Source organism: Bartonella sp. AP88HLJMH, from assembly GCF_042195605.1.
Taxonomy (GTDB): domain Bacteria; phylum Pseudomonadota; class Alphaproteobacteria; order Rhizobiales; family Rhizobiaceae; genus Bartonella.
On the sequence record NZ_JBHIOR010000004.1, the window covers coordinates 57672 to 141919 of the forward strand.

The following is an 84248-nucleotide window of genomic DNA, read 5'->3' on the forward strand; positions in this document are numbered from 1 at the left end:
GGTGGACGATTGATCGCTCTATCTTTGCAGCTTGTTTAATTTTAATGGGAATTGGCATTATGCTGTCTTTTGCTGCCAGCCCTATTATTGCAAAAAAAATCGGAATTGCTGATAGTTTTTATTTTGTTCGGTGGCATATCATTTTTAGCATTTCAGCATTTTTTACGATGGTTACCATTTCCTTTTTTTCGCTTTCTAATATTCGTCGTTTATGTGCTCTTTTGCTCATTGTAACGCTTGCTCTTATGGTTGCAACCTTATTTTGGGGTCCAGAATTAAAGGGAGCACGGAGGTGGATTCTACTATTTGGTTTTTCTGTACAGGCTTCAGAGTTTATGAAGCCAGCTTTTGTGGTTATGTCCGCTTGGCTTTTTTCGGAACAGATACGCAAGAGGGGCATTCTGGGTTATACGTTAGCGATTCTACTTTATGCCATTTGTTGTGTGCTTCTGGTTTTGCAGCCTGATATTGGACAAACAGTTTTAATAAGTGCAACATGGGGGGGGCTGTTTTTTATTGCTGGTGTCCCTCTTACTATTATTTTTCTCTTTCTCATTTTAGGCGTTGTAGGAATTATTTTAGCTTATTTTTTTCTGCATCATGTGCGCGAGCGGATCAATGGTTTTTTGACAGGTGAAGGAGATACTTTTCAAGTGGATGTGGGACGTGAGGCTATTTTGAATGGTGGTTGGTTTGGGCAAGGTCCTGGGGAGGGCACAGTAAAACGTATCATTCCTGATAGCCATACAGATTTTGTATTTTCCGTTGCTGCTGAAGAATATGGTATTATTCTTTGTTTATTAATTATGATGCTGTTTGGCTTTATCGTTATGCGTTCATTGTATATAGCCATGAATACACGTGATTCCTTTATACGTCTTGGTATTACTGGCATAGCAATGATGATTGGCTTTCAATCAGCTATTAATATGGCCGTTAATCTTCACTTAATTCCTCCAAAAGGTATGACATTGCCTTTTATTTCTTATGGTGGTTCTTCGATGGTGGCGATTGCGTTTTCAATGGGCATTTTGCTTAGTTTAACACGTCGTTGGCCAGAAGCGCGCCTTTCAGCTTTTTCTTCCTCTTCTGTCTTGGATACCCCTTATGAATGATAAAAAAGTTATTATTTTGGTGGCTGGTGGTACAGGTGGACATCTTTTTCCTGCTGAAGCCCTTTCTGTTGAATTAAGGCAGCGTGGATATGATGTTCATTTAATAACAGATGAAAGAGCACGCCCTTTTGTTCGGTGTTTTGATGAAGAGCATATTCATATCGTTTCATCGGCAACATTTACACGACGCCATCCTTTTGCTCTGATAAAGACGTTTTGGTCTTTGCTAAGGGGTATGGGGCAATCGTTGGCGTTGTTTTATAAATTACGTCCTGTTCTTGTTGGAGGATTTGGGGGGTATCCGAGCTTTCCTCCTCTTTTTATTGCGGCTTTAACGAGGCGTGTGACATTTATTCATGAACAAAATGCTGTTATGGGGCGTGCCAATCGGATGTTGGCAATTTTTGTGCGTGCAATCGCTGGTGGTTTGTTGTCACCAAATGGCGCTTATGCTCATAAAATACTTTTGACGGGGAATCCTGTCCGTGAGGCTGTGTTGAAGGCGGCCAAAATTCCTTATCATTCTTCAGAGGGAGAAAAGCCATTTAATTTTTTGATTTTTGGAGGTAGCCAAGGGGCTTCTGCTTTTTCACATATTGTTCCAGAAGCTATTGCTTTATTTGATGATAAGAACCGTAAACGTTTACGAATTGTACAGCAAGTCCGCGGTGAAGCAGGAAGGTTGATCAAAATCTATCGTGATATGGGGGTACAAGCAGAAGTTGCTCCTTTCTTTGATGATATGGCTGAACGTATGGCACATGCTCATTTTATTTTGTCGCGTGCTGGGGCTTCGTCCGTTTGTGAGATAGCGGTGATTGGTAGACCTGCTCTGCTTGTTCCCTATCCCCATGCTTTAGATCATGATCAGGCTGCCAATGCAGCTTTGCTTGCTCGTGTGGGGGGAGCGCAAATTATATCAGAAAAAGATTTAAATGCACAAAAGCTTTCTTCTCTTTTAATGCACGCTTGTTGTGCGCCCCATTTATTGGAAAAACAAGCGCTTGCTGCAAAAAAAGTTGGACAACCTCATGCAACCCGTCGCCTTGCTGATATGGCTGATTCCTTAATTGCAGGGCGATTGTTGTCAGATATAAAAGAGGAGCTTTTTAATGAAAATGCCACTTGATATAGGCGTTATCCATTTTATCGGAATCGGGGGGATCGGTATGAGTGGAATTGCGGAGGTTTTTTATAATCTTGGCTATAAAGTTCAAGGGTCAGATCAAGTTGAAAGTGCAAATGTTGAACGTTTGCGGAAAAAAGGAATTAACGTTCATATAGGTCATTGTGCTGAAAACTTAGGGAATGCAGAGGTTGTTGTTTTTTCTACTGCCGTTAAAAAAACAAATCCTGAGTATATTGCTGCAAAGGAAAGACATTTGCCGCTTGTCAGACGTGCAGAAATGCTGGCGGAGCTGATGCGATTTCGGCGTGCAATTGCAGTGGGTGGTACACATGGTAAAACAACAACCACATCAATGGTCGCAGCCCTTCTTGATGCTGGTCATTTTGATCCAGTGGTGATTAATGGCGGTATTATTAATGCTTATGGTACGAATTCTCGTACAGGAGATGGCGATTGGATGATTGTTGAAGCTGATGAAAGTGATGGTACATTTTTAAAGCTGCCTGCTGATATTGCTGTTATTACTAATATTGACGCTGAGCATTTGGATCATTATGGAAGTTTTGATGCTGTGCGTGAGGCTTTTCGGCAATTCGTAGAAAATGTTCCTTTTTATGGTTTTGCTGTTTTGTGCCTTGATCATCCAGAGGTTCAGTCATTGGCGGGCCGTATTGATGATCGTTGGGTGATCACTTATGGTGCAAATCCACAAGCGGATGTTCGTTTTCTTAATCTTTCGATGGATGGTCAAAAAACGCATTTTGATGTTCTTGTTCGCTCACGCAAAACAGGAAGAAAGATTGAGTTGAAAAATTTGCTTTTGCCCATGGCAGGGCAGCATAATGTTGCCAATGCAACGGCGGCGATTGCTATTGCGCATGAACTTGGCATTTCAAATGAAGCTATAAAAAGGGGCTTAGCAGAATTTGGCGGAGTAAAACGGCGTTTTACGCGAACAGGAAGTTGGCGTGGCATTGAAATATTTGATGATTATGGACATCATCCTGTTGAAATAAAGGCTGTTTTGCGTGCTGCACGTGAGAGTGCAAAAGGGCGTGTTATTGCGATTGCACAACCCCATCGGTATTCGCGTTTGTATCATTTATTTGATGATTTTGCTGCTTGTTTTAATGATGCAGATACAGTGTTGATTACGCCCGTTTATGCGGCTGGTGAAGAGCCTATTGTAGGATTTGGTTCTCAAGAATTGGTAGAGCATATTAAAATGGCGGGTCATCGTGATGTGCGCTTGATACATGGTTTGGAAGATGTTGTGTCTCTTGTCTCAAAATTTGCTCAGGCAGAGGATTATGTTGTTTTTCTTGGTGCTGGCAATATCACACAATGGGCTTGTGCTTTGCCTCATCAGTTAGCGGTATTGGATGGTCATGATAAATTTTCAGCACATTGATGGTGAGGCGCTATTGGCGCAATTGCAACCACTGTTGGGTGGCGTGAGAGGAAAGCTTACACCTAATGTTGAGATGCGTAAGGTAACGTGGTTTCGCACGGGCGGGTTGGCAGAGCTTTTTTATCAGCCTGTCGATGAAGAAGATTTGGCTCTCTTTCTTCAAAATTTGCCTGAATTTGTTCCTGTAACAATTGTCGGTATTGGTTCTAATCTTCTGGTGCGTGATGGGGGGGTTCCTGGTGTTGTGATTCGTCTTTCGCCAAAAAAATTTGGGCAAGTGAAGCAAGTTTCTCCAAAAGGCTTTTTAGTTGGTGCTGGTACGGCGGATAAACATTTAGCTGCTGCCGCTTTAGAAGCTGAGATTGCAGGTTTTCATTTTTATCATGGTATTCCTGGAGGTCTTGGAGGAGCTCTCAAAATGAACGCGGGTGCGAATGGTGTTGAAACCGCAGCGCGTGTTGTCGAGGTCTATGCGCTGGATCGTAAAGGGCAACGTCATATCTTGAGTGTGAAAGATATGCATTATTCCTATCGCCATTGTGATATTCCTAAAGATTTTATTTTTACGGCTGCTTTATTAGAAGGAAAAATCGGCAATAAAGATGATATTCGTGCTGCTATGGATGAAGTTGCCCTCCACAGAGAAACTGTGCAACCTATTCGTGAAAAGACAGGGGGATCAACTTTCAAAAATCCTGAGAATGGATCTGCGTGGCGCGTGATTGATGAAGCAGGGTGTCGTGGTTTACGGATTGGTGGCGCTCAAATGAGTGAAATGCACTGTAATTTTATGATTAATACAGGGCAAGCAACAGGATATGATCTTGAAGCATTGGGAGAAACAGTGCGTGCGCGTGTTTTTGCAAATTCAGCCCACCTTTTACAATGGGAAATAGAGCGTATTGGTCAATTTGAGCGTGGTCGAAGTGTTTCTCCTTTTGATCCATTTCATTGATTTATTGTTCACTAAAAAGTGAAAATAAAAAATTGAGTCATTTCAAAGAGATAATAAAAAATTTCTATTAAGAATCAATAAATTAACAAAGAATCTCTTGCATCAGGCTTTTGAGTCTGATTCATTATGCAAAATGCTAGGTTATTGATTCGCAAGGATAAACTTTGTTTTTCCTGTATGTAGTGCTGATGTATTCTATATAGACTACATATAGTATGCGAAAGAGGGTGATTTATTATGAAAGATAAACATATAGCTGTGTTAATGGGAGGTTTTTCTTCTGAACGGTCTATAAGTTTATCTTCAGGGGCGGCGTGTGCTGATGTTTTAGAGGTGCAGGGGTATCGCGTGAGCCGCGTGGATGTTGATGCTCATATTGCTTCTGTTCTTGAACAGTTGCAGCCCGATATTGCCTTCAATGCATTGCATGGTCCATTTGGTGAAGATGGCCGGATTCAGGGGATTCTTGAATATTTAAAAATTCCTTATACTCATTCTGGTGTGATGGCATCTGCTTTGGCAATGGATAAGGGACGTGCAAAAATTATCGTTGCAAATGTTGGGGTTTGTGTTGCTCCTTCTCGTATCATGAGCCGCTTTGCTTTGGGCCGAACGCATCCCATGGAGCCTCCTTATGTAATTAAACCTGTGTGTGAAGGATCAAGTTTTGGTGTTGTCATTGTTCAAGGAAATGAAGCTGCACCGCCGCATAATATTGGGGGAGCTGAGTGGGGGTATGCCGATGAGGTGATGATTGAAAAATATATTCCTGGTCGTGAATTGACTTGTGCTGTTTTGGGGAACGAAGTGCTGGATGTGTGTGAAATTCTTCCCGATAAACACTTTCCATTCTACGATTATGACTCAAAATATAAAACGGGTGGTTCTCTTCACATTTGTCCTGCACAACTTTCACTAAATATTTACCAAAGTGTGCAAAGAATGTCTTTAGCAGCCCATCAGGCGATAGGGTGTCGAGGTGTTAGCCGTTCTGATTTTCGTTTTGATGAAAAAACGGGAGAATTGGTTTGGCTTGAAATTAATACGCAACCAGGTATGACCTCGACGTCTCTTCTTCCTGATATTGCAAAAGCGAGCGGCCGTACTTACGGCGATATTGTTCAATGGATGGTGGAGGACGCATCATGTATGCGTTGAATGTTAATAAAACAAATGTTCCGATGGAGGTGCTTTCAGTGCCGGCTTTGCCACGTCTTTATCGTCGTTTTCTTCGGTTTATGTTTGAGTTTGTTTTTGTCAATATTCATATTCCACGCCATTTTGGCTCTTTTGCTGTTGTGTGGTTTTTCTTTGTTACGGCTTTTTATGGACTTTCATCAAGTGGTCAGATGGCTGTGATCGTAAATACGATCATATTGGATAGTAGTTTTGTGGTCACTCATGTCGATATAAGCGGTAATAAGCGCTTGGCAAAGCAGGATATTTTTAAAATTTTAAAACTTGATGTTGCGCCTTCTATATTCACTTTTGATGTTGAAAGAGCGCGTTCTCTGTTGGAAAAACAGGCTTGGGTGCAATCGGCTAATGTTCAGAAAATTTATCCCAATAGAATGCGCATTTCCATCGTGGAGCGTGAACCCTATGCCATTTGGCAACATGATGGCATAATGGATATTGTTGATAATACAGGTCGTGTCATTGTGCCTTTTAAAGGAGAAATTGTTCGGGATTTACCTCTTGTGGTTGGGCAGGGTGCACAAAATGCTGCTAAAGTGTTTATTCAAGCGCTGTCAGTCTATCCGGAAGTATATGATCGTATTCGTGCTTTTGTGCGGGTAGGTGATCGACGTTGGGATCTTGTTTTGAATAATGGAATGCGCGTTATGTTGCCTGAAAATGGTGCTCTTGAAAGGCTTTCTTCTCTTTTTTCGTCCGGTACAATGCAAGATCTTTTATCTCGCGATATTCTCAGTGTTGATTTACGTCTTGCTGATCGAATTACTGTTTCTTTATCAGATGAAACGTTGGAGCGTTATCATACTACTGTAGCAGAAGAAGAACGTATTTTAAAAGCGCGAAAGGCAGGAAGCCTATGATGCTACTCAGATCACATCATTTGAAGGGGCGTAAAACACGTTTTTTAACGGTACTTGATGTCGGTTCAAGTAAGATTGTTTGTCTTATTGCTTGTTTGCGTCCTTTGAAGCATGCACACTATTTACATGGTCGTACACATTCTACGGAAATTCTAGGCTTTGGAGTGCAGCGTTCACGTGGTATTAAATCCGGTGTTGTCATGGATATGTTTGCAGCAGAACAATCAATAAGATTGGCTGTTGATGCGGCAGAAAAAATGGCGGGTTTGGTGGTGGATTCAGTGATTGTGAATTTTTCCTCAAGTCGATTACAAAGTGCTTTGATTAATGGAAAGGTTCATTTGAATGGTCGTGAAGTCACCAAGCGTGATATGCGTATGGCCTTTTCAGATGTTTCGCGTAAAGCCTTTGATGCTGAACGTCATGTTATGCACTCAGTACCAGTTTCTTATGTATTGGATGGAGATAAAGGAATTTTTGATCCTATTGGCATGGCAGGGGAAACATTTGGTGTCGACGTGCATGTGGTAACAGCAGAAACAGCCTCTTTGCGTAATTTGGAAACTTGTATTAATCGTGCACATTTGAGTGTTGAAGCAATGGTTGCTACTCCCTTTGCAAGTGGTCTTGCTGTCTTGATGAATGATGAGGCGCGTTTAGGGGCTGCATGTATTGATTTTGGTGGTGGAACAACAACATTTTCAGTGTTTTTTGAGGGGAAATTTATTCATGCAGATGCTCTTGCTGTTGGGGGGCATCATGTCACTCTTGATGTTGCGCGCGGATTTTCTATGTCTTTAACAGAGGCGGAACGTTTAAAAGTTGTTTATGGTTCAGCACTTTTAACAAGTGCTGATGAGCGGCAAATGATTAATGTAGCAGAAATTGGGAGTGAACAGCGTGAAACTCAATATCCTCGCGCGGTTCTTGGGCGTATCATTCGTGCGCGTGTTGAAGAAATTTTAGAAATGGTCCGTGATTGTTTAAATCGTTCTGGTTTTGGTCACATCATTGGTAAACGTGTTATTTTGACTGGGGGAGCAAGCCAGTTAACAGGATTGCCAGAAATGGCACGTACTATATTAGGAAGAAATGTTCGTATCGGGCGGCCTTTAGGTATTTCGAGGCTTCCTTCTCTTGCAAAAGGGGCGGCGTTTACATCTGCTGTTGGGTTGTTAATTTATCCGCAATTGGTGGGTTTTGAAGAAAAAACAATGCAGGCGGCAGGAGATCATTTATCGATGGGCACGCGTGGATATTTTCAGCGTGTTGGTCAGTGGTTGCGTGAGAGTTTTTAGTTAAGTCTAGTTGGATAAATTTCATCGCTTTGGCTTGCGGTGTCTTATGAGAAGGAAAAGAAAATGACGATTAATCTGCATCGGCCAGATATCGCGGAATTGAAGCCACGCATTACCGTTTTTGGTGTTGGAGGTGGTGGCGGGAATGCCGTGAATAATATGATAAATGCTGGTCTTCAGGGAGTTGACTTTGTTGTTGCAAATACGGATGCACAGGCTTTGGCTATGTCAAAGGCTGAACGTGTTATCCAACTTGGGGCAGCTGTGACAGAAGGTTTGGGTGCTGGGGCTTTGCCTGAAGTTGGACAAGCGGCGGCGGAGGAATGTATTGATGAAATTATTGATCATCTTGCAGACTCTCATATGGTTTTCATTACTGCTGGTATGGGGGGAGGAACTGGAACAGGGGCTGCTCCCGTTGTTGCTCGCGCAGCGCGTGAAAAAGGTATTTTGACTGTTGGTGTTGTGACAAAGCCGTTTCAGTTTGAAGGCGCACGTCGTATGAAAACGGCAGAGGCTGGTATTGAAGAATTACAAAAGTCTGTCGATACATTGATTGTTATTCCCAATCAAAATCTTTTCCGTATTGCAAATGATAAGACAACGTTTGCTGATGCTTTTGCTATGGCTGACCAAGTGCTTTATTCTGGTGTTGCTTCCATTACGGATTTGATGATTAAAGAGGGTTTGATTAACCTTGATTTTGCTGATGTTCGTTCTGTTATGCACGAAATGGGTCGAGCTATGATGGGAACGGGTGAGGCATCTGGTGATGGGCGTGCTTTGGCTGCGGCTGAAGCTGCTATTGCAAATCCATTGTTGGATGATACCTCTATGCGTGGGGCGCGTGGTTTATTGATTTCTATTACGGGTGGTCGTGATATGACTCTCTTTGAGGTTGATGAAGCTGCTAATCGTATTCGTGAAGAAGTAGATGCTGATGCGAATGTGATCTTTGGCGCTATTGATGATGAGTCATTGGAAGGTGTTATTCGTGTTTCTGTGGTTGCCACCGGTATTGATCGTGAAGTTAGTGATGTGGTTCAGTCCTCTCATCCTCAGATTCAAAGGCCTGCTTCTTCAATACGCAAGAGCGATCCTGGAACGTCACATAGTTCTTTTCATGTTCAATCATCGCCTCTGCGTTCTGAGTCAATGGTAGAAGTGATCGAATCACTTGAAATAGAGAAGGGTAAATCAACCGGAGAACAGTTCCGTCCCAAAAGTCAAATTTTTGCACATCCTGCAGAAGCAATGACAACACGAAGTGCAACGAATGCTGTTGCGTATGGTTCAAATGCTGTTCAGGAACAGAGATCAAATGTGCCTCGTATGCAAGTAAGCCGTGGTTCTCAACAGGCGATGACGGCTCCTGTGAGTATGGAGGCAACAGCGCATGTTCTTGATGAGATGACAGGGCTTGTGAAGCAAAAAGAAAAGCCAGTGCAACCAAAACAAATGCAACAAATGCAAGCGCGCGCTCCAATGCGTATGCCTGAGTTAAAGGATTTTCCTCCTGTTGCGCATGGACAAAGCCAAAGAACATTTGTGACGGATCAGGGTCCTCGTAATCTTTGGCAGCGTTTGAAACAGAGCTTGACACATCGTGAAGAAGCTGAGCCAGAAGCGAGGCTGGAGCCTGCTGTTAGATCGTCTCAGCAGAAAGAGTCTCATGTTTACAATAAAAACTCTCAGGCGCTTTCTCAAGATGCTTCTGTTTATGTTCCACGTCGTTCTGGTGAGCTGCATCCTCAGGTACCACAAGATCAGTGTACTTTTATAAGTGAAGAAGATCAGTTGGAAATACCAGCATTTTTACGTCGTCAGGCAAATTAATTGATGAAAAATGAGGTAAAGTAAGAAATTTTATTATTTCTTTAATGATCAGACAAAAATTATACAGTAAAATATATTACTGTTTTTTGGATAAAATACTTTGTTTTAAAAAAAACCGCTTACAATAAGCGGTTTTTTTGTATTATTTACTATGAATATTTTTTATAGTTTTATAAATTTTGTTAAAAGATGTACAAGCAATTTAATAAAATGATATGATGAATTTAGTACCAAAATATCAGTCTACTCTTAAAAAAGCAGTAACATTTAAGGGGATTGGCGTTCATAGTGGCTGTTTGTCAGTGGTAAAGGTTTGTCCAGCGGATGTTGGGTGTGGTATTGTTTTTAAGCGTTGTGGATTAGACGGAACAGAGAAAATATTTCAAGCCCATGCATCGCAAACAGGAGAAACTGAATTATCAACAGTACTTGGAGATGGAGATGTAAGGGTTGAAACAATTGAACATTTGATGGCGGCAATTGCTGCTTATAATTTGGATAATCTTGTTATTGAAGTGTCACATAATGAGATTCCTATTTTGGATGGTTCAGCGTGGCTATATTGCCAAGCTTTTGAAGATGTTGGTATTGTACAGCAAAATGCGTTGCGTTCTTATTTCATTATAAAAAAGCCGGTGCGGGTTGAAGGAGCTCATGGTGTTGCAGAGCTTTTGCCATTCGATGGACGTCGTTTTGATATAACGATCTCTTTTCCTTCTTCTGTTATTGGTAAGCAACATTTCAGTTTTGATCTTACCACACGAGGGTTTAGGGATAATTTGTCACGTGCGCGCACTTTTGGTTTTATCAAAGACGTGGAAGAATTAAGGCTTTCTGGAAAGGCGAGAGGCGCTTCTTTGGAAAATTCTCTTGTTATCGGCCTTAATGATAAAATTTTAAATCCCGATGGTCCTTATTGGGAGAATGAATGTGTTCGGCACAAGATGCTTGATGCGATTGGTGATACTGCTTTGCTTGGGGCACCTTTTATTGGATTATTTCGTTCTTATTGTAGTGGGCATAGAATTAATGCGCAATTGGTGAAGGCTGTTTTGGCAGACGAATCATATTACGAAAAAAGCTTTTTAGAGAAAAAGTAAGAAAATTGACAAGATTTTTTTATCGTTTATTTGATTTTTAAGGGGATGATTGACCTAAACTGCTAAATTGGTTATGTGGATTTTAAAGTGATATGGTATAAAAACTTTAATAAATTGTTTTTGCTACAAGGTGATATTCTGTGGAGGCCGGAAAAACTATGAAAAAATCTCATGTGTGCATTGGAAATATGACATATAGAAAATCTAACATTGTACGCAAGATATTGGGGGTGGTGCTTTTGGGAAGCACCTGTATGTTAGCGGGATGCCTCTTTAAAGAGAAAAATACCCTTGATCCATCTGCTTATGTTTTGAAAATAGAGCCACCAGATGTTTTATATAATCAGGCGCTTGCTAGCCTTGAAAGTGGGCGGCTTGGGGATGCATCGAAGAAGTTTTTGAAGATTGAAAAACAGTACGCTTATACAGACTGGGGACGTAAATCTTTGGTCATGGGTGCTTTTACTAATTATCGACTCGGAAAGTATGATGATTCAATTAGTATGGCTCAACGCTATATTACTCTTTATCCAGGGTCGACTGACTCGGCTTATGCGTACTATATTATTGGTCTTTCTTCTTTCCGTCGGATTCCTGATGTTACACGTGATCAACGTGATACGAAACGTGCTATTGCTGCTATGCAGCTTCTTATAGAGCGTTATCCTAATTCTGAGTATGTCAAGGATGCTAAGGATAAAATCCGTTTTGGTCGCGAACAGCTGGCTGGTAAAGAAATGCAGATTGGCCGTTATTATGAAGAGGGGCGGCGCTATCTTGCGGCAAGTAGACGGTTTCGTACCGTGGTTGAAGAGTATTCTGATACAAATCAAATTGAAGAAGCGCTTTTCCGCTTAACGGAAGTTAATTTAGCTCTTGGCTTAACGGCGGAAGCGCAAACAGCAGCAGCTATTTTAGGACGTAATTATCCCAAAAGTGAGTGGTATAAATTTTCTTATAATCTCTTGCAGAAGAATAAAATATCACCACGTGAGCATAAATCTTCTTGGATCTCAAATGCTTTAGGTGGTGACAAGAAGAGGGTACGTTGATTCTCTATGTTGGTACAGCTTTCGATTCATAATATTGTTTTGATCGAAACGCTCGATATTCATTTTACAGCGGGGTTGACGGTTTTAACTGGAGAAACGGGTGCGGGGAAGTCTATTCTCCTTGATGCTTTATCACTTGCTCTAGGGGGGCGGGGTGATGCTTCGCTTGTGCGTCATGGTGCTGACCGCGGGCAGGTCACGGCTGTTTTTGATGTGTCTGTTTCACATCCTGCACGTCAACTTATTCGTGAGAATGGTCTTGATGATGAGGGTGATATTATTTTACGACGTGTGCAATCAAGTGATGGACGTAGCCGTGTTTTTATCAATGATCAGGTGTCTAGTGTTGCATTGATGCGGAGTGTTGGCCGTTTGCTGGTTGAAATCCATGGACAACATGATGATCGTGCGCTTGTTGATGTTGCTACACATCGCCAATTATTAGATGCCTTTGGTGGTCTTGAAGATGAAGTGGAAAATTTGCGTCAGTGTTATCACACATGGCGTGAATTTGAGGAGCGTTTGCAACGGCAGCGTCTTAAAGTAGAGAGTGCTGTACGGGAGGTTGATTATCTTCGTGCGTGTGTAGAAGAGCTTGAAAAGCTTGATTTTAAAGTTGGTGAAGAGGAAGCTCTTTCTCTTCGTCGTGCTGATATGCTTAAATTAGAAAAAATAGCGACAGATATTAAAGAAGCGGATGATCTTTTAACGGGTCAAAAATCACCAATCCCAGTGCTTTCTAATTTGGTGAGGCGTTTGGAGCGGAAAATTCCTGAGGCGCAAGAACTTATTGCACCAGTGGTGAAATCTATTGATGAGGCATTGCATGCACTTGCAACAGCACAAGAAGGTATTGAGACGGCAATACGAGCATTAGATTTTGAACCTGATGAATTGGAACGGATAGAAGAGCGTCTTTTTTCTCTTCGGGGTTTTGCTCGTAAATATCAAGTTTCTGCGGATGAATTGATTCAGTTACGCGATAAAATGGACGCAGAACTCGCTGATTTTGAAGAGGCTCAGACTATATTGACATGTTTTGAAGATGAGGCAGAGCAGGCAAAGAAAAATTATGATACATTGGCGCAAGCCTTAACAATAAAGCGTCGGGAGACAGCAAAGCATTTATCTGAAAGTGTTATGGCTGAGTTGCCGGCATTGAAATTAGAGAGGGCTGAATTTATTGTTGAAATGCAAAGTGATATGGAAAAGCGGAGTGCAGAGGGATGTGATCGTATTGAATATTGGGTGCGGACAAATCCTGGAACACGTGCTGGGCCGATGCTTAGTGTGGCTTCTGGCGGTGAATTATCCCGTTTTTTGCTGGCATTAAAAGTTGTTTTATCTGATCGAGGATCAGCACCGACGCTGATTTTTGATGAAATTGATACAGGCGTTGGGGGGGCTGTTGCAGCTGCTATTGGGCAACGGTTGCAACGCTTATCAGAACATGTCCAAGTTTTCGCTATTACGCATGCTCCACAGGTTGCATCGAAAGCGCATGGTCATTTTCTTATTTCAAAAATTGAGAGTCATGATAAAGGACGCTTTGTTACTGCGATTCATAAAATGGAAGAGCATGAGCGTGCAGAAGAAATTGCCCGTATGTTGGCTGGAGAACAGATTACTGAAGAAGCGCGTGCAGCGGCTCAAAAGCTTCTAGCATAAAGGTAATTAGTCAGCGATAAAAATATTGGAAAGCTTGTATTTATTGAGATTCACTTGATGAGGAGGCGTGGGAGGCCCTTGTGACAGCGCTTGTAATTTGGAATAGATTTTATGAACAAAGATGCAGATAAAAATCTCACAGCTGTTGAAGCAGAACGTGAATTAGAGTGGTTGGCAAAAGAGATTGCACGTCATGATGTGCTTTATAATCGTGATGATCAGCCTGAAATTTCTGATGCAGAATATGATGCTTTACGTCGTCGTAATGCAGAAATTGAAGCTCTTTTTCCAGAATTTATACGTATTGATTCTCCTTCACATAAAATTGGAGCACCAATTTCTGAAAAATTTGAAAAATCTGTTCATGCACAGCCTATGCTTTCACTTGATAATGCGTTTAGCTCTGAAGATGTTACTGAATTTGTTGAGCGTATTCGTCGTTTTTTACGGCTTCCAGAAACACAAGTGTTGGAAATAACAGCGGAGCCAAAAATTGATGGTTTATCTTTGTCTTTGCGCTACGAAAAGGGGCAGCTTGTGCGTGCGGCAACGCGTGGGGATGGAACTGTCGGTGAAAATGTGACGGCAAATGCCCGAACAATTGCTGATATTCCACAAGTTTTGCAAGGTGATTTTCCTGATATCATTGAGGTGCGTGGTGAAGTTTATATGGGGCGGGAGGATTTCCAAGCACTAAATATCAGCCAACAAGAGAAGGGCAAGTTAACCTTTGCCAATCCTCGAAATGCGGCGGCTGGTTCTCTCCGTCAGCTTGATTCACGGATAACCGCTAGCAGAAAACTTCAATTTTTTGCTTATGCTTGTGGTGAGGTGAGTGAAATATTGGCAGAAAGTCAAATGGAGATGATGAAAAAGCTAAAAGAGTATGGCTTTGTTATCAATCCATTAACAAAAGTCTTTAAGACAGTAGAAGACATTATTTGCTATTATCACGATATCGAAGAATGCCGTCATTCTTTAAGCTATGATATTGATGGTATTGTTTATAAGGTTAATGATTTGATGCTCCAAAAGCGTTTGGGGTTTGTTGCTCGTTCACCGCGTTGGGCAATAGCGCATAAATTTCCAGCAGAAAAAGCAATGGCGCTTTTGGAAGATATTGACATTCAGGTCGGTCGTACGGGAGCTTTGACGCCTGTTGCACGCCTTACACCTGTTACTGTTGGTGGGGTGGTGGTGACCAATGCCAGTTTGCATAATGAGGATTATATTAAGGGAATTGGTCATAAAGGAGAGCCCATTCGTGAAGGACGTGATATCCGTGTAGGCGATAGCGTGATTGTACAACGTGCTGGTGATGTGATCCCTCAAGTTATTGATGTTATCATTGAAAAACGCCCGAAAGATGCTGCTGTTTTTATTTTTCCTCATTTGTGCCCAGCTTGTGGGAGTCATGCTGTTCGTGAAGTGGGAGAAGCCGTGCGTCGCTGTACAGGGGGGCTTATTTGTCCGGCACAAGCAATTGAACGTATTCGTCATTTTGTTTCACGCAATGCTTTTGATATTGAGGGCTTGGGTAAAAAACAGGTAGAGTTTTTTTTCTATGCTCAAGATGAGGCGCTTTGTATTCATACACCAGCCGATATTTTTACTTTACAACGGCGCCAAGAAAAGTCTTTGATACGTTTGGAAAATATGGAAGGTTTTGGTACTGTTTCAGTGCGAAAATTGTATGATGCCATTAATGCGCGCCGAGAAATTCCTTTGAGCCGTTTTTTGTTTGCATTGGGGATTCGTCATGTTGGCGAAGTGAATGCACGCCGCCTTGCACGTGCTTATAAAAATTATACAGCTTTTGAGACTGCGGCTATGGAAGCATTTATGCCATGTGATAAGGAAAATGAAGAAGGAAATGAGGCTTGGATAGAGCTTACCAATATCGAAGGAATTGGACCACAGGTAGGGAGCGCAATTGTTGATTTTTATCAAGAAGAGCATAACCGTGAGATTTTATCTGTTTTGCTTGAAGAAGTAACTCCTCTTGATGAGGAGCCTATCATAGCAGATTCTTCACCAATAGCGGAGAAGATCATTGTTTTTACAGGAACTTTGGCGCATATGTCACGCGATGAAGCAAAAGCATTGGCAGAGCGATTAGGGGCTAAAACATCTGGTTCACTTTCTAAAAAAACAGATCTTCTTGTTGCAGGACCTGGAGCGGGCTCCAAATTGGCTAAAGCTGAAGAATTAGGTGTTGAGGTTATCGATGAAGAGGCTTGGCTACAGCTGATTGAGAAACATAATGTTTAGAGGATGTTTTCTAGAAGATGCATATGCTGTTTGTGTGGTTATCTCTCTTACATTTGGGGGAGCTGGAATCAAAAAGGAGATAAAGGGGCTATTTTTTGCAAAAACAGAGCGCCATATATTTTAATATTTATTACGTTATTTAAAATAATTAACGTTGAACTTAAATATTAAACTTAAACTATTATGATGAAGAATATACAAGGTTATTATTAGTAAAATTTATAAATTATCATTGTGAAGCAAGGTAAAAATTGTAAATAAATATGCAGAATTTTTGAATCTAAACGACGTAATAAGTTGGTTATAATGGGCGTTTTAGAAATGCGACGCGGAGGGTTACAAAATATAATGAAAATTTCTATATAGCAGAATAAGGCTATAACTCATGTGGAGATGGTGGAGGATAATTGATAAGCATTATCTTTTGCGAGTGTATCCCGTTCTGTTTCAATTTTGGAAGGCTTTTGCCGTATCGGCAAAAAAACTTGAAGTATTTCATAGAAGCATTTTTTGTGTTTGCTGATGGTAAATTCGCACTTCTCTCTTTAAAAGAGAAGGGTGTAGTGTTTTGTAGAAAGGGTAAAAGTTATAGGTTGCTTCATTTAAAGGGGCATTGTTGCTTCTTTTGCCCATTTTTTATCTTCTTCATTTAAGTAAGGTGCATTCATCTGATAAACGCGCGCATGGTAATCATTGAGCCATTGTCGTTCTTCTTGTGTCAAAAGCTCTGGGAGGATTAACCGTCGATCAATGGGGCAATGTGTGAGTGTTTCGAACGAGAGCATTTCTATATCTCCACCATCAATTTTTTGTGCTGGCTTCACAATCATCAAATTTTCAAGACGGATACCAAAAGCGCCTTCGCGGTAATAGCCTGGCTCGTTTGAAAGAATCATACCGGAGATGAGTTCTTGGCACCCTTTACGAGAAATATTTTGCGGTCCTTCATGGACAGAAAGATAAGATCCAACACCATGACCGGTGCCATGGGCATAATCAAAACCAGCTTTCCACAATGCAATGCGTGCAAGAGCATCAAGGTCTTGTCCTCGTGTGCCTTTTGGAAATCTGATAGTTGAAAGAGCAATCATGCCTTTGAGGACAAGCGTAAAACAGCGTTTTTCTTCTTCTCCAATATTCCCAATTGCTACGGTGCGTGTGACATCAGTCGTGCCATCACGATATTGTCCACCTGAATCAACGAGGTAAAGTTCACCGGCTTTGAGTTGTTTATTTGTTTGCGTTGTTACACGATAATGAATAATGGCACCATTTTCTCCTGTTGCGGAGATTGTATCAAAAGAAAGATCTTCAAGTTTTTCTCCCATTTCTTTTGCTGTATTTATGCGAAATTCTTCTAATTTTTGAGCAGCAGAAATTTCACTTATTGACCCTGGTATTTGTTTATCTAACCAAGAAAAAAAACGGGTTAGGGCAACACCATCGCGTAGATGCGCTTTGCGTGCACCATTGAGTTCTGTGTCATTTTTAATGGCACGTGGTAGAGCAGCAGGATCGGTAAGTGTGATAAAAAAGCTATTTTTTTCTTCAATAACAGTTCGTAATTTTTCGCATGTTAGCTGTGGATCTAAGGCAAACACTGTCCCTTTTTGAACATACTCTTTGATCTTGGGAATAAGCTGTTCTGGTTCATATAATTTTGCATAACGTTCTAGATATTGTTTCTGTTCTACACCAAGTTTTTTGCTGTCAATGAATAAAGCTGGTGTTTTGTTAAGTGGAATGAGAGCAAAACAAAGGGAAAAAGGCGTGTTGGAAACATCATTGCCCCGTATATTGAATGTCCATGCAATGGAAGAGGGGTCTGTAAAAATAAAAGCATTTGCATGAGTTTGCTGTATATCTTTGTAAATCAAAGCGAGTTTTTCATCTGTATCGCACCCAGCATATTTGAGAGGGTGAATTGATAAGGCAGATTGTGGTAATTTTGGTTGATCATGCCAGAGCAGATCAATGGGATTATGTTGAACTTCTACAAGTTTTCCACCTGCTTTCATTTCTAATGCGTTTTTTAATGCATCGGTGGCAGCAATCGTGTGGAGCCATGGATCAAAGCCAATAGAAAGTTTTTGACCATTTTTTTCAAGCCATTGTGAGGGAGGACAAGTTATGAGATCTTCATAATTAAAAATATCAGGATCAGTTTGTTGGCGAACTTGGAGCTTATATCGCCCATCTGTAAATATGATGGCTTTGTTTTTTAAAATCAGTGCAATCCCAGCTGATCCAGTAAAGCCGGTTAACCAGCTAAGGCGTTGAGCATGAGGAGGGACGTACTCTCCTTGATGCTCATCACACCGCGGAACAAGAAAACCATCGAGTCCAAGGTGATCGAGTTCTTTACGAAGGCAAGAAATGCGTTCTGCTGCATAAGCAGGATTTGTTGTCGCCTCAAAAGATTGATACATAACGACGTCCTTTTCTTTTATTTTATTTCAGATGTATCGTAACCCATCCTTGCCGGTGGTATGTTTCGATATGCTTCATTCCTTGTTTTATATAAGTCTCCAAAACATGGGCATGTTGTTCTTCAAGAATTCCAGAGAGTATAAGTGATCCCCCTTTTTGAAGTGCCGTTACCACTTCTTGCGCAAGTTCAATAAGCGGATTAGCAAGGATATTGGCAACGATGAGATCAAAAGGGGTTCGTGATGCAATTGCATCATGGGAAAAATCTGTTGCTGTAATAGCTGTAATATATTCCTTGACACCATTGAATTCGATATTGTGTTGTGCAACTTGAACAGCAATTGGGTCAATATCGGACGCAAGCACAGTAATTGGTTTGAGCATTGCTATGCCAATGGCTAGTACACCGCTCCCAGTACCAAGATCAAGGGCATTTTTTGGATTTTCGTGTTTCATGACTTTGGCAATCATTTCTAAACAACCGGCTGTTGTTCCATGATGTCCGGTGCCAAAAGCTTGATTAGCTTCAATTTCAATAGGGAGAACATTTGCTGGAATGGCGTTTCGGTTGTGACTTCCATGAAGGAAAAAAGGACCAGCTTGCACAGGTTTTAGTCCTTCTAGGCTTTTTTGTACCCAATCAATGTTGGGTAAAACTTCCATATTAATTTTATCAAAATCTATAGAGAGAACGCTTGCAAAATGTTTTAATGCGTTCTCTTGATTGTCTTGATCGACATATAGAGAAAGCTCATATACAGCATTTTGTTCATCTATCTCTGTAAGAGCAAGAGGATAACCTTCTTCGTCAAAGGCTGTTTCTATAAGGGTATAGAACCGTTCTGCTTCATTTTTAGAAGCAGTATAATAGAGGCGAATTTGTTGCGACATGCTGTTCTTTCTTTTGATCGGCTTTTTTTAGTTTAAGATGAGTTTTTTTAACCGTTCAATGGCGATTTCATCTTTTAATTCGCTATCGCTTTCTTTCGTGTCATAACGAATAACGCCAGCTAATTTTCCACCTTTTTTGAGTAAAAAAATTGCTGCTGTATGGTTATATGTATAGTTTCCATCGGTTTCAGGGACTTTTTCAGCAACGATGTTGAAAGAATTGACCATTTTATGAACTTTATCAGGATCTCCACTAATGCCAACAATTTTATTGTTAAAATTACTGAGATAATCATGGAGTACTTTTGGTGTGTCACGTTCAGGATCAACAGTCACAAACCATATACCTAATTTATCAGCTTCAGGCCCAAGGGCTGTAAGCCATCGATCAAGATTCATCAGTGTGGTAGGGCAGCTTTCAGGACACATAGTGAAGCCGAAAAAAATTATTGAAGGCTTGCTTCGAACATCAGCCTCAGTAATATTTTTTCCATTAGAATCAGTGAGAGTAAAGTTATCACCTAAAGGCTTATTTGTCAGCGTATCATAAATAAAAACACCTGCAAGAAATATGATTGTCAGCCCCAAGATGCGTATTACATTTTTCATAGTTTGACTCTCTTAGATAGATCGAGAAATTGTAACATCGGCAGGTTTGTTTTGCAATGTTTGTTTCATGGTTGATTTTATTGGCTTGATTGGTATGTCTTTCCATATCTATTGATAAAACATTGGTGAAAGATGTATGAATATTGAGAAAGATCTTCGATTTCATGAAAGTGAACCTCGTATCCATACGACAGCGCGGCTGCATGGTTGTAAATTAGGGCGCTATGTGGAAATTAATGAGCGGGTGATTTTACGGGATGTAACCGTTGGAGATTTTTCTTATTTAGAGCGTAATAGTGAGGCTATTTATAGCGATATTGGGCGTTTTTGTTCTATTGCATCTCATGTACGGATGAATGCGTTGGAGCATCCTATGGAGCGCGTTTCAACGCATAAAATAACCTATCGTCCAAACGAATATTTTCGTTATATGGCATTAGATAGTGGTTTTCGTGAAAGGCGTTGTGCAAAACGTGTTATTATTGGGCATGATGTGTGGATTGGACATGGTGCGGTTATTATGCCTGGAGTGACAATTGGTCATGGCGCTATCATTGGCGCGAACGCTGTTATAACGAAAGATGTTATGCCTTATACGATTGTCGTTGGGGTGCCTGCTAAGCGATTGCGGATGCGTTTTCCCAATCATGTGATAGAATGCCTTTTAGATATGGCTTGGTGGGATTGGCCACTTGATAAAATTCACGACGCATTGCCTGATATGCAAAATCTGCCCATTGAAGCCTTTGTTCGTAAATGGAAATGACATGCAGAATAAAATAAAGTGGTTTCTTGAAAAAACTGATCATGGTTTGCTTGTAATTAAGCTTTGTTTACAAAATTGTCTAGTACACGCTTTTCTCCGGCTTTTTCGAACATTATTGTCAATTTATGATCGTCTATTGCTGTAATATGACCATAACCAAATTTTATGTGAAAAATCCGATCATTGACAGAAAAATCTGATGGTACATGAGAGATTGATTGAGAGATAACTTTCCCTTCAATATTCTTGTTTTTTTGTGCACGCTTTTGTCTTGGTGTTGCATAGTCATTATAAAAAGAATCGTGATATTGAAAGGAAGATTTTCCATAACCACCATAGGATGTTTCCATTTCTACAACTTCTATATGTTCTGCTGGTAATTCATCTAGAAAACGGGAGGGAAGAGCAGGTTGCCAAAGTCCATGAATTCTTCGATTCGATACAAACCATATATGCAAATGTTTTTTTGCTCTTGTTAGACCTACGTAAGCAAGACGCCGTTCTTCTTCTAATCCTGAACGTCCACCTTCATCTAATGAGCGCTGGTGGGGAAAGAGTCCTTCTTCCCAACCTGGAAGAAAAACTGTTTCAAATTCAAGTCCTTTGGCTGAATGAAGTGTCATGATGTTGACTGCATCCATATTTTCATTATTTTCCGTTTCCATAACGAGTGCAACATGTTCCAAAAAACTTTGAAGATTTTCAAATTGTTCCATGGAACGAATCATTTCTTTAAGATTTTCTAGTCTTGTAGGAGCCTCTGGTGAGCGATCTTCTAACCACATGGTTGTATAACCAGAATCATCAAGGACGATCTCGGCAAGTTCTCTATGAGGAGTGTCTTGAAGCATATTTTGCCAGCGGCGGAAGTTTTCAATGAGGCTTCGTAACGCACTGCGTGCCTTAGGCTTTAATTCATCTGTTTCAATGATGTCTGCGGCAGCAGAAAAGAGAGGAACAGCACGTGCACGTGCACTCTCATAAAGAATGCGCAGGGTTGCATCTCCTATGCCGCGTTTGGGTGTATTAATAACACGCTCAAAAGCTAAATCATCAGTAGGTTGGACAACAACGCGTAAATAAGCCATGGCATCACGTATTTCCATTCGCTCATAAAAACGAGGACCACCAATAACGCGATAATTAAGGCCAAGCGTTACAAAGCGATCTTCAAATTCACGCATTTGAAATGATGCGCGTACCAATATCGCCATATGATTTAATGCATGACCGGTTTGTTGTGCGCGTTCGATTTCTTCTCCAATTGCTCGTGCTTCTTCTGCCGAATCCCATGCTGAATGAATTTTTACCTTTTCTTCCTCGCTCTTTATTTGAGCAGAAAAAAGGACTTTTCCCAGTCTTTCTTCATTATGCGCAATGAGATGGGAGGCGGTTTTGAGAATATGAGATGTTGAGCGATAATTGCGTTCTAGACGAATAATTTTAGCAGAAGGAAAATCTTTTTCAAAACGTAATATGTTTTCGACTTTTGCACCACGCCATCCATAAATGGATTGATCATCATCGCCAACACAACAAAGATTAACATGTTGACCTTGAGGATGTTGGGCCAAAAGGCGAAGCCAAAGATATTGTGCTGTATTTGTATCTTGATATTCATCGACAAGAATATAATGAAATTGAGAATGATATTCGCGAAGAATATCTGGATTATGTTGGAAGATAGAGATAGAATGAAGTAGAAGGTCACCAAAATCACAAGCATTAAGATCTTTTAATCGATTTTGATAACTGTGATAAAGTTCACGTCCCATGCCGTTACCAAAGGAATGAGCATCACTTTTTGAGATATGTGTTGGTGAAAGTCCTTGATTTTTCCAAGAATCAATCATCATGGCAAGGTTTCGTGCGGGCCAACGCTTATCGTCTAATCCTTCAGCTTGAATAAGTTGTTTTAAAAGTCGAAGAACATCATCGCTATCGAGAATTGTAAAGTTTCTTTTTAAATCAACAAGCTCTGCGTGACGGCGTAAAATTTTAGCTCCAGTGGAATGAAAGGTTCCAAGCCAAGGCATACCTTCAACAACTTCTCCAATAAGTTCACCAATACGTATTTTCATTTCACGGGCTGCTTTGTTGGTGAAAGTGACAGCAAGTATTTGCTGAGGAGAGGCAAGTCCAGAGCGTAAAATGTGAGAAATACGGGTTGTTAAAACGCGTGTTTTTCCTGTACCAGCACCTGCAAGAACTAAAAGAGGTCCCTCAGTATTCATAACAGCTTGTTGCTGTTCTGGATTGAGTTGTTCTAAATAGTCTGTGTTATATGATTTTTGTTCTTTTAGAGTATGGGAGAAAAAACCAGAGCTCTTCTTATCATGGTCTGGAGGGGAATCTTCTTCAAAGAAAGGTATGGTATGATCAGAAAAATTACTCATTATCTCTCTTTTGTAGTCTTTTTTTTATTGAAGTTCTAGATTAAAAAAACTTCTCTTAAAAAGTCACAACAGTTTCAGTTGAACAGACAGAAAGAGAACGTAAAAAAATAAGCACAACCATTAAAGGCTTTGGGTGAGAACGCTTTGAAGGGCATAAACGCGTAACGAAGCCGAAAGATTTACTTGTTGTGGTCTTTTGCTATCAATATCGGTAATAATAAAGGCTAAAGATTGTCCTTTTTTGCGGGCTATATCTTTTAGAATATCTAAAAATGGTGGTTCTAAAGAGACGCTTGTTGCGTGTCCATCAACGCGAACAGATATCTTTCGTGGAATGACTTTTGACCAATCGATAGAATTATTTTCGTGCATTTTTCCACCTTTATTCGTCGTTTCGCAAACGATTTTGATCAAGAAATTTTTGCATTTTTAAAGATTTTTGCTGCTCAAAATTTTTTTCAGTTTTTGTTCGTCCAAAACGATAACGATTTTGCTCAGCACAAAGAGATTTTTCTGTACGTTTTTTTTGTTTTCGAAATTGGCGAAGATTAATCAATTCAGTCATGAGAAAAATTATTTTTTCCGAAAGGAATCTAAAGAGACAACATCAGCACTTTGATTTTGTTTTGCATCGTTATTTGAAGGTTCTTTATTTGTACTGAGATTTTGTTCTTTTGTAAGCGTATTTTCTTTTTTTTGTTTGTTTGATAAGGTAATAGGCGTAGTTGAGGTATTTTCTGAATTTTCACTTTCTCCAGAGGTCAGATTTGAGGGCAGATCAAATGCTGCTTCAAATGCTGCTACAGGATCATAAAAGACCTGAATGGAAGTAAAAGGAATCACGAGCTTTTCGGTTATTTCCCTGAAAGAGAGGGTTACTTCGAAAGCTGTTTCTGAAACACTGAGATCTCTAAATTGATGTTGTAAGACGATTGTCATTTGCTCAGGATAGCGATTTTTTAGCCGAGGAGAAATTTTAACGCCTGGGGCATTTGTCAAAAAAGTTATAAAAAAATGATGATTTCCCGGAAGACCTGCTTTGGCAACTTCCGATAAAACTTTACGGATAACTCCACGAAGCGCATCCTGAACGAGAATATCGTAACGGATTTGATCTTTAACCATCGAAGTTTATTCCTTTTATTTCACGTAGCAGAATGGGGCGTATTGATATTGTGTGACAGAATATATTTTAAATTAGCAGATTTTTTCTACGATGCACCTCAATAAATCGAATAAATACGAAACTCTATGGTAAATAATGTCTGATAATGTCTGAAAGATCAATCAACAACATTTAAAAAAGTGAAGGCTTCTGTTGCCAGGTGCCTCCGAACCCCGCTTAAACCTGCGACGGTTTAAGGCTCAAATTGAAACATTCACACCACCTTAAGCGGCGAGACGTGCTTCCGCATAGTTGTCATTTGCAACTACTCATTTAGCCCGATAACGGTGGTACAATGCCGAGTAAAAGAGCGATCTTTACACCCTTGTCGATCCTATTTCGCCCCCACCAAAATATAATTTTGGTTTCTTATATTTTGGTGGAGGCGCCGGGTACCGCCCCCGGGTCCAATAGGTTTATTTCACCGTCCATTTATTACCATAGCTGGTGAACCAGCCCTCTAAATATAGATGAAGAACAGTCTTAGGAAAAGGGGGGTTGTTAATATTTTTAATCCTCTAATTATTTATGGAGCTATATGATGCGGCTGTAAAGTATAGTCCGCTCATTTTTGGAGAGGAGATGATGCAAAATGACAAATAATCTAGCAGATATTAAACTATATGATTCAAATCCCGATGAAGCAGCAGTAGAACGACTTAGCCGTCGTTTAGCTTTAGTGATGAAAAAGCAGGATGCAGCGCTTGTTGCTACATCGGATCCAAAAGAGTTAGAACGTGTTGAAAAATGGGTTCAAGATGTTTTAGAAGCCGATGAGAAGAGTGCTAAAATGGCTGTTTCAAAAGTGGCTGAGATGATGTCTGGAGAGCGTAGAAAAAGTCGTATGACTTTTTATTATCTAGTTGCTAAGCAACTTAATGCACTTCATAAAATTTAAACAATATTAAATTTGTGATAATGATAAAAAAAGCCCAATTTCTTGGGCTTTTTCGTTGATAAAAAGGGTTAATGTTTTTCATCCTCTTGGAGGTAGCCTCCTTTACGCATACTCGGGACAAAGAGAAGAGCAATGAATGCCATGATCATCACGACGGTTATATAAAAATAAAAGAGAGATTCATGACCGTACTTTTTTAATCCAAGCGCAACGTATTCAGCAGAACCACCAAATAAGGCGTTGCCAATGGCATGAGAGATGCTAACGCCTAATGCGCGTATTGAAGAGGGAAACATTGCTGATTTGACGACACCAGAGATGGATGTATACATGCTCATAATGAAGAGCAAGCCAATAATGACGGAAAAGGCAACCCATATACTATGCGTATTACCGATTATCCAGAGTCCAGGAAATGTAAAGATGACAGAGAGTACACTCCAAATGATAAGTAAAGTTTTTGTTCCAATTTTATCGGCTATGATACCAGCTATGGGTTGGAATAGGATGAAAATAAATAGTACAGCTGTCATAATCGTTGTTGCGGTATGTTTATCAAAGCCGGTGGTTGTGATCAGATATTTTTGCATATAAGTCGTAAAGGTGTAAAATGTGAGTGATCCTCCTGATGCAAAGCATGCAATTACGACAACGGCTTTTGTATGCTTGGTGAGAAGTTCCTTAAGACTGCCAGAGTGTTTGTGAGAGCGGCTTTCTTTCGTGGTTGTTTCGTGGAGAGAACGACGCAGATAAATCGCAATCACTGCCCCGAAACCACCAATCACAAAAGGAATGCGCCATCCCCATGCTTTTAACTGATCTTCAGAGAGATAAGATGCTAGAATAAATATAATGAAGCTGGCAAGAAGTTGACCTGTAATAAGGGTGGCTGATTGGAAAGAAGCAAAAAGCCCACGATGTTTTTTGAGAGCAACTTCGCTCATATAAGTGGCTGCTGTACCATATTCACCACCCGCTGAAAGTCCTTGCATCATCCGAGCTAAAAGTAAAAGGATTGCTGATGTTACTCCTAAGGTTTCATAGGTGGGAAGTATGGCGATGAAAAAAGAGCCACCACACATCATAAAAATGGATATAAGCATCGAGCGTTTACGTCCATAACGATCGGCGACAAACCCTAAAAACCAAGCTCCAATAGGGCGCATAAGAAAGCCAATAAAAAACACACCTGCGGTTTTTAACAGTGGCGTAATCGTATCACCATCGGAGGGAAAGAATTGTGATGCAAAATAAATTGATGCAAATGAGTACACGTAAAAATCATACCATTCTACGAGATTTCCTGATGCGCTTGCTATAATAGCAAAAACACGTTTTCTTGCATCCTGTGATGCTGAAGTTGTTTCATTTTTCATGAATTGTTCCCCTTTTGGATTTATAGTTCATATTTTCTAAACATAATTGTTTATGATTTCCAGAAAAATTCAATGGTATTATAACAATTTCTTAGGGAAACTCTTTAAGATGATTTATTAGAGTTATGTTGTCATTCGTTTTAAGATTTTTACTTGTGTTGTAGAATAAAAAGTTATCACATTGCATTTAAAGGGAGAGAACATTGAAAAGTAGATCAAGATACCTTTAAACTTGATGAGAAGAATGCAATATTGGCATCATACCGGAAGATTATAGAAGAGATGGTCTTTATGAGCAGAAAGCCCAAAAACTGAAGACATTTCATAAAGCTTAAGTAATGTAAAAGGGGATTTTGTGTCCTTAATTATCTTATTGTATCATAACACATCATCATTTAGGAGGGTGAGGTAAGTCTCAGATAAGGTTTTCCGTATGAGGTGTTTTTTAGATATCGTGATAAATATTTAGGGTAGGGCTGCCCATAGAATCTTATCAAGTAAATTACATAAAGAGGGCAGTAACTATAGACAATTTAAAAGAAACTGAGTTGTTTGTAAGATGAATGCGGGGCGGGCTTTTCGTTCTTTACTAGGGTGGAGAGGAGATCAAAAAAAGCCCAATTTCTTGGGCTTTTTTTATCCAGAAAATAAGTTTAATGAAGTTTATCGTCTTTATCGAGATATCCTCCTTTATCTATATCGGGCATAAGAAGAATAGAGATGAGTGCAATGACCATCATACCAACGATGTAAAAAAAGAAAACAGATTCGTATCCCATATTTTTTAATCCAAGCGCTACATATTCAGCAGAACCGCCAAAGAGTGCGTTGCCAATGGCAAAAGCAAATCCAACACCAATTGCTCGGATTGAAGCAGGGAACAATTCTGCTTTTATGATACCAGCAATGGACGTATAAAAACTCATAACACAGAGTATTCCAATAATAATTAAGAGTGCTGTCCATGGATTATGGGCATTACCGATCATTTTAAGTACAGGAATGGTGCAGATAATGGATAATGCCCCCCAACTAATGAGTGAAGCTCTTGCTCCAATTTTATCGGCTAGGGAACCAAAAAGAGGTTGGAGTAGCACAAAAACAAAGAGGGCGGCAGTCATTATCGTTGTTGCGGTTTGTTTATCAAAGCCCGTGGTTGTGATCAGATATTTTTGCATATAAGTGGTGTATGTATAAAATGTGAGAGATCCACCAGCTGTAAAGCCAACAACCAAAAAGAAAGCTTTTTTATGATTACGAAAAAGTTCTTTAAGACTACCAGCGTGTTGTTCAGAGCGGCTTTTGAGGGTTGTTGTTTCATGAAGCAAGCTACGCAGATAAATTGCAACGATTGCTCCAAAGCCACCAATGACAAAGGGAATACGCCATCCCCATGCTTTTAACTGATCCTCGTTAAGGTAAATGGCTAAAATAAATATTATAAAACTTGCGAGAAGTTGACCTGAGATCGTTGTTGCATATTGAAAAGAAGCAAAGAGCCCGCGACGATTTTTGGGTGCAACTTCGCTCATATAAGTTGCTGCTGTACCATATTCACCGCCAACGGAAAGTCCTTGAAACATACGGACTAAAAGGAGAAGAAATGCTGCTGTTATTCCCAAGGTTTTATAAGTGGGAAGTATGGCAATGAGAAAAGAGCCACCACACATCATAAAAACAGAAATAAGCATTGAGCGTTTACGTCCATAACGATCCGCAATGTATCCAAAGAGCCATGCTCCAATTGGACGCATAAGAAAGCCAATAAAAAAGATTCCTGCCGTTTTTAACAGTTGTGTAACAATATCTTCATCTTCAGGAAAAAATTGTGATGCAAAATAAACCGATGCAAAGGAGTAAGCATAAAAGTCGTACCATTCTACCAGATTTCCTGATGCGCTGGATATGATAGCAAAAATACGTTTCCTTGTATCATGTGGATCTAAAGTTGTTTGATTATTCATGAAGTATTCCCCTTTTAGATTTATAACTTTTCTTCTTTTTAAAGCTATTTACGATGTGCATTATAAAAACGCCATTGTATCATGATAATTTTTTAGGGAAACATAAAGATTTTTTCTAGAGCTATCAGTGGTGTTTTGGGCTCATGGTGTTGTTACATTGCGTAAATCATACGCTTTTTACTATCCTTAAGGAAATATTATTTTTTGTTTGATTGTGAATTATTTGCATATGCAGAGTGTTTATGAAGATATGATACTCTTTAGTTTATATGCTTGATGTTGTTTCGTAAAATGATGTTATTGACTATTTCATGCGAGGTTGGTGTATCTGTTAAAATACTTTTTATGAATGAGCTTAAGTGTTAAGGGGGAGTACAATATTAAGAGTTCGTCAAAAGTATAATGATAGCGGCTTGCACTTTTATTAAGTGTAAAGAGAGTAATGTTCATGTTTATATTTTACGGGGCTTTTACGTTATGTCATTCACGGGTGCCGTTGTGAAATGGAGTTGGGTGCATTGAGAAATGTTTCTCAAAAAAGTGTGCGAATTCATAATATAATGGTATTTTCTATTTTCATGAAAGAATTTGTTTTGCATGAGGGGGTACTATTAAGAACGTATTAAACAAAATCATGAGTGTAATCTTTATTATTGATAAAATTATCTTGAAAGATAATCACTTTTCTTCGATTTTGAGTGGGTATGGGAATATTAAAATAAATCAAACGTTTTTTATCTTCAGTGAATTAAATTCAGCTAAAGAAGTATTTATTACATAATAATATGAAGCCATTTATTTTTATAAGCGGCGTGTGCAGGAGGGAACATTGCTTCTTTAGAGTGTTTGAAGGGATAAAAAATTGTGAGCTTTAAACTTCTATCGGAAAGGATATAAAAAAAGCCCAGTACTCTGGGCTTTTTTGTTAAAATCCTTGTTTGTTAACATTAAAGGTTAATGAATATCGTCTCCTTGTAAATACCCTTTTTTGCGAGCATCTGGCATTAAGAGAACAGCAATGAATGCAATAATCATCATGCCGGTTATATAAAAATAGAAGACAGATTCATATCCAAGATCTTTTAATCCAAGTGCGACATATTCAGCAGAACCGCCAAACAGTGCGTTGGCAATAGCATAAGAGAGCCCAACTCCTATTGCTCGTACTGAAGCAGGAAACATTTCTGATTTTACAATGCCAGAGATAGATGTATAAAAGCTCATAATGCAGAGCATTCCAGTAATGACTGATAAAGCAATCCATGTACTATCAGTACTACCAATCATATTAAGTCCAGGAATGGTAAAGATAATAGATAAGACACTCCAAATAAGGAGTGAAGTTCTTGTTCCAATTTTATCTGCAAGAGCACCAAAGAGGGGTTGGAGTAACATGAAAACAAAGAGTGCAGCTGTCATGATTGTTGTGGCTGTATGTTTATCAAAGCCAGTGGTTGTGATCAGATATTTCTGCATGTAAGTCGTATAGGTGTAGAATGTGAGCGATCCTCCAGCTGTAAAGCCAATAACCAGAAAGAAAGCTTTTCGGTGGTTGCTCAGAAGTCCCCTAATACTACCAGCTTGTGCACTAGAACGACTTTCTTTGGTCGTTGTCTCATGGAGTGTGCGGCGTAGATAAATCGCAACAATTGCGCCGCATCCACCAATGGCAAATGGAATACGCCAGCCCCACGCTTTTAGCTGATCTTCGGTGAGATAAAGCGCTAAAATGAATATAACGAGACTGGCTAGAAGTTGACCACCAATCAGTGTGGTATATTGGAAAGAGCTAAAAAATCCGCGGCGATTTTTGAGGGCGATTTCGCTCATATAAGTTGCTGTTGTACCATATTCACCACCGACAGAAAGCCCCTGAAGCATTCTGAGTAAAAGTAAAAGAATTCCTGCTGCCATTCCAATGGTTTCATAGGTAGGAAGTAGGGCGATTAAGAACGAACCACCACACATCATAAAAACAGAGATAAGCATTGAGCGTTTGCGTCCGTAACGATCGGCAATGAAGCCAAAAAGCCATCCGCCTATTGGGCGCATAAGAAAACCAATAGCAAAAACACCCGCCGCTTTTAAAAGTTGCGTAACGTCATTGCCATCTGAGGGAAAGAATTGTGATGCAAAATAAATAGATGTAAAGGAATAAACATAAAAGTCATACCATTCTACTAGATTACCTGATGCACTGGACACGATAGCCCAGATACGTTTTCTTGTATCATGTGGTTTTAAAGCTTCTTGTTTTTCCATAGTCGATCCCTTTATTTGATGTTCATCCATCTTTGTTCATTTATGTCATTTTTTTAGAAGCTGTCTATAGTATTTTATCTTTTGCATCAAAAATTTAGTTAGATCATGATAATTTCTTGTGTAAGATGTTTTTGGAAAAAGATTTGAATTATGTTTGTACGGATTTTACAGTTTTTATTTTCTATAATAAGAAGAATCGGACATAATACCCTCATGAAATCATATCTTGCTCTTTTATCTCATGTTTTAAATCAGGGTATTGATCGGACAGATCGAACGGGTGTTGGAACGCGATCTATCTTTGGGTATCAGATGCGTTTTGATTTACAAGCAGGATTTCCGTTGTTGACAACAAAGAAACTACACTTACGTTCAATTATTTATGAACTTTTGTGGTTTCTTAAAGGCGATACAAATATCGCTTGGTTGAAAGAGCATGGTGTGTCAATTTGGGACGAGTGGGCTGATGAAAAGGGAAATCTTGGTCCTGTTTATGGTTATCAGTGGCGTTCTTGGCCCGCTCCTGATGGACGCCATATTGATCAAATTAACAATCTTTTAACGATGATTAAGGAAACGCCAGATTCTCGTCGCTTGATTGTATCAGCTTGGAATCCTGCATTAATAGAGGAAATGGCGTTGCCTCCGTGTCATTGTCTTTTTCAATTTTACATTGCGGAGGGGAAATTATCTTGTCAACTTTATCAGCGTTCGGCGGATATTTTCTTAGGTGTTCCATTCAATATTGCATCCTACGCATTGCTAACGATGATGATTGCGCAAGTAAGCGGTCTTAAAGTAGGCGATTTTATTCATACTCTGGGAGATGCTCATCTTTATTCTAATCATTTTGAACAGGCAAAATATCAATTGTCTCGTATACCAAATGCTTTGCCATGTATGCGCATAAATCCAGCGGTAACAGATCTTTTTTCTTTTCAATTTGAGGATTTTGAGTTGCTTAATTATGAAGCACAACCCCATATTAAAGCGCCGGTAGCAATATGACGATTTCCATTTGTTTAATTGCTGCTGTTGCAGAAAATGGTGTTATCGGTCGTGAAGGTGCCATGCCGTGGCATTTATCGACGGATTTGCAACGCTTTAAAGCTTTGACGTTGCGTAAGCCCATTATTATGGGAAGAAAAACTTGGGATTCTATTGGGAGACCTTTACCAGGGCGTACAAATATCGTCATTACGCGTGATTGTACCTTTTGTGCTGAAGGGGCTGATGTTGCTCACTCTTTATCGCAAGCTTGTTCTCTTGCAACAAATGTTGCTTCTCAAAATGATGTAGAGGAAATTTTTATTATTGGTGGGGGTGAAATTTTTCAACAAGGGTTGCATATGGCTGATAAAATATTCCTTACAGAAGTTTTAGCTTCTATAGAAGGTGATAGTTTTTTTCCTGTTTTTGATAAAGAAAAGTGGACTATTGTGCAAACACAAGATATTCCAAAAGGGGATAAAGATAGTCATCCGACACGTTTTGTTGTTTATGAGCGGAAATAATTTTTTGTAATATGAAGTGGAAGGGTTTATCAGTTGTATTGTAATGAGGTAAGAGACACCCTATAAGATCAAGCAAATGGTTGGTGTTCGAGTAGTGGTAATCAGTTAAAGAGGTGATAATGCCCTGGACAAATCAAAATGGTGGTGGCCCGTGGAGTGGCGATAAAAACAGTGGTGACAAAAAAACACCAGCTAAGAATCTCTTTGGTTCTGGTGGCGGTAATGGTGGCGAAAATGGTCCTAATCTTAATGAAATTTTGCGCAAAGGGCAGGATCAGTTTAAACAATTCGGGAGAAGCAGTTTTTCTGTTTTATTCCTTCTGCTTATTGTGTTTTTTTGGCTATACCAGTCAATTTATATTGTTCAGCAAAATGAACAAGCGGTAGAGTTGCGCTTTGGCATCCCTAAAGAAGGCATTATTGGTGATGGGTTGCATTTTCATTTTTGGCCAATTGAGACCTATATGAAAGTCCCTTTAACGGAAAAAACAATCGCGATTGGTGGGAAGCCCGGTCAGGCGCAACAAAGTGATGGTTTAATGCTTTCGAGTGATCAAAATATCGTTAATGTTAATTTTTCCGTTTATTATCGGATTTCATACCCTAGTCAGTTTTTATTCAATGTGAATGATCAAGAGGGAACTGTCCGCCAAGTTGCTGAGAGTGCAATGCGTGAGGTCATTGGTTCGCGGCCGGTTGATGATGTTTTACGTGACAAGAAAGAAGAAGTTGCTAATGACGTTAGAAAGATTATCCAGTTGACTGTGGATAAATATCAACTTGGTGTCGAAATAAGCCGTGTTTCTATCAGTGAAGCTGCTCCTCCGACAAAGGTTGCTGCTGCGTTTAATTCTGTTCAGCAGGCGGAGCAGGAACGTGGAAGAATGATTGAAGAGGGGAATCGTGTGCGTTTTACGAAAATTGGTTTAGCAAATGGTGAAGCTTCACGCACACGGGAAATCGCAAAAGGTGAAAAGGCACAAATGGTTGAAGAGGCAACAGGGCGTGCTGAACGTTTTCAGGCGATAGCTCGAGAGGCTGCGATTTCACCAGAAGCTGCTCGCTACCGTCTCTATATGGAGACGATGGGGCGGATTCTTTCTTCACCAAATAAGCTGGTTCTTGATCAGGCAAATTCTCCAGCGGTGCCTTATTTACCTTTGAATGAATTGTTGCATAGCAAGTCATCGGAAAAAGTAAAGGCAACAGCAGCGCGTCCTGCGTTACTCTTAGATTCTCGTATTTCTGGAGGAGATTAATTATGCAGCAATCTCGCTTTTTGTTTGTTTTTAGTGCTATAGTGTTTGTTTTGATGATTTTGTGGATGTCCGTATTTATCGTCTATCCTCGTCAACAAGTAGCAATTAAGCGTTTTGGACAAATTGTTCAGGTAGAATCTAATCCTGGAATCTATTTCAAGGCGCCCTTTATCGATAAGATGATCATTGTTGATAATCGGTTATTGCGTTACGATGTTCCTACACAATCTGTACAGGTTCGTGGTGGTGCGTATTATGAGGTGGATGCGTTCTTTATTTACCGTATTACAGATCCTAAGTTGTTTTTACAGCGCATTGCTTCTGGGCGTCCACAAATTGCGGCACGTGAAAACCTTGCACCACGGTTTATTGACGCTTTGCGTGCTGTTTATGGTAAGCGAGAATTTAAAGCAGCCTTATCGGATGAACGAGGCGCGATGATGGCTGAAGTACAGAAGCAATTTTCTGTAGATGCAGGCTCGTTGGGTATTACCATTGTTGATGTGCGTATTCGTAAAACCGATTTGACTGATGCTGTTTCAGAAGATGTCTATCGGCAAATGGCAGCTGAACGTGAAGCTGCTGCGGAAAATATCCGGGCTCGTGGTCAGCAGGAGCGAGATCGTATTGTGGCAGAAGCTAATCGTGAATATGAAGAAATTGTAGCAGCTGCAAAGCGTGATGCTGAAATTACCCGTGGTGAAGGTCAAGCTGAAAGTATTCGTCTTTTATTGAATGCGAGGGAGGCTAATCCGTCTTTTTACGATTTTTGGTTGGCGATGGAACAATACAAGAATTTAGAGAAAACACCGATGGTGATTTCTCCAAATGAGGATTTCTTTTTCTATTTTCGTAATCCGCCGCAGGCAAATAAAGCATTCTTACCGACAATGAATACTGGCCTCAGTAAAACTGATCCAAAATCGGGAGAGAATAGATAAAATAATGGATTGCAGATACGAGATTTTGCATGAAAAGAATGATCTGTGACCATTTTCTTTTATGGTAAAAGTGGTAGAGAGTATCGAGCCGTGCTGGTTTTACGTAGATAAATTTAGTGGGGCTCTTTGCATCTTTGATTAAAGGCATGTCATGGATAGAAGTATCGTGAGTAAAAATACGTTTTTAAAGTTTTTTATCACAAGAGTTGTTTTTTGTGTGACTTTGTTTCTATCAGGATCAGTGAGTTTGTCTTGGGGAGCCGAGACAAGCAAGGCATTGCTTTCTATTCCTGATTTAGCTTCTGAGCTTTTGGAAACAGTTGTGAATATTTCCACGGCGCAGACTGTTGAAGGAACAGAACAGGATGCAAACACCTCGGTACCCGTTATCCCAAAAGATTCATTGCTGGAGGAATATTTCAGTGATTTTTTTACACCCAAGGATGGTCAAAAAGATAGTCAATTTCAAAAGGTGCGTTCTTTAGGCTCTGGTTTTGTGATTGATGCGCAAAAAGGGATTATTGTTACAAATTATCATGTTATTGTAGATGCTGATGATATTGAAGTTAATTTTACGGATGGTACAAAACTAAAGGCAAAGCTTCTTGGAAAGGATAGCAAAACTGATTTGGCGTTGCTTCAAGTCGATGCAGGAAGTAAAAAATTAAAAGCTGTGCGTTTTGGTGACTCAGAAAAAGCACGTATTGGTGACTGGGTTATGGCTATTGGTAATCCTTATGGTTTTGGTGGAAGTGTGACGGTTGGTATTATTTCTGCACGTAATCGTGATCTTAATGCTGGTCCCTATGATAATTTTATTCAAACAGATGCAGCAATTAATCGGGGAAATTCTGGTGGGCCGTTATTTGATAGAAATGGTGAAGTCATTGGCATTAATACAGCAATTGTTTCACCTTCGGGAGGATCTATCGGTATTGGATTTGCTATTCCATCGGATATGGCTCTTTCTGTTATTAATCAATTGCGTGATTTTGGAGAAATAAGGCGTGGTTGGTTGGCTATTCGTATTCAGCCGGTAACAGAGGATATTGCAAAAAGTTTAAAATTGGACAATGCTGTGGGAGCATTGGTGGCTGGTAAAATAGAACAGACGGAAGAAAATAATGTAGATAATAGCCAGTTACAAACTGGAGATGTTATTCTTTCCTTTGGTAATTCCAAAATTAAGCATGCACGTGATTTGCCGCGTTTAGTTGCAGAAAGTTCAGAAGGAAAAGTGGTGGACGTTACTATTTTACGCAATGGGCAAGAAGCAACAGTAAAAGTTAAGCTTGGACGTTTGATTGAAACAGATCCAAATGAAGATACAGAAGAAGTTGATGATAAAAAAAATCAAGATCTGTCGAAAAACGTGACAATGCAATTTATGGGAATGACGTTATCTGAACTGACAGAGGATTTGCGTCATCGTTATTCAATTTCAGATAAACTTCGAGGACTAGTGGTGACATCTGTTGCACAAAATAGTGCCGCGGATAAAAAGCGTATTCGCGTTGGTGAAGTGATTGTTGATATCAATCAGAGTTCTATCACAACAATTGATGAGGCTAAAAAACGTATTCATAAATTACGTGAAGCTGGACGCAAAAATGCTCTATTTATTGTAGCGCGTCCAGATGGAGAGTTACGGTTCGTAACGCTCCTAATGGATTGATCCTTAAAAAATTATTTTTTGTTTTTTATCAGCCTTAGTGTGTGGGATATTTTGCAAGTCAGCCATGTGATGTCCAATATTTCTCAAGCTCATTTCACGATAGAGAGCATGGGGTGTGCAATATAAAATCCATTGGAAATCATTATATCTTTATGCTGAATATCAAAGTATAAATTGGTGTCATCATAGTATTTTTCAGTTCTCAATATTGTAACAGCCTAGACTTTGAAATGCTGCATAAGAGATATTGGTACACCTTTCTTAAGTCCATTTTTATCTCTGCTTGTGATGCGCACGTAAATGGTATTGATATGATACTTTATGAGGCTCTTATTATAAACCGGCGTAGCATGCTATTTTTATAGGAAAAAATAAAGCTATTTGATTGTATAGATTAAACTTAGTATTATTTTCATAAATGATGACAAAGAGTATATTTTTAATGGCCTTAACGGACAGAATTATTATAGCTGTGGTTTGTTATTGAATTATGATAGCAAAAAATGCTTGGAAATTCCTTTGGTGTTGTTATTAAGTCCATTTTTTCTTTTTTATAAGTTTCATAAGGGGCTTTGTCTTAAGGGGAATTTGTGTTCGTATTTTTGTTTGAAGTATTTACTCTATGATAATGGAGAGAAAATACAGGAAGGCTTTGGGGGTGTCTGCATGTTGCAATAAGTTATTGATTGGGAGAAATTGCTATTCATGACACAGAGAACAGTTACATTAATAGCAGGGCCAACGGCAAGTGGGAAGTCAGAACTTGCCTTGCAAATGGCTCAAGAAAAAAATGCTCTCATTATTAATACTGATTCAATGCAGGTTTATAATGTTTTAAATATTTTAACGGCACGGCCGGGGGAGGCTGATACCGCGATTGTTCCCCATTATCTTTATGGTCATGTGAGTCCTATTTTGAATTATTCAGTAGGGCAATGGTTGTGTGATGTCGAGAAGCTATTGACTACTTTTTCTTTAAGATCAGTTATTTTTGTTGGTGGGACAGGACTTTATTTTCGTGCTCTTTTAGAGGGGATTTCGGAAGTCCCTCATGTTCCAGATGTTGTGCGGCAGAAGTGGCGTTTGCTGCTTGATAAAGAGGGACCTGAAAGTCTTTATCGCCAGTTGTTGCAGATTGATGCTGTTGTTGCTGAAAAAATTTCTTCGCACGATAGACAGCGTATTGTCCGTGCTTTGGAAGTTTATGATGCAACCGGTAAGACGCTCAGTTGGTGGCAGAAACAAAAAACAACACCTCTCATTGCGCCGAATTTGACCGAAAAAATTCTTCTCATGCCACCACGTTCTCTGCTTTATGAACGTATTCATAAACGCTTGGATTCTATGATTGAAAGAGGAGCTTTAGAAGAAGTGGTGGCTATGAAAAAACTTAAACTTTCCCCTTCTTTACCAGCAATGAAGGCTATTGGTATACCTGAATTTATGGCTTATTTGGATGGATATAGAAGCTTTGAGAATGCTCTTGAAGCGGTAAAAATACAAACGAGGAGATATGCAAAAAGACAAATGACATGGTTTCGTAATCAATTTGATGAAGAATGGATGCTTACTTTTTGATAAAAGAGTTAGAGCTTTGCAAAGAAACTTATCGAAAGATAAAAGATAATTCGTGAAAAAGAAATTTTTTAGAAAATATAATTTTTTATTGACGAATGGTATCAATGGAATTAGAAATCTCTCTACAAGGAATTTTTTATATATTTTATACGTTGGAATAATGGGGGTAATCATACAGTATGTGTTGTGTAATGGGCTCCTTTGGGGGCTTTTTTTATGGGCTCCGTTAGGGGCTTTTTTATTGTCCTATAAAGTAGGTGAGTGGGAAAAATGAGAAATGATCCAAGAAAGCAAGAGAGTGCAGATGGAAAAATAATGTCTGGCGCTGAAATAGTGGTTCAAGCTCTTATAGATCAAGGCGTTGAACATATTTTTGGTTATCCTGGTGGGGCTGTTTTGCCTATTTTTGATGTTCTTTATCACCAAGATACACTCCAGCATATTTTGGTGCGCCATGAACAAGCCGCAGGGCATGCAGCTGAAGGCTATGCACGCAGCACAGGGAAGGTAGGGGTTATGCTTGTGACTTCTGGTCCAGGGGCAACGAATGCTGTTACACCTTTGCAAGATGCTCTTATGGATTCGATACCTCTTATTTGTTTTTCTGGGCAGGTGTCAACAACGGTGATTGGAACAAATGCTTTTCAAGAGGCTGATACAGTTGGAATTACAAAGCCTTGTACGAAGCGTAATTGGCTGGTTAAAAATGTCAATGATCTTGCGGCTATTATTCATGAAGCTTTTTTTCTTGCTCAATCAGGTCGTCCTGGGCCGGTTTTGATTGATATTCCTAAGGATGTTCAATTTGCTTCAGGATTTTATAGAGCACCTCAAGTTCAGGAGTCTTTACATTCTTTTCCATCGTTGAAAGGGAATACTAAGGCTATTGAATCTGCCGTTTCTCTTTTAGTTGAGGCAAAACGCCCTATTATTTATTCTGGTGGTGGTGTTATTTCATCGGGGATGAAAGCTATACAGCTTTTACGTAATTTGGTTCAATTGGGGGATTTTCCGATTACTTCAACATTAATGGGACTTGGTGCTTATCCTGCTTCCGGTAAAAATTGGCTTGGAATGCTTGGAATGCATGGAACCTATGAGGCTAATATGGCCATGCATGATTGTGATGTCATGTTAGCTGTTGGAGCACGATTTGATGATCGTATCACCGGGCGCCTTGATGCATTTGCACCTCATGCGCGTATTATTCATATTGATATTGACCCTTCTTCTATCAATAAAATTGTAAAAGCAGAAGTTCCAATTATTGGTGATGTGGCTTGTGTTTTAGGAGATATGACGCAACTCTTAAAGATACAGCAACCAGCGTTTAACAGTGAAGTCCGTGAGGCGTGGTGGACGCAAATTAACCGTTGGAAAGCTCGTAATTCATTGGCATATGCGGAGAAAAAAGATGTCATTATGCCGCAATATGCTCTTGAACGGCTGTATGCTTTTACCAAAGATGCGAATGCTTATATTACAACGGATGTCGGGCAGCATCAGATGTGGGCAGCGCAGTATTATCATTTTGATGAACCAAAACATTGGATGACTTCTGGTGGTCTTGGAACGATGGGGTATGGTTTACCTGCTGCTATAGGTGTTCAAATAGCGCATCCTGATGCGCTTGTTGTGTGTATTTCTGGTGATGCCTCCATTCAGATGAATATTCAAGAGCTTGCAACAGCTATTCAGCATGACACACCGGTGAAAATTTTCATTTTAAATAATCAGTATATGGGAATGGTCCGCCAGTGGCAGCAATTGCTGCATGGTAATCGTCTTTCTCATTCTTATACGGAATCTATGCCTGACTTTGTGAAATTGGCACAAGCTTATGGAGCCGTGGGAATTCATTGTTCAAAACCCGATGAACTTGATGATAAAATTCAGCAGATGATTGACTGTGATAAGCCTGTTCTTTTTGATTGTCGTGTTTATCATTTAGAAAACTGTTTTCCTATGATCCCATCGGGATGTGCTCATAATGAGATGTTATTACCCGATGAGGCAAGCGAAGAAGCTATTGCAAATGCTATTTCTTCCGAGGGAAAGATTCTTGTATAAAATGAATATGTTAACAAAATGGTGAAGGATGGTGATGATGAAGTCTTTGGAGTCTTCATCTCTGTCTCTTCTTTGTGGAGAGTTCCTATTATCCTTAGAGCTCATTTTATGATTTTCATTCTTTGTTTAAAGACATGGGGTGTATTATTATTTGTTCATCTAAAAAATGTTATAAGTCGTGTGCACAATTATGTTTGAATTTATTTGTACGCGATGTTTGTTTTTTTAATTCATATGTTCACATTAATAGCTATTTCGTTGCATTTTTTAGATAATACATTGAATTATCTGTTATAAATTAATTATGTTGTCTCATATATGAATGATTTCATCGTGCAAGAAAAAAAGCCACACTGCTTGAAGGGTGCAACCATGCAAGCCATTATGCCTATGAAAACAATAGAAAAGTTTGTTACTATGTTTTGGTTTTGCATTATGAAATTACTCCAAATAGCTCTTTCAGGGGCTTGATAGGAAAATCCCCCTAGCGGTTTGAAAGGAAGGGAAAAAATAACAAAAATCAAATGCAGCCATAGAAAACCAATAGGTCACCATAGCTTATAATCAGGTATGATTATGCGGGAGAAACCTATACATATGAGATGTATCGTCAATATATAAACCAGAATAATACTCAACATCATATCATTATCAGGATATTAACATTGAAAATTAAATATTCTTTCTTTTATTTGTTCTATATATCTATGATTCCATAAATCTGCAGACACAAACACTCTTTGAATCCATCGCATTGGATTTTCATAACTATCAAATGATCCAAAAAATTTATCTCTAGAGTGTAGGGCCATTCTATTATCAATGTATAATAATCTTCCTGGTTGTACATCAATTCCAAAAGATATAGCCTTAATAGCTTCATAAAAATGATCTAAAGCTTCCTTGGCTTTTTTTGACTGTGGCTCTAACATGCCTGATAAAAAACAGCGCTGATATCTGGGAATTCACCGTCCCCTTGAACGAGGGGCACTTTACTTGTAGAAGTTACCCCATTTTTTCTCCATCTATAGGGAACATTAATTATATATAAATTATCCCTTAAGCTCCTCAAATCCTCCTCACTTAAAAGTTTTAAAGCTAGACGTGCATCAGATATTCTCGTTAACGGACCATCAACACCATTGCGAACACCAGATAAAAGTATCCCCTTTAGGAGATAAATTTAAATCCGTTATAAATTTTAGTGCAGCATTTTCATATGAAAATCTAACTCAACTTCAGATCCTAATCCTGTATAATCTTTTTTATTATCCTCTAAAGGAACTAGGTTATTTACTATATGTTCGCCTTCAAACTTAATTGAATAAGGCTCTCCGATCAATAAAGAAAACATCATAATTAAATTTTCGCTAATATAGCCACTTTTACAAGACGCATCTAAATTGTAAGGATTAGGTGACATATTAATTTGTCTATCAACAGGAAGGTTTTCAAAGATTAAATATGGTCTAGGGGTAATAGACACCTTTTGGTTCATAAGAATTGTCAATATTCTATGTGGTAGCAGCGAAAATGCTATTTTTTTAACTCAACCGAATATTCAATACCACCGTATGGATCATAAATAACATGGTCTAAAGCCTCTCAAAGTTTGTCTCTTTCGACATTGCTCAACTAAAAAGTATTTTCCATTTATCATTATAATTTCCCCCAATTATATTTCCCTACTTTTTTATTAAAAAAGTGAAAAAACAATAATTAAAATCAGCCATGTTAGTAAATAAGTGTCTGTAAAATCTTGGATTAATCCAAATAATGGTGGAGTAGTAATAATTGCGATTTGATTTACAGATATTGCTAAACCCAGAGAAAACACAACGCTTTCTTTCGGCTTAAGAGTCTAAAATATAAGCAGCCCAAGGGCCATACTATCCCATTCCTCCAAAAACTAACCAAGCAGATAAAATAGTTAAATAAATTATGGATCCACTCATGCCCAAAATTAATATTAAAAATCAAAAAACGACTGCAATCATACAAAACAAGACAGGAAAAAACCGTCCTTTTCTACAATGATCACGCTACGCTGCTAAAATAATTCTTCCTAAGGCACCAGAAGCCTGTGAAACAAAAAATAAATAAGTACTTTTATCTAAAGACAGGTGATAGATTCTATAAAAATAGATCGTTATAAAAATGGTTAAAACATATTGAACGATCACAAGTGAAACGCTTGGAAAAATAATATTCTTCATATGAGGCGCAGCCAACATTGCAAGACGAGATCTTACATTTGCATAGAACGAAATTCTTGCCTTGCTTTTTGGAACGATAGCGATAACTTTTGCTGGTGAGTGATAAAAAATAATAAATATACATCCCCCTAAAAAAGAAACTATGGCACCGACCAAAACGCACCTTGTATGCCATAGACAAGCACACTAGCAGGAAGAACTATTCCAGCTAATGCCCCCACAACCTAATGTTAACCCCGCCTGCCTTATTCCCATTGCAAATCCGCGCTGCGATTGTGGAAACCATGAAGAAACAGATTTAGCGCCACCGGGTTGAGCAGAACTATAAAATTCCCCTATAATTAGCAAACAAACCAAAAGGGAAATATAGTTATCTGCGATTGCTCCCAACAAAAGAACGACAGAAACGCCGACCGCGCCAACTCCAACAATATAGCGCTCGTTAAACTTGTCTAGTAATTCGTCAGCTACAAGTAAGCCAATAATAGGTAGGAATTGCGCTGCTGAAGACAGCAAACCTATTTGAGAGTTACTAAGCGAGAAATCCTTCTTAAAAAATTCAGCTAAAGGACCAATCCCTTGAACAAAGAAGCAGGCTGATGCTTGAGCGATCGTGGCAACAAGCAATATAATCCATCTATAATAATTTTTTCCTATAAATTTATTATTGCTCACTCCGCCCCCCTCCAATTAAAGTGTATTCCAATGAAGTAGCCTTTTTTAATGATTGCAATAATAAATTGTGTATTTTATGCTGATTACATAAAAATCTGTCCATACTATTGGTATTAATATGAAAACTAAGGAATATGCTTAATTTAAGGAAATAAGCTATTATGTGTCGTGCAAATTTGATACGCTAGCGATATAAGATAAATTTTACAAACATTGGCTCAGCCGGCATTAAGCGCTCTTCATAAAAGATGCTATATTTTGGCAAGCTTTTTCAATATAATTCTCAAAGCTTTCTTCAGTCACATAGCCCAGATGTGGCGTGCAAAGAACTCTATCTGATTGCAATAATTTGCTCCCATATACTGGCTCGCTGTCATAAACATCCAGTGCAAAGTAAGTTGAATTTTCCAAATTTAGTATTTTTTCTATCGCCCCTTTTTCAACCAAAGCTGAACGCGCTGTGTTAACAAAAATAGCATGTGGTTTCATGCTCAATAGATCATCTAATTTTATGATTTCTCTGGTTTTATCGCTTAAACGTAAATGTACGGATATAATGTCAGGACGTGTAAAAAATTCATCTTTTGAATGCGTAAAATGATAACCTAAATTTTTTGCTTCTTGCGTTGAACGCTCGCTCCCATAAACTAAAATGGACATGCCAAAAGCTTGAGCATATTGAGCAACCATTTTACCAATACGCCCAAACCCGAATATTCCAAGAGTAGCCCCTTTCATTTGGTTGCCAAATGTTGTTTGCCAGCGTCCTTTTTTCATATCAGACACAGATTTATAGAGTTTTCTACGCGCAGACATAATTAAGAGCCAGGCAAATTCAGCAGCAGAAGTTGGATCTCCACCGTCTAATATTTCAATTCCTAAGTCTCTACAAGCTTCTATATCAATATGTGAACCTATAGGGCCTGTTTGGCAGATTAATTTTAAATTTGGCAGTTTTAGGAGAAAATTTCTATCAACTATAGTCCGCTCTCTGATTAAGATAAGAATATCTATCTCTTTAAGCTTATCTTCTAAATCACATTCTTTAGCTAAATTATTTATAACCAGCACTTCATGCGATTTCATTAATTTTGTAATAGACTGTAATGTTAGGGTGGCTTTTTGATAGTCATCTGGAATTAATATTTTCAATTTAAACCTTCCGTTTCATTCATCAATATTTGAGCTCATTATTTCATTTCTAAAACAACCAAAAAGCAATCTCATCGCTGATATTTTGACATAACACCAAGCCTATTAACAAATTATACCCCTTGATTTATTGTTATTTCTAGCAATAAGAATAGCATTAATCAGTTAGTTTTTATAAACTTTAAAACATTGCGACAAAAAGAAAAAGTTTAACTCAATAGATGGAGAATTGCGCTTTTCTCATATTCTAGAGGACGAACCTGAAGTGCTACGCTGGACTGAAGCCATGTCCCAGTTTTCTATAATAGACTACCAAGAAGGCCATACTTACGAACCATATTTTATTGTTGAAACAGAAAAAGCTCCATATTTGTGCGAGATAAAGCGTGCTTCATATAAGTGTGATGTCTCTCTTTATTCGTTGAGATATCACTTATTTGTAGCATGAAGAGTAAATTTATTAAAATCATAATGAGAGGGAGATAGGAACTTTATAGGTGTATCATCATAGGATTAAGTCGTTTTGTTGAGAGCTATTTTTATTTCTGCTAAAAGGTTTTTGATATATTTAATTATTATTTCGTAATAGTGGATGTACTTTATTTTTATGTGCAAGAAAGCTGATTGATTGTGTAAAATAGCGTTCAAAAATTACATTATTTTTATCCTGTTAAGGACATTTTTTCTAGTGAGGGTTTTGCAATTGCAATGCTCTTTTTCTCATTCTAAATTTTGGTTAGAAAAAGCGTATATAGGTGTTATTTTAAATTTAAGATATGCATCTTCCATTGTTGGTGTTACTGTCGTAAAAAATGATATTTTATTTGATACGCATAAGGTGTTACCAAGAAGATCGATGTATAGATAAAATTTAGATTGTTACAATATCTTGAAAAAACAATGGGTAAATAATTGATAATTGTGCTACGAAAGTTGTTAGATGGGCGTGTGTCAGCAATTCTTAATAAAAAGGTTTTTCTTGATAGTCGTTTTTTTTCAAAATACTGCTCTTTTTATGCAAATCTTATGTTGGTAAGCTATGCAGTTTTCACGGGAACAGGATAATGCATTGAAGGCTGTTGCCGCGTGGTTGAAGGAAGGGCGTTCTCCTCTTTTTCGCCTTTTTGGCTATGCGGGGACGGGTAAGACGACGCTTGCGCGCTATTTTGCAGAGACAGTTGATGGTTCTGTTCAATTTGCTGCTTTTACAGGGAAGGCGGCGCAGGTTTTGCGTTCTAAAGGTGCAAGCAATGCTTGTACGATTCATTCGCTAATTTATTGTCCACGTGGTGAAGAGGAAGTTTCCGATGAAATAACAGGAAAAAAATCTATTGCTCCAACATTTACGTTAAATCGAAGAAGTGCTGCTGCACAAGCTAAACTCATTATTGTTGATGAGTGCTCGATGGTAGATGAAAAATTGGCCCGTGATTTAATGAGTTTTCGAACGCCAATTCTTGTTCTTGGTGATCCAGGTCAATTGCCTCCTATATCAGGTGGAGGCTTTTTTTCTAATGGGGAACCAGATTTTCTTCTTTCAGAAATTCATCGGCAAGCGCGCGATAATCCGATTATACGTCTTGCTATGGATGTACGTGAAGGACGCGATATTGCTTATGGTGACTATGGAGAAGCGCGCGTTGTGACACGTAAAGAGGTCAATCAACAATTGGTTTTGGATGCTGATCAGGTCTTGGTAGGGGTTAATCGTACACGCCACCTTTATAATCAGCGTTTGCGTGTGTTAAAGGGATTTACAGCAGATTATCCACAAGCGGGAGATAAGCTGGTGTGTTTGCGAAATGATCCGATTAAAGGTTTGTTGAATGGCTCTTTATGGAAGGTGATGACTTCACAGAAGGAGACCGTTAAACCAAGTATTAATCTTCTTGTGAAACCAGAAGAAAGTGAGCGTGGGGTAGCAAAGATTAAACTTTTAAAAGCAGCGTTTGAAAACCCTGATCAAGAAATTTCATGGCAATTAAAAAAGCGATATGATGATTTTGATTATGGGTATGCATTAACGGTTCATAAGGCGCAAGGTTCTCAATGGAATAATGTCGTTTTGTTTGATGAAAGTTTTGCATTTCGTGATATGTATGCGCGCTGGCTTTATACGGGAATTACGCGCGCAGCAGAGCGTTTAACGATTGTTCGATAGAGAAAAATGTGTATATCATCTAAGTTTCAGATGGAAAATGCCTTTTTTCTATCTTGTTACACACTATAAAAAATGGAAATGGGTATGGCGGTAAAACTTTCGGTTAATCTTAATGCTGTTGCTGTTTTGCGTAATCGACGTAATCTTCCGTGGCCAAGTATAACGAATATTGGGCATATAGCGCTTGCTGCTGGAGCAGCAGGTTTGACGGTTCATCCGCGCCCTGATGAAAGGCATATTCGTTTTTCGGATTTGCCAGATATATACTGTTTAATAAAGAACACTTTTCCTACTGCTGAGTTTAATATTGAAGGTTATCCCAGTGATCAATTTTTAGATATCGCTAAAAACTATGCGGATCAGATTACCCTTGTTCCTGATGATCCAGATCAGTCAACGTCTGATCATGGTTGGAATTTTACTCATGATGCAGAATTTTTAGCACCTATTATTCAGAATTTAAAAAACAGAAAGATTCGTGTATCCCTTTTTGCTAATCCTACTGTCGATGGTCTTGATATTGCTAAAGCAATGGGCGCTGATCGTGTGGAATTTTACACGGGACCTTACGGTGGTGCATTTCAGGATAAAAAAAAACAAGATCAAGAGCTCAATAAACTTGTTTTAGCAGCAAGAAGAGCAAAAGAGTTGCAGTTAGGTATAAACGCGGGGCATGATCTGACACTTATGAATCTTCCTGCTCTTGTCAAAAATATTCCTTGGCTTGATGAAGTTTCTATTGGCCATGGGCTCATTGCTGATGCATTAGAGTATGGAATACATGAGACTGTTCAGCGTTTTATCCGGTTATTATCGTAATCTTTTTCTCTCTATAAAAATTGGAAAAGAAATTTTTATAGAGGTTTGCCAATTTATCTTAAAAAACAATTTTATATATGTTGAGATAAATAGCACTATTATCGTGCATTATAAATATTCTATTGTTCCTCTATTTATTGGTTGCTTTCTATCTTTTGTTTTTGAGTGTATGCGATGTTTTTTATTTGTACTATCCATTATGAGGAAGTTTTAAAATCTTCTTATTATAATTTCTTTGAATGGAGAAGAAATAGGGTTTTGAAAGTATTTCCCTTATAAAGGAATGCGTAGGATTTTAATGGATCAATACACAAATTTTCTTGATATTTGAGCGCATTTTTGGGTTATCTGTAAATAGTATAACGTAAAATCTCCTTATGAATAAGCTTAATGCAATAGGAGCTGTTAAATAGAATGATGATATCGACTTGTAGCTTTATGAAGTAAAGAGAGTGATGTGCAATAAATCTTACACTATTATAGGGAATTCTTGAAAAGGGCTTGAGCATATTAAAATTTTTTTATAAGGTGCCATAAATGGATAACATAATAGCCGTATGGGGGGCTTCTTCGTGTGAGAGGCGTGGATATTAAAGAACGTAAAAAGTAAAAACATCCTCTCTATTATTCTAAAGATATTGTTGTATATGCTTTTGAAGGTTGTATTAAAACAATACTTGTTATTTTGTAATTTTTCTTGCTATCCGTATTGATTTGGTTCATGTTAAAGATTGTATGTTGTATCTTAATTTTTAGAATATAGCGTTTTGTTGCACGATAAAAGAGTAGAATATTAGCTAAATTTTCTTTAGAAATCTTATTTTGTGTAATTATTGTTTTTGTAGAATAGCAGTTGAAGTTTATTTGGGGATCCGTATATGTTTTAGGAATGTTTGGGGACTACAGTTTTTTCTATGCAATATGTAAACTTTAAAATTATTCAATTGCTGTGTTCTTATAAGCGGTGTTTTTTGTCTTTATAAGTGTGTGATGCACTGTAGATAATGTTTCTTATTGAATAAAAATAATCTGAAATCCAGTTTAAATAGAGAAAGAAGGAATTTTTTATGCGTGTTTATTATGATCGTGATGCGGATGTTAATCTCATTAAAGGGAAAAAAGTGGCCATTGTTGGTTATGGTTCTCAAGGGCGTGCGCACGCTTTAAACTTGAAAGATTCTGGTGTTAAAAATGTGCAAATAGCTTTGCGTTCAGGGTCGGAAACAGTTAAAAAAGCCATGGCTGATGGTTTTGAAGTGGTGAGTGTTGCTGAAGCAGCAAAATGGGCAGATCTCATCATGATGGCAACACCAGATGAATTGCAAGCTGATATTTATAAGGAACATATTCATGATCATTTACACGATGGGGCAGCGATTGCTTTTGCGCATGGTTTGAGCATTCATTTTGGCTTGATTGAACCTAAAAAAAACGTTGATATTGTGATGATTGCTCCTAAAGGTCCAGGGCATACAGTTCGTCATGAATACCAACGGGGTTGTGGTGTTCCTTGCTTAATAGCGGTGGCGCAAGATGCTTCAGGGCATGCACATAATGTAGCATTATCTTATGCATGTGGACTTGGTGGTGGACGTGCTGGGGTGATTGAAACAACATTTAAAGAAGAGTGCGAAACTGATCTTTTTGGTGAACAAGCGGTTCTTTGTGGTGGTCTTGTTGAATTGATTCGAGCAGGTTATGAAACATTAACACAAGCAGGTTATGCACCGGAAATGGCTTATTTTGAGTGTTTGCATGAGGTTAAACTGATTGTTGATCTCATGTATGAAGGGGGCATTGCAAATATGAATTATTCGATTTCTAATACAGCTGAATGGGGTGAATATATGTCTGGTCCACGTGTGATTACGGATGAAACCAGAGCAGAAATGAAACGTATATTGAAAGATATTCAAACGGGTAAATTTACATCGAATTGGATTCAAGAATATAAAGCTGGTGCTGCTCATTTTAAAAGTATGCGGCGTTTAAATGATAATCATCCTATTGAAGAAGTGGGTAAAAAACTTCGTTCTATGATGCCTTGGATAAAATCGAATGCTTTGGTTGATAAAGAGCGTAATTGAAGATTCTACAGAGATATTTTGTCAATAGCTTTTATAATTTTATAGATAAATATAAAAAGGGTAACTTTAGTTACCCTTTTTATATGTTTTTTGTAATATAAGCTTTATTTTTTAATTTTTTGCATAATTCTTTTTCCCAAAAAGAAAGTATACAATTCCTAAAAATATGAACCATGCTGGAGTGTATTTTAAAGCTATGGCAGTGTCAGCTTCTAATGACAATAAATAGATAATGAATGCAAAGAAAACAAGAAGCGCCCAACACATAACAACACCTCCTGGCATTTTATAAGGAGAGACAGTATGCTGGAGAGGACGATTGCGGCGATAGACGATATAGCTGATCAAAATGATAGACCATACAAATATAAACAAAGTTGCGGCAATTGTCGTAACAATTGTAAAAGCAGCTATGAGTGTTTGAGATAACGATACAACGGCATAACCAAATAAGATGCATATACATGAAAAGAATAATGCGTTGGCTGGAACGTGGTTACGAGAAAGTTTTCCTAAAAATTTAGGAGCACCTTTTTGTGTTGCTAGCCCATATATCATACGGCTGGTAGAAAAAATTCCACTATTTGCTGAAGATGCGGCGGCTGTGAGGACAACAAAGTTCATCAAACCTGCAGCAGTTGGGATACCAATAAGTGCATACATTGTTACAAATGGGCTTTTTTCTGGACTGATTTGATCCCACGGCGTCACAGACATAATCACAAGAAGAGAGAATATATAAAAGAATACAATGCGGATTGGTATTGAATTAACAGCCTGTGGTAAAGCTTTTTGAGGCTCTTTTACTTCAGCAGCAGCTGTTCCAGCGAGTTCAATGCCAACAAAAGCAAAAATAACAATTTGAAATCCAGCAAAAAAGCCTGTAATTCCTCGCGGAAAAATATTCCCACCGTTCCATATATGGCTAAGAGAAGCAACCGTACCGTTTGGAGAGACAAAACCGGTAAAGATCATATAAAATCCTACAACGATTAGAACTAGAATTGCTACGATTTTGATAAAACCAAACCAAAACTCAAGTTCGCCAAATAGTTTTACGGCGACGAGGTTAAGAATTAAAAAGGACATAAGACCAATTATAACAGGAATCCACGGATTGAGCTCAGGCCACCAAAAGTGTGTATAAGTGACAATAGCAATAATTTCAGCAGTTCCAGTGACAATCCAACACAACCAATATGTCCAGCCGATAAAGAATCCGGCACATGGCCCTAGAAGATCGGTTGAGAAGTCAATAAAAGATCGGTATTGTGTATTAGAAAGCAATAACTCTCCCATAGCACGCATGACAAAGTATAGAGCACAACCAATAATTGCATAAACGAGTAGAATTGAGGGGCCTGCTACACTGATTGTTTTTCCTGATCCCATGAAGAGACCTGTTCCAATCGCTCCACCAAGGGCTATAAGTTGTATGTGTCGGTTATGTAGTCCACGTTGCAATTTCTTCTTAGGTTTTTTTTCTAAATTTTGTTTTTTCATTTTTGGGGAGTTCTCCTTAGTTATTTTTAAATAAAAATTACCCTAAAAAAGGTAATTCCTTCTATCGGAACACGCTATGGTTAAGGAGTAAAGGAATTTTTTTCTATGACTATATGTGAATAAAGCAAAAACATTATTAATTAATGGAATAATTATTTTATTTATAAGAAACAAAAGATAAATTGTATTATATTTTTTTGATTTTTTATGTTTTATACATAATTAATATATATAATATATAATATAATTTATATTATATATTATTATTATATGTATATAAATAATAATATATATTTATGTATATTTGTTTATAGTAATTTTTATATAAATATCTTTATATTTAAAATTATTTATTTATAGATATTGTTGTCTATATAAAAATATAAATAAAATTGTAAATTTATTAAATATAAAACTTTTTTATATAAATAAAATAAGTTTAAATAGTTAAACTATTATTTAAAACATTAAAAAATATATTTAAAATTTACATTTAAGTATTAATATTTAAAATTTATTACAAATAGAAAAATATTTTCATAGAATCTTTTTTTATTGCAGATAGCTATTAAGATATATTCTGTTTAGAGCTATATTTTTAATTTTGATAAAAAATTGAATATAATTTTTTTGGGGGGGGGGAGTTTTAGATAAAATCTCATGTTTTATTAGTAAACAATGTCAGTGAAGTTTATAGAGAGTTCTTTACAGAATAGCTCGTTCTTATCCTATTATACAGTAAAATACTGTTGTGTAGAGTAGTGATATAAAGCATATAACATTTTACACATTAAGTATTTTTAGAATGGGTGGTGAGTGTTCAGGGTAGGGCTAGCCCATAGAGCCTTATGTAGGTGAACCATATAAATGATCAGCAGCATTCCCCCTTAATAAGCTGGATTGTTTACAAACCGGTGCCGGTAGGAATCGTCGTTTTTTGATGTTTGGGGAGGAGGTTAAGTAGAAAAAGGGTAACTAAAATTACCCTTTTTTGAGATGTTTTTATGTATAGACTTTATTTGTTACCTTGAGTTATTTTTTTCTTTACAAACATAAAATACATTATACCTAAGAAAACAAACCAGAATATACTATATTTTAAGGCTAGTAGAGTATCAGCTTCTAATGTCAACAAATAGAGCATGAAAACAAAGAAAACTAAAATTATCCCACACATGATAACACCTCCTGGCATTTTATAAATGGATTCAGCGTGTAGATGAGGGCGATTGCGACGATACACAATATAGCTAATCAAAATTACAGACCATACGAATAAAAATGCAATAGCTGAAATGCTTGTCACAATTGTAAAAGCACTTATGAGGCTTGGAGAGAGTGAGGCAATTGTATACCCTATTAAAATACATAAACAGGAAAAGAATAGAGCATTGGCTGGAACATGGTATCTGGAAAGTTTACCTAAAATTGGAGGGGCACCTTTTTGTGTTGCAAGTCCATATATCATACGGCTGGTAGAAAAAATACCACTATTTGCTGAAGAGGCAGCTGAGGTAATAACGACAAAGTTTACCAAGCCAGCAGCTATCGGAATGCCTGCAAGCCAAAACATCGAGACAAAGGGGCTTTTATCTGGAACAATTTGATCCCAAGGTGTGACAGACATAATTACAGCGAGAGAAAAAATGTAAAAGAGTACAATACGGATCGGTATTGCATTAATTGCTTTGGGGAGAACTTTTTTAGGTTCTTTTACTTCAGCAGCGGTTGTTCCAGCAATTTCTATACCAACAAAAGAAAAAATGGCAATTTGAAATCCAGCAAAAAAACCTGTCATTCCTCGCGGAAAGATATTGCCATCGTTCCATACGTGATTGAGAGAAGCAACCGTACCATTGGGAGAGGTAAAGCCCGTAACGATCATATAAAATCCCACAACAATTAATGCTAAAATTGCGACGACTTTGATAAGACCAAACCAGAATTCAAGTTCACCGAATAGTTTCACGGCAAAGAGGTTAAAGATTAAAAAGACACTAATGCAGGTAAAAACGGTAAACCATGGATTGAGTGTTGGCCACCAAAAGTTCATATAAGTGATGATGGCAATAATGTCAGCAGCTCCAGTTACAACCCAGCTCAACCAATAGCTCCAGCCAACAAAGAAAGCGATTCCCGGTCCTAGCATATCGGTTGAAAAATCAATAAGAGATCGGTATTGTGAATTAGAAAGCAACAATTCTCCCATAGCACGCATGACAAAGTATAGAGCAAAACCGATAATAGCATAAACGAGTATGATGGAAGGACCTGCTACACTAATTGTTTTTCCTGCCCCCATGAAGAGACCTGTTCCAATAGCACCACCAATGGCTATAAGTTGTACATGTCGGTTGTGTAGTCCACGCTGTAACTTATTCTGAGAATTATCTTTTAAATTTTGTTTGTAGCTCATTTTTTGGGGGTTCCCTTTAATTATTTTGAGATTAAATTACACTAAAAAAGCATTATTTTGTATCGAAGCATGATATAAATGAGGTGTAAAGGAAAAAAACGTTTTTTATGATTTTGTGTGGATAAAGAAAAGAATATGTTTTAGGAATATGGTTTTGAAAAAAGAGAATGTTTTCCTCTTAAATAACGTAACAGATATTTGAATGGGGAGCTTTTTATTGTTATGAATAACAAATTAATTGTTCATTAAAAGACGTGGGGCTTTTAAAATTATTTCAGAAAGTTGTCAGGAGTTTTTATAATTTTTTGAAACTTATTATTTGTAATCAGTGCATTATTTATTATTATTCATAATGGTGAGAGTTTACTTTTTGCTCAAATAGCACTCGAGAGTTCTCATCTTAGTTTAAGAAACAATTTTTAATGGAAAATTAAAATGATTTTTAAATCATTTTTTTGTTTGTATGGTGCTATCATAAATCAAAAAGTTACTTTTGTTTCATAAACGAAAAGAGGAATATCATAGCTTATTTTTTTAAAAGTGATGAATAAGGATTTTGTTTAGATATTGGTAACATTTTATAAAATGTTGCGAGGAACTTACATTGTTTACACAAAGTTTACACAAACGTCCTTGAGAGTATGATAAAGAAATGCAACGTAATTCAGTTATACAAAGAAAAAAAGAACTGGGGATTGTATAAGCTCTGTTAGAGATTGAGCTATTCATAGTGAGAGACAGAATCAGGAAAAGATTGCTCTATTAACTTTACAATTTGTTATCAAAGATAAAACTGTTCCTGTCGCAATGTTAATCGAGCCTTTTACCCGCTGCTTTTTTAAGGCGGTACTGGCAAATGATATAAAAATGGTCATTAAAGTAAACCATGCAAAGATGTTGAAAGAATGTATTGTGACAAGTTCAAAACCTTTTTTAATGCTACCTCCAGAAGCTAAGAATTTTGGAAAAGCTGCTATGTAAAATATAGATACTTTGGGGTTTAGTATTTGTGTCAGAAAACCGTCCATATAGCTGGTTAAAAGCTTTGTTTAACTCGTAGCATGCTTTTCATTCGTTGAACTTCTTTCTTTTGAATTTAAGCTGTGTATTCCAGATTTAATTGATTTAAAGCCCATGTATAATAAATAGCTGCCACCCATGAGTTTTACTAAAAAAAACAGCGTTTTGTTGTTGAGAATGAGCGCTGATACACCTAGGTGTGGAAAATGCCCCATGCACATATGTTGCTGTACACAATCCTAAAACGTTTACAAATGCGTTCTTTCTTCCCAATCTCGTTGCATTATCGATGATAAGGGCCATATTCGGCCCCGGTGAGATGACTAAAAAAAATGAAACAATGAAAAAGGTCAGTATTTGATGATTCATTTTACTTTTAGCTCTGAAATTAATTGATTTTCGAGATACAATTCTATTCTGTCAAACTGAGAAAGTTTTCCGACACCCTGTGGAGTGCCTGTGTATATGAGATCACCACGTCTTAGCTGAATGTAGTGACTTAAAAATGAGATTATCTTCTCAAAGCTAAAGATCATATTTTTCGTATTGCCAACTTGTCTTGTTTCGCCATTCAACTTCATTGCAAAGGTTATTGGGTTGTTTATTTTTTCCTTGTTTATGAAGTCAGAGACGTATGCAGCGCCTTTAAATCCTTTCGATAAAAGCCAAGGAAGCTTTTTTTCTTTCAGTTTTGTTTGCAAATCCCGCGCGGTGAGATCAAGACCTATTGCTACGGCATCATAGCATTCTTCTGCTTCTGCCTCCATAATCATGAAAGCGTCCTTTGAGATTTTGAGCACAATTTCGGTTTCAAAATGTATTTCTTTGGAAAAATTAGGGAGATAAATTTCATTGCCTAAAACGAGTGAACTTTTTGGCTTGCTAAAGATAACAGGTTCATCTTCAACAACATTACCTAGTTCATGAACATGTTCAACATAATTGTATCCAACACAGTAGATGTCATTTATCATGGGAGCCCTCCAAATTTTTCATTTTCTCTTTGTATAGGCAAGAGAAAACTTTGCAAACAACATTTTTTCTTATATCGCGTTTTGCGTTTTCTGGAAAAGAAGCATTATGTGGGTTAATGACTAACCACGATGACAGCCCTTCGCATTATCCTCTTTTGAAGAGTGCTCAATCTTATAGTCTTTGAGATTATTTTCATTTTGATTGCTAATCTCCTGAAATTACTTTATTACTTAAAGAGTGATTTTGCTCGTCTACGCAGCGATTAGTAGAGTCTGAAAGCCCTAAAGTTCGATCATAAATGAGCCCACTCTGTGGGTGTCTCGGAATTATGGGATATTTTTCTATGTCTAGGTGCTATGAGCACTAAAAGTAAAAATCTGGTTCGTATTCAATATTTTCAGGCTCTCGGAATACTAATGCGAGGGTGCTCGCAACCGGCGGGGGACTTGAAAGTGAAAAGCAAAAAGCCACATTTTAACGACATTTCTATAGGCAAAAAATCGCTTTCAAAGAAAAATGCTGGGAATGTCGTAAAAGCAATTAGGGTACCAATTAGGGATAACTTTTCAACAAATCCAAAAGTATGAGAAAGTCTGTGATGATTAAAAAGAAGCAGACCGTGGCAAACTTATTATGGCATTTGGAACGGAGAAGATTTTTACCAGCTTTAAGATAGCACAACAAATAGCCGGAACTGGAGAGCGTGTTTTGTTTCTCGTGCCTTTTCTGGCTTTGATGTCATAAACGATAAGAGAATGGACACGCTATACAGAAGTACTGTTTCATTCCTTTGTGGTGTATTCTGATACATAAGTTGGCAAGCGTCGTAAAACAAAGATGCTGTTGTCGAACTCGATGTCTCAGATCTTGGCTCTATCAGCTACCAACTGATGTTCAAAAGCTTTGAAAAAAACAAATAAAGTCTTAGCGAATGCAATGACCGTGGTGTTTGCTACTTACCAATTAATCCAAGTGATTGCGGATGCGCAAGAGAAATACGGTTTATCAGAATTTGATCTGATCATTTATGAAGCAGCGCAGGTTAAGGCAGATAAGGTAGAACCTTTGGTTGTAGAAGCCAAGGAAGTAGCTGAGACTGCGAAGATAACAGCGGAAGAAGCGATGAATGTTGCGGAGCAAGCAAAAGAAGAGGCTGATACGACAAAGCGAGGGCTTGGAGAGGTCAAGAGTTCATTAGACACGGTGACAGCAACGACAAATTCTGCGAATACAGCCGCCTCTGAGGCAAAAGTGTTAGCGGAAGAAGCGAAGAGTGCATTGACAGAAGTTTAAGAGAAGGCACAGAGGAACAGTGACAGTCTTTCTGAACTTCAAAGTAAGGTAGGTTCTCTTTCCACTAATTTTTTAGAGAATGTGCGTTTTCATCAACCTGACAGAATTCTGGAAGCCGATCCGAAAAATAGAAAAGGTCTTGTGATCAATGACGGGGCATGTTTTCGCTTTTATCATGGTGAAGAGAATGGGGTAGGTACCTCTTTTACCGCATTCCAGGGCGTGGAAGGATGACTTTTGACGAAGATCTTGAAGCAGGAAAGGATTATTATATATATCTCATCTTAAAAGATCAGACGAATGAGCTATCCTTTGAGCTTTCGCAAAATCCGACGGCTCCTGATGGCTATACAAAGGATAATTCTGAAAAGATCGGTGGATTTCATACGCTATGTGCGGATGTTGGTGAGATTGAAGGTCATCTCTTATCGGGTTATCAAGCGGGGGATGTTTTGCCCAAGTCTGTCTGGTGTTTAAATCACCGCCCACGTAGTAGTCCAGAAGGGATGGTTTACAATCCGTGGCATAATATTTGGGTTGATATTTATCTTCAATCAGGGACAGGTGTAAATGCAAAGTCTGCCTATGGTGTTCCGATTACGACCAGTCGTAGCTATGCGGATCATGCATTTGATTTTTGGTCTGTTAGTAAGAGATTTTTGACGAGTGATGAGTTTTCGCCAAGCATGTATGGAAGTAATCAAGCAACCAGTATTGTCGGCAATCAAGCGCCTTCTCTTAAGACGTCTGGAGGACACGTTGATACAAACAATAGACGGATGATTTCGCATATCGGTTGTGAGGATGGTTGCGGTTATGTTTGGCAATATTTGTCTGGTTGTTATCCAGTGACTAAATGGCATACAGGGGAGCAAGGAAGCAGTTTACGTGTAGACATAAATGTTATGTTGGGAGGAGGCGATTGGACTGGTGGCTCTAACAATGATCATCTTGTACGGAATTTTGCGCATTCTCGTTATGTAGAAGATGAAAAAATAGGCGCCCGTGGATGTAGCGAGCCACTTTATTATAATTAACGCAAGATTGATTAGAACATCATTTTATCCAGCCCCACTTTTGTGGGGCTTTTTTTATGGAGCGTCAGATGAGAAAGATATCGAAAGAAGGATTGACACTTCATCTTGAAGTTTTAAAATCAAAGCTTTTTCTACTAAACTCATAATGTCAACCAGAGCAGCACAATCTTATCACTCATATTTTCATGCCTAGAAAATTGAGATAATGCCATCCATAAATCGCATAAGAAGTTAGTATTTACCTTCATTGCACACCTCCATGGATTTGTTCTCTCAAACATGCCGCCAATCCTTTAGGTGTGATTTTTGTTGAAGGCAGCACCTTTTCTGTTCCATCCGGTTTTTGAATGGTGATGGCAGAACAGTCCATGAATCCTTTGTTGATTTTATCCTGATTAAAGGTAACAATGGACCACTTGGAGCACGTCGATACACCCAATCATTTTTACGCAAGTAATCTGTTAAATCCTTTGGTCTTATCTCCAACATCTTCGCGGCTTCAATCAAACCAAACAAACCATCAGAGCGTTTTAAGCCTTCTAAAGCTTTTGCTTTTGGTGCTAATTCTGAAATAACATGGTTTTTCTGCTTAATTTGATTTTGTAGATGATTTAAGGCGCCAAGTAATACTTCGGGTTTGGAGTAATCAATTTGTGGAATAGCTACTTGTCTTTCCAACTCTTTCCAACGGTCAATTATCTTTGCTCGTAAGGCAGTGCTGTAACTAGAAACAAGAATTAAGCATTCACGCTTTGGCAGGTTATAACAAGGGCGGCTTTCACTTTTGTTATCAAGGTAGTGCCCACCAAAATCAACCTCCTCAAATTTGAGGGCGTTAAGTTCTTCAAGCGTTTTCTTGATGTCACGCATAATATTGTCATGCCTTTTGCCACATAATTCAGTAATTTCAATAATGGTATTCATAAAGAATTCTTAGATGTTAGACGTTCCTTAATGACATTCTAAAAGAGTGCTGGGCACTAAGAAAAACGGCATCTAGTCCGTCGTTACGCCTTTCCCCGAAGGGTGTTATATAGTATAGCCACACCTGACAAAGCTATTATATGCATGTAGCATACAATGAGTTAAAGCTTTTAAATTGCGGAAGATTAGTTATTTCGGCAACTAATCCGCTAGTTGTTTTGAGGCACCTGATTCGAAAATACCTATTACTATAGAATTGTTCAGCAACAAAAATTACTTTTTGCTAAGAAAACGTTTCACATACTGTACAGTGTACATATTGAAATTGTTATCTATCAATGAGTTAAGTGTACAATGTACAGTCAAATTGAAAATTCTGTCGCTAGCGATAGTTCGCACTAGCCTGTCCCGCAACGAAGCCAACCCGCTGGGAAGTACCTTTTATATTGATTTTATTGACTTTTTTATGGAAAAACAAAGCATAAGTGATAATCTGTTTTTAAAATTGCAATCAAAGTGTGTAATGCATAAACTCATAAGGATATGTAAGATATAGATAAAGCTTGAGAACATGATCTAGCCTTTCTTATTAGCAGCGTATTCTTGACGAGAAAGTTGTCTCTGTATATTTTTGGTTAATCTTTCATTGGCATATTGTGCAATAGCACTTGTAATCTCTGGCTTTGACATCACCCTAGCAATTGAGGGTTCCTCTTGTTTTGCAATGGGGAATTGATCTCCATCCGCTCTTTGAAAAACATTACCCTTCATCTTTTTTAAATCAACACGCTTTGGAAAACTCCCATCCTTGATAAAAACATGGGCAAGATTTGTTTTTTCCAAACAGTTGTGTAAGTCACGCCGCGTTTTGTTCTTTTGCTTTAAAAAATTTAAGAAGTATCGGTGTTCCAGAACGAATGATATCTGTCTCAAGAAACCTTGCTGTCGCCTTTTCTTTAATATAAATACCTTGCTTAACATGCTTTGATTGGGCAGATGTAACATCGGCAATTTGCTTTTCAGTAAAGCGTTCGACTGTTTTGCTGCGGTGTTTAGAGCATTACGCAAAGCCCAATTAAGGTGTGGTGCTTGAAGACTGGTGAAGGTATCCTTCACCTGTTGAAGATACCATTTTTGGTGGATGATTAACTTCAACGTCTAAGCCTTTTTAAGAGTAGGTGTTGATGATTGAGAGACTTTAGATGCTTTTGGTTTTTCGAGTAAGGTTTCTTCAGTCATTGGTTTAGATAATGTTTGTGCTACTTCTTGTTCTATCTGCTTAATTTGTTCAACTGTCTTTTTAGGTTTTGCTGTTGTTTTGACGTCAACAAAAGGTTTTGAGCATTGGCGCGCTTGAGACGTACGTAGACCTGATTAGAAACTTCAACAAATGGATTATTGGGTGTTGATGGTTCAAAGCGAACAGTGCTTTTATTGTCTCCAACAACACACATTGGCTTAGTGATGACAGTTTTCATCATTGCTCCTTTTGAGTCATAATTAATGACATCATTAGTCAATTATTGATTTTTATTCTGTGAAAAATTGATTAGCTGATTGTCAGCAGAAAAAATCATGATCTTATGCTTTTTTACTTTTTACCTAAAGTTGGTGTTTTTAAACATTAAAAAGTGTAGAAAAAATTCAAGTAAGAAATGTTGATAACCTTGCTAAGACTTCATCCATAATTATATATGGAATAGTTTCCATTCTTTTTCCATTACGCGCTACTATATCTAAAGCACGCGGTTGGTCACAGCGTATCACACCTGTTATATGCAGCCCTGTTCCCACCAATGAAACAGCAAAGCCTGCTATTCTAGCAAAATTTCCTCCACTCGTAATGGGCAAAACAATGGGTGTTTTTGTTAAACGATTAAACGCCTCCGGTGACACAATCAGTACAGGACGCGTTCCTTTTTCTCATAGACAGAGGTTGGGTCAAGCGATACAAACCAAATTTTACCCCGCTTCATTACAAGAGCTCTCTGCCAATAAGCTTAGCATCAAACCACTCTACATCTTTATCCGCAAAATCGTCCGAAGGATTACATTCGGCTAACAATTCTTCAAGAGTGTAATTTTGCGATATTTGTGGTTTCACAACCAATTGTCCATTATCAATAGCTAAACCCACTTGCATATTTTCAGTAAGATGAAGAACATCAAACAATGCAGGCGGTATAGAGAGCATAACGGATCCTCCAACTTTACGTAATTTTGTTGTGCATAAAACGCCCTCTCTAATATTATATAAAAATATAACATAAGGCCCATGATTCAATAGCTTTTAATGCTTTTGTGTAAATGTTTAAGAAGCGCATTTAGAGCAATACGCAATATACTCTGAATAAAGTCAATATTTTTTTAATTTCTGAAAAACATAAAAATATAAAAGTTATAATACCAAACAAGGCTCTTAGCTGCTTATCTGTAAACATATTTATTTCTTGCGGTTTTCGATAATTTTTTGATCTCTCTGTTGATCTCGTCTATAAGAGGTTCGTAATTGAGAATGCTTTTCGGAATATCACCACCGTAAACCCATGCTTTTACTTGCGCTTTGGTACTAAAATCCGCATTCTTAGGTGTTTTGTAATACTGACCACCATCAAACTTTTCACACTCTCTTGTGCCGTCTTCGTATTCGTAGAGGTTGTAAAAATACTCCTCTGTCCCATCCCCCATGGGGCATACCCACTGCCGTTGCAACAAACCTCTTTCGCATGGGTTGTTTACGGTTTTTTAAGAATAGATGTTTTAAAATGAACATACTTTAATCCTAATTTTACAAATTTGTCTATTTGCCTCAAATTTGACCGTACAGAGCGTTTTATAAGATAGGTTTTTTATCATAAAATCTTTAAATCACTCTGTACGGTGCCATTTTGTCGATTTAAATGCACATCCAATCACAAAACGATCAGCAATTTTCACTAGTTTGCTAACCTGCAATGTTTTTCACTTGCTTTTCAACCAACGTGAGTGGTCTTGAATTCTCTCTCATTGCCTTTTCTTTCAGCCTTTTTTCACGGGTGTTCAAAACAGCCTTGCGTACAAGATTGGCTTTTGTCAAAAGACTATTTTCCAAATCACGACATAATCTTACTAACTCACGAGTGCTTGGAAAAAACGTATCCGATAAATCTTCTACCTCATCGCATAAAATCCCCGTTTAACCGTTTTTATGAGTGACCACGCAGAAACACTTTCCAAAAACATTCCATAGGTAAGCGCTATACCTTCATGATCTGCCTGTTGCGAAATTTTTTAAACCACACGAAAGCATCCGAATTGCCTTGGTTATGTCCTCTTTGCTCGCTTTTATTGAAAACAATTCGTGAAGTTGATCACACGCTTCTAAGGCAATCGCTTCCTGCTGTTGTGTCAATGCTTGCCACTTTTCAAAACTAAAGGAAACTCCGGAGCTATCATCTCGTGAATGTGTTTCAAAGTGACCTCGAGGCCCGATATCAAGGATGCTGTCTGAGATGCGTTCATCTACACTTTTTTGCCTTTAAGAGTGATTTTCCATAGTTTTTTCCGTTCTCTAAATCCTCGATAGCTTTTTGCACCCAGTTGCGCCACATTGCTTTCCAATCCGTTTTGCGTGCATCTTTGCCTGTTCTAGCTTTCCAATAATCTCGAAATTTTGCCATTTCGGCTTTGATACGCTCTGGAGGCAATCCCTCTTCGATTGCGAAATCATAAACAGGTTCGAAATCATCAGGGGTACGACAGCCACTGTCATTTCTAACCCGTTTAGCTTTTTTCGTAATGTTCTCTTGCTCGTGAATGGAAGGTTGGTTTTCTACACCCGTTTCGATTTGCTCTGATGTGGTCTCAACAGCAGCAACCTATGTTGGTTCGTCAACCTGTTCGTTTGTTTCTAAATTTTCAGAAGCAGTTTTTTTGCTAAAATGATAGTTTTAGTTTATATATATTCTTATTCTGGTTCTTTATAGCTTGATTTTGCTTAGCGTTTGCTTCAGCAAAATCATTAAAATGTTTTTTATAGCGTTTTTTATTGTACACCTTTTTTCCAGCCTCACTATGAATTTGCGATATGGGCGCTTTTTTATCAGTAAAATCTTTTAGCTCTTCTTCAATGCGCGTATTCGACAAACCATTATCTTTCTCAAGAAGTTTACCATTCTTCATGAGATATTCGACAATAGTTGCAAACTTTTTTGCGAGCAATTGCAAGCGCGGGCAAGCATTTCAAAATCTGTTTTAATTGGTGCTTTTTTGTCATATATGCGAATGAAAAGCGTTATATAAATGCCCCTTTGTTCTCATGTCATTCCATCTATCTCACTGTTCCAGTCATTCAAAAGGAATCTTATCCATGGCATTGCATTAGACATGCGCATTCCCTTCTTTAACTAAATATAAAATTGCTAAAGCATTTGCTTCGTTGTCATCTTTTGGATTGTATTCTTTTGCACACACCGTCTTAATCATCTTTTCTTGTGAGGCATTGACTTTATCTGTTGTGATCTTCATTTTTGTAAGCCATTGCTGAAAACGCAAATAGCGCATACTATCGCCTTTAAAACGAAAAAATTCAAAATTGACAAGTGCCACTTGTTATACTGCTGTCTACACGAGAAATCGCCCAGCCTGTCTTAGATCTAGATCAAGGCAGAGAACGGTTTGTGTATTGATGATCATCTTCCCCCATGAAGGCTGTTGCGTATTTATATGTGCGCTATGACAGAGCGTGTTGTGATTGCCTGTCTTGAAAAAATGGTCGTGAGAAAGTACTTGAAACTACTTTTGGGCCAATTTTTTACTGCCATTCGAGGAAAAATAATCTTAGAAGCAGTTGATTTTCGAATTAACTCTTCTTGTTTTTGAATCACATCTTTTTGTGCACGTATTATTTCAGCTTCTTTATCTATTATTTTGTCTTTTGCATCTATCTCTTTTCTGAGCTTTTGCGTCGTTTTACAAGAGTCATGAAGAGTATAAGCCAATCCCAAATTAGCAATATTGATTGCCTCTCCATCCTATAAAGACGAGGAGGAGGTCAAAGTGCTAAAAAGGTACCTCAAAAAGCAGCAATGATTCGTATTTTAGTACCACCTCGGTGCCGTCTTATAGCGTTATAATAAAGTTACGAAAGGTGGTTTAGAAGGTGCTTTAATTTTTTTGATTTTTAATAAATCATTGGAAAATAAGAGAGATTAAGATAATCTGGTGCGGACGGCGGGACTTGAACCCGCAAGGTCTTCGACCGGCAGATTTTAAGTCTGCTATGTTTACCGTTTTCATCACGTCCGCGATGTGAGTTCTCTCATAAGCTATATCTTTTATTGAATCAAGAATTAATGACAAAAGAAACATTTTTCATTTTTTAGTGAAATTTTGACTGACAATAGTTTCCTTTATCGATAGAAAAAGCTTTTATAATGTAAATAAAGTATGAAATGATTAGTGTTATGAGTCAATTTATTCAAGACGTCACAAAAGCTATGGTGGGATTGCATCACGTGTTTGCTGAAACACCACTTCAAAGAAATGATTTTCTTAGTCAAAAGTATGATGCAGAAATTTATTTAAAGCGTGAAGATTTAACACCGGTGCGGTCTTATAAGATTCGTGGTGCTTTCAATTTTGTTTCAGAAATGCTTAGCTGTATATCACCAGATTCTGCATTTGTTTGTGCTTCAGCGGGGAATCACGCGCAAGGGGTTTCTTTTGTTTGTCGTTATTTTAAACGTAAAGGCGTGATTTTCATGCCTATGACAACGCCACAACAAAAAATTGAAAAAACACGTATTTTTGGTAAAGAATTCATTGATATTCGTTTGGTTGGTGAAACATTTGATCAATGTTATGAAGCTGCGCAATCCTTTGTCGTAGAGAGCGGTGGTGTAATGGCTCCACCTTTCGATGATATTCGCATTATTACAGGGCAGGCAACAGTGCTTTGTGAAGCTGCTTTACAATGGAAAAAACTCAATGGAGAAAGTGAGCCAGATTTGATGATTGTGCCGGTAGGGGGTGGTGGTTTGGCAAGTGGAGTGAGCAAGTTTTTACATGAATATGGTTGGAAAACAAAGCTTCGTTTTGTTGAGCCGCAAAGAGCTGCAAGTTTGCTTGCTTGTTTGGAGAGTGGAAAACGCGTCAAGCTTGAAAGCATTGACACTTTTGTAGATGGTGCTGCTGTGGCTGAAATTGGAGCTCTAAACTATACAATTCTAAAGCAATTTCCCCCTGATTCTGTCATTACGGTTCCTGAAAACCGTGTTTGTTCTACGATGGTTGAAATGCTTAATGTTGAAGGTGTGGTTCTTGAACCGGCTGGTGCTTTATCGATTGATGCGCTTAACAGTATTCCTCCTCAAGAGTTAAAGGGGAAAAAAATTCTTCTCGTTATTTCAGGAGGTAATTTTGATTTTGAGCGTTTGCCAGAAATTAAAGAGCGTTCTTTACGTTTCCAAGGGTTGAGAAAATATTTTATTTTTAGTTTTCCGCAACATCCTGGTGCATTGCGTCATTTTCTTTCCACATTATCACCAGATGATGATATCGTACGTTTTGAATATCTTAAAAAGTCAGCGAGAAACTTTGGTTCTGTATTGGTTGCGATTGAAACAAAAAAATACGGTAATTTTTGTCTTTTAGAGGAAAAATTTCAAGCGTTAGGTTGGCGTTATCGTGATATTACTGATGATCAAACGTTATTTGATTTTGTTATTTGAGAAACTGAAATTTTACTAAAACAAGAAGTATAATGATGAAACCTATTTTTTATTCGGTGCTGAGTCTATTTTTCTTTTTGATTGTTAATCAACAGAGTTTAGCATCTCAGCCAACAATAGTACAAAAAGATGAACTTTCAAGAGTCGTTGTTGATGTCAATAATGCTATAAAAAATGGGGATTTTATGCCTATTTCTCGTTATATGCCTGAGCGGCTTTATAAAGAGATGGCACATCGATTGAATACAACAGAGAGTGCTTTACGTAGTGATTTTCTTCAACAGTTGCATAAGAAATTTGAGGGGTTGCCTTCTGGTGCTTATTGTTTAGATAAAGAAAATATAGAGTATTTACAAACTGATAACGGTACTTTGTATGCTTTAATTCCAACAGTTCTTGAGATGAAAGATCGCATCATTCAATATAAAACTTTGGCGATTTTTGATAAAAACCAATGGTATTTAATTTATGGCGGTCAAAAAACTTTACAAAATCCAGTTTTTCTCGAGATTTATCCTGATTTTATCAAGGTACATTTACCGATGGACACAATCATCAAAAAGTAAACGATCTAAATATTGTTTTTATTCATGATAAATGTATTTCGTAAAGTTCTTGCTTTTTTATCATAATCCAAAGATAATAGAGATGAAGGCATTTAGGCTGGTTTGTTGGCTTTTTGTAAAGTGAAGTTTATACGCCTTTATCTTGATTTCAAGGTGTTCATAAGTTGCGCAAGCCGCTTTTTAGGCGTTGCTTCATTTAAAATATCAGGGATTTCTCTTGCGCGGATTCTTGAGTGGAGAGTTCAGATGGTTACTTCTTTTGAACTCTTCAGCTAAGGAAAGATTTTATTTTGCCTATAAAAGAAGAAAATGTTTTTACAAAGTTAGGTTTACCTACTCTTTTGATTAAAAATTTACTCATTGCTGGGATGAGTAAACCTAAACCTATACAAGAACAAGCTATTCCAGTGATGTTGAAAGGACACGATATTTTAGGTGTTGCTCAGACAGGCTCTGGAAAAACCTTGGCATTTGGTTTACCTATTTTAAGTCAGATTTTGGCTTTGGGTGATAAACGCTGTCCTAAAACTGCACGCGCTTTGATTTTAGCTCCAACGCGTGAACTTGCTGTTCAGATTGATGAAACGATCCGTACTGTGGCGAAAGGAGCACATCTTTCAACATGTCTTATTTTTGGGGGCGTATCACGTTTAAAACAAATTAAACGTATGGAAGCAGGTGTGGATGTTTTGATAGCGACTCCAGGGCGTTTGAGAGATCTTGTTCGTGAAAAGTGTGTTGATCTTTCCCAATCTCGTTTTTTGATTTTGGATGAAGCAGATCGTATGTTGGATATGGGGTTTATTCATGATGTTAAGCAAATTGCAAAGCTTTTGCATCAAGAGCGTCAGACAGCACTCTTTTCTGCAACAATGCCGAGGGAAATTGCTGTGCTTGCAAAATGTTTACTCAATGATCCGGTTAAAATTGAAGTTGTTCCTCAAGGTACTACGGCTGTAGAGATTTGCCAAAAATTATATTGTGTTCCTACGAATGAAAAAAAGAATGTTTTAAGTAAACTTTTGACAAATCCAGCTTTTGATTCGGTTATTGTTTTTACTCGAACTAAACATGGGGCAGATGCTGTCACGCGTAGTTTAGAAAAGGTAGGATATTTAGTCGCAACAATTCATGGAAATAAATCACAAGGTGCTCGCCAGTCTGCTTTAAAAGCTTTTCGTGAAAGATCTGTGCAGATCCTAGTGGCAACAGATATTGCTGCACGCGGTATTGATATACCAGGGATAAGCCACGTTATTAATTACGACTTACCAGATGAAGCTGAAAGTTATGTACATCGTATTGGTCGTACAGGACGTAATGGTGCATCTGGTATAGCACTTACGCTTTTTGATGAGAAGGTAGAAAGGTCCCGCTTGCGTGCTATAGAGCGCTTGATTCGTATGAAATTGGTGGCTGAGGCTGTTCCAGAACAATTTGCAGCGTTTCCAGAAAAGCCAATTGTACGAGAAAGTAAAGAAAAAGAAAACGATAAGGAACGCCGTTTTAAAAAATCTAAACGTCAAAAACAGTTTTTAGGTCGAAAAGATGATACCGCACAGTTGCAGCGGAAGAATTCTTCACCTCAAAATGAGAGGCATAAAAAAGCAAAAGCAGTGGTAAAGCGTGCAAAGCCTCTTCGTTTTCGAAAATCAGTTAAGAGGGCTGCTTAGATAAAGTCTTGAAAAAAGATCATGTACTGGAGATTTTTTACTTTTGTTGATTTATTCTCAATTGAAAAGAGCTATAAAATACTCTTGTCAAAGTAAGACGATCCTTTAGAGGTTTTCATTTTTTAGAAATGAAAACTTCTAACTTTTTGGATTTATTAAAAATCTTTATTGTAGAGGAAATTATTTATTTGCTTTATTCCTATTTTTTTAAATGGGAATAAAAGTAGATTTTATTTATATAAAACTATTTTTATAAAGGATGTGTTTTATCTTTAATGATAACTTTTAATTTTAAAAATTGATGTCTAATAATAACTCATTGTTTTATAATTTAATAATTCATTATATCGTATTTTTTTCATTTTTAAGTTATTTATGCGGATCAATCAAAAGTATTCGCTTGCACGTTATGTGTGAAGTTTTCATATAGATAATCATTTGAAAAATAAATAAAATAATTTTTATAAACTCTTTCCAAGGCAATGGGGGATTGCTGAGATTGAGAGTTGGAAAATAGTACGATGGTATGGCTTTTATTATAAATAAAGATGGGGCTGATCAATCGATTTCATTTTATACCATTTACGGGGGTGTCATTGTGAAAGAGTCTTGGGGTATTTAAGAGATATCTCTTTAAAAAAGCATGTGACTGCATAATACAATAGCGAGAATGTCATGATTTCTGAAGGCTTTCTCAGGATTCTTAACAATTTAGCTCGTTATCTTGGTTTTTACTGTAAAACTATTATTTGGGGGATATAAAGCCTATAAGATTTTATGTATTAAATGTTTTATGACAGTGTGGTGAACAAGGCAAGGTTGTTTGTAAAGCGTTGAAGTGGTTAGCAGGAGGAATAACCTGTTAGATAAGACGTCGGAGCGTTTACAGACTTGTTTTATGTTTTTTGCTTTTAGGATGGGGAGGGGGTTATGTGGGGTGTATGGAGATAATATATGACCTTGATTATTGTTTCTTCCATTTTTCAAAATGATTGCTTAATGAGCAGGTTTTTAAGTTTAACTCCTTTATTAAGTACAAATCATTCTTTCTTTGGAAAAAAATATATGAGACCGATTCATTGCTGATGGAGCTTAATAACTCATCTCTGATGAAAGAAATCGTAATTTATAATGTGCAAATAATTGCTGTGTCCTCTTATAAAGGCGCGGTAGTTTGAAAAAAGTATTTAAAATGAATCAATCGCTTTTTGCGTTCATTGCAAAAAACACACCCCGTAGGATATTGCGTTTCTATTTTATTGCAAAAATCCTATTCCATCACTTTTATTAACGAATCCCTCATGTCTAAAAGCTTGAGAAAAAACAATAAACTACGTGGAATAAAAGAAAAGTGGCTCCCCGGGCCGGATTCGAACCAGCGACCAACCGGTTAACAGCCGGTTGCTCTACCGCTGAGCTACCGGGGAATGGTGCCCAATCATCTCGTTGAAGAGGCTATAGCAAAGCAATACTGATTTGCAAAGGATAAAATTACTTTTTTTAAAAAAATATGATAAATTGTGTAATAAGAGGAAAAAAGGCGAGAGAATATTTCTACACCTTGACGGATGCGTTGCCTTCCCTTATTGAAACCTTTATGTTTGTTGACGAGGCCTCGTGGCGGAATGGTTACGCAGAGGACTGCAAATCCTTGTATCCCGGTTCGATTCCGGGCGAGGCCTCCAGCCGATTTTAAACGAAACGGCTTTTAAGGGAGATGAGGTATAGGAAAATAGATTATTTCCCTCTATTCTTGTGAAGACACTTTTGTATGAGAGATTATACAGTTAAAATCTAATTGTTGACTGTAGCATCCTTTTTTGTAACGCCCATAGTTTAAGAGATCTTTATCCCTTATTGTCGCTGTTTTGTTTGTTTTTTGTAGGTTAGGAGAAAATATTCGTTATGGTTGCAGATTTTGCTGAGCTTCGTCGCAAAATGGTTGACAATCAAATTCGTACAGTCGATGTAACGGATTTATCAGTTCTTGAAGCCTTTTTAACGGTATCTCGTGAAGATTTTGTATCGGAAGATATGAAAGTGTTAAGTTATCTTGATACTGATATTGTTCTATGTCCAGTGCAAGATGGGGTTCCTGCACGCTATTTGATGAAACCTGCGTCTCTAGCGAAATTACTACAGCTTGCCGCTGTAAAATCATCAGATGTTGTTTTAGATATTGGTGCAAATAGTGGTTATTGTGCAGCGTTGCTTGCAAAACTTGCAGGGTCTGTGATTGCGCTGGAAAGTGATAAATCTCTCTTTGAACGTGCTCTTGAAGCTTTAGAACGGAATCAATGTGATAATGTGGTTGTCGTTCATGGTCCATTAGAGAAAGGATATGCCGTTGAGGGACCTTATGACGTGATTTTCATTGAGGGATCTGTTGATTTTATTCCTCAAGGTATCTTTGATCAAATGAAAGACTGTGGACGTCTTGTTGTGGTTGAAGGGCATGGAAATGCTGCTGTTGCACAAATCTATATAAAAGAAGATGGGATCATCTCGGCTCGTCGTGCTTTTAACCTCGCTGTAAAGCCTCTTCCTTGTTTTTTCAAAACACCTGGTTTTGTGTTTTAGTGCTTGTTTGTTTTGTGAATAAAAGATAATTTTGTAATTTATTTGGGGTTTGTTATTGTGTGTATTATGTTTAGAGTAAACAAGAAGTTTCAGGCGTGTTTATTGCTGGTGTTGAGTGTTTTTCTATCAGAGGCTGTTTGTGCTGAAACATTGATGGATGCCTTTTCTAAGGCTTATAAATATAATGCTAAGTTGAATAGTGAACGTGCAGCTGTGCGTATATCCAGTGATGATGTTGTCATTGCGCGATCGGGGCTATTGCCACAGGTTGAGGGGGTTGGGAACTATGGGCGCAATAAGTCTTTTACAGGTCCTTATGTCACTTCTGGATCTATAGGAGTGAGATTAAATCAAAGATTATTTGATGGTTTTATCACGCAAAATATCTTTTCTTCAGCTCAAGTTAAGTTGCAGGCCCAGCGTGAATATCTTCGTAATGTTGAACAAAATACGTTTCTGGAGGCGGTGACCGCTTATGCTAATGTCTATCACGCACGTCGTGTTGCCGATCTTCGGAGAGAAAATTTGGCAGCTCTTGAGGAACAAGTTCGTTCAAATAAAGCGAAATTTGATGTGGGTGAAGGAGGGCATGTTGATCTTGCTCAAGCTCAAGCTGCACGTTCCGTGGCGGTTTCAGAGCTGAGTCTTGCTCGTTCTGATGTAAAAGCAGCAGAGGCAGTGTATCGACAAGTTATTGGTTCTGATCCTGAAAAGTTAAAACGCCCACCTCTAGCCAATGATTTTCCCGTCAACCTTGATATGGCTTACCAAATGAGCGTTGTGATGCATCCAGCAATCCTTTATGCTAAATATTTAGTTGATGCGAGTGTTTATAATGTAAAGGCGAAAGAAGGGGCATTGCTCCCTAAAGTTGATTTTTCTGCAACAGCATCTTATAATCGAATCTACAGCGGGGTTGGAGAGGATGGCGTTTCTAAATCGATAGGATTGTCAGTAAGTGTCCCAATCTTTGAAGGAGGGCGTACGTCTGCGCAAATTCGCCAATCAAGGGAACAGCTTGGACAGGCGCAGCTTCAACTCGATTTGGCGCATAGTAATACGCGACAAGCACTTACTTCTGCTTGGTTTCAGTTGGAGGGCGCACGCTCATCTGTTGTTGCTTACCGTGAAAGTGTTCGTGCTGCTGAAATTGCTCTGAAAGGTCGTGTTCAAGAAAATCGCGTAGGGCAAGCAACGACGCTGGATGTTTTAAATTCTCGTACTCTATTGATTAATGCTCAGATTGCGCTTGCAATGGCAGAGCGTAATGCTGTTGTGGCGAGCTATAGTGTTCAATCTTCTATTGGTAAATTGACTGCAAGTTATTTAGGTTTAAAAACAATTAAATATATCCGATAATACATAAAAGTATCTCTTTGAATCTTATTAAATTATTTTAGTTTTTAAAAGATTAGTAAATCAACAGTTGAATATGTTGAAAGATATTGCGGCGAGATATTATTTTTATAAGTGTAGAAAACTGTGTGTAGCGCCCTCTTTATGACAAGCATATTTGAAAATATCGTAGGAGGCATGTTGATCTTATAATTCTTTTGCATACACTGAAAATATGATTCTATTTGTTGTTGCGTCTTTGAGAGGTTGTAAAGTATGGTACAGAGTTCAAGCGTGTTACGTGAGCCAAGTATGGATGAAATTTTAACATCTATTCGTGAAATAATCGAAGAAAATGCGGTTCAATCTGATCACTTTTTAAATGAAGATGTTGCAGTGAATGCTTCAGAAGTGGCATCCGAGGGTATTTATGATACAACCTTATCGGTTGATGATGCTATGAAAGCTTTAGCTGATCGTATTGGTCTTTCTTCTGAAAATCAAGGAGGGAAGATAACGCAAGAGAAAGAGGATATAGAGGCAGAAAATAATACAGTTGGTATGGATATGCAAAAGATGAAGCTTTCTTCTGAAGAACGGAATTCTGTTTATAAAGCAAAAGAATATGAAGATGAGATAAGGAAATCACAATCAGACGCTGGAAGGGATGGTCATGTGGAATTGTCTGCATATTGTATTTCTTCTGCAGAAAAGATTGCAAAGGATGTGTTGCGTCCTGCTATAGCAGAATGGTTACAGTCTAAATTGCCTATTTTGCTGGAAGATATTTTGCGTGAAGAGATTGTGAAAGCGATTAAAAAATCGTCTTAATTATTTTTTACATTATTTTTATGTTTTTCATTTTATGGGGATTTTGTTTGCGATTTTGCGAGCTCTCTAGTGAATGGCTGAGATTCACGAGATTCTGATCAGGTTTTGATCATATATTGTGTTTTTCAGCGGCGTTATGGATGGATAGAATGTTAGAAAAAAACTATGATGCTGCCTCTATAGAGCAACGGGTTGCAAAGAGATGGGAGACTCGTGGGGCTTTTAAAGCGGGAGCTGGTTCTAAAAGCGGTGCAGAACCTTTTTGCGTTATGCTTCCTCCTCCTAATGTTACGGGCTCACTTCATATGGGGCATGCGCTCAATACGACAATTCAAGATATAATAGTTAGATTTCAGCGGATGCGTGGCAAAAATGTGTTGTGGCAGCCTGGTATGGATCATGCTGGGATTGCTACGCAAATGGTTGTGGAACGTCAACTTGCAGAACGTCAAGAGCCAACGCGTCAAGAAATGGGGAGAGAAAAGTTTATTGAGCGTATTTGGGAATGGCGTTATGAAACTGGAGGCGTTATTGCAAACCAGTTGCGTCGCCTTGGGGTTTCATGTGATTGGTCGCGTGAGCGGTTTACAATGGATGAGGGGTTGTCGCAGGCGGTTCGTGAAGTCTTTGTCACGCTTTATAAGCAAGGGTTGATATATAGGGATAAGCGCCTCGTCAATTGGGATCCTAAATTGTTGACAGCTATTTCAGATCTTGAAGTTGAGCAAAAAGAAGTTCAAGGACATTTGTGGCACTTTAGATATCCACTTGAAGGTAAAACTTTTGATCCAAATGATGCTACAACTTTTATAACAGTGGCGACAACACGACCAGAAACAATGCTTGGTGATACAGGAATTGCTGTTAATCCTGAAGATGAGCGTTATAAAAATCTTATCGGTAAAAATGCTCTTTTGCCGCTTGTTGGTCGTAAGTTATTAATTGTTGGTGATAGCCATGCTGATCCTGAGGCTGGAAGTGGTGCTGTAAAAATCACACCGGCTCATGACTTTAATGACTTTGAAGTAGGACAGCGTAATCATTTACGCTTGATCAATATTTTTACCCAGCAAGCCGAGATTTTTCTTCGTGAAAATGAAGCATTTTTCGATGGTTTGATTTTATCAGATGAATTAAAAATGTTAGTAGAAAACCTCGATAAATCTGATCGTTTTGTTGCTCGCCAGAAGATTGTTTCTTTGATGGAAGAACAGGGATATTTAGCTTCTGTTGATGATCATACCCATATGGTTCCTCATGGAGATCGCAGTGGTGTCCCTATTGAGCCTTTTTTGACAGATCAATGGTATGTTCATGCTGCTGAATTAGCAAAGCCAGCGATAGAGGCTGTTCAACAAGGCAAAACGCAGTTCGTTCCAGATAACTGGAAAAAGACGTACTTCAATTGGATGGAAAATATTCAACCTTGGTGCATTTCTCGCCAATTATGGTGGGGACATCAGATTCCTGCTTGGTATGGTCCTGATGGAACGGTTTTTGTTGAAAAAAGTGAAAAAGAGGCTTTAGATTCAGCTTTTGCTCATTATGGTGAGGTTGTTGAATTAATCCGTGATCCGGATGTTTTAGATACTTGGTTTTCATCAGCTCTTTGGCCTTTTTCAACATTAGGATGGCCAAATAAAACGACTGAATTATCTACTTTTTACCCAACATCTTTATCTGTGACAGGATTTGATATTATTTTTTTCTGGGTTGCTCGTATGATGATGATGGGACTTCACTTTATGGGTGACGTTCCTTTCCCAACGGTTTATGTGCATGCTCTTGTACGGGATCAAAAGGGTGCAAAGATGTCAAAATCAAAGGGAAATATTATTGATCCCTTAGAGCTTATTGATCAATATAGTGCTGATGCACTTCGGTTTACTTTAGCTATTATGGCAGCACAAGGTCGTGATGTAAAACTTGATGTTTCCCGTATTGCTGGTTATCGTAATTTTGCTACGAAATTGTGGAATGCTACCCGATTTGCACAGATGAATGGTGTGAAGCATGATCCAGCTTTTAAACCAGAACAAGCAAAATTGGCGCTTAATCGTTGGATTTTAACAGAGTTATCTAAAACAATTTCAGCAGTTACGACTGGTATTGAACACTATAAATTTAATGAGTCTGCTGCCACTCTTTACCGTTTCATTTGGAATACATTATGTGATTGGTATTTGGAGCTTCTCAAACCTATTTTTCAGGGGGAAAATGAAGATGCTAAAAATGAGGCTCAAGCTTGTACTGCTTGGGTTTTAGATGAAGTTTATAAACTTCTTCATCCTTTTATGCCTTATATGACGGAAGAGTTGTGGTCTCTTACAGAAACGCAAGCCATCAAGCGTGAGGATATGCTCGCATTGACAAAATGGCCAGAGGAAACATTGATAGATGAAGAAGCTGCTGATGATATTAATTGGCTTATTGATGTCGTCACAGGGATTCGGTCTGTACGTTTTGAAATGAATATTCCAGTGGCGACACAAGCACCTCTTGTTGTTGTCGAAGGAGGGGAAGTAACGCGAGAGCGTATGAAGCGTTATGATGCACTTCTTAAAAAATTAGCGCGTATTGAAGTTATTGATTTCTCTGATAAAGTTCCGGAAGTATCAGCACAAATGATTTTGGGAGAGGCTGTTTTTTGTTTACCATTAGGACAGTTGATTGATTTGGAGGCTGAACGTGTTCGTTTGAGGAAGGATGTCAGTAAAATTGAACAAGATATTGAAAAAATATCGCTTAAGTTAAACAACCCCCAATTTATAGCAAATGCAAAAGCAGAAATTGTTGAGCGTGAGCGGAATAGGGTTGTAGAACTGCGTGCAGCGCAGAAAAAAATATTTGTTGCTTTAGAGCGGTTAGATTGATTTCAACTTTTTATTTTTTTGATAGATAATTGCATACCAGTAGGGCTAGTATAGATCTTCTTTAAAAGGAAACTTTTTCTTTTGTTAGTTTTTCATGAACGATCATAAAATCTCTACTGAAATCCATTGTTTTATGTTTATCATTAAAGAGACATCTTTTAAGGCATCCAAGCTTATTCCACGACGTAGATCATGAATGGTATAACGGTAAATCTATTGAGCTTCCCTTCTTTATGCTTGTGAAGTAACAAGCGCTGGGGGCACCATTCTGTCCAATATCCGGACAACCCTTAGCTCAAACCGTTCGTAAGAGGCATTTTTAGTTCTTTCTTACACAGAGTTTTTATCCACATAGCTCTCTCTACTTGTAATGTGCAAGCGGATGGTTTTGATTGATTTAACATGGAACAAGTTTGGAATGAGAGAATCTTACGATATTCGAGGTCCTCATTCAACATGCAAAATGGTAAAGTATCATTAAAATCAATATCTTGTTTTATTTCTGTAAAATATCATCATTTAGAGTAGCAATATAAGGCATGTAAAATTACATATGTGGTATTTTTTGTATGTAGTGGTGAGTATTCTGAGGTAAAACTTGTGTGTAAAGTATGAAGTAACCCCATGTGAAATGATGTTAGGTGCAATCCGTTAAACAAAAAGCTGTATTGTTTATAGATTGACGGAGGAAAAAAACTTCATCTTTAAGGTGGTAAGGCAGTCGTGAAGTTATAAGTTAACTATCATCATTATATTTATCCATCTTTCGTATTGTTTTTTATACTCAAACGTTTACCATTCATCATGTATTCTCTTCGTTCTCAAGTTGCTGTTTAATGCACGTTATTCTATTGAACGATTTTTGCTCATACGTATAAAATTTTAAGATCGATAAATCCTATTGGATGGTTTTTATCTATTTGTTTTTTCTTTTAAAATTTTTACTTTAAAATTGCGTATGCTTCTTACTAAGAAAAAGAGTTTAAATATCTACAAAGAAATTTGTAACAGATATAATCATTAAAATTGAGGTAGGGGGAATGGTTAATAGGTTTCAGATATGGAAAAAAGTCACGATTGTTGTGATTTTAGAGGAATTCTTTTCGACTGTTTATGTAATAGATGTCAATAGCTTGCAAGAAGCGAATGATGGTTCGTTTTATTTTTTAAAACGTGGCATGTCTGTTTATAAAAATGGGCATATAACTCAGGCTATTGCAGCATTACGTTGTGCTGCTAAGAGAGGCTATATTGGTGCGAATTGGAAACTTGGCTCTATCTATGCAAACGGTGATGGTGTCCCTAAAAATGATTATAAGGCATATAATTTTTTTGCATATATTGTTGAAAAAGGTGCTGATCTTGGTTCAGAGGATGAAAGTTATGTTTCTGATGCATTGATTAAACTTGCCGGATATATAAAAAAAGGTATTCCTCAATCACCTGTGAAACCTGATCCTTCTTATGCTTCTCATCTTTATATGCAGGCTGCGGTAAACTATGGAAATCCTAAAGCTCAGTATCATTTAGGAAAAATATTTTTAAAGGGAGAGGGAAGGGAGAAAAATCTTATACAAGCAGCACGATGGTTTCAACTTTCAGCAAAAAAAGAAAATCCTTCTGCCCAAGCAATGCTTGGAAATATACTGCTTAAAGAAGGAAAAATTGTCCGTGGGGCAGCAATGTTAACTGCTGCCTATAAAAAGCTAACGTAAAAGACGAAAATTGGATTCACCCTTTGCAAGAAGAGGCTTTTGCTCTTTGTAATGAATCTGAGAGACGTACAGCAATTTCACTGGTTGCTGAGATTTTAAAGAATAACAGTTTTTTAACATCTGATTGTAATATTTTTACATTCTCTCATCTTATATTAAACTCTGTTTTCTTGTATACAAGTTCATAGTAAAGATAGCTTTTTTTGATAATCTAACGGCTAATGACTTAGGATTTTAGACAAAAATTCTTGCGTTCTCGGTTTTCTTGCTTGCGGATCAGAAAAGAACTCTTTAGATGAGCAGTCTTCAAGAATTGTTCCTTGATCTATGAAAATAACACGCTCCGATACTTTTTGTGCAAATCCCATTTCATGGGTTACACAAATCATCGTCATACCTTCTTCTGCTAAGCTAATCATGACATCGAGTACTTCACCTACCATTTCAGGATCTAGAGCAGATGTTGGTTCATCAAAAAGCATGACAAGTGGATCCATAGTTAAGGCACGTGCAATAGCAACACGTTGTTGTTGCCCTCCAGAAAGTTGACCAGGATATTTATCTTTGTGTTCAATGAGTCCAACGCGTTCAAGATATAACAATCCACGTTCAAGTGCTTCTTTTTTGCTTCGTTTTAGGACTTTGATTTGTGCAATTGTCAAATTTTCTGTGACAGATAAATGGGGGAAAAGCTCGAAGTGTTGAAACACCATTCCTACCTGACTTCGCAATTTAGGCAGATTCGTTTTTTTTGAATGAACTGGTATTCCATTAATCCAAATTTCACCTTTTTGAAAAGGGACGAGAGCGTTAATAGTTTTAATGAGTGTTGACTTTCCTGAGCCTGATGGACCACAAACGACAACGACTTCTCCTTTATTAATGTTGGTTGTACAGTTTTTAAGGACTTTAATTTCGCCATACCAATTAGAAACATTTTTTATTTCGATCATATGAGTAGACATTTTTTTTCCTGTTAGCGAATAATGGATACTTTTTTTTGTAAATACAAAACTATTTGTGACAGTGTAAAACAGATAACAAAATAGAAAATAGCTGCTAAGATATAAGCTTCTTGCTTTACACCAAAATTATTAGCAGCAATATCAAAACCATTCAAAAGGCTATGACCACTGATGGCATAAACAAGGGTTGTATCCTGAAAAAGGATAATAACTTGTGTTAAAAAGACTGGAAGCATATCTCTAAAGGCTTGAGGAAGAATGACAATGTACATACTTTGCCAATATGTCATTCCAAGAGCTTGTCCTGCATATTTTTGTCCTTGCGGAACTGAATTGATTCCAGCACGCATAATCTCAGCAAAATAAGCCGTTTCAAATGCGGTAAAGGTAATGAGTGCTGATTTATTTGCACCAATGGATATACCAGTTAAAAAAGGCAGAAGCACGAAAAACCATAAGATAACCATCACAAGTGGTATTGAACGCATAGCTGTTATGTAACTGATTGCAAACCAAGAAAGAAGTTTTATGGAAGAAAGGCGCATCATTGCTAAAAGTGTGCCGAAAACAAACCCCAATACCGTTGCAAAAAGAGTTAGAAAAACGCTAAAGAGTAAACCTGATAAAATGTAAGAACGAAATACATCAAAGGTAAAAAAGGAAAAATCAAAGTCGGAAAAATTGAAAGGAAAATAAAGTCCAAACTGAGAGCTTATGAAATTCACCATATTCAATTTCCCTTTGTTTGAAAATTAGGAATTTTGAGTATTTGTTCAATGACTGTCATCACAATGAATACGAATAAGGCTATTAGAATATAAAGGATCGTAACAAGCAAATAATTTTCGTAAACATGGCTTACTTCTTCAATTGTTTGGTATTGAAATTGCATGAGCTCATTTATTGAAACGGCGAATGCTATAGATGAATTTTTCACAATCCCCATTGCTTCTGAAGTAAGAGGTGGCATAATTGCACGTATAGCACGTGGTAGTATAATATAGCGATAACTTTGATAAGTTGTAAATCCCATTGCCATAGCAGCATAGCGTTGTCCAGAAGGAATCGCTTCAATGCCTGAACGAACCTGTTCAGCAATGCGTGCAGATGTAAAGAATCCCAATGCGCATGTTATTAAGAGAATGGGGGAAAATTTCATCGCTGGTGGATAAATCTTCGGAACAACAAAATACCACAAAAACACTTGTACAAGGAGGGGAATATTACGCATAATCTCTACCCAAATAGTACCGATAGTGCGAAATATATAATTGATTATGGATGTTTTGGGTAAAGTGCGCATTGTTCCTATAATAACACCACACAATACAGCTAATATAAGTGAAGTGATAGACAATATAATTGTATTTTTTAAGCCATCGAGAAGTGTATCTAAATAGGTATGACTTACGCCGGGAGTTCCCAAGCATCCTGTTACCAATGTTTGAGTAAGGTCATCTCTACAAAGGAAAGAAAAGTCCATTAATTGATATTCCCTCAAATTAGTCATTCACAAATAGGACAATAAACCACGCGCATCTACATAGTCCAGATTTATTAAAAAGTGAATTAAAATATAAACCACACTCAATTTCAAAAGAGTGTGGTTCTTCTTTATTAAACTCTATAAATCTTTTTCTGCGTAGCTTTCTCGAGGCTTATTATTTGGGTGATCCCAAGCATATCTTGTTTGTTTTGATAAGGGAAGGTTCATAACAGTGTTAGCAGGTGGGATCGGTTTCATAAACCACTTATTATAAAGCTTTTCCAGTGATTCATCTTTAATCTGACGTACGATACTATCGTTGATTGTTTGTTCAAATTTTTTGTCATTTAATCTGAGCATACAGGCAATAGGTTCGACTGAAAGTACAGTATCAAGAATGACATAATCAGATGGATTCTTTGATTTAGCAATATGTCCAGCAAGAATTGAAGCGTCCATGACAAAAGCATCTGCCTTACCAGATTCTAATAATAAAAAACTATCTCCGTGATCTTTCCCCTTTAAAACTTTAAACTGAATGTTTTTTGCACGTTTATTTTTACGAATAAGTTGAACAGATGTTGTACCGGTGGTCGTTGCAACTGTTTTTCCATTTAAATCCTCAAGAGATTTAATGTTAGAGTTTTTCTTTACAGCAATCCGAACCTCTTCAATGTATGTCGTATAAGCAAATGCTGCTTCTTTACTGCGGGCAATATCATGTGTTGTTGAGCCGCACTCAAAATCATAGGTTTTATTTTTTAAGAGAGGAATTCTATTTTGAGAAGTGATGGGAAGATAATGAACTTTAATTGGTTTACCAATTTTTTTTGAGATATCATCAATGATCCGTTCTGCCATTTCTGTATGAAAACCTACATATTTATTATTACCAAGGGCGTAGGCTAAACCAGATGATTCACGGACACCTAAAGTAATTTCCCCTGTTCGTTTTATTTTTTCAAGAGTATCATGTTCAGCATGCGCGAAACTTGAGAATCCAATGGCCGTTGCTGCAATAAGCATTAATAATGATTTCTTCATTTATGTCCTCCATTCATTTATTTTTATTTTATTTGCTTAAGATATACTGTTTATATGCTGTAGCATAGTTATTATTTTTGAGTGGAATTTTTTTGTTGTCTCATGAAATGAGGATTTTACTTTCTTAATTGATATTAAGGTGAATCCAAACAGGAACGTGGTCGGATGGTTTTTGATATCCCCTTACTTCTGTTTGGCTATGAGCGCAAATTAATTGATCAACAGCTTCTGGTGATAATAATAAATGATCAATGCGAATCCCATTATTCTTAGGCCAAGCACCTGCCTGAAAATCCCAAAAACTGAAGGAGGGAGTATCGGTGACATTCCGGATAGCATCATAAAAACCTAAATGAAGAATACGTTGGAATGCTTTTCTTGTTTCTCCAAGAAATAAGGCATCTTGATACCATTCTTGAGGTTTTTTTGCATCTAATGGAGTGGGGATGACATTATAATCACCTGCTAGAATAAGAGGTTCTTCATACGCAAGCAATGATTTTGCATGTGTATATAATCTTTCCATCCATTCTATCTTATAGGAATATTTTTCACTCTCAATAGGATTCCCATTTGGCAAATAGAGAGATGCAACACGAACAACACCTTTGTTTGTTGAATAAACAGCTTCAATGTAACGTGTTTGTTTATCATTATCATTGCCTGGTAATCGACGGATCACTTCATCTGGTGTTTTTTTAGAGAGAATCGCAACGCCATTAAAACTTTTTTGTCCGTGTGTTTCTATATGGTAACCTAAATTTTCAATTGTATCGCGTGGAAAATTTTCATCAATACTTTTAATTTCCTGTAAACAGACTATGTCCGGTTGGCTTTGCTGCAGCCATTGACATAATGTTTCATGTCGCGCTTTTATTCCAGCAATATTCCACGTTGCTATTTTCATGGTGCTCATCATTAGATATCAAATATGCAATTCAATTTACTGCATTTATGTTTTACTACAGTCATATCGCTACTTTTTTATTTATAGGGATATTACTTATGGTAAATTGATTTATCAAGAGTAGCGGTAAAAGCAAATTTAAAGCTTTAAAATTTAATTTATTTTCATTTTTAAAAACTTTCTGCTGTTTAGTTCTTGACGAATGTACGTGTTCTCGCTATTAGAGATGGATATAGCCGATGTGGGTGTAATCAGGTGCTTTGGATATGAACCGGAAGATTATTCACAGGTGTTAAGAAGATTAAAAGTAAATCCTAGTGCAAAAGGCTACTGCCTTCTCTGCTTATGGTCGGGTAAACTGTTTTTTTGCAGGTGTGCCCGATTTTGTGTGTAGACTTAAATATCTGTTCCGATTCTGTTGGGGTGGATGGAAATGAAAATAGAAAAGCCCGATTGGGTGAGAAGAATATAGATCAAAAAGAGGAAGGTTGCATGCCTACCGTAAACCAGTTGATTCGTAAGCCGCGTGTGGCGCCAGTTAAACGTAATAAGGTTCCTGCTCTGCAGTCGAATCCGCAGAAGCGTGGTGTTTGTACGCGTGTTTATACAACAACGCCGAAGAAACCTAATTCTGCTCTTCGTAAAGTTGCTAAAATTCGCTTGACGAATGGATTTGAGGTGATTGGTTATATTCCTGGAGAGGGACATAATCTTCAAGAGCACTCTGTTGTGATGATTCGTGGTGGTCGTGTAAAAGATTTGCCAGGAGTTCGTTATCACATTATTCGTGGTTTGCTTGATACCCAGGGTGTCAAGAATCGTAAACAGCGTCGTTCAAAGTATGGCGCAAAGCGTCCAAAATAATATTGAGAGACAAAGCCAATGTCCCGTCGTCATAGAGCAGAAAAGCGTGAGATTAATCCAGATCCAAAATTTGGTGATTTGGTTATTATGAAATTTATGAATGCCATTATGTTTGATGGTAAAAAATCAGTTGCAGAGCGTATTGTTTATGGTGCACTCGATTCTGTAGAAAAAAGAGTAAAAACAGATCCTGTGGCTCTATTTCATCGGGCCTTAGAGAATGTTGCTCCTCATATTGAGGTTCGTTCACGCCGTGTTGGTGGTGCTACTTATCAAGTTCCGATTGATGTTCGTCCTGATCGTCGTCAGGCTCTTGCTATTCGTTGGTTGATTGCGGCGGCGCGTGGTCGAAATGAAACGACGATGGTTGAGCGTTTATCTGGTGAATTGATGGATGCGGCTAATAATCGTGGTTCTGCCGTGAAAAAGCGTGAAGATGTTCATCGTATGGCTGAAGCTAATCGTGCTTTTTCTCACTATCGCTGGTAGAAGTTTTAAACAAGGCAAATATAATGGCTCGCGAATATAAAATTGAAGATTATCGTAATTTTGGTATTATGGCGCATATTGATGCTGGTAAGACTACGATGACTGAACGTATTCTGTTCTATACCGGTAAGAATCATAAAATTGGCGAGACCCATGATGGTGCTTCTACGATGGATTGGATGGAGCAGGAGCAGGAGCGCGGTATTACGATTACGTCTGCTGCGACAACGACGTTTTGGGAAGGGCAGGACGGTCGGAAGCGTCGCTTTAATATTATTGATACGCCAGGGCACGTTGATTTTACGATTGAAGTTGAGCGCTCTTTGCGTGTTCTTGATGGCGCAATAGCCTTGTTGGATGCAAATGCTGGTGTGGAGCCTCAGACGGAAACTGTTTGGCGGCAAGCTGAGAAATATCGCGTGCCTCGTATGGTTTTTGTTAATAAAATGGACAAAATAGGAGCTGATTTTTATCGTAGTGTGGAGATGGTTGGTTCTCGGTTGGGTGCTAAAGCGCTTGTTTTGCAGTTGCCGATTGGTGCTGAAAATGACTTTGAAGGTGTTGTTGATCTTGTAGAAATGAAGGCTTTAAAGTGGGATGGTTCTATTGGTGCCTCGGCAGTGATAAGTGAAATTCCCTCTGATTTAAAGGAGAAAGCTGAAGAATATCGCGAGAAATTGATTGAGATGGCTGTGGAGGTTGATGAAGCTGCGACAGAGGCTTATTTGGAAGGTGTTATGCCAACCAACGAGCAGCTTGTTTCTCTCATTCGTAGGGGGACAGTAGAAGTTCAGTTTCATCCGGTTCTTTGTGGTACGGCTTTTAAAAACAAGGGGGTGCAGCCACTTTTGGATGCTGTTGTTTCCTATCTTCCTTCTCCAATTGATATTCCGGCGATTAAGGGTATTGATGTAAAGACTGAGGCTGAGACGACACGCGAATCTTCTGATGATGCTCCGTTATCTATGCTTGCTTTTAAAATTATGAATGATCCTTTTGTTGGTTCATTGACGTTCTGTCGTATTTACTCAGGTAAAGTTCAGAAAGGTATTTCTCTTGAGAATACTGTGAAAAAGAAAAAAGAGCGTTTGGGGCGTATGCTTCAAATGCATTCAAATTCTCGTGAGGATATTGAAGAAGCATTTGCTGGTGATATTGTTGCTCTTGCAGGACTTAAGGAGACGACAACAGGGGATACTCTTTGTGATCCTTTGAAACCTGTTGTTTTGGAGAGGATGGAATTTCCAGAGCCTGTTATTGAGATTGCAATTGAACCGAAGACAAAAGCAGATCAAGAAAAAATGGGTATTGCTCTTAACCGTCTAGCAGCCGAAGATCCTTCATTTCGTGTTAAATCGGATGAGGAATCTGGTCAGACTATTATAGCTGGAATGGGTGAGCTTCATCTTGATATTATTGTTGATCGTATGCGGCGTGAGTTTAAGGTTGAAGCAAATGTTGGGCAGCCTCAAGTTGCTTATCGTGAGTCAATTACTAAAATGGCGGAAATTGATTATACGCATAAGAAACAATCGGGTGGTGCAGGTCAATTTGCTCGTGTGAAAATTGTTTTTGAGCCTCATGATGGTGATGACTTTATTTTTGAGTCAAAGATTGTTGGTGGTGCTGTTCCTAAAGAATATATTCCCGGTGTCCAAAAAGGGATTGAGAGTGTTATGGGGTCAGGTCCTCTTGCGGGCTTTCCTATGCTTGGTGTAAAAGCGACTCTCATTGATGGTGGCTATCACGATGTTGATTCTTCGGTTTTGGCTTTTGAGATTGCTGCTCGTGCGGCTTTTCGTGATGGGGCAAAGAAGGCTGGTGCACAGCTTCTTGAACCGATCATGAAGGTGGAAGTTGTTACTCCAGATGATTATGTTGGTGATGTTATTGGTGATCTCAATTCTCGTCGGGGGCAGATTTCAGGAACTGAAGCGCGCGGCATTGCAACGGTTGTGAATGCAATGGTTCCTTTGGCAAATATGTTTGGTTATGTGAATACTCTTCGCTCTATGAGTCAGGGGCGTGCGCAGTATACAATGCAGTTTGATCATTACGAGCCTGTGCCTTCAGCTGTTGCTTTGGAGATTCAAAAGAAATACGCGTAATTTCAGGTTGGTAATTAATTTTTAACTTAGTCCTTGGTTTGGACGGAAAATGGAGAGCTCAAATGGCGAAGAGCAAGTTTGAACGAACAAAACCGCATGTTAATATTGGTACGATTGGTCACGTTGATCATGGGAAGA

64 protein-coding genes, 3 tRNA genes, 1 other RNA gene and 10 pseudogenes (1 of these 78 only partly in view) are annotated in these 84248 nt (G+C 38.0%); 40 read left to right on the plus strand and 38 right to left on the minus strand.

Annotated elements, in window-relative coordinates; genetic code table 11:
- The 12 genes from ACFIMA_RS03215 to ligA form a co-directional block, all read left to right on the plus strand.
- Window positions 1–1115, plus strand: partial view of an FtsW/RodA/SpoVE family cell cycle protein gene (locus tag ACFIMA_RS03215; RefSeq protein WP_375621370.1) — the 3' portion only. The gene continues 40 nt to the left of window position 1, outside the view; only the last 1115 of its 1155 coding nucleotides appear in the window; the start codon falls outside the window, past its left edge; its stop codon occupies window positions 1113–1115.
- A complete protein-coding gene (gene murG / locus ACFIMA_RS03220; protein WP_375632330.1) occupies window positions 1108–2244 on the plus strand; it encodes an undecaprenyldiphospho-muramoylpentapeptide beta-N-acetylglucosaminyltransferase in 1137 nt (378 codons plus the stop codon). The genes ACFIMA_RS03215 and murG overlap by 8 nt, the downstream gene beginning before the upstream one ends.
- Window positions 2228–3655 carry a UDP-N-acetylmuramate--L-alanine ligase gene (gene murC, locus ACFIMA_RS03225; protein WP_375632331.1) on the plus strand — a complete coding sequence of 476 codons (1428 nt, stop codon included), beginning with the start codon at window positions 2228–2230 and terminating at the stop codon, window positions 3653–3655. The genes murG and murC overlap by 17 nt, the downstream gene beginning before the upstream one ends.
- Complete coding sequence (murB, locus tag ACFIMA_RS03230; protein ID WP_375632332.1) at window positions 3633–4610, plus strand: UDP-N-acetylmuramate dehydrogenase; 978 nt, start codon at window positions 3633–3635, stop codon at window positions 4608–4610. The genes murC and murB overlap by 23 nt, the downstream gene beginning before the upstream one ends.
- Before the next feature lie 237 nt (window positions 4611–4847).
- The gene (locus tag ACFIMA_RS03235) at window positions 4848–5768 is read left to right on the plus strand and encodes a D-alanine--D-alanine ligase (RefSeq protein ID WP_375611998.1); all 921 of its coding nucleotides are present in this window, start codon (window positions 4848–4850) and stop codon (window positions 5766–5768) included.
- Complete coding sequence (locus ACFIMA_RS03240; protein ID WP_375618227.1) at window positions 5756–6667, plus strand: cell division protein FtsQ/DivIB; 912 nt, start codon at window positions 5756–5758, stop codon at window positions 6665–6667. Before ACFIMA_RS03235 ends, ACFIMA_RS03240 begins: the two co-directional genes overlap by 13 nt.
- Complete coding sequence (gene ftsA / locus ACFIMA_RS03245) at window positions 6664–7965, plus strand: cell division protein FtsA (protein ID WP_375632333.1); 1302 nt, start codon at window positions 6664–6666, stop codon at window positions 7963–7965. Before ACFIMA_RS03240 ends, ftsA begins: the two co-directional genes overlap by 4 nt.
- 63 nt (window positions 7966–8028) lie before the next feature.
- A complete protein-coding gene (gene ftsZ, locus ACFIMA_RS03250) occupies window positions 8029–9801 on the plus strand; it encodes a cell division protein FtsZ (protein ID WP_375632334.1) in 1773 nt (590 codons plus the stop codon).
- Window positions 9802–10016: 215 nt separating this feature from the next.
- Window positions 10017–10901, plus strand: coding sequence for a UDP-3-O-acyl-N-acetylglucosamine deacetylase (gene lpxC, locus ACFIMA_RS03255; protein WP_375652730.1), 885 nt, complete (start codon window positions 10017–10019; stop codon window positions 10899–10901).
- A 158-nt stretch (window positions 10902–11059) separates the two neighbouring features.
- Entirely contained in the window at window positions 11060–11953 is an 894-nt protein-coding gene (locus tag ACFIMA_RS03260) for an outer membrane protein assembly factor BamD (protein WP_375612003.1), read from the plus strand.
- Between the two features lie 6 nt (window positions 11954–11959).
- Window positions 11960–13621: a DNA repair protein RecN gene (gene recN, locus ACFIMA_RS03265; RefSeq protein ID WP_375693103.1), complete on the plus strand. Its 1662-nt coding sequence runs from the start codon at window positions 11960–11962 to the stop codon at window positions 13619–13621.
- 111 nt (window positions 13622–13732) lie between these two features.
- Window positions 13733–15892: an NAD-dependent DNA ligase LigA gene (gene ligA / locus ACFIMA_RS03270; protein WP_375693104.1), complete on the plus strand. Its 2160-nt coding sequence runs from the start codon at window positions 13733–13735 to the stop codon at window positions 15890–15892.
- Window positions 15893–16494: 602 nt separating this feature from the next.
- Here ligA and ACFIMA_RS03275 read toward each other — a convergent pair.
- Genes ACFIMA_RS03275 through ACFIMA_RS03285 form a run of 3 tightly spaced genes read right to left on the minus strand, consistent with a single transcriptional unit; the run spans window position 16495 to window position 19822 of the window.
- Window positions 16495–18321, minus strand: coding sequence for an aminopeptidase P family protein (locus tag ACFIMA_RS03275; protein ID WP_375693105.1), 1827 nt, complete (start codon window positions 18319–18321; stop codon window positions 16495–16497).
- A 22-nt stretch (window positions 18322–18343) separates the two neighbouring features.
- On the minus strand, window positions 18344–19213 hold the full coding sequence (locus tag ACFIMA_RS03280) for a 50S ribosomal protein L11 methyltransferase (RefSeq protein ID WP_375693106.1): 870 nt from the start codon (window positions 19211–19213) through the stop codon (window positions 18344–18346).
- 27 nt (window positions 19214–19240) lie between these two features.
- The gene (locus ACFIMA_RS03285) at window positions 19241–19822 is read right to left on the minus strand and encodes an SCO family protein (protein ID WP_375628847.1); all 582 of its coding nucleotides are present in this window, start codon (window positions 19820–19822) and stop codon (window positions 19241–19243) included.
- Window positions 19823–19958: 136 nt separating this feature from the next.
- Here ACFIMA_RS03285 and ACFIMA_RS03290 point away from each other — a divergent pair, with 136 nt between their 5' ends.
- Window positions 19959–20588 (plus strand): DapH/DapD/GlmU-related protein, encoded by a 630-nt coding sequence (locus ACFIMA_RS03290; RefSeq protein ID WP_375628849.1) that lies wholly within the window; start codon window positions 19959–19961, stop codon window positions 20586–20588.
- Between the two features lie 56 nt (window positions 20589–20644).
- Here the strand turns inward: ACFIMA_RS03290 and ACFIMA_RS03295 are convergent, their stop codons facing one another.
- The 5 genes from ACFIMA_RS03295 to ssrA all read right to left on the minus strand — a co-directional run bounded on the left by ACFIMA_RS03295 (window position 20645) and on the right by ssrA (window position 24645).
- Window positions 20645–22984, minus strand: coding sequence for an ATP-dependent helicase (locus ACFIMA_RS03295; protein ID WP_375693107.1), 2340 nt, complete (start codon window positions 22982–22984; stop codon window positions 20645–20647).
- A 120-nt stretch (window positions 22985–23104) separates the two neighbouring features.
- On the minus strand, window positions 23105–23356 hold the full coding sequence (locus ACFIMA_RS03300) for a ribbon-helix-helix domain-containing protein (RefSeq protein ID WP_375612010.1): 252 nt from the start codon (window positions 23354–23356) through the stop codon (window positions 23105–23107).
- A 10-nt stretch (window positions 23357–23366) separates the two neighbouring features.
- Window positions 23367–23549 (minus strand): DUF4169 family protein, encoded by a 183-nt coding sequence (locus ACFIMA_RS03305; RefSeq protein WP_375612011.1) that lies wholly within the window; start codon window positions 23547–23549, stop codon window positions 23367–23369.
- 8 nt (window positions 23550–23557) lie between these two features.
- A complete protein-coding gene (locus tag ACFIMA_RS03310; protein ID WP_375612012.1) occupies window positions 23558–24109 on the minus strand; it encodes an SspB family protein in 552 nt (183 codons plus the stop codon).
- A gap of 179 nt (window positions 24110–24288) precedes the next feature.
- Window positions 24289–24645, minus strand: a transfer-messenger RNA (tmRNA) gene (gene ssrA / locus ACFIMA_RS03315).
- Window positions 24646–24741: 96 nt separating this feature from the next.
- Here ssrA and ACFIMA_RS03320 point away from each other — a divergent pair.
- Window positions 24742–25047 carry a DUF2853 family protein gene (locus tag ACFIMA_RS03320; RefSeq protein WP_375618238.1) on the plus strand — a complete coding sequence of 102 codons (306 nt, stop codon included), beginning with the start codon at window positions 24742–24744 and terminating at the stop codon, window positions 25045–25047.
- A gap of 68 nt (window positions 25048–25115) precedes the next feature.
- Here ACFIMA_RS03320 and ACFIMA_RS03325 read toward each other — a convergent pair whose 3' ends face one another.
- From ACFIMA_RS03325 to ACFIMA_RS03335, 3 genes are all read right to left on the minus strand, one after another.
- The gene (locus ACFIMA_RS03325; RefSeq protein ID WP_375632342.1) at window positions 25116–26423 is read right to left on the minus strand and encodes an MFS transporter; all 1308 of its coding nucleotides are present in this window, start codon (window positions 26421–26423) and stop codon (window positions 25116–25118) included.
- 653 nt (window positions 26424–27076) lie between these two features.
- Complete coding sequence (locus ACFIMA_RS03330; RefSeq protein WP_375668345.1) at window positions 27077–28387, minus strand: MFS family transporter; 1311 nt, start codon at window positions 28385–28387, stop codon at window positions 27077–27079.
- Between the two features lie 954 nt (window positions 28388–29341).
- Window positions 29342–30649 carry an MFS family transporter gene (locus ACFIMA_RS03335; protein ID WP_375612016.1) on the minus strand — a complete coding sequence of 436 codons (1308 nt, stop codon included), beginning with the start codon at window positions 30647–30649 and terminating at the stop codon, window positions 29342–29344.
- A 213-nt stretch (window positions 30650–30862) separates the two neighbouring features.
- On the opposite strand from ACFIMA_RS03335, the gene ACFIMA_RS03340 reads away from it, so the two are divergent.
- The 7 genes from ACFIMA_RS03340 (at window position 30863) to ACFIMA_RS03370 (ending at window position 39686) form a co-directional block, all read left to right on the plus strand.
- Window positions 30863–31657, plus strand: a complete 795-nt coding sequence (locus ACFIMA_RS03340; protein WP_273722957.1) for a thymidylate synthase — start codon at window positions 30863–30865, stop codon at window positions 31655–31657.
- Window positions 31654–32163 (plus strand): dihydrofolate reductase, encoded by a 510-nt coding sequence (locus ACFIMA_RS03345; RefSeq protein ID WP_375628859.1) that lies wholly within the window; start codon window positions 31654–31656, stop codon window positions 32161–32163. The genes ACFIMA_RS03340 and ACFIMA_RS03345 overlap by 4 nt, the downstream gene beginning before the upstream one ends.
- Before the next feature lie 119 nt (window positions 32164–32282).
- Window positions 32283–33422 carry an FtsH protease activity modulator HflK gene (hflK, locus tag ACFIMA_RS03350; protein ID WP_375693108.1) on the plus strand — a complete coding sequence of 380 codons (1140 nt, stop codon included), beginning with the start codon at window positions 32283–32285 and terminating at the stop codon, window positions 33420–33422.
- A 2-nt stretch (window positions 33423–33424) separates the two neighbouring features.
- A complete protein-coding gene (gene hflC, locus ACFIMA_RS03355) occupies window positions 33425–34363 on the plus strand; it encodes a protease modulator HflC (protein ID WP_375606990.1) in 939 nt (312 codons plus the stop codon).
- A 151-nt stretch (window positions 34364–34514) separates the two neighbouring features.
- Complete coding sequence (locus tag ACFIMA_RS03360; RefSeq protein ID WP_375638325.1) at window positions 34515–36038, plus strand: Do family serine endopeptidase; 1524 nt, start codon at window positions 34515–34517, stop codon at window positions 36036–36038.
- Between the two features lie 705 nt (window positions 36039–36743).
- Complete coding sequence (miaA, locus tag ACFIMA_RS03365) at window positions 36744–37616, plus strand: tRNA (adenosine(37)-N6)-dimethylallyltransferase MiaA (protein ID WP_375693109.1); 873 nt, start codon at window positions 36744–36746, stop codon at window positions 37614–37616.
- A 270-nt stretch (window positions 37617–37886) separates the two neighbouring features.
- Entirely contained in the window at window positions 37887–39686 is a 1800-nt protein-coding gene (locus ACFIMA_RS03370; protein ID WP_375613385.1) for an acetolactate synthase 3 large subunit, read from the plus strand.
- Between the two features lie 659 nt (window positions 39687–40345).
- Here the strand turns inward: ACFIMA_RS03370 and ACFIMA_RS03375 are convergent.
- The 5 genes from ACFIMA_RS03375 to ACFIMA_RS03395 form a co-directional block, all read right to left on the minus strand.
- Window positions 40346–40618, minus strand: coding sequence for a TauD/TfdA family dioxygenase (locus ACFIMA_RS03375; protein ID WP_375613386.1), 273 nt, complete (start codon window positions 40616–40618; stop codon window positions 40346–40348).
- A 269-nt stretch (window positions 40619–40887) separates the two neighbouring features.
- On the minus strand, window positions 40888–41184 hold the full coding sequence (locus ACFIMA_RS03380) for a hypothetical protein (protein WP_375613387.1): 297 nt from the start codon (window positions 41182–41184) through the stop codon (window positions 40888–40890).
- A 544-nt stretch (window positions 41185–41728) separates the two neighbouring features.
- A complete protein-coding gene (locus ACFIMA_RS03385) occupies window positions 41729–42058 on the minus strand; it encodes a hypothetical protein (protein WP_375613389.1) in 330 nt (109 codons plus the stop codon).
- A 30-nt stretch (window positions 42059–42088) separates the two neighbouring features.
- Entirely contained in the window at window positions 42089–42577 is a 489-nt protein-coding gene (locus ACFIMA_RS03390; protein WP_375693110.1) for an MFS transporter, read from the minus strand.
- A 228-nt stretch (window positions 42578–42805) separates the two neighbouring features.
- A complete protein-coding gene (locus ACFIMA_RS03395) occupies window positions 42806–43729 on the minus strand; it encodes a D-2-hydroxyacid dehydrogenase family protein (protein WP_375693111.1) in 924 nt (307 codons plus the stop codon).
- A gap of 1039 nt (window positions 43730–44768) precedes the next feature.
- On the opposite strand from ACFIMA_RS03395, the gene ACFIMA_RS03400 reads away from it, so the two are divergent.
- The 3 genes from ACFIMA_RS03400 to ilvC all read left to right on the plus strand — a co-directional run bounded on the left by ACFIMA_RS03400 (window position 44769) and on the right by ilvC (window position 48796).
- Entirely contained in the window at window positions 44769–45890 is a 1122-nt protein-coding gene (locus ACFIMA_RS03400) for an ATP-dependent RecD-like DNA helicase (RefSeq protein WP_375612026.1), read from the plus strand.
- An 84-nt stretch (window positions 45891–45974) separates the two neighbouring features.
- Window positions 45975–46709, plus strand: a complete 735-nt coding sequence (locus ACFIMA_RS03405) for a pyridoxine 5'-phosphate synthase (protein ID WP_375632585.1) — start codon at window positions 45975–45977, stop codon at window positions 46707–46709.
- A 1067-nt stretch (window positions 46710–47776) separates the two neighbouring features.
- Complete coding sequence (ilvC, locus tag ACFIMA_RS03410) at window positions 47777–48796, plus strand: ketol-acid reductoisomerase (protein ID WP_375612028.1); 1020 nt, start codon at window positions 47777–47779, stop codon at window positions 48794–48796.
- 111 nt (window positions 48797–48907) lie between these two features.
- On the opposite strand, the gene ACFIMA_RS03415 is transcribed toward ilvC, so the two are convergent.
- The 4 genes and pseudogenes from ACFIMA_RS03415 to ACFIMA_RS03430 form a co-directional block, all read right to left on the minus strand.
- Window positions 48908–50299, minus strand: a complete 1392-nt coding sequence (locus tag ACFIMA_RS03415) for an amino acid permease (RefSeq protein ID WP_375632584.1) — start codon at window positions 50297–50299, stop codon at window positions 48908–48910.
- A gap of 1015 nt (window positions 50300–51314) precedes the next feature.
- Window positions 51315–52715 (minus strand): amino acid permease, encoded by a 1401-nt coding sequence (locus ACFIMA_RS03420; protein WP_375613396.1) that lies wholly within the window; start codon window positions 52713–52715, stop codon window positions 51315–51317.
- A gap of 743 nt (window positions 52716–53458) precedes the next feature.
- Window positions 53459–53956, minus strand: a pseudogene (locus ACFIMA_RS03425) (LysE family translocator).
- A 144-nt stretch (window positions 53957–54100) separates the two neighbouring features.
- Window positions 54101–54709, minus strand: a complete 609-nt coding sequence (locus tag ACFIMA_RS03430; protein ID WP_375678133.1) for a fumarylacetoacetate hydrolase family protein — start codon at window positions 54707–54709, stop codon at window positions 54101–54103.
- Between the two features lie 357 nt (window positions 54710–55066).
- Here ACFIMA_RS03430 and ACFIMA_RS03435 point away from each other — a divergent pair.
- The 3 genes and pseudogenes from ACFIMA_RS03435 to ACFIMA_RS03445 form a co-directional block, all read left to right on the plus strand.
- Window positions 55067–55241 (plus strand): annotated as a pseudogene (locus ACFIMA_RS03435) (transcriptional regulator); the annotation flags it as partial.
- 372 nt (window positions 55242–55613) lie between these two features.
- The gene (locus ACFIMA_RS03440; RefSeq protein ID WP_375693112.1) at window positions 55614–56003 is read left to right on the plus strand and encodes a hypothetical protein; all 390 of its coding nucleotides are present in this window, start codon (window positions 55614–55616) and stop codon (window positions 56001–56003) included.
- A gap of 230 nt (window positions 56004–56233) precedes the next feature.
- Window positions 56234–57040: a hypothetical protein gene (locus ACFIMA_RS03445; RefSeq protein ID WP_375693113.1), complete on the plus strand. Its 807-nt coding sequence runs from the start codon at window positions 56234–56236 to the stop codon at window positions 57038–57040.
- 244 nt (window positions 57041–57284) lie between these two features.
- Here the strand turns inward: ACFIMA_RS03445 and ACFIMA_RS03450 are convergent.
- The 12 genes and pseudogenes from ACFIMA_RS03450 to ACFIMA_RS03505 form a co-directional block, all read right to left on the minus strand.
- Window positions 57285–57964, minus strand: a pseudogene (locus tag ACFIMA_RS03450) (phage antirepressor KilAC domain-containing protein).
- A 576-nt stretch (window positions 57965–58540) separates the two neighbouring features.
- Window positions 58541–59119 (minus strand): annotated as a pseudogene (locus tag ACFIMA_RS03455) (hypothetical protein).
- A 3-nt stretch (window positions 59120–59122) separates the two neighbouring features.
- Window positions 59123–59442: pseudogene (locus ACFIMA_RS03460) on the minus strand (hypothetical protein).
- Window positions 59443–59608: 166 nt separating this feature from the next.
- A pseudogene (locus ACFIMA_RS03465) lies at window positions 59609–59940 on the minus strand (type II toxin-antitoxin system PemK/MazF family toxin).
- Entirely contained in the window at window positions 59940–60158 is a 219-nt protein-coding gene (locus ACFIMA_RS03470) for an antitoxin (protein ID WP_375613730.1), read from the minus strand. Before ACFIMA_RS03470 ends, ACFIMA_RS03465 begins: the two are co-directional and overlap by 1 nt.
- A 233-nt stretch (window positions 60159–60391) precedes the next feature.
- Window positions 60392–60737, minus strand: a pseudogene (locus ACFIMA_RS03475) (hypothetical protein).
- Window positions 60738–60908: 171 nt separating this feature from the next.
- A complete protein-coding gene (locus tag ACFIMA_RS03480) occupies window positions 60909–61040 on the minus strand; it encodes a hypothetical protein (protein ID WP_375678102.1) in 132 nt (43 codons plus the stop codon).
- Between the two features lie 421 nt (window positions 61041–61461).
- On the minus strand, window positions 61462–61623 hold the full coding sequence (locus ACFIMA_RS03485) for a hypothetical protein (protein WP_375671903.1): 162 nt from the start codon (window positions 61621–61623) through the stop codon (window positions 61462–61464).
- Between the two features lie 256 nt (window positions 61624–61879).
- Window positions 61880–62125: a hypothetical protein gene (locus tag ACFIMA_RS03490; protein WP_375693114.1), complete on the minus strand. Its 246-nt coding sequence runs from the start codon at window positions 62123–62125 to the stop codon at window positions 61880–61882.
- A gap of 198 nt (window positions 62126–62323) precedes the next feature.
- Window positions 62324–62638 (minus strand): annotated as a pseudogene (locus ACFIMA_RS03495) (hypothetical protein).
- A 26-nt stretch (window positions 62639–62664) separates the two neighbouring features.
- On the minus strand, window positions 62665–62943 hold the full coding sequence (locus ACFIMA_RS03500) for a hypothetical protein (protein ID WP_375640989.1): 279 nt from the start codon (window positions 62941–62943) through the stop codon (window positions 62665–62667).
- A 221-nt stretch (window positions 62944–63164) separates the two neighbouring features.
- A tRNA-Leu gene (locus tag ACFIMA_RS03505) sits at window positions 63165–63250 on the minus strand.
- 146 nt (window positions 63251–63396) lie between these two features.
- Between ACFIMA_RS03505 and ilvA the strand changes: the two genes are divergently transcribed.
- From ilvA to ACFIMA_RS03520, 3 genes are all read left to right on the plus strand, one after another.
- Window positions 63397–64674 (plus strand): threonine ammonia-lyase IlvA, encoded by a 1278-nt coding sequence (gene ilvA, locus ACFIMA_RS03510; RefSeq protein ID WP_375612449.1) that lies wholly within the window; start codon window positions 63397–63399, stop codon window positions 64672–64674.
- Window positions 64675–64709: 35 nt separating this feature from the next.
- Window positions 64710–65240: a hypothetical protein gene (locus ACFIMA_RS03515; protein ID WP_375632657.1), complete on the plus strand. Its 531-nt coding sequence runs from the start codon at window positions 64710–64712 to the stop codon at window positions 65238–65240.
- A gap of 290 nt (window positions 65241–65530) precedes the next feature.
- Window positions 65531–66913 carry a DEAD/DEAH box helicase gene (locus ACFIMA_RS03520; RefSeq protein WP_375693116.1) on the plus strand — a complete coding sequence of 461 codons (1383 nt, stop codon included), beginning with the start codon at window positions 65531–65533 and terminating at the stop codon, window positions 66911–66913.
- 1352 nt (window positions 66914–68265) lie between these two features.
- Here ACFIMA_RS03520 and ACFIMA_RS03525 read toward each other — a convergent pair.
- Window positions 68266–68340, minus strand: a tRNA-Asn gene (locus ACFIMA_RS03525).
- A gap of 184 nt (window positions 68341–68524) precedes the next feature.
- On the opposite strand from ACFIMA_RS03525, the gene ACFIMA_RS03530 reads away from it, so the two are divergent.
- The 6 genes and pseudogenes from ACFIMA_RS03530 to ACFIMA_RS03555 form a co-directional block, all read left to right on the plus strand.
- Window positions 68525–68598, plus strand: a tRNA-Cys gene (locus ACFIMA_RS03530).
- A gap of 220 nt (window positions 68599–68818) precedes the next feature.
- Complete coding sequence (locus ACFIMA_RS03535) at window positions 68819–69493, plus strand: protein-L-isoaspartate O-methyltransferase (RefSeq protein ID WP_375632626.1); 675 nt, start codon at window positions 68819–68821, stop codon at window positions 69491–69493.
- Window positions 69494–69559: 66 nt separating this feature from the next.
- On the plus strand, window positions 69560–70852 hold the full coding sequence (locus ACFIMA_RS03540; RefSeq protein ID WP_375653943.1) for a TolC family outer membrane protein: 1293 nt from the start codon (window positions 69560–69562) through the stop codon (window positions 70850–70852).
- A 252-nt stretch (window positions 70853–71104) separates the two neighbouring features.
- On the plus strand, window positions 71105–71659 hold the full coding sequence (locus tag ACFIMA_RS03545) for a DUF2497 domain-containing protein (protein ID WP_375612445.1): 555 nt from the start codon (window positions 71105–71107) through the stop codon (window positions 71657–71659).
- 149 nt (window positions 71660–71808) lie between these two features.
- Window positions 71809–74532, plus strand: a complete 2724-nt coding sequence (locus ACFIMA_RS03550; protein ID WP_375632625.1) for a valine--tRNA ligase — start codon at window positions 71809–71811, stop codon at window positions 74530–74532.
- 1040 nt (window positions 74533–75572) lie between these two features.
- Window positions 75573–76360: pseudogene (locus ACFIMA_RS03555) on the plus strand (tetratricopeptide repeat protein); the annotation flags it as partial.
- A gap of 105 nt (window positions 76361–76465) precedes the next feature.
- On the opposite strand, the gene ACFIMA_RS03560 reads toward ACFIMA_RS03555, so the two are convergent.
- The 5 genes from ACFIMA_RS03560 to xth all read right to left on the minus strand — a co-directional run bounded on the left by ACFIMA_RS03560 (window position 76466) and on the right by xth (window position 80649).
- The gene (locus ACFIMA_RS03560) at window positions 76466–77212 is read right to left on the minus strand and encodes an amino acid ABC transporter ATP-binding protein (RefSeq protein WP_273791447.1); all 747 of its coding nucleotides are present in this window, start codon (window positions 77210–77212) and stop codon (window positions 76466–76468) included.
- A gap of 11 nt (window positions 77213–77223) precedes the next feature.
- The gene (locus tag ACFIMA_RS03565) at window positions 77224–77940 is read right to left on the minus strand and encodes an amino acid ABC transporter permease (RefSeq protein ID WP_375612443.1); all 717 of its coding nucleotides are present in this window, start codon (window positions 77938–77940) and stop codon (window positions 77224–77226) included.
- Window positions 77941–77942: 2 nt separating this feature from the next.
- Window positions 77943–78695, minus strand: coding sequence for an amino acid ABC transporter permease (locus tag ACFIMA_RS03570; protein WP_375612442.1), 753 nt, complete (start codon window positions 78693–78695; stop codon window positions 77943–77945).
- Window positions 78696–78836: 141 nt separating this feature from the next.
- Window positions 78837–79742: a transporter substrate-binding domain-containing protein gene (locus ACFIMA_RS03575; RefSeq protein ID WP_375612441.1), complete on the minus strand. Its 906-nt coding sequence runs from the start codon at window positions 79740–79742 to the stop codon at window positions 78837–78839.
- Between the two features lie 124 nt (window positions 79743–79866).
- Window positions 79867–80649 (minus strand): exodeoxyribonuclease III, encoded by a 783-nt coding sequence (gene xth / locus ACFIMA_RS03580; protein WP_375668574.1) that lies wholly within the window; start codon window positions 80647–80649, stop codon window positions 79867–79869.
- Between the two features lie 492 nt (window positions 80650–81141).
- Here xth and rpsL point away from each other — a divergent pair, with 492 nt between their 5' ends.
- The 4 genes and pseudogenes from rpsL to ACFIMA_RS03600 form a co-directional block, all read left to right on the plus strand.
- Window positions 81142–81513: a 30S ribosomal protein S12 gene (gene rpsL, locus ACFIMA_RS03585; RefSeq protein ID WP_005773262.1), complete on the plus strand. Its 372-nt coding sequence runs from the start codon at window positions 81142–81144 to the stop codon at window positions 81511–81513.
- Window positions 81514–81531: 18 nt separating this feature from the next.
- Window positions 81532–82002: a 30S ribosomal protein S7 gene (gene rpsG, locus ACFIMA_RS03590; protein ID WP_273791452.1), complete on the plus strand. Its 471-nt coding sequence runs from the start codon at window positions 81532–81534 to the stop codon at window positions 82000–82002.
- A gap of 23 nt (window positions 82003–82025) precedes the next feature.
- Window positions 82026–84110, plus strand: a complete 2085-nt coding sequence (gene fusA, locus ACFIMA_RS03595; RefSeq protein ID WP_375653954.1) for an elongation factor G — start codon at window positions 82026–82028, stop codon at window positions 84108–84110.
- Window positions 84111–84172: 62 nt separating this feature from the next.
- Window positions 84173–84248, plus strand: a pseudogene (locus ACFIMA_RS03600) (elongation factor Tu); the annotation flags it as partial.

What these genes read in the sequence shown, in the direction of transcription:
- murG (WP_375632330.1), top strand. Translation starts at nt 1,108, where the DNA reads ATGAATGATAAAAAAGTTATTATTTTGGTGGCTGGTGGTACAGGTGGA.
- murC (WP_375632331.1), top strand. Translation starts at nt 2,228, where the DNA reads ATGAAAATGCCACTTGATATAGGCGTTATCCATTTTATCGGAATCGGG.
- murB (WP_375632332.1), top strand. Translation starts at nt 3,633, where the DNA reads ATGATAAATTTTCAGCACATTGATGGTGAGGCGCTATTGGCGCAATTG.
- ACFIMA_RS03235 (WP_375611998.1), top strand. Translation starts at nt 4,848, where the DNA reads ATGAAAGATAAACATATAGCTGTGTTAATGGGAGGTTTTTCTTCTGAA.
- ACFIMA_RS03240 (WP_375618227.1), top strand. Translation starts at nt 5,756, where the DNA reads ATGTATGCGTTGAATGTTAATAAAACAAATGTTCCGATGGAGGTGCTT.
- ftsA (WP_375632333.1), top strand. Translation starts at nt 6,664, where the DNA reads ATGATGCTACTCAGATCACATCATTTGAAGGGGCGTAAAACACGTTTT.
- ftsZ (WP_375632334.1), top strand. Translation starts at nt 8,029, where the DNA reads ATGACGATTAATCTGCATCGGCCAGATATCGCGGAATTGAAGCCACGC.
- lpxC (WP_375652730.1), top strand. Translation starts at nt 10,017, where the DNA reads ATGATGAATTTAGTACCAAAATATCAGTCTACTCTTAAAAAAGCAGTA.
- ACFIMA_RS03260 (WP_375612003.1), top strand. Translation starts at nt 11,060, where the DNA reads ATGAAAAAATCTCATGTGTGCATTGGAAATATGACATATAGAAAATCT.
- recN (WP_375693103.1), top strand. Translation starts at nt 11,960, where the DNA reads ATGTTGGTACAGCTTTCGATTCATAATATTGTTTTGATCGAAACGCTC.
- ligA (WP_375693104.1), top strand. Translation starts at nt 13,733, where the DNA reads ATGAACAAAGATGCAGATAAAAATCTCACAGCTGTTGAAGCAGAACGT.
- ACFIMA_RS03275 (WP_375693105.1), bottom strand. Translation starts at nt 18,321, where the DNA reads ATGTATCAATCTTTTGAGGCGACAACAAATCCTGCTTATGCAGCAGAA.
- ACFIMA_RS03280 (WP_375693106.1), bottom strand. Translation starts at nt 19,213, where the DNA reads ATGTCGCAACAAATTCGCCTCTATTATACTGCTTCTAAAAATGAAGCA.
- ACFIMA_RS03285 (WP_375628847.1), bottom strand. Translation starts at nt 19,822, where the DNA reads ATGAAAAATGTAATACGCATCTTGGGGCTGACAATCATATTTCTTGCA.
- ACFIMA_RS03290 (WP_375628849.1), top strand. Translation starts at nt 19,959, where the DNA reads ATGAATATTGAGAAAGATCTTCGATTTCATGAAAGTGAACCTCGTATC.
- ACFIMA_RS03295 (WP_375693107.1), bottom strand. Translation starts at nt 22,984, where the DNA reads ATGAGTAATTTTTCTGATCATACCATACCTTTCTTTGAAGAAGATTCC.
- ACFIMA_RS03300 (WP_375612010.1), bottom strand. Translation starts at nt 23,356, where the DNA reads ATGCACGAAAATAATTCTATCGATTGGTCAAAAGTCATTCCACGAAAG.
- ACFIMA_RS03305 (WP_375612011.1), bottom strand. Translation starts at nt 23,549, where the DNA reads ATGACTGAATTGATTAATCTTCGCCAATTTCGAAAACAAAAAAAACGT.
- ACFIMA_RS03310 (WP_375612012.1), bottom strand. Translation starts at nt 24,109, where the DNA reads ATGGTTAAAGATCAAATCCGTTACGATATTCTCGTTCAGGATGCGCTT.
- ACFIMA_RS03320 (WP_375618238.1), top strand. Translation starts at nt 24,742, where the DNA reads ATGACAAATAATCTAGCAGATATTAAACTATATGATTCAAATCCCGAT.
- ACFIMA_RS03325 (WP_375632342.1), bottom strand. Translation starts at nt 26,423, where the DNA reads ATGAAAAATGAAACAACTTCAGCATCACAGGATGCAAGAAAACGTGTT.
- ACFIMA_RS03330 (WP_375668345.1), bottom strand. Translation starts at nt 28,387, where the DNA reads ATGAATAATCAAACAACTTTAGATCCACATGATACAAGGAAACGTATT.
- ACFIMA_RS03335 (WP_375612016.1), bottom strand. Translation starts at nt 30,649, where the DNA reads ATGGAAAAACAAGAAGCTTTAAAACCACATGATACAAGAAAACGTATC.
- ACFIMA_RS03340 (WP_273722957.1), top strand. Translation starts at nt 30,863, where the DNA reads ATGAAATCATATCTTGCTCTTTTATCTCATGTTTTAAATCAGGGTATT.
- ACFIMA_RS03345 (WP_375628859.1), top strand. Translation starts at nt 31,654, where the DNA reads ATGACGATTTCCATTTGTTTAATTGCTGCTGTTGCAGAAAATGGTGTT.
- hflK (WP_375693108.1), top strand. Translation starts at nt 32,283, where the DNA reads ATGCCCTGGACAAATCAAAATGGTGGTGGCCCGTGGAGTGGCGATAAA.
- hflC (WP_375606990.1), top strand. Translation starts at nt 33,425, where the DNA reads ATGCAGCAATCTCGCTTTTTGTTTGTTTTTAGTGCTATAGTGTTTGTT.
- ACFIMA_RS03360 (WP_375638325.1), top strand. Translation starts at nt 34,515, where the DNA reads ATGGATAGAAGTATCGTGAGTAAAAATACGTTTTTAAAGTTTTTTATC.
- miaA (WP_375693109.1), top strand. Translation starts at nt 36,744, where the DNA reads ATGACACAGAGAACAGTTACATTAATAGCAGGGCCAACGGCAAGTGGG.
- ACFIMA_RS03370 (WP_375613385.1), top strand. Translation starts at nt 37,887, where the DNA reads ATGAGAAATGATCCAAGAAAGCAAGAGAGTGCAGATGGAAAAATAATG.
- ACFIMA_RS03375 (WP_375613386.1), bottom strand. Translation starts at nt 40,618, where the DNA reads ATGTTAGAGCCACAGTCAAAAAAAGCCAAGGAAGCTTTAGATCATTTT.
- ACFIMA_RS03380 (WP_375613387.1), bottom strand. Translation starts at nt 41,184, where the DNA reads ATGAACCAAAAGGTGTCTATTACCCCTAGACCATATTTAATCTTTGAA.
- ACFIMA_RS03400 (WP_375612026.1), top strand. Translation starts at nt 44,769, where the DNA reads ATGCAGTTTTCACGGGAACAGGATAATGCATTGAAGGCTGTTGCCGCG.
- ACFIMA_RS03405 (WP_375632585.1), top strand. Translation starts at nt 45,975, where the DNA reads ATGGCGGTAAAACTTTCGGTTAATCTTAATGCTGTTGCTGTTTTGCGT.
- ilvC (WP_375612028.1), top strand. Translation starts at nt 47,777, where the DNA reads ATGCGTGTTTATTATGATCGTGATGCGGATGTTAATCTCATTAAAGGG.
- ACFIMA_RS03415 (WP_375632584.1), bottom strand. Translation starts at nt 50,299, where the DNA reads ATGAAAAAACAAAATTTAGAAAAAAAACCTAAGAAGAAATTGCAACGT.
- ACFIMA_RS03420 (WP_375613396.1), bottom strand. Translation starts at nt 52,715, where the DNA reads ATGAGCTACAAACAAAATTTAAAAGATAATTCTCAGAATAAGTTACAG.
- ACFIMA_RS03430 (WP_375678133.1), bottom strand. Translation starts at nt 54,709, where the DNA reads ATGATAAATGACATCTACTGTGTTGGATACAATTATGTTGAACATGTT.
- ACFIMA_RS03445 (WP_375693113.1), top strand. Translation starts at nt 56,234, where the DNA reads ATGACTTTTGACGAAGATCTTGAAGCAGGAAAGGATTATTATATATAT.
- ACFIMA_RS03470 (WP_375613730.1), bottom strand. Translation starts at nt 60,158, where the DNA reads ATGCTCTCTATACCGCCTGCATTGTTTGATGTTCTTCATCTTACTGAA.
- ACFIMA_RS03485 (WP_375671903.1), bottom strand. Translation starts at nt 61,623, where the DNA reads ATGGCAAAATTTCGAGATTATTGGAAAGCTAGAACAGGCAAAGATGCA.
- ACFIMA_RS03490 (WP_375693114.1), bottom strand. Translation starts at nt 62,125, where the DNA reads ATGAAGAATGGTAAACTTCTTGAGAAAGATAATGGTTTGTCGAATACG.
- ilvA (WP_375612449.1), top strand. Translation starts at nt 63,397, where the DNA reads ATGATTAGTGTTATGAGTCAATTTATTCAAGACGTCACAAAAGCTATG.
- ACFIMA_RS03515 (WP_375632657.1), top strand. Translation starts at nt 64,710, where the DNA reads ATGAAACCTATTTTTTATTCGGTGCTGAGTCTATTTTTCTTTTTGATT.
- ACFIMA_RS03535 (WP_375632626.1), top strand. Translation starts at nt 68,819, where the DNA reads ATGGTTGCAGATTTTGCTGAGCTTCGTCGCAAAATGGTTGACAATCAA.
- ACFIMA_RS03540 (WP_375653943.1), top strand. Translation starts at nt 69,560, where the DNA reads ATGTTTAGAGTAAACAAGAAGTTTCAGGCGTGTTTATTGCTGGTGTTG.
- ACFIMA_RS03545 (WP_375612445.1), top strand. Translation starts at nt 71,105, where the DNA reads ATGGTACAGAGTTCAAGCGTGTTACGTGAGCCAAGTATGGATGAAATT.
- ACFIMA_RS03550 (WP_375632625.1), top strand. Translation starts at nt 71,809, where the DNA reads ATGTTAGAAAAAAACTATGATGCTGCCTCTATAGAGCAACGGGTTGCA.
- ACFIMA_RS03560 (WP_273791447.1), bottom strand. Translation starts at nt 77,212, where the DNA reads ATGTCTACTCATATGATCGAAATAAAAAATGTTTCTAATTGGTATGGC.
- ACFIMA_RS03565 (WP_375612443.1), bottom strand. Translation starts at nt 77,940, where the DNA reads ATGGTGAATTTCATAAGCTCTCAGTTTGGACTTTATTTTCCTTTCAAT.
- ACFIMA_RS03570 (WP_375612442.1), bottom strand. Translation starts at nt 78,695, where the DNA reads ATGGACTTTTCTTTCCTTTGTAGAGATGACCTTACTCAAACATTGGTA.
- ACFIMA_RS03575 (WP_375612441.1), bottom strand. Translation starts at nt 79,742, where the DNA reads ATGAAGAAATCATTATTAATGCTTATTGCAGCAACGGCCATTGGATTC.
- xth (WP_375668574.1), bottom strand. Translation starts at nt 80,649, where the DNA reads ATGAAAATAGCAACGTGGAATATTGCTGGAATAAAAGCGCGACATGAA.
- rpsL (WP_005773262.1), top strand. Translation starts at nt 81,142, where the DNA reads ATGCCTACCGTAAACCAGTTGATTCGTAAGCCGCGTGTGGCGCCAGTT.
- rpsG (WP_273791452.1), top strand. Translation starts at nt 81,532, where the DNA reads ATGTCCCGTCGTCATAGAGCAGAAAAGCGTGAGATTAATCCAGATCCA.
- fusA (WP_375653954.1), top strand. Translation starts at nt 82,026, where the DNA reads ATGGCTCGCGAATATAAAATTGAAGATTATCGTAATTTTGGTATTATG.